Here is a 115343-nt window from a genome sequence, read left to right on the forward strand (position 1 = left end):
GGCTGACACCGTCTTTCGGGTTATGCAGGTAAACGACCAAGTCGCTTTCTGTATGCCGCAGGCCAATCCCCCCATGCGCGCCCTCGGTATCACCGTCGACAGGCGGTTCAAGAAGCGGTACGTAAATGGGCGGCAACAGCGCCTTTGGAGAGGTTTTTTTCTTGGCCATGGCGACAGTCCTTCCGCGTTCGACTAGAGGTTTCCCCTATCAAACGCCTGAAGAGATTGATTGGCTACTGTCAGAATTAACAGGTGGTGACGAATGGTATTGGGGTTCTGTTGGCGATCACGGCGCCAGCTCAGGTTGCGATCGGCACCTGTTAATTCTGACAGTAGCCAAGGCCGGGGTTCAGGTGTCTTATGACGAACACAACACGGGCTACCAGTGCAACGTCGTCATTCAGGAGAGCGATCATGCCAGCCAAAAAACCATCAGCCTCAAGCTCGCCGACTAAAACAAAGACTGGCGCAGGACCTAAGTCTCCGACCAAACCTAAGTCTCCCGCCAAGCCAAAGACACCGGCCTCTGTGCCATACGTTCTGGAGATGGAGGAAAAGGGCAACCCAGAGAGCCTGGATCGGTTATACATCCCCGGCATGAGTGAATACGTCGAAGGCTACGACGCCGGTATCCCGCAATGGCTGTTTATCTCCGGCCTGACGATCCAAGTAGACAAAAACTGGCAAGCAAAACCGGGCGATATCATCACCGTAGGAAGGCTGCTGGACGGCGGAGCGGTGGAAGTGTTTGCCATGAAGACGCTGGCTGAAGGTGAAGAAAACTATAATTTCTACTTTTTTTCCGTGGACCGGAAGTTCCTACCCGATGGTCCTCACGCCCTGGTTTATGTTGTTCACTACAGCGGGGGACCGGACCGCGAACGGTCTTACCCACTGCGAGTCATGGTCAAAACCGACCTGCCGGCAGGTGAAGACAACGATCAAATCGAGGATGGGCATTCAGGACTGAAATTCAGCGTGTCGGAAAGCGTGATTGTCCCCGGCAATGCCTCCAGCGGGGTGAAGATCACGCTGCAGCCCTACCCGAATGCGCATCCAGGCGACTCCTGCATTGTCCATTGGGGCTCAAGCATCATTACCACTCCTGTCGTCGATCCTCTGAAGCCGACCGTCATTACCGTGACCTACCAGGACATTGTCGACGCCGGCGACAGTGATCGCCAGATTGTGTGGCTGGAAGTCCTCGATCTGGTGGGGAACATTTCAACGCCAAGCTCGGCGAGCGTGACTGTCTCGGTCAACCTGGACGTGACTCGCTATGACGGTCCCGCGCTTCTGAACGCCGGGCCCATTGGCTACGTCGACCTGGAGGTTCTCAATCAGCAACCCCTGGAAGTGCAAATGTTCACGCCTTCCAGTATCGGGCGCCGTGGGGATATCTATGATGTGATATTCCGCGCCTATCCGCCAAAAGGCGGTGTGATCGTGGTTCACAGGTTTGTCCCTATCGAAACGGCTGGCAGGCCGTATTCAGCATTCTTCGACTACCTCGATGTCCGCGCCGCCGCGGGAGGCCGGATACAGGTCAGTTTCGTTTTGCGCAGGTCCACGGCCCCCTTCGAGATCTATTCCAAGACAACCCATGCTGACGTCAGAGGCAGTATTGTCCGCCTGGAAGCCCCCGAGGTTGAAGGCTACCCCAACGATCAGATTACCGATGACCCTGAACATATAGTGGTCAACTGTCCTTACTACGCGTGGCGCCAGCCAAACGACAAAATTTCGCTGATCCTGCGCTATGTGAAGTCTGTGAACGACATCATCGTCCATATCGAAACACGCGCAGTCGGCCAATCCTGGCCGGCAGGTGCCCCGGTCAAACGCCTGATCTACCGCGAGCAGTTGCAACGGTTCAAAGGCTACCAGCCGGAACTGTATTACGTGATCTCGGGGACCGGGTTTACCCGCGCGCGCGCAGTCGACCTGAACGAATCCCTGCGGCGAGCGTTGACCATCAGTTGAGTGAGCGGGGTTTTCCTAAAAAGGCGAGCATATGCGCATTAACCCGCTGCGCCTGCTCGTTCTGGATCCAGTGACCGCAGTTGGCCAGAGTGTGGTGTTCCAGCTCAGGCACCCATTCGGGCATGCGCTTGAGTGTGTGAGCTTCAAACACTCCCACCGGGTCGCGGTCGCCAATCAGAAAGAGTGTGGGTTGCAGCACCTGCTTGCCCTTGAGGAATTCGGTGCCTTGCCAATTGCGTTCGAAATTGCGGTACCAGTTCAAGGGGCCCCGAAAGCCGTGGACAGCAAAGGTTTGTATATACAGATTCAGGTCTTCCTGACCGCACCAGGTCGGTAGCGAGCCTGGTGTGGCCATGCCGTCAAACAGCCTGGCGCCCGCAGGTTTCTGCTGTAAAAACACGTCCTGTTCCTGCATGAACAGTCGCAGGGTCCGTTCGATATCGGCGTTCAATTCCCGCTCGGCCACACCGGGCGCCTGGAAATACACGATGTAGTTGAAGTGTTCAGCATACAGCTCACGCATGATTTCGATCACCGGCCGACGGGCACGCCCGGCAAACGGCACGGACATGGTGATCAGCCGAGTGATGCGTTCAGGCTCCAGCAACGCCAAGTGCCAGGCCACCACGGCGCCCCAGTCATGCCCGACCATCACGACCTGTTCATGCCCGAAATGGTCCATGGCCTGCTGAACATCGGCGCATAAGGTCAGCAAGGCGTAGTCGGCGATCTCGGTGGGTGCGCTTGATTGGCCGTAGCCGCGCATTTCAGGGGCAAATACCCGGTAGCCTGCGACGGCCAGCGCGGGAATCTGCTCACGCCAGGAGTGCCAGCATTCGGGAAACCCGTGGAGCAGCCAGATGGGCTGGCCCTGTTCCGGTCCCGCGACATGTACGCACAGTTCAATACCGTTTACAGGGATCTTTTGCACGGTCAGTTGGCTCATTGGTGGGGCCTCGCTGAAAGTTTTGCCTAGCCTGCGGGATCCGTTGTGCAAGAACCAGCATCATTGATGGTGGGAATAACTCGATCTACTGCCCACCAGCGCGGCAACAACTGACGGACCCGCGCCTCCCCAAACCGATCATCCATCAACATCACCACCCCCCGGTCGTGCTGGCTGCGGATCACCCTCCCCGCCGCCTGCACGACCTTTTGAACACCGGGGTACAGGTAGGTGTAGTCGTAGCCGGCGCCAAAAATCGCTGCCATGCGCAGTTTTATCTGCTCGTTGACCGGGTTGAGTTGCGGCAAGCCCAGGGTGGCGATAAATGCGCCGATCAGGCGTGCACCTGGCAAGTCGATGCCCTCGCCAAACGCGCCGCCCAGCACGGCAAAGCCGATGCCTTGGCTATGTTCGGTAAATTGGTCGAGAAACCCTTGGCGTTCGGCCTCGGCCATGCCCCGCGACTGGTGCCACAACGGGATCTGCGGGTGTGTTTCGGCGAGCAGTTGCGCCACCTGTTGCAAGTAATCAAAGCTTGAGAAAAACGCCAGGTAGTTACCCGGTTGCAGGGCGAACTGGCGGGCGATCAGCTCGACAATCGGCGCCAGCGAGGCTTGGCGATGCACGAAACGGGTGGAGATTGCGTCGACAATGCGTACCTGCAGTTGCTCGGCCTTGAACGGCGATTCCACATCGACCCAAGCTGTGTCCGTCGGCAGCCCGAGCAGGTCGGCGTAGTAGTGGCGTGGGCTCAATGTGGCGGAAAACAACACGCTGCTGCGGGCTGCCGTCAAGCGCGGTCGAATGAACTCGGCGGGCACCACGTTGCGCAGGCACAGGGTTGAGCTGCTGCGTTTGCCGCCGAGCTGGCGCTTGCTGATGTCGAAGATGAAGTGTTCGTTGAACAGTTCGGCGACTTTGGCAAATTGCAGGGCCTCGAAGTAGAAGGCTTGCAGGTCGCCGCTGAGGGCTTCGGGATGGTCGTTGAAGTAATCGCCGAGGGCGCTGGTGCACAGGCTCAGGGCCTGGAGCAGTTTGTCCGGGCGCACGGTGTAAGCCTGGTACGGCGCGAGCTGGTCCTTGTGCAAGGCGTTCCATTCACGGTTGAGGCGCTGCAGGGGTTTCTTCAGCGGCTCGGGCGCGGTGTCGCGCAGGGTCTTGAGGCTGTATTGGTCGAGGCTGGCGCTGTACATCGAGCGGGCGCGCTCGACCAGGTTGTGGGCTTCGTCCACCAGTACGGCAGCGCGCCATTGGTTGAGCTGGGCCAGGCCAAAGAGCATGGCGCCGAAGTCGAAATAGTAGTTGTAGTCGGCGACCACCAGGTCGGCCCAGCGCGCCATTTCCTGGCTCAGGTAATAAGGGCATACCCCGTGAGCGAGGGCGACATCGCGCAGGTTGCGCTGGTCGAGCAGGCGCACCTTGGACGCGGCGATGCGTGCGGCGGGCAGGCGGTCGTAGAAGCCTTTGGCCAACGGGCAGGAGTCGCCGTGGCAGGCTTTGTCCAGGTGTTCGCAGGCTTTGTCCCGCGCGACCAGTTCAAGGACGCGCAGGGGCAAGTCGCTGCTGGCGTGCAGTACCTTGGCCGCATCCAGGGCCAGTTTGCGACCGGGAGTCTTGGCGGTGAGGAAAAACACCTTGTCCAGTTGCTGGGGCGCCAAGGCCTTGAGCAGCGGGAAGATCGTACCGATGGTCTTGCCGATGCCGGTGGGTGCCTGGGCCATCAGGCAACGACCGGTGCTGACGGCCTTGTACACCGACTCGGCCAACGCGCGTTGGCCGGGACGAAAGTCGGCATGGGGGAACCCCAGGGTTTGCGCCGCCGTGTTGCGCGCTTCGCGGTGCTGCATTTCCTGGCGAGCCCAGCCCAGAAACAGTGCGCATTGCTGGTTGAAGAACCCTTCCAGCTCAGACGCCTGGAAGCGTTGATCGAGCAGGGTCTCGCCCTCGCCGACGATGTCGAAATACACCAGCGCCAGGTCGATTTCCGTCAGCCCGAGCTTCTGGCACATCAGCCAGCCATACACCTTGACCTGGGCCCAATGCAGTTGCCGGTGGTTGGCGGGCTGGGCATCGAGGTCGCCGCGATAGGTCTTCACTTCTTCCAGGCGGTTGGCGTCCGGGTCGTAGCCGTCTGCCCTGCCCCGTACCTTGAGTTGTTGGTACTCACCTTCCAGGGCCACTTCGTTCTGGTAGTGCGCACTGCGGCGTGAGGCCACGGTACGGTGGCCGACAATGCCTTCCTGGGCACTCGGCGATGGGGTAAAGCGCAGGTCCAGGTCGCCGACCTTGGCCGTGAACTCGCACAGTGCCCGCACGGCCACGCTGTAGCTCAAGCGGGCTGCTCCGCCCAACGCACGTAACAGACCGTCACTGGCATCTGGTACTCGCCACAGAACGCCAACCAGCGCAGTTGGTTGTCTTGCAAGCGGTCGCCGGGGCCTTTGACTTCGATCATGCGGTAGGTTTTTTCGGCGGGCCAGAACTGGATCAGGTCCGGCATGCCGGCGCGGTTGGCGCGGATGTCCAGCAGCAGGCGTTCGAACCAGTAGCGCAGGTGTTCGGCGGGCAAGCAGTGCAACGCCTGTTCCAGCAGTTCTTCACTGAGCAGGTTCCAGAAGACGAAGGGTGATTGGATCCCCCATTTTTCCGCGTAGCGTTGGCGGATCGTGGCCTTGTAGCGATCATCCTGCAGTTGCTCCAGGCACGCGGCGAACAGCGGCGCACGGCGTTGGTGGAAGTCTTCGCTGTGCAGGTCCGCCGGCCCCCGCTGGAACGGGTGGAAAAACGCCCCCGGCAGCGGCGCGAAGATCACCTCCCAGCACAGCAGGCCAAACAGCGAATTGATCAGGCCGTTTTCGACGTAGTGCACCGGCGCATCCGGTTCGCTGAGGTGGGCCTGGACGCAGTACTCCACCGACATCAGGGGTTCAGGCAGTGCCAGTTCAAGGTCCAGGCGCGGGACTTCCCGGGGCTTGAGAGTGGGCAGCCGGGGTTCACCCAGCTTGCGCCGCAGACGTGGCATGACGCGCAACAGGTGTTGCTGTTCGGCGGCACTTTCCGGTAACTGTTGCGCGATGCTCGCCAGGGCCATGGCCTGGGCGTAGTCCTCCTGGCGTTCCAGCACGCGAATCAGTCGCGCGCGGGCGCCGGGGTAGGCGCAGGTGCGATAGATCTGCGCCGCCAAAGCCAATTCGGCGCTGCGTTCGCAATACTGACCCAGTTGGAACAACAGCTTGGCCCGGCGTTTTTCCAACCATGGGTTGTCGGTGGTCAGCAGGGCCACTTGCGCCAGCACATCCTGCAGCGCCTCACCACGTTCAAAGGCTTGCTGGCACTGGTGCAGGAACAGCACGCCGTGCACGTCGTCACGGCTGCGCAAGCCACGGGACTCGGCACAGAACTGGACTTTTTCGTAGGTGTAGATGCCGAGGTCCGCCAGCACGAACTCCGACCAGTCCTGGTGCAGGTTGCCGAAGAACATCAGGCGCAATCGCTCGCACAAGTCCATCACAGTGAGGCTGTACAGCGGTTCGGCAAGCTCGGGACACCATTGGGCAAAGCTGCGGGTTTCGGTGAACTGCGCCGCCAAGCCCTCAAGCCAGTCGGTCTTCTTGCCCCTGGGCTGCTCGATCCAGGGTTTGAAGGTGCTGAGGATTTCGCCTTTTTGCAGCAACGCAAACAACACCTCAAACGCCAGTGGGGATTGGTCATCGACCCAACCCAATTGTCTTAAGGGCCCCACAGCCCCATGGGTACACCCGATCTCTGGGTAGCGGAGTTTGCCCGCGCGAAAATGCACGCCCTTGCGCATCACCATGCGCACCAACAGCGCCTGGGACGCTTGGGGCAACCTGTCGAATTGCTGAATGAAATGCTGTTCGTCCGCATCGAGCAGGTCCGCATAGCGTTGCCCCAGCCAATGCAGGACCTGGCGGAAGTTATGCAGGTAATAGAGCGGGTTTTCGAGGGGGTTGGCCATGGTACGCATTGATCAAATACTGGTTATGCATACAGAGTGCCGCCACCCATGCGCTGTTGCAATCGGTAATAGATAAATGGCGCACGCAACTTTTTGTATAAAAGTGATCAGATGGGGGAGTCGATGGCGTAACATTTATGGCCCGCAGCCCTTGGCGCGGGACTTTTCAGGGTTAACGGTAAGGGTTATGAACATGAAGAATTTGGGTCTGCCACTGGTTGCACTCACTTTTCTGGTATTGGCCGGTTGCGCGACGCAAACCGTAGTAACACTGCAAAACGGTACGCAGTATTTGACCAAGGACTCCCCAAAAACCAAGACCGCCGACGGTTTTTATGAGTTCACCGATATCGCCGGCAAGCGCGTCCGGGTCAAAGCCGACGATGTAGCCACGGTGCGCAAGGAAGACTGAATTTACAACGGCCAACACCGATCAAATGTGGGAGGGGGCTTGCCCCCGATGGCGGTATTCCGGCCGACATCTCTGCTGACCTGACCACCGCTATCGGGAGCAAGCCCCCTCCCACAGGTTTAAGCGATAACAATTCCCTCCCCCGACAATCCAACCACCCCCACCAACGTCACCGAATCCCCGCCAAAGCTGATCACGGTGTCGCCGCTGTGTTCGCGGTATTCCACGCTGCCCTCCACCCCTTTGAACACCAGCTTGTCCGTCGCTTGATAGCCGATGATCCGGTCCTGGCCAAACTGCCCGCTGAACAAAAAGGTGTTATGCCCGCTGCTGTCGCGGAGGGTGTCATTGCCCTTGCCGCCCTCGATAAAGTCCGCGCCCTTGCCGCCCTGGATCAGGTCATTGCCGTCGCTGCCAATGATGAAGGTGTTGCCCTTGTGCGGTTCGGCATTGCGGTTGAGGTCCTGTACCCAGGTGGTGGCCCGGGCGGGGTCGGACAGGTTGGCCACGATGATGGTCGAGTCGCGGCTCATCTGCTCATAGAAACCGGATTCCACAATGCGCGTCATGCCATCGCCATAACCCGTGGGCAAATGCGAGATCCAGGTCGGCAGGTTGGTGATGGAAAACGGCAGCACATTCCACAGCGTCGAGGCGTAGTGGTCGTTGAAGCTGACGATATTGTCGGTGGTCGATTCATGGGGGTTGTCATGCACGCCCAATGACGACCAATTGAAGGATGAGCCGTCCAGCGCACGGAATACCGGGTCGTTTTCATAGCCGATATTAAGCACCTTGTCGCCGGCGCTCTGGGTCGGCGAGGCGTAGGCCACGTAGTTGGCATCCTTGTAGAACCCCGCCCATTTGCCGCTGCTCAAGTCGGCCATGCTGTTGACAGCCAGGCCCCCCAGGCTGTGGCCGCTGACGACTACGTCGTGGCCGCTGAGGCCGTGGGCACTGGCGTACTCGGCGACGTTCTTGAGCAGGCCGCCAAAGGCTTCGCCGGCGTAGTTCTTGGCGTAATCCTTGGGCCCCAAGGCCGCGAGCAGATCGCTGACCAGGTCGCCAATGGAGTCGCTGATCAGCGTTTCCCGAGGACCCGACGTACCGCGAAAACCGATACCGATTTCCAGCAACTTGCCGGCGTCATCGTACTTGCCCAGTACCTCGACCTGGGCCGTGGTGTAGCCGGCCTTTTCGCCGAAGAACGTGCCACGGGCGTCGACCTTGCCGGTATAGCCCAAGGCGCTTGCGCTGATGGGTGTCCAACCGGCTTGTTGCACCGCTTCCAGGGCGGCTTTTTCCGAATCCGGGTTCCAGGGAATGCCGGGAATCACGCCCTGGGAATCCGTGCTGCCCAGCAGAGCACCGACCAGCGTGGCCGGTAAACCGAGCCCCAGGCCGTTGTGCTGGTAGCCCACGGCAAAGCCGTTATCCAGGTTGTGGTAGGTATACAGCGTGATCGCCATGGCATCGGCGAACAACGCTTTGGAGTCCTCGGCCCCGAGGTTTTTATAGTCAAACACGCCCATGGTCTTGCCTCTCTGTTGTTGGAATTGTCGAGAAAGCCAATCAATGCGGTGCCGGTCCGAACGCCTCATCCACCTTGGCCAGGTCGGTGTCGCGCAGGTTGCCGGCGTAGTAATGCAATTTGGTCCAGGCCATCAGGTAGTCGTAACGCGCCTGGGCCAGGTCACGCCGCGTGCTGTAGAGCTGTTGCTCGGCGTTCAACGCATCGAGGTTGACCCGCTCGCCACCGAGGATGCTTTGCTTGGTCGACACCACCAGCGCTTCTGCCGAGGTCAGGGCCTTTTGGTAAGCGCGCAGTTTGCTCACACCGGACAGGCAGGCACTGAACTGTCGACGCAGCTCGATCAGGGTCTCGCGGGTCTTGCCTTCCAGTTCGTACTCGGCCTGTTCCATGGCTCGGCTGGCCTGGCGGGTGGACGCGGAGATGCCGCCACCGGCGTACAGCGGCAGGCTGACTTCCACGCCGATGGTGTTGGTGTCGTAACGCTGGTTGTAGGTGTTGCCGCTGTCGGACTCCTGCTGACGCGAGCTGGCATACGCGGTGACCTTGGGCAGATGCCCGGCGCGGTTGCGCTCGACTTCATATCGCGCCACTTCCAGGGCCTGGCGCTGGGACGCGAGCGTGGGGTTGTTGCTGATCGCCAGTTCATGCCAGGTGTCGTAGTTGGCCGGGGTCAAGGTAAACGCGGCAAAGCTCTGGTTGAGCGGCGCCAGGTCGTGGATGTTGACGCTCTGCACACCGATCAACGCGCCCAGTTCTCTTAACGAGGCGTCCTGTTCGTCCAGTGCCTGGATTTCTTCGGCGGTGGCCAGCTCATAGCGCGACTCGGCTTCGAGAATATCGGTGCGGGTGCCCTCGCCTTGCTGGAACAGGTGCCGGTTCTGCTGGAACTGCTGCTCGAAGGCCTTCTTCTTGGCGCGGGCGATGTCGATCTGGTCCTGGGCAAACAGCGCCTGGGTGTAGTAGCTCAGCACCCGCACCAGCAGGGCCTGGCTCTTGTCGCGAAAGCTTTCATCGGCGAACAGCGCTTGGGCCACGCCTTTGCGGTAGTTGGCGTAGGCCTCATAGTCGAACAGTGGCTGTTGCAGGCTGAAGGTCGAGCCATAGCTGTTGTAGTTGCGGTCGTCGTGATAATTGCCACCGCGCCCGTCCGGCAAGGTGGCCTGGGAGTTATTGCGGCCCTTGTTGTAGTTGTACGACAGCTTGGGCAGCAGGCCCGCGCGGCCGATGGTGCGGTTTTCCAGGCCGGCGTCGCGCTCCTTGATCGCGCCGAGAAACACCGGATCGTTGCGCAGGGCCTGCTCGTACACATCGAACGGGCCCATGGCAGCCTGGGCATTTGCGCAGGTCAACAGCAAGGCGATGAACACAGGTTTCATGCTCATTCCTCGGTCAACGCGGAGCCGGCGCGGTCGAGCAACGGCTTAAACAGGTAATTGAGCAACGAACGCTCGCCGGTGCGCACGAACATCTCGGCGGGCATGCCTGGCTTGATCACCAAGCCGTGGAGTGTCTCCAGCGCCGCCTCGCTGACGGTGGTGCGCAGCACGTAATACGGCGCGCCGGTTTTTTCATCGAGCATCTGGTCGGCAGAGATCAGGCTGACCTCCCCCGGCACGCGCGGGGTGCGGCTCTGGTTGAAGGCGGTGAACAGAATATCCACCGGCAGGTGGGTGCCGACCTTGTCCACCAGGTGCACCGGCAAGTGCCCTTCGACTTCCAGGCGCGTGCCCTGGGGCACGATTTCCAGCAGGGTTTCACCGGCACGCACCACGGCGCCCTCGGTGTGCACGCTGAGGTTGACCGCAATGCCGTCGGCCGGCGCGTTGATCTCGCTGTGTTGCAAGTCGAAGCCGGCCGAGGTGAGTTGCTGCTCCAGGGTCAGGCTGCGCAATTGCGCGTCGGCCAATTGGCTGCGCACTTCCTTCTGGTATTCCTCGCTGTGCTGCTGCAATTTCAGGCGCGATTCAAGGATGCCCTGTTCCACCCGGCCGCTTTCGCCGGTGTTCTGCGCCAGGTCCTGTTGCACCTGGGACAGCTGGCGTTGGTACTCCATCAACCGGTTGCGCGGGATATAGCCGTTGTCGGCCAAAGGTTGCAGGTTGCTCAATTGCTCGCGCAGGGACTGGGCCTGGGCGGTCAGGTCGCTGCGGGCGCGGCGCATGCCGTTGAGCTGCGCCGTGGCGCCCTCGATATTTGCGCGGATGCCTGCCTGTTCACGGGCAAAGGCTTCGCGACGGCTGCTGAACAGTTGGCGCTGGCCTTCCAATACCAACGCCAATGCCGGGTCGGGGCTGCTGCTCAGCTCGGCGGGAAAGGTGATCGAGGATTGATTGTCGCGCTCGCTCTGCCAACGCGCGACGCTGGCCCAGGCCATGCGGTACTGGGCTTGCAGGGACTGCACGTCGGCCTGGTGCTGGGTCTGGTCGAGACGGAACAGCGGCTGGCCTTGCTTCACCCACTGCCCTTCCTTCACCAGAATCCGACTGACCACCCCAGGGCTGAAGGTTTGCACCGCCTTGCGTTTGCCCGAGACCACCACCGTGCCCTGCACCGGGATGCCCTGGTCCAGGGGCGCCAGGCTGGCCCAGAGGAAAAAGCCACCGGCACCGACCACGGTCAGGAGCCAGCCCATGCGTACGAAAAATCGGGCGTCGTGTTGTTCGTGAATCATGCTGACATCCTTACTGCTTGACGCAAAACCTGTAGGAGCGAGCTTGCTCGCGAAAAACTCAGCGTCACCGCGTGTATCCAATCAGGGCGTGTCATCGTTAACGCCCTTCGCGAGCAAGCTCGCTCCTACCTTGGGGCGCTGGGTCCCGGTGGCCGGACAACGCCCGCAGCACATCCTGGCTCGGCCCGAACGCCTGCAAACGCCCTTCGTTGAGCACCAGCAACTTGTCGGCCTGGGCCAAGGCCGAAGAACGATGGGTCACCAGCACCACACTGCTGCCCTGTGCCTTCATCTGCACAATGGCACTGGCCAGCGCAGCTTCGCCGACGGTGTCGAGGTTGGAGTTGGGCTCGTCCAGCACGATCAGCCGCGGCCCGCCGTACAGCGCACGCGCCAGGGCCACCCGTTGTTTCTGGCCACCGGACAGGCCACCCCCGTTATCACCCAGGACCGTGTCGTAACCGTGGGGCAGCCGCAGGATCAATTCGTGTACGCCGGCTTGTTGCGCAGCCTTCACCACCCACTCGGGGTCGGCCTCGCGAAAGCGTGCGATGTTGTCGGCGATACTGCCGCTGAACAGTTCGATGTCCTGGGGCAGATAGCCGATGTGCGGGCCGAGGTCGTCGCGGTCCCAACGATGGATGTCCGCGCCATCCAAACGCACGGTGCCAGCCAGGGTCGGCCACACGCCCACCAGCACACGGGCCAGGGTGGATTTGCCGGAGCCCGAGGCGCCGAGCACGCCCAGCACTTCGCCGGCGCTGAGATTGAAGCTGACCTGGTGCAGGGTGGGCATGCGTTTGCCGGGCGGGCCCGCGCTGACCTGTTCAAAGCTGACCTGGCCCTTGGGCACCGGTAATTTCATCTGCTCCACTTCCGGCGGGAACTCGCGCAGCAATTCGTCCAGGCGCTGGTAGGCCAGCTTGGCCGAACTCCATTGCTTCCAGACCGCAATCAACTGGTCGATGGGGCTGAGTACGCGCCCCATCAGGATCGAGCCCGCGATCATCATCCCGGCGGTCATATCGCCCTTGATCACCAACAGTGCGCCCAGGCCCAGCACCAGGGATTGCAGGCACAGGCGCAAGGACTTGCTCAGAGAAGTGATCACCGAGCCGGTATCACTGGCTGTGTTCTGCAAACCCAGGAACTGCGAATGCACGGCGAACCAGCGGTGGCGCAACGCGCCGAGCATGCCCATGGCCTGGATGGTTTCGGCGTTGTGCAAATGGCTGGTGGCCAGTTGCGTCGACTGTTGGGAAAAACCACTGGCCTCGCCCAATGGCTTTTTCGTCAGGTATTCGTTGAGGCACGCAAGGCCGATCAACAGCAACGCGCCGGCCGTGGCCAACACCCCGAGCCAGACGTTGAAGAGGAAAATCACCAACAGGTAGATGGGAAACCACGGCGCATCGAAGAACGCGAACAGCGCCGGTCCGGTGATGAATTGACGGATATGGGTCAGGTCGCCCAAGGATTGCCCGGCATGCCCCTGGCCGCGCTGCAGGTTGCGTTCGAACGCGGCCTTGTACACGCGCAAGTTGAAACGCCGTTCCAACTGGCTGCCAATACGGATCACGATAAAACTGCGGATCACTTCCAGCAGGCCAATAAAAGCAAAGAAGCCCACGACCATCAGCGTCAACATCACCAGGGTGGTTTCATTCTGGGAGGACAGCACACGGTCATACACTTGCAGCATGTAAATCGACGGCACCAGCATCAACAGGTTAATCAATGCCGTGAAGCAGCCAACGCTGATCAAGATGCTCTTGTATTCACCCAGCGCCTTGAATAAGGGCGCAACTGCATGGGGCTTGGCCATATGTTCTGATCTTCCTTGAACCAAATTACGCGCATAAGTTGCCCGCCCGTCCTTTTATAGCGGCCTGCCAACTAATGACATCGAGTTATAGCGTTATAGCAATAACTAAGGCACCCGTTTTAGTTCAACCACGGCGCCGGACTTCGTACGTGCCTGATACTCACCTTCTTTCTGACGATTCAGGTGGGTGATCCCGCTGCCTTCGGCATTGAATAGCCAGATACCGTCCGGGGTGGGCGACCACGTCCGGGGAGTGTCACCAAGCCATTGCGCGGCACAGGCCACATCGCCGCCCAGGGCATTGGCCTGTTCCAGCAGGTCGAGGGCGCACGCCTGATCCTGCTGGTGCAACTGCCAGTGCCCGGCCAGTTGGGCGCTGGTGGGTAAAACAAGACTGCTCGCCATTGCGTGGGCTCCTGCCGACACGAACATCACCTGCAACACGCAGGCGATCACATTGTAAAAACGCTGCATCTGTAAGCTCCAGCCGGGAGGCGCGGCGCTTGAGCGCCGCGCCCGTGGATCATGCCACGATGTCGCTGACCGCTGCCTGGCCGACGGTGGTGACGAGGAAATCCGCCACGCCGTGCCCGGAGAAGTCGACGGCCAGGGTACCCAGGTTGGTGCCTGCCGCGTAGCTCAACACCGCATCGCCGGCATGCCCGGTGAAGGCGTTGACGAAGGTCAGGCCGGCCCCTTTGGTGATGCCGCTGAGGTCGATCTTGTCGGAGCCCGAGGTGAAGTCAAAGATCTTGTCCGCCGCCCCTGGCTTGGAATCGGAACTGGCACCGAACACAAACGTGTCGTTGCCCGCGCCGCCCCACAGTTGGTCCGCGCCGCCGCCACCGTAGATGAGGTCGTTGCCGGCGCCACCCTTGATCACGTTGGCCGCGTTGTTGCCGATGATCAGGTCGTTGCCCGCACCGCCGAACGCGTTCTCGACGGTCACGCCCTTGGCGATGGAAACGTTGCCCACCAGGCCGCCAACGTCGGAGAACGAAGCCTCATTGAGGTTGATCTTCTGGTTCTGGGTGAAGCCGGAGAAGTCCAGGGTGTCGTTGCCGCCACCGTCCCAGACCGAGAACACCAGCTTGTCGGCGTTGGAAGTGGCGCTGAGGAAATCGCGCCCGGTGTTGGAGTTGAACCCGTAGGTGGTGTCGCCGGCACGGGTGTTGTAGTTGGCACCGTAGAGCTTCTGGATCGCGGCGATGTCGTCGATCAGCGGGCCGGAGGCATAGGCCTCAACCCCGCCTTTACTGAAGTTCTGGTTGGTGTTGCTCTCGCTCCAGTAGCTCATGAGGCTGTAGCCGCGCGTGTCCTGTCCATAGGTCGCGTCTTTGTAGGTCGGGGCGCCTTCGCCGGCGTTGTAGTCGCCAGGGTGAGCCAGGCCCAGGGTGTGGCCGATTTCGTGGGTCAGGGTCTGCCGGCCATAGTTGTTCAGGTCCGGGGTCTTGTTCGGCGTGTAGCTGTTGTTGGTCAGGTACCACGAAGTGCCGTCGTAGCCTGCACCGGTGCCGGGCAGGTAGGCGAAGGCTGCCGCGCCGTCCTGGCCGCTGCTGTAGTTGCCAAACGTCATGTGGCCGTCACCGCCGGTGGCTTTCTCGGTGAAGGTGACGTTGGCCACGTCCGACCAGGATTGCATGGCCAGGGCGGCCTGGGCTTTCTGCTGGGCGTTGAACTGGCTGAAGCCCGAGATACCATGTTTGTTCATGGTGCTCGACGACGCCGACGTCAGGAAGGTGTAGGTCAGGTCGATCTTGCCGTTGCCATCAAAGTCCCGGTACGCGGCGCCGTCGCGCAGCAACTGGGTCGCGGCCTGGTCAACGGTGTAGGAGGGTTTGCCATTGATCGTGAGGTTGCCGCCACGGTCATACAGATGGCTGAAGCTATCGATTTGCGAGTAAGCGGTGCTGGCTTGCGCCGCCGACACGATAGCCTTGTCTTTTACTTTTGACATAAACGTACTTCCTTGTTTGCAAGTGCATCAGTCTTTGATCGATAGGAACCCCGCGGGCGAGATCGTCCTATCACTCGCCTCTTTTGAAGGCGTCACGAAACTGACACAACTTGAAATCTTTCGTCTACATCTTTTCCTGCATGAAAACTGGCCAATAAACATCGCCAACAAGTTTGGCGCCGTATCTATTGGGCAGCGGTGCCTTTGTCTGACAAAAGACACCGGGTACTTATTTAAATATTAAATAACGTTAAGGCCGCTCAAGTTGAGCGGCACACTTGATAATTGGATCCACTATATTGTCACCGTGTCATTGGCAACATTAAACAGCCACTATCTATATGATTATATCGGCACTGTCCCCTATTACCGGGGCACACACCAGCCAGTGTTATGCAATGCCTGTAACAACGTTTCACTTTTCAAGCCCGGCACCTGTACGCCGTCGTCGGTCACCATGTCTTCGCCAGCCAGGATCGCGTTGATGATGGCCTCCTCCACCGCCTCCGCCGCCGCGCTGAACAGCGGTGAAATATGGTCGTTATTCACCATCTGCAAGGTGCTGCTCAACGGCAGGCCCCTGCGCGCGTAATCTGCTGGCGGCAAATCCTGGTTGCCGGTGGCGAAGGCCAGGAACAGGTCGCCGCTGGAATCCTCGGTGCCACCGCCGGTGCGCGCGATGCCGATCGACGCGCGTTGGGCGAGACGCTGGCACTGGTGTGGCAGCAAGGGCGCGTCAGTGGCGATGATCACCACGATCGAGCCCATGCCCGGCGTGCCCCGTTCGGCAAAGGGTGACGGAATGTCCATCAACTGGCGGCCCACCGGATAGCCGTCGACCCGCAGTTCCTGGCGCTTGCCGTGGTTGGCCTGCACCAGCACGCCGACGGTCCAGCCGCCCTGCTCCGCCGACAAACGACGCGAGGCGCTGCCGATACCGCCCTTGAATTCATGGCAGATCATCCCGGTGCCGCCGCCCACCGCGCCTTCTTGCACAGGGCCGGCCTCTGCGTTGTTCAACGCCTCGCGTACATGCTCAGGCTGCACATGCTGGCCCCAGATATCGTTGAGCAGGCCGTCGTAGGTTTCCATCACCACCGGCATGCACCAGTACACCGCCGGGTCCGCCAGGCGCTCGCGCTCCAGGGCAATCAGGGTGTCGCGCACAATACCGATGCTGTGGGTGTTGGTGATGGCCAGCGGCGTGGTCAACAGGCCCGCCTCGCTGATCCATTCCAGGCCCGTGGCGTCGCCGTTGCCGTTAAGCACGTGATACCCGGCAAAGCACGGTTGCAGCCGCGCTTCACCGGCGCGCGGCTGGACCACGCTGACACCGGTGCGTACCTGTTTGCCGTCGATGCGCGTCTTGAGGGTACTGTGACCGACCCGCACTCCGGGGACATCGGTGATGGCATTCAACTCACCGGGCGTGCCCAGCCCCAATGTGATGCCCAGTTGACGTGCTCGCATATCCACTCCTTACAATTTCTGAAACGCCGGACTTAACCGGCCACTGATGCAATACAGAATCACCGACAGGGCCAGCAAGCCGATGATGATCATGATGTCGCGCACTGACGCCGCCATCAGCAAGGTCACCAGCAGGTAGCCGGCGCCCAGCACAGCCGCCAGTGCCGGCAGCGGCCATAGCGGCATGCGATAGGGATGCTCGCGGTCACGCAACCGCACCCGGCTCATCAACGCGCTCAACGCCACCACCAGGTACACCAGCATGATCAGCAATACGCTGAACGAGGTGAGGTCGGCCAGGTTAGAGCTGAAGCTCAGCAGCGCCGATGGAATCGCCAGGAACAGCGTAGCCAACCAGGGTGAATCCCAGCGCGGGTGGATACGTGTGAACAGTTTGTTGATGCCGGGCGTCCACAGCGCATCGCGCCCGCTGCTGAACACTACGCGGCCGATCTGGATCACGATGGCGACAATGGCGTTGAACACCGACAGGAAGATCCCCGCACTGACCAGGCGCGACAGGGTTTCGTTGCCATGGCTGGTCAAGAGGTAGCCGATGGGGTCCGGGCTGCTGATCATCGCACTCAGCGACGGCGCGCCGATCAACAGCGCAGTGATGGGGATCAGCTCGATCACCACCACCAGCCCCAGTGACCACAGCACCGCTTTGTGTACGCCCTTGCCGCCGCATTTCATGTCTTCGGCCAGCAACACCGCCGGGCCGTAACCGTTGTAGGAAAACAGACCGATTCCCACTGCGCCGATCACCAGGGCCCAGGGCGCCAGGTGCAACACGCCGTTTTCGACGATCTGGGGTTGAAACAGCACACTGGCCGGCTGTACCGGGTTGCCGAAGCCAATCACGACGATCACCAGCAGTGCCGCCACTTCCAGCAGCAGGCAGGTGCCGGTGATCCAGGCATTGAGCTTGATATTGAGGATGCCCAGGGCGTAACTGCAGACCACGATCACCAGGGCGACAGCCTGTGAGTCGAACGTCGTGCCAAGGGCATTATTCAGGTACGTCGCCGCGCCCGTGGCCAGGACCGGCGGGATAAACAGCAGCATCACCAGCACGGTGAGGAACGTCGCGTAGCCGGCCATGCCGCCGAACACGCGCTTGGCATACACATACTCGCCACCGGCGCTGTTATGCGCGCGTCCCAGTTCGGCGTAGCAGAAGGCAAACATCAATGCCAGCAACCCCGCCATCACAAAGGCAAGGAACACGCCGCTGCCGGCCTGTTGGATTGCAAAGGGGGCAATCACGAACACCGAGCTGGCGGGGGTCACTGCTGACACGGTAATGGCCACTACGTCGAAGACACTCAAGGTCGGTTTCAGTACGCCGTCGGGCGCTGGTGATGTGCTCATCTCGTTATCCTCTGTCGTTGTTCTTGGTGTGAGGCAGAAACGAAAGGTCTGAAGTGACGGGATATGTTTCCCGCTGAATGATGCCGACGGTAACCGCTGGGTTTATGCCAGCCAATTCCCCTATTGGCGTACTCCCCTTGACGACACCCGGTAAAAGCCGAACCCTTGGCCGATCTTTTGCTGGCGGGAGCCTGCTACATGAGCCTGTTTCGTGAAGTCGGCATGCACGCCGGCCTGGGCCGCACCGTCGCGCACCTCGGCACCGAGCGTTTCTGGAAACAGTTGGTGCTGTTGCTGCACCAGTGCGTGCCCTTCGATAACGCGCTGGCCATCTTCTATCCCCTTGATGGCCCACCCCAGGCCCTGGAGGAGTACGACGCCCAGCCGAGCAGCAAACCGGCGTCGATGCTGGCGTACCTCAATGGCCTGTATTTGCTCGATCCGTTTTTCCAGGCTTGTCGCGAGGGCTATGCCAGCGGCGTGTACCGCCTGGAGGAAGTGGCGCCGGACCATTTTCGCCAGAGCGAGTATTTCCTCAGCTACTTTCACGACAATGTGCTGGAAGACGAGGTGCAGTTGATCCTGCAGTTGCCGGGCGCAGGTACGTTGTCGCTGTCGCTGGGCATGCAGCGGCGATTCAGCGCTGAGGAGACCGGGTTGATGACGACCCTGGCGGCCTGGGTGCTGCCGTTGATGCAGCAGCATTGGCAACAAAGCACCCAGCGCGTGCCGGCCATGGACAGCCAGATCAGGGACGCCTTGAGCCAATTCGGCTGCGGCGTGCTCTCGGACCGTGAACTGGAAATCGCCCGCCTGGTGCTGCGCGGGTTCTCGTCCAAGGCCATGGCCGAACGCCTGAATATCTCGCCGGATACTGTGAAGGTGCACCGTCGGCATCTGTACGCGAAGCTGGATATCTCGTCACAGCCGGAACTGTTTTCGTTGTTTATCCAGTCGTTGGGGCATGACCTTGAAAACCCTTGAACGTATAAAACCCTGAACTTTTTATATAGGCGCGAAAAGATCAAGCAGCGCAATGTTCACGCCTTGATCACCTTCACGCCCTCTTCATTTGGTCGGCATCACCAAAACTTTACATGCGCCGGCAGTAGTTTTACGTCATCAACTCGGATGGCGAAAAGCGGCCCCTTCTCCGTTAACTTCATGGTAAGCGTACTGAAACCAAAGGGACTATGGGATATATGCGCGTCGCCCACTTGCTGCGGCGGGCCAATCCGAACATGAACAATTTTTATATCGCTGTCCTTGACCATCTCGGACAAATCAATGCGGTCTTGTTTCGGGTTGAAGTTAAAGATGATATCGGAGTCATTGTTCAGGGAATCGCTGGCTTTTTCATATTTGAAAGTATTTGCGCCTGGCGCTCCAACCAGTTGGTCACTGCCTCCGCCGCCGATCAGCGTAGAGTCCTTGCCACGCTGGGCTTCGAGCCGCTCACGGCTGTCGGTACCGCGCAACACGGGGCGGCTATTTTCAGGGTACGTCCAGTGATTGATGGTAGGAAAACTTTGTACTAAGGCCATATTGATTACCTTTCGGAAATGTTTTGATTGGGTGGTGAGACGTGCAGCGCCGAGAAACTTCTCACGACAAAGACATCAACTTCCAGTCGGATTCTTTAACATTCCATTTCCGAAAAATATCAACGTTTATACAAAACATCATTCAACACTTCTCATCAAGTACCGGGTACCGCTTAATGTCGGAATATTGCTCCCCCACGCAACGCATTTCAGGAAATGACTTAATGCCCGGGAGCGTAGGGCAATGCCCCACCTCCCTGGTAATCAACGGTTGACACCCGTCAGCTCGAACTTCACTTTGATCTCGAACGTTCTGGTGTTGTCTTTCGTCCAAAACTCCAGTGTTCCTGCGATGACCGGCTCAGGGTCATCCGTCCTCGTCAAGTTCAAATGCCCCTTCGTTGCGTTCAGTCCATCTTCACCACCCCCCCGCAGAGGACGATAGGAAAAATACTGAACCGTTGGGTGGTTAAATTCATAACGGCCGCTTTTCGCATCCTTGTCTTTGAGTCGCACCGAAATGGCTGACCTGGCCGGAAAGCCGTCAGTCATATGCGCAAAAAAGCGTAATGAGCCTTGCATCTCATCACGATAGACATAATCTGATTCGAACGGTTCTTCCTTGCCATTTATAGTTACCGCGCCTTTCATATAACCTTTCGTAACGTTATCGGGTTTCACGTCATATTCGTTGCTCATGACCCTCTCCTATCAACAGTTGAACGTGAACGGTCATTAAACACTCGGCGTTGAAAAAAATAACCTGTCAGAAATAACAGTCTAGACAGGCGATTTTTTATGCTTTTATCGCCCCATACGGATGGTGTTCCACACCCGCGTACGAATCCGGTCGATATTCAGTGGCATCGCCTCCAGTGCGAACAACTTGCCCATCATTTCATCGCTTGGGTAGATCTTGGTGTCGGCCTTGATCTCAGGGTCTACCAGGCTATCCGCCGCACTGTTGCCGTTGGCGTAGTGCACGGCGTTGGTGATGTCTGCCATCACCTGGGGCTCCAGCAGGTAGTTCATGAACGCGTAGCCGGCCTTTTCATCGGGCGCATCGGCCGGCATGGCCACCATGTCGAACCAGATGGCGGCGCCTTCCTTGGGAATCTGATAGCCGATCTTCACGCCATTCTTGGCTTCCTTGGCACGGCTTTCGGCTTGCAGTACGTCGCCGGAGAAGCCGACCGCCACGCAAATATCGCCATTGGCCAGGTCGCCGGTGTATTTCGAGGAGTGGAAGTACGCTACATACGGCCGCACTTTCATCAGCAGCGCCTCGGCTTTCTTGTAGTCCTCTGGTTTTTTACTGTGGGGTGGCAACCCGAGGTAATTGAGGGCGATAGGCAGCAATTCCGGGCCATTGTCGAGGATCGCTACCCCGCACTTACTGAGTTTTTCCATGTACTCGGGCTTGAAGATCAGGTCCCAGGAATCCACCGGTGCGTTATCACCCAGTACCGCCTTGACCTTGTCGATGTTGTAGCCGATGCCGGTACTGCCCCAAAGGTACGGGAAGCCGTGGGCATTACCCGGATCATTGTTTTCCAGGGCCTTGAGCAGCACTGGGTTGAGGTTTTTCCAGTTGGGCAACTGGCTTTTGTCGAGCTTCTTCAAGGCGCCGCCCTGGATCTGCCGCGCCATGAAGTGGTTGGACGGGAACACCACGTCGTAACCGGAGTTGCCGGTCATCAGCTTGCCGTCGAGGGTTTCGTTGCTGTCATACACGTCGTAGCTGAAACCGATGCCGGTCTGCTTCTGGAAGTTCTTCGTGGTGTCCGGCGCGATGTAACTGGACCAGTTGTAGATCTTCACCGTTTCGGCGGCCTGGCTGATGGACGCGACCACTATCAAGGGCAACAGGGCAATGGCTTTCATGGTTCGATTTCCTGGCGGTTTTAGGGCTGTTTTATGGCAGGCGATCAAGGATCAAAGCGTTACAAAATCAATACGTAGGTCTTGCGCACGGTTTCCTGGATATCCCAGATGCCGGTGCTGTTGGCCGGCAACATCAGTGCGTCCCCGGCTTGTATGTGAACGATTTCGCCGTTGTCAGGGGTGAACGTGCAGCGGCCCTGGATAAAGTGGCAAAACTCCTGGGCTTTGATCTGCCGCCGCCAGCGACCTGGGGTGCAGGCCCATATACCGGTTTCGACGCCGTCGCTGCGCTCAACGCTCAAGGTCGAGGCCACAGCGATCGGCTCGCCCAGGGGCACGGCCACCGGCGATGAGTCTGGTAGGTGGGCATTCAGCGTGTCTTTGAATTGAGTGATGCTCATGGGATTTTCCCGTGTGAATGAAACGACTTAGTGCATGAAACCTTCCATAAACCCGGCCACGCCGGTCGCCAGCTTGCGGCGCCAGGGCGCACTGTTGGGGTTGGCCAGTACCTGGTCTTCATGGACAAAGCTGCGAATGATCGCGTTGTAGCCAAGCCAGCGGCACGGCTCCGGCTCCCAGGCCTTGAGCGCATCCAGGCCACGTTCGCGCAGCACCCAGGGTTGGTGAATCAGCGGCGTGTCGCGCCCAAGGATCAGGTCAGCCAGGGTGCGGCCGCCCAGGTTGGTGGCACCGACGCCCTCCCCGCCGTAACCGCCAGAGAGGGCAATGCCGGTCTTGTGGTCACAGAGCATGTGCGGGCGAAAATTGCGCGACATGCCGAGGTTGCCGCCCCAGGAATGGCTGATCCGCACCTTGTTCAGCTGTGGGAAGAGTTCACCGAACAGGTAGCGACGCAGATCCACTTCGCTGTCGGTCAAATCAAAGTTGTGCCGCAGTTTGCCGGCGAACTGGTAACCGCCACGGGCGCCGAACACCAGTCGGTTATCCGCCGAACGTTGGCCGTAGGTGACTTGCCGGCTGCTTTCGCCAAACGCCTGGCCCTGGCTGAGGCCGATTTCGTCCCACGTGCTGGCGGGCAGTGGTTCGGTGGCGACAATCAGACTTTGCACGGGTAACTGGTAGCGACCGAGGGGCGGCAAGGTGTTGGCGTACCCTTCCACAGCCGGCACCACCCAGGTGGCGCGTACCCCGGCCCTGGCCGTGCGCACGGTACCGGACTGCCAGTGGGTGACCGGACTGTTTTCATAAATCGTCACGCCCATGCTCTCCACCACCCGCGCAAGGCCGCGCACCAGCTTGGCCGGGTTGATCGTCGCGACATGGGGGGCATAAATGCCGCCATAGGGTTTGGCGATGCGGATCTGTTCAGCCAACTGTTGCGGGCTCAGCCAGCGATAGTCGGCTTCGGTCAGGCCTTGGGCGTAGAGTTTGTCCAGGTAAGTGCGCAGGCTACCTTCCTGCTCGGGGTAGCGTGCGGCGCAATACAGCGCGCCGCCCTTGCGGTAGTCGCAGTCGATGCCTTCACGGGCCAGGACTTGGGCCACTTCGTCTGGAATGCCATGCAACAGGTCGAATGAGGCACGACGCTGTTCAGGTGCAAGGCCGGCCAGCAGGCGGTCTTCGCCCAACAGATTGCCCATCAGCCAGCCGCCGTTACGGCCCGATGCGCCGAAGCCAGCGGTTTGCGCCTCGATAATCGCGATCTTCAGCTCAGGCGCCTGGCGTTTGAGGTAGTAGGCCGTCCACAGGCCGGTGTAGCCGGCGCCGATAATGGCGACATTGACGTCCAGGTCATGCTCAATGGACGGCCGCGCTATCAGCGGGTCATCCAACTGGTCCATCCATAAACTGATGTTGCGCCATGCCGGCATGCCAAGCTCCCCAACCACGTTTCGATGGGGGAATCCTAGAACTGCGGGTTATTCGCTGTCTTGCGCGCGTGCACGCAGGGAAATTTGTTTGACGTAGGCCTTGGGTGATTGGCCTGTGTGCTGGCGGAAGGCGCTGTAGAACGCCGACAACGAATTGAAGCCGGCGGCGAAAGCCAGATCGTCGACCTTGATCGGCGGCTTCGCTTTGTCCAGCGCGGCCAGCAGATGCTGGAGCCGGGCCTGATTGACGTAGCGATAGAAGCTTTGCCCCAGCACCTGGTTGAGCAGGTAGGAAATCTGATTGCGGCTGTAGCCACATTCCTTGGCGACGCGCTGCAGGTCCAGTTCCGGGTCCAGATAAGGCTGCTTGCGCTCGAAGTACTGTTGCAAGTCATTGGCCATATGCCCCAATTGCTGGGGCGACAGGCCCAGGCGGCTGACGCTGGGGCGCTGAGCCTGGGAGGGCTGTTCATGCACCAATGACGCGTACTCATTGACGCGCCAGATCAACCCATCGCGCACGGTGATGGCCTCGCTGGTACGGAATGACACCAGGCCCTGTCCGCCGCGCAAGGTGATGCGGTATTGGATAAAGGCCGTATCGCCGTCGGCGCGGATGCGGTCGGTGTGCTCAATGGCTTCATCGGCTTCGCGGGGCATGCTGGCTTGCAGGTAATCACGCAACTCGGGGTAACCAACCACACGGTTCTGGAAAAAATCGTGGTACCGGATATCCGGGTGGTAGTAGGACATCACCCCATCCAGGTCGCGATGGCGCCAACACAGGTGGTGGCGCAGCACCAGGTCCCGGGTGGCATGGGTGTGATGGCAATCATCGTCTGGGGCGATGTCGGGCATGGGGGGCTCGGAAGCGGGTAAACCGTGGAGATTGCCGAATTTTGCCAGGCCCTTCAATGGCCAGCTGGAACTTCTGACTAGTGGCATTTCGCCCATCATCAGCAGGAGATGACCCACGTCAAGTGAATGGATAACAACCGCCGAACGGGGCAGAAAAAATCACATTGCGCGTACGAACGAATGCTATTTTTAAGCTCTTCAACGCCGCGACCAGTGAAGGTCATGGCGCCCTGCCGCGAGCTAAAGGAAGCGCTCAATGAACAAGGTGGGCAACATGAACAAAGTGACGTTCCCCAACGCCTGCCAGCTGATGCGCTGGCATTTCCATCCAATGGGCTTCGAGGGCAGCATGGACGCGCCCGGCAGTATGATCGCCCGCCTGTTCGACCGCGCCAGCGGCGAGACGCTGATTGCCATCGCCGGCATCCCCTGCGCCACCGTGATGAATGCCGCTGATGTGGAGCGGATTATCGAGGCGGTGGAAGATGAATTGGAGTCGTTTGTGCCGCCGTTGTCGCTGAGGGCCTGATCCCGGCCCAGCCAACAGAAAGAAGCTCAACGGTGGGAGGGGGCTTGCTCCCGATTGCGGTGGTTCAGTCACTGTCGGTGGTGGCTGACACTCTGCTATCGGGAGCAAGCCCCCTCCCACCGTTGGATTGCGTTCATTCTCTAGTGGCGCTGATCGTCGAAAAACGCTTTCTTGCCATCAACCCGCTCCGAGGCCTTCGGCACATTCACCGCCTGGCCTTCAGGTTTTTCCACATACCAGTAGCAATGGTTCACGGCGCGGGTAATCCCGACGTAGGCCAGGCGCAGCACCTCCTCCTTTTGCGCCGTGTCATAGGGTTCGCTATCGCCGTCCTTGCCCAAACCGGCCATGCGATACACCTGGTTCTTGTACGGCGAACTGGTCAGGTGCTGGCAATCGCCAAGCAGGAAGACGGCGTCTGCCTGCAGGCCCTTGGCGCTGTGATACGTCAGCTGTTTCAATCTGCGCGCCGCTGGAACCAAGCTAGAATCAACATTAACTACCGATTTAATATGCTCTTGAATCAACAACTTATCGCTACTTTTGCGATAAAGCATTAACACTGATTCGCCCTTTTGATAGTGTTCCAGCAGTTGCCGGCCCAGGGCAGCATCGTCCCGCTCCAGTACTGTGACCGGCTTCAACGCCTTGGCTGTGCCACTGGCCTTGGCCTTCTTTCCGGGGATCGACGGCGCCGCGCGCACGATATGTTCGGCGGCATCAATGATGTGCTGATGGCTACGGTAGTTCTCGCTGAGCATCACTCGGGTAGTGCTCGGCGATGGGAATTCGTTGTTGAACTCCATGAAGTACTTGGGCGAACTGCCGCGCCAACCGTAGATCGACTGCCAGTCATCACCCACGCACAGCAAGGACGATCGTTGCGCGCCACGGCCCACATGCATCGCCGGCCCACGGCTGCGGATTTCCCGCAGGCTGGCGCGTATCCACGAGACGATCTGGGGCGATACGTCCTGGAATTCGTCGATCATCAGGTGCGACATCGGCCGCAGCAGTGGATCGCTGAGCAGCTTGAGGTTTTCCGGGGTGTTTTCGCCGAACAGCGAGAACATGCGGTTATAGGTCATGATCGGCGGCGACTGATCAAGCAGGTGGTCTTCCAGGGCCTTCCAGAAAATGCTCAGGGCTTCAAAGAAGAACCGGTCCGGGTCGTCCTTGGCGAAGCTCATCTGGCCGACGGCGGTCGGCACGTCCAGCCCCAGGTTCTCGATAAAGCCGGCTGCCATCACGAAACTGTCCAGCAGCGGCGCCGACGCCAGCTCGCCCTTGACCTTGTAATCAAAGCCGGGACCGGCGCTGGCATCACTGGCGAGGCTGCTTAGAAGACGCTTTGACGAATCATAACCATCCAACCATATCAAAGGCTTACGACAGAAAGCTTGAAACAGGGTGCGCTTTACCGCCCACTCCGCACGCACCGACAGCTTCGAATTCGGCCGGCTGATCTGGACGTTTTCCCTGGGATCAAAGCCCAGCACTACCCACGCATCCAGTTCGGGGATATAGCCGTGACAGTGAAACTGCGCGCCGTTGATTTCGACGCGCTGCCGACTCGGCTCAATACCCTGGATCGGCCAGGCGCCGGCGCGAAACCACAGGTCTTCGATTACATCGCAGAGTTCTCCATCGCGCTTGGCCGCCAGTTCGGTCACCGCCACGCGCTTCTGTACATCCGGATGATCGCGCTCCAGCTCCCTGAGTTGCAGCCCATGGCGCGCAAGCGGTGCTATCAGCTCACGAAAGCGTGGGTGCTGGCCATGCAATCGGTGATAGCAGGCATTCATTTGCTGGCGCTGGGCGTCGTTGATGCGCAGGTCAAACGGGTTGCTGTCGGCCTCTTCGAAACCGGCGCTGAGGTTCTCGAACGCTTGCAGGCGTTCAAAACCCGGCAGGCTGCGGACCATCGGCAGGATGCGCGAGTGAAAGGTGCGCACCACCGCCTGGGCTTCTTTCATCTCAAGGGGTTGGCCCCACAGGTTGAGAATTTCCATGAGCTTGTTGATGAAGTCTTTGCGCGACTCGCGGGTGAAGGTCACTACGGTCATCGAACTCAATTCGAAGCCCAGGTAATGGGTGAGCAGCAAAATACGCAACACCAGCGAGGTGGATTTACCCGCGCCGGCACCGGCGATCACCGAGGTTGACGGCGTGTCGCTGAAGACCATCTTCCATTGTGCCGCGCTCGGCTGGGCATGGGCCGGCAGCAAACGGGCCACGTCGGCCTTGATGCGCTTTTTGATATCGGCCGTCAGGGGCAGGCGCCAATCATCGAACAGGCTGTCGTCCACACCAGGCGCGCGGTGCTCATCGGGACGGAAGTCGCGGATCAACAGGACTTGTCGGCCTTCCTCAATGCCATCGGCCTTGCCCTCGCGATAGCCGTACTCCACGCCGGCTTCGTGGCCACTGCGAAAACCATCGGCCTGTCCGTGCAACCAGGAAAACCGATGCTGCGCGCGCAAGCGCGTCAGGCCATGGCCAAACAAGCGGGCGGCAAGACGTTTGAGCAGCGGCATATCGGCCAATGGGCGCAGTTCTGGGGGCAGTTCAGGCTTGTGTTGCGGCACGCGGACTCCTGCGATGAGCTGGGTTTTGACAAGGGCGTCATGGTCGCCGGAATTGGCCCTCAGTTCCACCAAATTGCTTTACGGTCATGCAGTTAGGCGATGAAGTGAACGTTATAACGCTGGAAACCAATCTAATCCTCCGATAGGAATCAGGCATTTTTTACGCTTTTTATCGATCAAAGGCTATTGGATCATACGCGCCATCAACAGGAGACGATCATGCTTGAACTTCGACCTTTCAACTCCCTGGGCGGCGCCCACCACGGCTGGCTTGACGCCCATCACCACTTTTCATTCGCCGAATACCACGACCCCAAGCGCATGCACTGGGGCAACCTGCGGGTGTGGAACGACGACATTATCGCCCCCGGCACCGGCTTCCCGCAGCACCCGCATCGCGACATGGAGATCATTACCTATGTGCGTGAAGGCGCCATCAGCCACGCCGACAACCTGGGCAACAAGGGCCGCACCGAGGCCGGTGATGTGCAGGTAATGAGCGCGGGCACGGGGATCGCCCACAGCGAGTACAACCTGGAAGCCACGTCGAGCAAGATCTTCCAGATCTGGATCATCCCGAACGAAGCCGGCCTGCCACCCTCCTGGGGCGCCAAGCCGTTTCCGAAAGGTGATCGCGAAGGGTTTGTGACCCTGGCCAGTGGCAAAGCCGGTGATAGCGAGAGCTTGCGCATTCGTGCAGATGCCCGCCTGGTAGCGGCGAACCTGAAAGCCGGGGAAAGTGCGGAATACCGCTTGGACAACGGGCGTCGTGCTTACCTGGTACCGGCTACCGGAGTGATCGAAGTCAATGGCCTGCGCGCACAAGCTCGAGACGGTGTGGCGGTTGAGGATGAGCAGGTGTTGCGGGTAACGGCGGTTGAAGACAGCGAGATCGTGCTGGTCGATCTGGCCTGATCCAACGCTTTGGCCCAATAAACTATGGGAGAGGCTTGCCCTAATGCCAGTCAGTTAAGCGTACATCGCCTCCTGTAGGAGCGAGCTTGCTCGCGAAAAACGTCAACGATAACGCGTGATTCCTGAATGAACGCGGCGCCTGTGAGTTTTTCGCGAGCAAGCTCGCTCCTACAAAAAGCGTTAACTGACTGGCATTAAGGCTTGCCCCCTCCCATATTGGTTTTGCGGTGTTATTCCGAGATGGCGCCGTCTACCAGCACCTGTGCCTCTTCCACCAGTTGCTTGAGGTGGTCTTCGCCAATGAAGCTCTCGGCGTAGATCTTGTAGATGTCCTCGGTACCCGATGGCCGTGCGGCGAACCAGCCGTTTTCGGTCATCACTTTCAGACCGCCAATCGCCTGGTTATTGCCCGGCGCATGGCTGAGGATCTGCTGGATACTTTCGCCAGCCAGCTCAGTGGAGGTCACCTGCTCTGGCGACAGCTTGCCCAACAGGGCTTTCTGCGCCGGGGTGGCCTTAGCGTCGACACGAATGGCGAACGGCTCGCCCAAGGCATCGGTGAGGCCACGGTAGATCTGGCTCGGGTCCTGGCCTTTGCGCGAGGTCATTTCCGCTGCCAGCAATGCCGGGATCAGGCCATCCTTGTCGGTGCTCCACACGGTGCCATCCTTGCGCAGGAACGAGGCACCCGCGCTTTCTTCCCCGCCAAAGCCCAATGAGCCTTCGAACAGGCCGTCGGCGAACCACTTGAAGCCCACCGGCACCTCATAGAGGCGACGGCCGATGCGTGCGGCCACGCGATCGATCAGGCCGCTGCTGACCACGGTCTTGCCTACAGCCGCATCGGCGCGCCAGTCAGGACGGTTCTGGAACAGGTAGTCGATGGACACCGCGAGGTAGTTGTTCGGCGCCAACAGGCCGCCGGACGGGGTCACGATGCCGTGGCGGTCGTGGTCCGGGTCGCAGGCGAAGGCCACGTCGAAGCGTTCCTTGAGGCCGATCAGGCCTTGCATGGCGTAGCTGGAGGACGGATCCATGCGGATCTGGCCGTCCCAGTCGACGCTCATGAAGCGGAACGTGGCATCGACTTCGGTGTTCACCACCTCCAGGTTCAGGCGGTAGTGCTCGGCAATCGCCGACCAGTAGCGCACCCCTGCTCCGCCCAGCGGATCCACGCCCAGGCGCAGGTCGGCGCTGCGGATGGCGTCCATGTCGATCACGTTGATCAGGTCGGCCACGTAGCTGTTGAGGTAGTCATGGCGATGGGTCGTGTCGGCCTTGAGCGCCTGCGCATGGGTGATGCGCTTGACCCCAGCGAGCTTATTGGCCAGCAGCTCGTTGGCCTTGGCTTCGATCCACTTGGTGACGTGGGTGTCGGCCGGACCACCGTTGGGCGGGTTGTACTTGTAGCCACCACTTTGCGGCGGGTTGTGAGACGGCGTGATAACGATGCCGTCAGCCAGGCCGCTGGTGCGGCCACGGTTGTAGCAGATGATCGCGTGGGAAATCGCCGGCGTCGGCGTGTATTCATCGCCTTCGGCCAGCATCACGTGCACACCATTGGCGGCCAGCACTTCCAGCGCGCTTGCACCGGCTGGGGTCGACAGCGCATGGGTATCCAGGCCGACAAACAGCGGGCCGTTGATGCCCTGGGCTTCGCGATACAGGCAGATGGCCTGGCTGATGGCGAGCACATGCCATTCGTTGAAGCTCAGTTCGAAGGAGCTGCCACGGTGCCCGGAAGTGCCAAAGGCCACACGCTGGGTGGAGATCGCTGCATCAGGCTGTCCGGTGTAATAGGCCGTGACCAGTCGCGGGATATCCACCAGCAACTGGGCCGGCGCCGGCTTGCCCGCAAAAGGACTGATTGTCATGCATAAACCTCGGAAAGAAGAATTTGGAAAAAATGGCAGTTTACTGAGACTTGGACTACTGCGCGACGGTATCGATCCTACATCTTTAAGAGAAACTTCACCCAGTCTGCGCCTGTCGCAACGCATCACTCAATGCTTCCAGGGCAATATCCAGATTGGGTTGCCCGTGGAAGGTATGACTCAAGCGCAGGTTCTGCTGGTGCAGGCCACTGACGCTGAACAGCTCGCCGGGGGCGATCACCACCTGTCGTGCGAGCAGACGCTGAAAGGCCTGGCGCATATCCACCGTAAGGGTGGAGGCCAGCCAGAACGCGGCGCCGGCGGTCGGCATCCGATAGGTCACCTGGTCGCCCAAATGCTGTTCCAGGCGCTGACTCATGTGCGCCGCCTGTTCGCTCAAGCGCTGGCGCAGCGAGCCCAGGTGCAGGTCAATCCGCCCGCTTTGGTACAAACGGGCGATTGCGCGCTGGCGGATCGAAGATAAGCGGAATGAGCGCAGCAGGAACTGGCGCTGCAATTCGTTGCTCATACGCCGGGACAGCAGATACCCGTAGGGGGCTTCCGAGCCGAGTATTTTCTCGAAGGAGGAAAACACAATCAGCCGCTCAGGGTTCACCAGTTCGCGCAACGGGGTGTGCGTGGCGTCGAAACCCAGCTCACCAAACGTGTCGTTTTCAACCAGCCAGCAACCGTGCTGGCCCAGCAGACTGGCTACCTCCAGACGTTCGTCGATTGACATGGCCATCCCCGAGGGCAGGCTTACCTTCGACGAGAGCAACACCAGTTGCACCGATTCATCGCGCAACAGCCTGCCCAGCGCCGCTAGATCCAGGCTGCCCTCCGGCGTCCAAGGCAGCTCGACGACGCGCACCCCGGCGTCCTGCAACAGACGCAGGATCAGCCAATCGCAGGGCGACTCGACAATCACGGTGGTGCCGCGCAGGCCCAGCACCTCGATCAGAATGTCCAGCACGCCACGCAGGTCGGCACCGATATACACGTCGTCGGCATGCCAGCAGCGCGTGGGTGACGAGGTATAGCGTGCGGCCAGCGCTGCGCGCAGCTCCCACACGCCGCAGGGCTGGGACCAGGGCTGCAGATGCGACGGGTACTGGCGCACCAACTCCCGTTCCAGTCGCAGCAGCGTTGCGTCCAACGCGCCCGGCAATGCCGGCTCATCACCGCTGAGCACCACCATGCCGGGGCGCCGGGCCGCCGCGTAGAGGCGGTCAAGCAGATCCCCTCCGGCCCACGCCAGCGGATTGGCCGACATCGGCCAGGCGTAATAACCGGATTTGGCCACCGAATAGACCCTGCCCTCCTTCTCCAGCAGCGCGTAGGCATATTGGATGGTCGAAATCGACACGTTCAGGCGCCCGGCCAACTGCCGCAATGACGGCAGTTTTACCCGGGTGTCGGTACTGACTTCGTTGATCAGACTGATCATGTAGCGATAGACCGCCTGATACGCGAAATCCGCCTGACGCTCGCCGCGCAGTGTCATCGCCCGAACAATGGCACGGCCTGAGCGGCGCCCTGGGCCGCACTGACGTGACGCCCGCCGTTCGCCCTGACCGGCGGCCGCTTGCGATACAGGTGCTGTAACAAGGGCAGCGGCAGGCCGCTGGTGTCCGTTATCCACTGCTGCAGCATCTCGGCACAGGCGCTGCCTTGCAGGACCTTGTGCAACTCAGGCAACGCCACCAGCATGCCCGGATGACACTGGCGCAAATAGCTTTCCAGCCGCTCACCGTGATGCAGAAATGGCGAGAACAACAGGCAGACCAGTTGGGTTTCATCCAGGCCGAAAAACTGCTGGGCGTAAGTACTGGCGAGCATACGCCCTTCGCGGGTCCCGGCCTGGATAAGCAAATCCTCAGGCATGTGCAGGCGCCGCAGGTACCCATCGGCCTGCTGGGTAAAACCGTCGACGCCATCTTCATAATCCAGCTCACGCAGGCATTCGGCCTGCAGGCCACGCAAATGAGCCATCAGCAGCGGATTGGAATAGGTCGGTTGGCTGAAGTGAAAGCCCAGTGGATCGGGCTTGTAGGCCATGAACTCGGTCAGCAAGGAGGTCGACGCCAGGTCGACATCTTCCAGCAGGTCGGCAATGCCGATGTAGGCCAAGTGACGATGCCCCACCTGGCTGGGATTATCGCTGGCCGCGTAGTGCTCACCGAACACATCACGGTAGTAACCCGTGCTCAACTCGTCCAGGCGCGAGAACAACGCGTTGAGCGACAGCGGATGGCCCTTGGGCACACGGATGCCGACGCTCTGGGCGGTTTTCTTGAGCCAGGCAAGAAACTGACTTTGCTTGCGCGGGGAATCACCGCTGACCAACGCATGGACGCCGCCGTTGCAGGTGGTGACGCGCTGGTAAAAATCCCCGACCGCCAGGTAGGTGTCGTTGCACAGCGTGGCGCGGCAGTCCCCGGCGCTCTGGTGGCCTACCATCACCCTATTGCGCTGGCTGATCTCTCGCCCCACCGCCGAGGCCGGGCGCAGGTGATTGAAGGGTTGTACTTCGTGATTTTCCACCATCAGCAATTCGACGCGCGGGTCGTCGTGCAGAAACAGCCTGCCGTAGCCACGATTGAGCGTGTCGAAATGGCCCTCGGTCATGCCTGCATGCCGTAACGTCGCGACCCTCAGGTTAAAGGTGCGCGGCGCTCGACCGGCAATGGTCAGTTGAGCCGCCCGCAGCAGCGCCAGGGTATAGCTGCTGACTTCACCGCCACCGTGGGCCACCAGCACCTTGAAATCCCCCACCTGCTCCATTCCGCCCGCGGCGACAACAATTCGCTGGACCAGCAACTGGAGGGCTGTACGTCCAGCACGATTAAAGTGCCCGATCAAGCGCTGCAGAACTTGCTGGTAGACATGATTCATAGCCTGTTCGTGAATAGTGCTCATAGTTCTACTACCCGAGTTGAAATATCAGTTTCAAGCAACTGCTGACAGTGTTTGCTTGACCTATTTTGCGTGTAGGAAAATCGCGCATCGCAGTGTGCGTCGATGATTAAACACTAGCACCGCGCAACAACACGACATGGATCTACCGGAAGAACACCCTCACCCTAAACAAGCGCGCAACCCAATGAAAACATTGGATAATCCATTTGAAATGCGCACCCTAGGACTCTTCCGACAAGTTCCTACGGCCTTTTAATCGGCCTATTAAAGAAGTGTCCGACAAATAGACTCAAACAATTTTTCCATTTGCTGCGCAGGTACGTTTTATGAAAGCACCTGCCCTCCTGAGCCCGCAGGTAGACCGCATCGCTAGTTCGAATAACTATGTGCCGCCGCGTCAGAGATTCAATCATTGCTCAATCCTTGAGATGAAAGTGAAGGGGCAATTATCAGTGCTGGAATAATGATTAATAGATACAGAAGCCGGCCGAAAACCAGTTCAGATCAACGGCTGATGCCGCGCAAATAGCGCAGATACGACGACGCCGCGCTGGTATTCAGCGCGGCGTCAGGGAGAAAGGGCCGGATTTGGGGGCGCAAGTGCCATTCAGGCACGTTCTGTGGCGGGCGGGTTAAGCCCTGTCAAATGGCGCATTTGCCCCATTCACTCGGGACCTGGAGTATTCATTTACGAATACTCCTACAGCTCAAACAGCCGCAACCTGCAACGCAACCCGCTCGCGGCAAGGGCATTCGTCCATATAACGGTGAGCTTCGACAAACTGATTGAACGGAAACACCGTGGTTTTCAGGGGAACGAGTACACGATCAGCGGTCAGTTGGTTGATATCACGCAACGCACGCTGCAAGGCCACCTGATCCTGGATGATGCCCAGCTCCGGTTTGCCGGTGAAGTTACCAATGCAGTGCACAAAGAACTGAATGTTCTTCTGAAACGCCGCACACGCCGGGAACGGTGTCTGGTTACCGCCTTGCAAGCCATACAGCACCAGGCTGCCACGGGGCGCCAGCACATCACCGAGCAACGACATCTGCGGGCCGCCCAAACCATCGAACACCACGTCAACGCCACGGTTGTCGGTGAACTTGTTGATTTGCATCAGCAGGTCCTGTTCTTCGGTAACGATCACCTTCTCTGCCCCGAGGGACAGCAGGTATTCGCGCTCTGCACCGTCCTTGGTGGCGGCAATCACTCGCACACCCAGGGCCTTGCCCAACTGCACAAACGACGGGCCGGCGCAGTGACTGGCGTCGGTCACCAGGGCAAACTGCCCAGGCTTGACCCGGGCCAGGTCCACATACGCAAAGTAGGCAATCAGCAGCGGCGTGTAGTGCACGCTGGCTTCGATCGGGCTCAAGACGTCCGGGTAGCGGGTCAGGGCCGAACGGGGCAGGACGATCTGTTCGCCATACACCGGGTAATCATTGGGGCTCTCGGCCGGAAAACTGGCCACTTTATCGCCCACTGCCAAATCATCCACGCCGTCGCCCAGCGCGACAACCACACCAGCCATCTCATGGCCAAGGCCGGATGGAAGACGTGCGTGGGAAGACGCCAGGTTCTGGCGCCACAAAATGTCATACCAACTGATGCCAATGGCCTCGACACGCACCTGCACTTCGCCCGGTGCGGGCTGCGCGGCCGCATGCTCTTCGCATTTGAGCACCTCGGCCGGACCAAACTTGTGAAAACGGATCGTGCGGGACATCGCAAACCTCGTCAAAGTAACCTCTAATGCCATGAACTTTATCTGGGCTTTGCAGGTAAGGCCATCGGTCGCCATTAATAGTCGACATGCCTGTCATTGATTCCACTACTGAGGAATAGACCTCAAACATCGTAGGAAAACTCAATTAGCCGGTGCAGAGTACCAGCCTTTCCCCGTAAGATTCATGCCGGTCACGCTTCTAAATGGAACCCAAGGGCTCTTATGTGACTGCTCTCGTCAAGTTTGCAGACTCTTCCAGGACACAAGATGAACCGTAACGACCTGCGTCGTGTCGACCTTAACCTCTTGATCGTATTCGAAACCTTGATGCATGAGCGCAGTGTGACCCGTGCCGCCGAGAAATTGTTCCTCGGCCAACCGGCCATCAGCGCGGCGTTGTCGCGCCTGCGAGGGCTGTTCGACGACCCGCTGTTCGTGCGCACCGGGCGCAGCATGGAGCCGTCGGCCCGCGCCGTGGAAATCTTCGCCCTGCTCTCGCCGGCCCTGGACTCGATTTCTACCGCCGTCAGCCGCGCCGCTGAGTTCGACCCTGCCACCAGTACCGCGGTATTCCGCATCGGCCTGTCCGACGACGTCGAATTCGCCCTGCTGCCCCAACTGCTCAAACGCCTGCGCGCCGAAGCCCCCGGCATCGTGCTGGTGGTGCGCCGCGTCAACTACATCCTGATGCCCGGCCTGCTGGCCTCCGGTGAAATCTCCATCGGCGTCAGCTACACCGCCGACCTGCCGGCCAACGCCAAACGCAAAGTACTGCGCCGCAGCCTGCCGAAACTGCTGCGCGCCGACAGCGTGCCGGGCGCCCTGAGCCTCGACGACTTCTGCGCCCGCCCCCACGCACTGGTGTCGTTCGCCGGCGACTTGAGCGGGTTTATCGATGAAGAGCTGGAGAAGCTCAATCGCAAGCGCCATGTGGTACTGGCCGTGCCGCAGTTCAACGGGCTGGGCACCCTGCTTTCCGGCACCGACATCGTCGCCATCGTCCCCGACTATGCCGCCGAAGCACTGACGGCCGCAGGTGGTTTGCGCGCGGAAGAACCACCGTTACCGGTGCGCTCGTTCGAGCTGCATATGGCTTGGCGGGGGTCTCAGGACAATGATCCGGGAGAGCGGTGGTTGCGGTCGCGGATTCAGATGTTTTTTGGGGACCCTGAGAGTCTTTAGATGTCGTTGGGCAGGCTGTTGAGCTGATCATTTTTGCCTTTCCATAAACCATGGAGCTCCATTTACTTCCAGTGGCTTGCTACATTGGGGGCATATCTGAGGGCATGCTTTGAATGGTTTGAAAAGGATGCCCCCAGCCTAATGCCCATTCAGAAAGTCACGGCGTATGCCTGCCCCATTGAGCTGACTCTGGCGCCATGATGAGATTGGATAACCACCTATCTTTCAACTGACCGGCGGCGACGGATATCCCTGATAGACGTAAGAGAAACGCCATACTGAGCGCTGAGTGGCACTTCAGCGAGCAACTGATCGGGCGGCAGTTGCAACGTCAGGATCTGTTGCTTCAGCCGTTCGTAGAGACCTTGCTCGCTCTTCACGGCAACTCCGTCGGTTGCTTCCCAGCTCGCCCCACCCCTTTACAGCCTCGAAATTGCCCCAGTCCCCGCGACTGGGGCGATAAGGCCGTCACGCCCTCTGCAGCACTCAGGAGGCGTCGATCCAGATGGTTTTTATCTCGGTGTATTGGTCGTGCGCCCAGATGGATTTGTCCCGCCCACCGAACCCCGACTCCTTGTAACCACCGAAGGGCGTAGACGCATCCCCCTCTCCAAAACAGTTGACGGTCACAATGCCGGCGCGGATGCCGCGTGAGAGCTTCAGCGCATTACGCAGGTTGCCGGTATACGCCGACGCTGCCAAACCATAGGCCGTATCGTTGGCCAGTTTGATGGCTTCATCAAGGGTATTGAAGGTGGTGACACTCAGCACAGGGCCGAAAATTTCCTCTTGGAACAGGCGACTGCTACGCCCTACTCCGTCCAGGATGGTCGGCTCTACGAAGATATTGTCAACAGTATTGCCGCCCGCCAGAACAGTCAGCTTTTCGTCCTTGGCATGCTCGATGTAGGACCGCACTTTCTCAAAATGCGCTTTGCTGACCATTGAACCCAAGCGGTTGTCCGGGTCAAGTGGGTCGCCCATTTTCCAGTCTTTGAGGTGCACCTGAATACGCTCAAGCAACGCTTCCTTGATATCGGTATGAACGAGCAGGCGCGAAGACGCCGAGCAGTTTTCGCCCATGTTCCAAAAGGCACCGTTCACCACATGCTGCGCGACTTGGTCAATATCCTCGGCATCATTCATCACCACCGCTGGGTTTTTGCCGCCACATTCCAGCACGATGCGCTTGAGGTTGGATTCACTGGAGTACTTGAGGAAAATCCGGCCCGTATCGGTCGAGCCGGTAAAGCTGACCATGGCCACGTCACCATGCCGGCCCAACGGTTCACCTGCCTCCTTGCCGCCACCAGGCACCACATTGAACACGCCGGCGGGAACACCGGCCTGATACGCCAGCTCAGCGACACGCAGCGCGCTCAGCGAGGTTTCCTTTGCTGGCTTGACCACGATCGAGCAACCTGCGGCCAACGACGGACCGATTTTCCAGGCGAGCATCAGCAGCGGAAAATTCCACGGCAGCACCAGACCCACTACGCCGATGGGCTCGCGTACCACCATAGTCACAGCGCCCGAACCCACCGGCGCGGTAGCGTCGTAGATTTTGTCGATCAGTTCGGCGTGCCAACGCAGCGTGTGGATTGTCTCTGGCACATCAACGTTCTGGCACTCGCGGATGGGTTTGCCGCTGTCCAGGCTTTCAAGTACCGCCAGTTCGTGCGAGTTGTCTTCCAACAACTGGGCAAAACGCAGCAGCACGCTTTTACGTACAGCAGGTGAAAGACCCTGCCAGCGTGCATCCTCAAACGCTGCCTTGGCAGCCGCCACCGCCACGTCTACGTCCTCGGCATCACAGGCCGAAATCTCGGCCAGTACGTCACCGGTGGCCGGGTTGGTGGTGGTGAACGTACGGCCTGATTTCGCGCTGCGAAACTGGCCGTCAATGAACGCCTGAGTGCGAAACTCAAGCTTGCCGGCCAGTTCGCGGTAGGCTTCTTTACTCAGCAAATCGGCCATTTCAAGCACCTCCCACAATGTGCGCAACGTTTTGTTTAAGCGTTTGGATCACCGCCTTCAGCGCCTGCTTCTCGGATTCTTCCAACGCTTGCAATGGCGCGCGGACACCACCGGCACGCAAGCCAATCAGCTCACTGCCATGCTTGATCGACTGCACAAACTTGCCGCCTTCAAGAAAGTCCATCAACGGCAGCAGGGCCGACATGATGCGGCGGCCTTTGTCGAAGTCCTTTTCAATCACGCAGGCCTCATACAGCGCAACGTGTTCGCGAGGAATGAAATTGGAGCCGGCGCATACCCAGCTGCGAGCGCCCCAGGCGAAGAACTCCAGGGCTTGATCATCCCAACCGCACGAGATCTGGATCGAAGGATGGGCGCAGGCCAGGCGATGCAGGCGATTCATTTCCCCGGAGCTTTCTTTGATTGCTTCAATGTTCTTGCACTGCGCAATCGCTTCGAAGAACTCATCCTCCATCGCCACCCCCATACGCGCCGGGTAGTTGTAGAGCATGATGGGGAGGCCTGCTGCCTTGTCTACCGCCAGCACATGGGCGGCGATTTCTTTTTGGGTGGGCAAGGCATAAGGCGGCGAACCCACCAGGATCGCATCTGCCTTGATCGCTTTCGCTTGCTCAGCGAAATACACCGAATCCTCGGTTCTGATCCCGCCGGTGCCGACAACCAGAGGCAGACGACCTTGCAGGACACTCTTCGCACGTTCAGCCACCGCCAGACGCTCAGCAGGCGTATGAGCGTAATACTCGCCCGTGGAGCCGCCGATAATGATGCCGTGAACCTTGGACTCGACCAGGTATTCAAGCACTTCATCAAAGGCCGAATAATCAACTTGACCATCCGAAGAGAGCGGAGTTATCGCGGGGGTAAAAATGCCGTCAAAGTTCATGCTGTTTTCTCCAGTAATTCCAAGGGTTGATCCAGGGGTTGCTAATTCAACGAGGCGGCTTGTTGCAGGTTGAGTGACCGCGTTTCAGGCGCCATCACCCAAGACAACACGAGCCCCACCAACGAAATGGCGGCGGCGACATACAGGGTCTCGGCGACCCCTAACTTGTTCAATGAAATAGGCACCAAGTAAGTGCCCGCGGCGGCCCCGATGCGTGAGAGCGACGTGCCTACGCCGACCGCAAATGCGCGAATTTCTGTGGGAAACAGTTCATTGGGATAAACCAGTGTGAGCACTTGTGCGCCGCCGATAAACAGGGCGTAAACGACGAAAAAGAACAGCACCAGAAGGCTAGGGCCCGCATGGCCGATGGCCAGACCCAACAACGCCAAGCCTGAACACAGGAAACTGTAAATAAGCAGATTTCGCCGACCGATCGAATTGATTATCCGGGTGGAGATAATGCAGCCGATGACGAAGAACAATGTGATCGCAACCGAGCCCAGCGAGGCCGGATCACCGGTAATTTTCAACGCCGCCAACACCTTGGGGGCGAATGCATAAACAGCGAACAGCGGCACGACAGAACAGGTCCAGAACACCACCACAAACAACATGCGCTTACCGTAACCGGAATGCACAAGATTGAAGATCGTGATCTTTTCGCCGGCAGGTTCCTCGGGCAGATTAGCCAGCGAGAAATGCTCGCCATACACCTGCTTGATAATCGCCTCGGCCTCCGCTGTTCGCCCCTGCTTGATCAGCCAACGCGGTGATTCCGGCGTGCCCAGACGCACGATAAACAACAGGGCGCCGATGACTGCGGCGCTGGCCAGTACCAGTCGCCAGGCATCCGAACCCAATGCATTGAACATGACTTCGCCGACGATGTAGGCGGTCGCGGCACCAGCGAACCAGAGGATGGTCAGCATCGCCAATCGTGGGCCACGGAATTTTTTGGGAAGGAATTCGACGAGTAACGATGTTGCCACTGGGTATTCGATACCAACGGCAATACCCAACAACAACCGCAGGAAAAATATAACGATGGCCGACTCGGCCCAATATTGCGCCAGGGACGCGACGATGAATAAGGTAGGCCCCGCAAACAAGAGACGTTTGCGCCCCATGACATCGGTCAACCAACCGCCCAGAAAGCCACCGAAAAAAATCCCGATCAATGCGGAGGCGGCAATCATGCCCTCCCAGAAATCATCCAGCGCCAGGGACTTTGACATATGTATCAGCGCGACGCCGATAATACTCAGAACGTATCCATCAACAAAGGAACCGCCTCCTGAACGAACAGTAAGTAGCCGGTGAAACCCATTCAGCGGGACGTCTTCAATTGAAACAACAGCGCTCTTCATTTCTTGTCCTTATCCTTAGTGCTTGCAATAGCCAGCTAAAGTGACCTCAGCTTTCTCGACCGGCGCGGTACTGCCCCCATTTAAGATTTGCGTTGACACCCCACGAGAGAAACGGCTGCGGCGGGTTACTGTTCGGCCCGGGTGCGTTCAATAGAAAGTCGATCCGTTCATCACGTTGGCCCGCGAGCCACTCGGCAAGCAGTTGCCCTGTCACTGTGCCTCGGGTCACGCCTAGGCCATTGCAACCCAACGCCCCATAAACGTTGGGGGCCAACTCACCAAAGAAACCGTTGTGGTTTCGAGTCATGGCCAATGCACCGCCCCAGGTGTATTCGAAATTGACGTTGGGCAACATGGGAAAGCGTTTATCAAACGAGGCTTTATGACGGCGTATGAATCGCTCGTTATATCGACTGTCGCTGCGGCCGTCGGGGTTAAAGCTAAAACTGTTTCTGATCAGTAAGCGATTATCCGGCGTACGCCTGACGGTGGTCCCAAATGGATCAGCTGGGATCGCGCCCCAGTACGGTTTGCCACCGAGTTGTGCCTGCTCTTCTGACGTCAATTGCCGCGTGATACTGCCGTAGGTATAGATAGGCAACATCCGGCCCTTGAGGAAACCAAAGCGCATGCCAAATGAGTTGTTCGCGAGGATCAGCTTGTCGGCGGTGATACTTCCATTGGCATGTTTCAGTACGGTTTTCGCACCGTACTCAACTTCGAGAATCGGCGTACGCTCATACAACGTCACGTTGGCTGGCAGATGGTCAGCGAGCCCCTTGACCAGTGCCGATGGCTGAAGCAGAACGGCACCTGGCGTATATAAAGCTTTGCGGTAGAAGTGCGTACCCAGGTGATGAGGCAGCTCATCTTGCTCAATCATTTGATAAGGCTGATCCAACTTATCCAGCCCACGCCGATAGGCTTCGAGTACCGCGATGCCGCGGTCCTCCACGGCCGCCTGATACTTGCCGCAGGCCTTCATCTGACAGTCGATGCCATGTTGATCGACCAAGTCGCGCAGAATGGATTGCCCCGCCAGATTGAGCTTCAGGCTGGTCCTCGCGAGGGTGATGTCGCCGATGTAATCCTCTGCCCCAATATCATGGGGCAGATCGATAGCGAACCCGGCATTCCTGCCGGAAGGCCCCAGGCCGACCTCCTGAGCCTCAACCAGCACGATCTCGTCATTCGGAAAACTCAACGCCAGTTGCCGTGCTGCCGCCAACCCGGTAAAGCCCGCACCAATAATCACCCAACGGGCAGTACTGTGCCCCTGGTGGGCGGGATTAGGCTTACGCGGGAGGCTTAAATGAAACCAGCCACAGCTATTATCGTCGGCGGGTAACGAGGTAACTTTCATAATAGTAGGCCGTTAAGTTGAATGCATTACCGGGTCCAACACAACACCATGCGCAGGACGAAATAAACTGAGTAACTAACCGACGACACAGCGGCAAAACGCGTTTCAAAAACCTGCCGCAATTGCATAGCGTTCCGAATTGCTAAAGTCGCTGGAATAGTAGTTATCCCGGAACGTCATGGGCGGCAGGCCGAACAAATCCTTGAAGCGCTTATAAAAGTGCGGATAGCTGACAAAACCGGTAGCGAGTGCCACGTCCGTCAACGAGCGATTACTTTGAATAATCAGTTGGCGGGCGCGGGTAAGTCGCAGTTCCAGGTAGTAGCGGTTGGGCGCCGCGTTTAAATAGCGCGCAAATCTGCGCTCAAGCTGTCTACGCGAAACCCCCACGTGGCTGGCGATCTCATCGATTTCCATGGGTTCTTCAATGTGGTTTTCCATCAGGGAGACCGCAACGTTCAGAGGGCGAGGTACCGGTTTAACCAGGCTGACATCACCTAGGGTTACAGTATTGAATTGAGGCTTTTTGGGTTGATGTACACGTTTGATTTCATCCACCAGATCAGCATCGCGCTGTGAGCTGAGGTCCTGCATGATTGCCAGGATCATATCCAGCGCGGATGAAGCACCAGCGCACGTCGCGCGCCGCTGGGTAAAGGTGTATTCGGACTCCCCCGTTTTCACTTGGGGGTAATACTCGTTTATCAACGCACAACTATCGGCATGACAGGCGCAATCCTGGTCATCGAGCAAGCCCGCATCGGCCAGGTAAAACGCAGCATTCCATACACCAGCGACGATGCCCTTCCCCCCTGCCGCCTTTTTCAATGCGCGGCGAATGGTGGGGTTGCTGGACAGCCTTACCCGCTGGCCACCGATAACCACAAGTGCATCGTGATTGATTTTTTCAACGTTCAAACGTTCCGACGACAACGGTATGCCGATATCACTTTCAACCAGTCCGCCCAAGAGCGAATACGTCGATACTTTGTAGACGGTATTACTGTTGATCAGATTGCCGGTCGCCAGCGCGTCCATCGCTGTTGAGAGTGCGGTTAATGAAAAGTGGTCGAGCAAAATGAATGCCACCCGTACAACTTTTTCATGACCCACCGAGTCGGTAGTTTGCCGAAATCCAATATTCTGGAACTTCAACGAGCTTTGGAAGGTATCCATTATCTTCGCCACCTGATCACTTTATTACGTAAAACAAACGCAGCCGGTCCCGCGTACGGCCAGCTCAATCGAGCTGGCAGCACTTTCCTTGCTGTTTTCTATTGCTTGGCTGCGGCGCGCGCGTCACTCAACCAACCATCGTATTGCGCCTGGTGAGCCTTGATCCATTCGGCCGCATGGCGCTTGATGTCAGCGAGTGATTTCTCACCCTTTTGCATGCGCAGGTTCTGGGCACTTTCGTCGTCCGTGGTGATAGTGACTTCCGACAGAAACTTGCGAGCCACCGGGTTCTTCTCGGCAAACTCTTTGTTCATCACAGCGTTAACGGTATCCACCGGGAAACCGAGATTTTTGCCCTGATAAAAGGTGTCTTTACTGTCTTGGCCATCAGGCAACGAGGTGAACGGAACCGGCAGCCATACGACGTCGCGCCCTTCCACCAGCACGCTGGAGATCCATTGCGGCACCCAAGTGAAATACAACACGGGTTTGCCCTGCTGGAACCTGGCGATAGTGTCTGCCATCAGCGCGAAGTAAGAACCCCGGTTGTCCACGACGGTTGGGCTCAGGCCATAGGCTTTCATGTGGTATTCAACCATCACTTCGCAGCCCCAACCGGGGTTGCAGCCTGTCATGTCTGCCTTGCCATCGCCATTGGCGTCGAACAGCTTGGCGATCTCCGGCTTCTTCAAATCCGAGAGATCCTTGATGTTGTATGCGTCGGCTGTTTTCTTATCGATCATGTAGCCCTGCAGCACGCCCTTCATGACCTGGCCAACTTTCACCATGGTGTCGTCGCCGCCGCCTTTCTTATAAAAGGCAGCGTGCAGGTTCTCCCACTCATGCACGGTGAAATCCGCATCGCCATAGGAGAGCGCCAGGAACATCGCGGGATAATCAACTTCCTTTGGGGCCTTCACGTCATAGCCAAGGTCTTTCAAGCCTGCAATCGCCACCTCACCACGAAAACGCTCTTCAGCGATAGTCGGGAAAATAGGCGTGATGGAAACACCGTCACCCGGTTTGTTTGCATCAGCGGCGTACGCTGCCGAACATGCAGTTGCACCCAACATGGACGCTATCAGCGTCGCGACGACGGTTTGCTTGAGATTTGCAAGTTTCATATTTCACCACGCTTGAATTTATAGTAGGTGAGCAGGTGTGCTTAGTTAGTCACTGGGTGTGCTACGTTCTTTTTCTTCTTGAATTTCATCACTAGGCCAACCGGCCCGGTTTCGTACCAACGCTGGCCGGTTGCCAGATCACTGCTGCGCTCACCCATCGCTTGGGTCAAACGATCGAGGAAGACAGCTAGGAGTACCAGGCCGGCACCGCCGACGCTGGCCAGCCCCATGTCCAGGCGGCCGATGCCGCTCAATACCATCAGCCCAAGCCCGCCAACGGATATCATCGAAGCAACGACGACCATCGAAAGTGAAAGCATAAGTGTCTGGTTCAATCCGGCCATCATGGTCGGCGCCGCAAGGGGCAGTTGGACCTTCAACAGCATCTGGGTGGCGGTGCAGCCAAACGCACGTGCGGCTTCGACCTTATCGGCGGGTACTTGGCGAATGCCCAAGTTGGTCAGGCGCACCAAGGGCGCAACCGAGAAAATAATCGTCACGATGACGCCTGGAACGTTACCGATGCCAAACAACATCACCACAGGCACCAGGTAAACGAAAGCGGGCAATGTCTGCATCGCGTCCAACACCGGACGCACGATCACTTCCATTCGGTCGCTTCGGGCACAGAGGATGCCCAGGGGAATACCAATAACCGCACAGAAGAGTAATGAAGTCAGGACCAAAGCGAGAGTCACCATGGCATCGGCCCATACACCGATCAAGCCTAGTCCGGTCAATGTAGCGATACTGAAAATTGCGATTCGTTTACCGCCGATCTGCCAACTGATCAATCCGGCGATAAGAATGAATACTGTGGGGGGCACGGAAAGCAGGCCCCACTGAACACCATCAAGCACTTGGTCAACCGGCCATCGAATCGAGCGAAAGACTTCCCGAAAGTTATGTACCAGATAAGTCAGCGTCGCTTCAACCCAAGCGCCCAATGGAACAGTGAAACTTTGGAACGGGTCCAAATAATTAAAGTCCGACATGATACTTCCTCGCCCTCAGAACTTGAGACTGCTCTGATTATTCAAATTAACTATTATTCAGGCAGCTCAGAAGATGGCCTTGGGAAATCGAGCCCTTATACAGGCCAACTTCATCCACCACCGGCATAGGCGTTGCGGAGGCCGCGACGATATGCAGAATCTCTCTGAGCGAAGCTTCTGCTTTTAGGGGGGTGTGACGACCAGGCTCATAGGTGATGCTGGTGTCCTGTTGAGCGATATCGCCCGCTTTCAGGATTCGACTGGTGTCGAATCCATTAAAGAAATCGCGCACGTATTTATTGATGGGGTTGCACAGTAACTCGCGCGGTGTACCAATTTGCACCACCCGACCGCCTTCCATGATTGCGATGCGGTGGCCGATCCGTACGGCCTCTTCAATGTCGTGGGAAATGAAGATGATGGTGCGGTTCTGCTCGGCCTGAAGCTTAATCAATTCGCCCTGCATCTCGCTACGAATCATCGGGTCGAGGGCCGAAAACGCCTCGTCCATCAACAGGATCGCCGGGTCATTGGCCAGGGCTCGGGCGAGGCCGACGCGCTGTTGCATGCCGCCGGAGAGTTGATGGGGAAAGCTGAACTCCTGACCAGCAAGCCCAACCTGGGCCAGCGCGCCCATGGCGCGGCAGTAGCGTTCTTTCTCGGCGACGCCGCTGATCTCCAAACCAAAGCTGACGTTGTCGATGACGCTCATGTGCGGCATCAGCGCAAAGGATTGAAAGACCATGCCCATGTCTTTCCTGCGCACTTGCAGAAGGTCTTTATCCGCCAGACCGGTGATTTCCTTACCATTCAGAAAGATCGAGCCACTGGTGGGTTCAATCAAGCGATTGAACAAGCGGACCATGGTTGACTTGCCGGAGCCCGACAGCCCCATGATGACAAAGATCTCGCCGCGGCGGACGGAGAAGTTCGCATCAAAGACGCCAATAGCTTGCCCGGTTTTTTTAAAGACCTCTTCTTTAGAGGCCCCATCAGCCAGCAACTTCATTGCAAGGTCCGGTTGAGTGCCGAATACCTTATAGACATTTTTGACGGAAATGATTTCGTCGGAATTAGTCATACCTTGCCCCTTCGTGTTCAGCACTATTCGCTTTAAGCGATGCGCAAACGATCGAAAATAGTTTTAAACGGCAGCGGGAATGAATAGAGAGTTTCACGACGGGTTTCCTTTTATTATTTTTTGGCCCCTAGGAAAGAGGGATGTTTCAAATTTAGTAGTAACCCACCGTCAATTCCAACTACATTTACAGGGACAATTGGATAACGTCGGGTTATAGATCGTCTCAAGCGGACCGTTTTCTTGCTGCGGCACACAGGAACGACCCGTAATGTCTCAAAAACGACCTGCACACCGTTTTTACCGCCTGGCTTCAGTTACTCTCGCGTCGCTTCGCTGGGGAGCGGCTGCATGAGGAGAACGTAAGGATGTCAAAGCATGTCGACCCTGACAGCATTCTGCTGAAAATGCCGTCGTTGAGGGCCGTGAAAGCGTTTGTAGCGGCTGCCAAGTACGAGAGCTTCACCCTCGGCGCCGAGGCGCTTTGTGTTTCGCAGGCGGCTATCAGCCGGCAGATTCGCGAGCTGGAGGAGTACTTGGGGGCGCAGCTTTTCAACCGCGTAGGGCGTGCTGTCGAACTGACTTCTGCCGGGGCAGTGTTCTTTGATGCCGCGCAGCTGTCATTTGTAAACATCGCCCAGGCAGCCGAGCGAATCCGCAGCAGCCAGTCCTCCAAAAAAATGCTGACCGTCTGCTGCTCTCCCGCCTTTTCCGCCCTATGGCTGTCAGACCACCTGCCCGAATTCATCAGACAAAACCCCGGCATTGAGTTGAACCTGGTCACGACGCAGAACTTCCTGACCATGGAGCCCGGGGTACAGCCGGACGTCTTCATTACCAAAATGGCCCGTGTCCGGGACGACTATAAAAGCTACCCGTTGTGCCATGACGTGATCTATCCCGTGTGCAGCCCGCAATTTTTGGAGCAACACCCGGAAATCTCGACGATCGAAGGCCTGAGAGACTCAGCCCTGCTGAACCTGAGCCCCTACGGACGATCCCAGGTAGCCGAGCACGTTGACTGGGGTGTCTGGTTTGCCTTTCAGTCGATTGACATTGATGATCGCCCGCAAGACAGCCCCCAGATTTTCAATGCCAACGACTACAACTTGCTGATCAGCATGGTGCTGACCCACCAAGGTATCGCGCTGGGTTGGAACCACCTGGTTACCCGGCTGGTAGAGCGTGGGATGTTGGTGCGGCCGATCCAGCAGCAAGTTCAGCTGCGCAACAGTTCGCACTACTTAAGCTGTCGAGAAAACGCCGAGAACGAAGATGAGCTGCGCCGGTTTCGTGAGTGGCTCCTGGCCAAGTTCCCCCGCTGACGCCGCATGCCTTAGAAGCAGAGTCGTCATTTTTGTTATCGATTGCCCTACGAAAATGTTGCTGGAACGGTGAGCCCTCTCTGGATCATCGTGCAGCGACACCATAATGATTTTCGTAAGGAATGCCCGGGATGTCACTGTTCGAATTTTGTCGCGATTTCGATCTCCAACAAGCACCCGCCCACACGCAAGCAATACTCAGAAACAGCCTGTTGGATATCGTCGGTGTGATGGCCGGTGCGGCATCCAATGACACCAGCGAGATAATGCGCAGCTATGCACGCCTCCACTACCCCGGTGGTGTGTACACCAGTCGGCTGATGTTCGATGGCCAGCGCGTCAGTATGCTTGGAGCCGCCTGGGCTGGCGGATTTTCCGCAGACAGCCTGGACGCTCACGAAGGGCACTTCAAATCCAAAGGGCACGCCGGCGCAACGGTGGTTCCGGCGTTGCTGGCCCTGGCCGACGCATTGCACCACAACGGCCAGGAGATCAGCGGGCACCAACTTCTTTCGGTGCTGTGCATTGGCTATGAAACCGCGCTGCGCGCTGGCACTGCATTGATGGCAACCTCACCCACCTACCACGCTTCTGGTGGTTTTTCCGCCATGGGGGTGGTGTGTGCTGGAGCACGATTGCTTGAGTTCGATGAGCCGACCTTTCGGCACGCATTGGGCATTGCCGAGTATTTCAGCGCACGCTGCCCAATGATGCGTGTGGTGCTGGCACCGACCATGTTGCGCGATGCACATGGAGCAGGCGCTTACGTTGGCTTGAATGCACTGTTGATGGCGCAGGCAGGCATGACCGGTGCCCCTGCGGAGATCGTGGAAGACCCAAGTGTCGCGCCGCACTGGGCGGATATAGGAAACCGCTGGGAAATCGATAGCCAGTACTTCAAACCATGGCCCGTATGCCGATGGGCACAACCCGCCTTGACGGCAATGCTTGAATTACAGCGCCAGCATCCCGAAGTGAGCGCGAGCACCCTTGAAACAATTCGCGTGGAAACGTTCTTCGAATCGATGTGCCTGCAAGGCCATACCCCACGTAACGCCGATGAAGCCCAATACGCGTTGGCGTTTCCGCTGGCAGCGCTGATTGTGCGAGGCAAGCTGGGGCCTGATGAAATCACGGGGGGCTCAATCACCGCACCCGATATTCTCTCGCTGAGTTCACGCATCGAGATTGTCGAAGCGGCGGATATTTCCGCGCGTTTCCCGGATGAAATTCTTTCCAGACTTACCCTTACCTTGAAAGACGGTACGATCATCGTCAGCCCTGTGACAGCGGCAAAAGGTGATCCGCACACCGCGATGACGGCCGCTGAGCTGGATGGAAAATTCGACCTGTTCAGTAGCAATCTTGGAGTTGAACGAAGCCTTGCGGTGAAGCACGCGATTCATTCATTGGGTCAGGCGCACTCAGCCATTACGACGCTGGAGCCTATATTTTCAAGCGTTACGCATTCCGAGGAAGCGGCTGATCGATAACCTGGAATTATTGATTGCCCCTACGAAATGTCGTTTGCGGGCGTTGCGACAGCCCCCTAGGCTGTCATCTATCTAAAAAGGCCATGAAGTTATTGCACCGCCATTAAGCAGCCAGCCGATTCCGAACTTTTAGAGCACTATAAAAGTCACCGTTAAAGGTGAGCGCTCACGTTATTTATCCTGGGAGGATAAGATGGATAATAAAGAAACCGTGTTTGACCTGATTGCCCAACGTAAACCATGGCACTCACTCCCGGGAAAGCTCTATAGCAGCGAAGGCGTCTATCGCCAGGACCTTGAGCAAATTTGGCACAAAGACTGGATCTTCGCCGGACACACGTTTGAACTGGAAAAGCCCGGTCAGTACTTCACGCTGCAAGTGGGTGACTACCCGGTGGCCGTGGTACGCGGCAAGGACGGCCAGGTGCGAGCATTTCACAATGCTTGCCGCCACCGTGGCGCCAAGATTTGTGAAGCCGACCATGGCAAAGTCGCCAAAATGGTGTGCCCTTACCACAAGTGGACCTACGAGCTGGACGGCAACCTGCTATTCGCCGGGAACATGGGGCAGGATTTCGACAAATCCGAATACAACCTCAAAAGCGTTCACTGCGAAATCGTGAACACCTTTATTTATGTGTGTGTCGCGAGCAAAGCACCGGATTTCGAACACTTCCGTACCGCCGTGACCCCCTTTGTCGCCCCGCATAACCTCGATGACTGCAAAGTGGCCTTTGAGTCCAATATCGTCGAGAAAGGCAATTGGAAACTGGTCTTCGAAAATAACCGTGAGTGCTACCACTGCGACGGATCTCACCCCGAGCTGCTGCAATCGTTCGTGGACAACCTTTCCGTGGGCGGCACCAGCGGCGACGACGACCCCGAGCTTTCCGCTTACTGGAACAAATGCGAAAAAGCCGGCTTGCCGAGCCGCTTGGTGATGGACATCAAAGGCCAGTTCCGCATGACCCGCATCCCATTGTCCAAGGGCGCGGTGAGCTACACCATGGACGGCAAGCCCGCGGTGACCAGCCGCCTGGATACCACCGGCGAAGCGGATATCGGCGCACTGCTGTACTTCAACTATCCGTCGACGTGGAACCACTTCCTGGGGGACCACGCTCTGAGCTTCCGCGTGCTCCCCATCAGCGCGACGGAAACCTTGGTGACCACCAAGTGGTTGGTGCTCAAAACTGCCGTAGAAGGCGTGGACTACGACATTGATCGGCTGACAAAGGTATGGATCGCGACCAACGATCAGGACCGCACTCTGGTAGAAGGCACGCAGCGTGGTGTGACTTCACCCTCTTATGAGCCAGGCCCGTATTCCGAGACCGCAGAGACCGGTGTCTGCCAATTCGATGATTGGTATTGCGCCACCATGATGGAAAGGATCAAGGGGCCTATCCCCTTGAAGTCTGTCGGATAAGAACGATGCCTGACGGGTAAGCCTTTCAATACAGTCGTGCATTGAAAGGCTTACGCCTTAGCAACTTGCCCCTTCCTCCTTCCAGGCCTCAGCGCAGTCGCTGCCAGGCCTTTCTTCGTGTGCCTGTTTGGGTGATTCAAATGACTACGTCATCGTTAGCGATCAACGCCAATTACGGCGAACGCACGTCAACCCGTATTGCTTTCCTGATCGCAGGGCTTGTCATGTCGGCATGGGCGCCCTTAGTGCCGCTTGCCAAGGCGCGCACGGGGTTGGACGAAAGCGGGTTGGGGCTTTTGCTGCTGGGCCTGGGCGTGGGGTCGATTGTTGCCATGCCGTTTGCCGGGCACCTCACCGCACGTTACGGCTGCCGCCCAGTCATTGTGTGTTCCACTGCGACTTTATGTGTATTGCTTGTACTGTTGAGCAGCCTCAGTTGGCTGCCGGGCCTGGCATTGGCCGTAGTGCTGTTTGGCGCGGCTATGGGCATGCTGGATTGTGCGATGAACATTCAGTCCATCATTGTGGAAAAAAACAGTGGCGAGGCACTTCAGTCGGGGTTCCATGGCCTATACAGCGTCGGAGGCATTCTGGGTGCCGGCGCGTTGACTGCACTGTTGAGCATGGGATTAGAACCGCTGCTTTCAGTGCTGTGCGTCGTCATCGTGGTAATGGGGTGCCTGTATAAAGCGATTCCAAGTTTATTGACCTATGGAACCGAAAAAGACGGCCCGATCTTTGCGATCCCAAAAGGCATTGTCTTTTTACTGGGCGCGCTGTGCTTCATCGTTTTTTTAACCGAAGGCGCAGTACTGGACTGGGGTGCTGTCTTTCTCGTATCCAGCCGGAACATGGAGCCCACCTTGGCCGGCTTGGGTTATGCCAGTTTTGCGGCGGCGATGACCCTGGGACGGCTGACAGGGGATGCCCTCGTACGCAGATTCGGCGGCGTGCGCGTGGTGGCTTATGGCGGAATGATTGCTGCCACCGGCATGCTCGTATCGCTTGGATTCGAGGGCTGGCCCGCCTCGTTACTGGGATATGCATTGCTCGGCGCAGGATGCTCGAACATTGTTCCCGTGCTGTTTACCGCCACCGGAAAACAGGACCGCATGCCCCAAAGAGTCGCCATACCGGCGGTTATCTCCATGGGCTATGCAGGAATTTTGATAGGCCCGGCGGTGATCGGTTTCGTTGCCCATATGAGCAGTCTTTCATTTGCGTTAGGGGGCCTGGTGTTTCTTCTACTATTTGTGAGCGCTGCCGCGCACTGTCTGCGCGTGTGATCCATCAATATTTGGATAACTAGAGATTATCGCTGAATAGGGGCTGAGAAACAGGCCCGACAAGTTCGCTTAGGGATATCCACTCATATTCCATATCCTTTTCCGAACGACCACGGATTTGCCACATTACGGATTTGCCACATTCGGGTTCTCATCCAGTATCGGGAGGCGCACTGAATACCAACCACGGCCACCCAGATCCATGTCATAAATTGCCACTCGCGATCACTCGCACACCCAGTGCAATTGGGGGCAAAGTTGGGATGGCCGATAAGCAGCAGAGTGAATAACCTGCAACCGGCTAGCTCACTCAGACTCCAAATCCGGGGTTTACAAGGGGCTTGCATACAGAAGGAGCGGCCCAAGCCACGCCTTCTCCTCACACCATCAACATGACGCGAGTCGAATACAGAGGTCCCTATGTTTGGTTTTTTCTCAGGCCGCCAGAAAGAAATAAATCGCGGCTTTTACGGCCAGCTTGCCCGGCGTGACCAAGACGCTTTCTTGCAACATCTCTATGACAAAGGCCACTCAGTCCTGGATATCAGCAAAGAAATGGCGGTCACTGCACCCAACATTTACAACCGCATCGCGGGCGCGGCCCACAAGCCAATTGAGCCTGCTTGGCCGACCAGGTGAAACCACGGGCTTGCGCCTCGAAAGCAAGCCCGTATCCGCGCGCTTGCGCCTTAACGCCTCAATCAGGCCCGGCAAATGATTGGGCGCAGCCAAGCATCGCGATTTCTGGTGCGCAACCACAGGTGGACCTGCGCGTGATCGGCGTGTTGTGGCTCGGCATCGACGGCAATCAGGCAGTTCCCGGCATCAATCGCTTTACCCATCAAAATATCGCGTTTGATCAGGACCGTGTCACCATCCCCCGGTAGTTCGTAGCATCCGTCGAGGGTCGACACGAACCACTGGCGCTGGAACCGGGTGATGCCCAGAGGCTCACCGGGTACTTGTGCAATGGTGCGGGTCACGTCACCCGCAACGCTGACGACCGAACCGCCCGCCGCAATGGCCCACAATTCCCCTCTCGGACCTTCGACGCCGGCAATCATATTGATGAACGCGCCGGCCTCAGTCGGCCATGGTCCATCAATTCGCTGCCAGGTCCCGCCCACCGGCCGACGCAGGATCAGGCCCGCATACCCCAGCGCGTATATTGCGTCTTGCGTCTGGACAATGTTGTTGACACCACCCAGCGTTCCGACAACGTGATCGTCATGTTCAAGGCGAGCAACATCGCCCGATGTCCAACGATACAACCGGCGGCTGAACGTACCGATCAACAAGCCATCGCTCGCCCAACACAGGCATTCAGCAAGCTCGACGTTCTGGCCATCCGCGGCCACATAACCCAGTGTGCGGGAGTACCACTCATCGCGCGCGTTGAGCTGTGGATGGGGCGTAACCTGCCGCCATCCAGCCACCTGTCCAAGGTCGGTGTTGGTGATCAGCTCATCTTCGCTAGTGATCGCCCAGACTTGGCCGTCGCTATCACTGACGATGGCCTGGATGGCATCTGGCACCCAGATCTGTGGTTGCAGGCGTAAATGCTCACCGTCCAGTTCCCCCCTGATAATCCAGGACGATGTATGACCGCTTTCGTCCGACACGTGCACGGCAAACCAGGGCACCCCGGCGGCCATTGTCAGGTCGGCAAGCTGGTAGCGCCGGGCGCCATGGGCGGGTGTTGATGGGTTTATGTTGTCGCTCATGTCACAGGCACCGGTTGTTGGGTCACCGTAGAAGGTACGTCGTAGAACAAAGGCAACTCCCTGTCCATGGGCCAGCCGGCCGCCGTGTAGAACTCACGCGCCTCAATCAGGAGCACCATGGCGACAGCGCGGCCGACACTTTTGCGTTCATTCCACGTCATGAACCCTGCCTGCGCCAAGGCAAAACCTTTGACGTTGAAACGTTTGAATTCATCCGAGTTGGCAAGGCCACTGTTCCTGACGGCCACATCCACACCCAGATCCGCGGTGGTATAGACATGGGTCATCCACTCAAGCACATGCTCCAGGTACTCGCCAGTCGTTGGGTTTTTCGCGGGCAGTGTCGGATCGCCGCGCAGCCGTTTGCGTGTGTGTTTCTGGGCATCCGTCACAAATTTATGCTGCGATCCTCTGTTCTGTGAATCCTGCATAAACGTCGCGTAGCTCTGGTCAAGGCTGAAAGACTGCCCCCTGTGCAGTGACCCTCGCAGTGCCTTGTCGGGGATCAAGTGATCGGCATCGTAGCCACGGTAGATATTCAACACCTGGGCGTTGGCCGCGGACTTGACCTGGGAAATGATTTTGTAGCCGCCCGCCAAGGTGGGCATGCGTAGCAGTTCACGCATCGCTTGCTTGGTGCTGGCATCGAGCGCGTCGGTGCGCCAGTCGAGCCCATTGATTTTATTGGCCAACGCGACCGTGGCTTCGATTTCCGCACGCAGCACGTCTGCCTGTAGCGGGTAGGCTGCTTCAATGACGCTGGGCCGCAGGTCCGATACGCTGTACGCCGGGTTGGACAGGATTCTGGAAATCACCTCGCGCGCTTCACGCTCACTCAGTGTGTGCCCATCAGTACGCGGGTAGGTAATGCCCGCGACGTCGAATGAGTCAACGAACGTGTGCTGTTGCGCTTGGTGCGCAGCGACGAACGCTGCCTGGGCAACTGCGTCCGAGGGGTCGCGCAATGCGGCCTCATAGGCGTTTCGCATCAGGGTCATGGTGGCAAAACTGCTATTCATCGGCAGTGCCCTCCGCGCGCGTGTTCGACGTATTGCCACGTACCAGATCATCGATGTGCTTGCCGAACGTCGAGGGCCTACCGTGTCCACGCGCTTGCATCCACGCCAATAAATGATCGACGGTCGGCTCAAGCAGCGAGCGGGTGCGTATGCCGTGGTCTTGCACTATCACTTGCAAGCGAGGGCTTTGCTCATCGAGCACTGCCTCCATCTCTGCCGACGCCCAATTGCGCGTGTGCTGGTGCAGGCCATCGGGGTCCAGCGCAAACCAACCTGGGTAGCTGCCCGGCTTGCCTGTTATCACCTCGACACCAATTTCAACCTGCCGGACAGCCGGTTTACCCGGCCACGTCAGGGGGTAAATCCGGCGTACAGTCTGAAACTTTCCATCTCGCAGGGAAGAGGCCAACATCAGTTTGGACATCAGGTCGTAAAGTTGCCGCTGCCTCGGGGTAAGCGCGGCCATCTTGGGGCTGTCGCCCTCCAGGCTGATGTCCAGAGGCACCAGTGCTCCGTGGGCACCGCTGCGGCCGCCGTCCGAAACCGGGTGGGCTTGCGCGCCAGGCGCGGGATCATCATCGTGCTGCTCGGCCTCAGCGGGTGAAGGCGAACCGGCAGGCGCGCCCCACGTATTCAGCTCGACAGCGGGCTGCAGGGAAAACAGCGCGACCTCAGCGCCTTGCGCATCGACCGTTGGTGCATGGGGGCCCGCAACCGGCTGCGCGCCGCACTGATCATCAAACTGCGCCGCCCAGGTGTGCACGAACGCAAGGTAGTCCGCCTCCCCTGCATCCGGCAATTGGGACAGGTGAGTCAGCGCATCGTCGAAGGCCATCAACAACGCATTGGCGCTGATTGTGTTCAGCCAAGGGTTGTTCAGCACCTTATCTGCCTGGCGCCGTCCGGACTCGGTCAGGAACAGGCGCCCCTGCGCATCCAATGCAGCCCAACCATTGTCGTTCGGTGCTGACTCGGGCTCGTCCTGCCCCCCGCGCATCTCATACAGTTTTTGCAACGTGCTCATGGTGCTCGACGGCATCCAGCCAAATCGCCTGAACGCCTCTTGCAGGACCAGGTTAGTGCCCAGGCTTTGAGCAGGTGCCAGCAGCAAGTCCTCATGCTCGAGCAGGCAAGGTGTCGGTGAAACCACCGCGTCGCTCAGTTGGTCGATCAAGGTGTGAACGCTCTCTGTGCGGTCACTGCCCCACGCGCGCCAGGCTTCGCTGCCGCGCCGCACCATCAAGCGAGCCGGCACGAGGGTATCGTTCACTTTCAGGTTTATCGCGACACCCAACCGTTTACCGGGTAACCCCGGGGAGTCACCATGGCCCGCCAGTACCCTGAGCAAGGGCCCCTTGACCCGTCCGCCCCCGACAATACCGTGACGCATGTAGACCGAGCCAATGAGGTTGTCCAGCACCCGCTGGGCAATGGCTCCATATGCCAAGCCCATATTCAAGGCCCGGCAGGCGCTGCCAGCTCGCTCGTCGGCGGTAGCGCCCTCGACCTGTACGCACCGACCCTCCTCAAATAATCGGGCCATTTCGGGGGTGGTCAATGCATGAAACCTTACCCGACGCACCCTCTGGATATGCATGAACCACGGTGCTTCCTTGAGTACCTGGATCATGTGCCAGGCAATCGCTTCGCCTTGGGCATCATCGTCCGTCCCCAACACCAGCTCAGTGCATTGCAGTAAACGGCTGCCGGTATTGCGTAGGGACGCCGCCAGGTCACTGCCCTCGCGCTCGCTCAATTGCCAGTGCGGTTTGAGCCCATCACGCCAACTGATCGCACCGGGGCCTGGGAGGTCACGAATATGACCGCCACAGCCGAACACCTGAGTACCGCCAGGTACCAGTTCTTGAATGATTTTCGCCTTGTGCAAGGATTCGACAACCATCAGCGTGGCGGGACCGAGCTTGCACGCTGGCACCCGCGGGGCGCAGGTGAGCCGCTCATGCTCTGGCTCACGCACACCGGCCAAGCATCGTCCTACCACAGCCGAAGGCAAATCATTGTTCGGGTCCATCGCTTGCTGGGAAAAAAACAGATCGGAATGGCCAAACATAATGAAGCTTTTCTGCGCACGACTGATCGCTACGTTGAGCAGGCGCCCATCGTCACGATCGATAAACACCCGCTCACGATGATTGGTATCGGTTCGACGGCTGGCGCGGCTTTCCCGATTCACGGCACTGAACAACACCACAGGTTTCTCCGCCCCTTGAAGGGTATGAACCGTGCCGATGGTCAAACGCTCACTCAGGTCAGCGTCATCTGGGTCGAGTTCTTCGCGCACCCGACGTTTTATCGCTTCGACCTGGCCTCGAAATGGCGTGACGACCGCGACAAGTTTTTCCAACCCTATCGGCTGCTCCGGGTGGCCTTCGACCCTGGCGGCCCACTTCGCCAGGTGCGGTCCGTGCTCTCTAAGCCAGTCCACGATGGCCTTGGCTTCTCCAGGGTTGGACCATGAGTCGCCTTTGCAGGGCTCATCGTTCGGGCCACCGGTCTGATAGAACCCGAGCGGCGGTAGCGGGAACGTTGTCTTCATGCGTTTGCGCAACTGCATTTCAGCTTCGCCCTCGAGCAAGGGCAACTCGGCATCCGCGAACAGCCCTGCCAGCGGGTTGGGCACTTTGGGTTCCAATTCTTTGCTGAGCAACCCGCCCTCGGCATCACGGTCGTGATCGTGGTACAGCAAATCGATACACACATTGATGATCGACTCTGCACAACGGTAGTGCTCCCGCAGGAGCAGCCCGTCCCGTAGCCGTCCGTCCGGCATCGCCTCGGCAAACGATGCCCCGGTTGCGGCAAGCTTCATGATTGAACCCGTGGCGGAGTCCGCGCCACGCACGAGCAAGGCGCCCAAAGACGACGGATCGGCCCAACGGTCCTGCACCTGGCGCGCATCGACCTCGGGTGTTACCGAAGACACGGGGGAGAGCTGCTTCATATCGCCGACCACCACGGCTTTTTTAGCCAGGCTAAGCACCGGCACCCCCAACTCCGGCGCAGCTTGCCCCGCTTCATCGATAATCAGCAAATCCAGGAACGCGAACAGCGGCCTACGGCCCTCTCCCAGTAACCGTGGGGCGCTATGCAAGGTGGCGACAATGCACGGAAACAGCATGGCTGCGCGCCTGAGTGCGTTCTTTCGGCTGCCAGGCTCGGGGGTTGCGATCACACTGGCCAGCCAACGCGTCTCCCAGTAACGCGCGGCCAACTGGAAAATAATCGGCCGCCACACCACGTCCAGCAATTTCTGCTGCTGCGCCTGGCGCGCCTCGGGGGTTGCCGCCACACGCAAATCCGCGAGGATGTCGATGGCCCAGGAAGATGCCCATGCCTCACTGGGAAAGCGCGCAGCCAGTTCACCGGGCTCGATCAACGCGTCGATGTCAGCCTGGCGCTCGATTGCCGAGGCCAACCCACTGCGCAATACCTGGGTCAGCGTGTTCAGGTGCTCGCAGAGGATCGACGCCGTAGGCGTTGTCGAAGCACTTTTCTGCATGAGATAGATAAAACGCGTGGCATCACTGACCTGATGTTTCTGCTCAACGCTAAACAACGCATTGAACAACTCTGGCAGCTCGCGGAAGGCATCTTCAAAGTGCCGCGCCAAAGCAAGGGCTGCCGCAACACCGTCTTCGTACGATTGCTTGAGGCTGGAGGACCCGACACCCAAGATGCGCAACTGCTTTTGCCGGATCTCAAGCGTGGTGAACTTGCTGCGATGGGTTTTCCCCTTGGCCTTGGACGGTGCGCTGGCGGTGAAACTCAATAGTGGCTTGCCCGTAGGGTCCAACCAACGACGTGCCAGGGCATGCTTCCTGCCTACGGCACCGTTGAACGTGCCCATCACATTCTCGACACTCTGGTTGGTCGCCCCGCACACAAACGTGACGGGGCAATGTTCGCGGTTATCGTAAGCCGCCAACACCCATTGGTTGGCGATCATCGCACGCAGCATGGCCGTCTTCCCGGTGCCCGGCGGCCCACTGACCGCAACCACCCCGACCTGCTCACCCAACCGGCCGAGGGCGTGCAATGCGCGGCGCTGCGATTCGTTCAAGGGGTCTGCGCCGCGATTGACGTCTGGCTTGTCGAGGTGTGTGGCCTTATCGACCATGGCCACGTGCCGGATCGTCACCTGCGGCGCTGCCATGCCGCCTGCCTGGACAGCCGAACGGTGTCGTCCGGCGCCTATGAGCTGCTCCAGTGCGCCGATGGACGGCGCATTGGGGATCGCTTCATAGATGTTGGCGAGCGCACGTGTTGCATAGCCAGGCTGTCGCGGCACCGCAACCCATTGCCCCGTGATCGGCGCCATTCCCGTCTCAACCCCATCCGCTTGAACGTGGGCGAACAAGGCAAAACAGGCGTCGACATAACCGCTCAAATTGGCGCTTTGGCTCAACGTCGCGAAAAATAGCTTGAGCTCGTCGCGATAGCAATCGAAGTGGCCAATGGCCGGCGGCAGGTCGTTGGCCGCCATCAATGGCTGCGGTTCAAGCCATTGGCGGACCACACGCGGCCGGCAATCGTTGGGATCGCGTGGTAGGCATATTTGGTTTTTGTCGTTCAGGTCGAAAGGAAACCAGAACGCGATATTCAGCCGGTCGGGCTTGAGGCGTTTTTTTTTCGCGCCCGGCGCAGGCTTTTTATCCGGGTCGGGCCACGTGACCTGGACCTCATCGCTTGATGAGGTGGTTTGATGGAACACCAGAGCCATGGGAATACGCGGATCGTCATCCGGCTCGTCCGCCTCCTGCGCACCCTCTGCGTCGTCCTCTGAGGCCTCAAGTGCCTGCGCTTGCTGTTTTCGCCGGGCCTCTGCGGCACGCTCAGTGAGAATGCCCAGTGCCAGCGCCCGACGCTTACCGAAACCGAGATTGAAGTTGGGCCAGGCCAGCCTTGCGAAATTTGTCACCGGGATGCGGACATCGGTGGCTTGCAGGCCACCCAAGTCATCGGCAATCAGCGCTCTGTGCCAGTAGTCCAGCACATTCGCGGGCAAACTCCCGACGGGGCCTGCCTGAGGGTCGACCTCCATCGAGTGCAGAACCTGTTCCTTGGAAACCGCTACAGCAGCAAAATCCTTGCGCAACCGCTTGCTCAAATCCATGAGACGCCTAAACATTTCTTACACCCTATAAATCCGTTCTGCATACGAAGAATGGCTCGTAGCGGCCAACAATGATGGCCTATTGCCTTGGTCGCTGCAATTCAAGCCGGGCACGTATAGTTAACGAGTGACCTGTTCAATGCGATACAACTCGTGTTTAGGTCAAACGCACCGTCAACCACCCGAGACTTTCCCCCCCATGCACGGACGCCCCCTCCTCATCGCCCTATTCCTCACCGGTACTGCCATGGCCGCAGAACCCTCCCGCTCCACCTACGACGAAGCCCCCACCGATGGCTTCATGTACGCCGTGCGCTATCAGCAAGCCAAACTGGCCTGTGGTTCGCTGCCCGAAGATCTCGAGGCGGACTATGCTAAAGCGATGCGGCTGACTGGCGAGGCCAGCCCTGCGTTTAAAGCTAGCTATGCACAGCGCTTGGCAACCCAGCCAAAGTGGAGCAAACCGGCGTCGCCTGAAGAACAGGCGCTTGCGTGCGAACAAAGCCAGCACACCTTGCGCATAACGGTGCAGCTCGCCCGGCAATGGTTTCCCGGTGGCTGGTAGCCACGTGTTTTAACCCGTTGATCGGCCCATTGATCGGCATAGGTATCTACACAACAATTGGACCTGACGGATATGTACTCCGACCAAAAGGCTCCCGCGCCAGACATACAGCTATCGCAGGCAAGCCAGCTCCCACATGAGAGCGATGTACACCCAAGAAAACCCAGTAGCATGATGGGCCGCCTTCGCGAGCAAGTCGAATCGTCGCACCGCCGCTCCCACAGGTCCGGCGTAACACTCAAAGTTGTGTAGATACCTACCCACTGATCGGAGGTCCACGATGAACCCACACAGCACCGCCCTTGTCCTGATCGAGTTCCAGAACGACTTCACCACACCCGGCGGGGTGTTTCATGATGCGGTCAAAGACGTCATGCGTATTGGCGACATACTGGCCAACACTGCAACCACGGTGCAGCAGGCGCGCAAGCTGGGCGTGAAGATCATCCATTTGCCGATCCAGTTCGCCGAGGGTTACCCGGAGCTGACCACGCGCGACTATGGAATATTGAAGGGTGTGGCTGATGGCAGCGCTTTTCGCACCGGCAGTTGGGGGGCCGAGATCACCGAGGCTGTGGGCCGCGAGGCCGGCGATATCCTGGTGGAGGGCAAGCGTGGGCTGGATGGTTTTGCGACGACGGGGCTGGACCTGGTGCTGCGCAACAACGGCATCCAGAACCTGGTGGTGGCAGGTTTTCTGACCAATTGCTGCGTCGAAGGCACGGTGCGTTCAGGCTACGAGAAGGGCTACAACGTGGTCACCTTGTCCGACTGCACGGCAACCTTCACCAGCGAACAGCAGCAGGCCGCCGAGCAATTCACGCTGCCGATGTTTTCCCAGGTGCTGCAACACACACAGTTCCTGGAAACCCTCAGCCGTTAAGGGTGATTCCCGAATAGACCTGCGCAGGCACCTTGTGCCGGCGCGGTCGCTGTGCCAGGCAACTTGCGCTTGCACCCGGGCGACGGCTTCCAGGACTTTGTGCGCCCATGGCTCATCATCCGGACGCACGACAACCACACAGAAACCGTGGTCGTAACCTTCGATTTGCACGCCTTCGGAATCGTCCACGTGCAGGTCGATATCAAAGGCGGTCGGCAGCTTCGAAGGCGCGTTCGACGACCCGCGTGCAGCCAGCGCATGGCCATGGCGCAACGGCTCACCCAGCCAGCGGTGCACGCACTCCGGCAGCCTGCCGTCTTCAGCGGCGCTGTGGTGCGGCTGGCAGGCCAGGGTGTCATCAATATCAAACGAAATACGCACGCACTGTTGGTTGAGGACGTTCTTTACGGTGTCGAGCGCTGGATTCCTTCCCATCATTGGCCACCCTGGTACACGGGCGCCGGTGTGTCCCTGAGGAAAAATTGCGCCGGGTCAGGGGCGTTATCTTCCAGGAACGCTGCATATTTTTTCTTGATCTTGGGCAACTCGTACAAAGCCCTCACACCATGCTTGGCGGAGTTGCGAATAACCGAGGACGGGTTGAAGTAGCCCTCGGCGTTGTCCAGCGTCAGCACAAACGGTGGCAGCCCGCATGCCCCTGGTACACATCCGAAACAAGAAACAAATCGATTGCACGCAGATGGAAGGCTGCTGCCGACGCATTGCAGCATAAAAATACTGCAACGCAACGCCGAGGCAGGATGCGGACTGTCACAAGAACATTAAATACTGACTTCAGGGCGTACACTGAAAGCTAGCCAATGTTTTTTGGCGCACCTGACAATCTTTAGGTCGGCAGGCTTTCAATCACTACGGCAACGAATCAGGCGTCCTGCAAAATCAGGTCGGCGCCCTTCTCCGCCACCATCAGGACTGCGGCGTGGGTATTGCCGCTCGTCACATTGGGAAAAATCGACGCATCGACAATGCGTAGGCCCTCGATACCATGGACTTTAAGCCGTTTATCGACCACTGACTTCTGTACGTCCGCCCCCATCGCGCACGAGCCGCACAGGTGGTAGATCGAACCGCTGTTTTCGCGAAAGTACTGCAGCATCTGTTCATCGCTTTCGACCACCGGCCCCGGGAGGACTTCAGCAACCGTGATGCTTTTCAAGGCCGGCGCCTGCATGATTTTGCGCATCAGCCGACTGCCCTGGATCACTTCGTCGATGTCCTTTTGCGTGCTCAGGTAATTGGGATCGATCAGCGCAGCGTCTCGGGGGTTGTTCGACTGGATCTCGATATGCCCACGACTCGTCGGCCGGCACGGGTTGAAACATAGCAGGAAGCCGGAATACGGCTCGGGCTTGAGGCTGGCCTTGTTGTTTTTCGGGATCTGGTACGACAGCGGATTGAAGTACAGTTGCAGGTTCGGGTTGGCCTGCGACTCGTTGCCACGGAAAAAACCACCGGCCTGATTGACGCTCATCGCCAAGGCACCCTTGCGGGTCAGCAGGTATTTAAGGCCGAGCTTGAACTGCCCGAACAGCGAGCTGAGCTGGTCATTAAGCGTCGGAATGTTCGCCTTGTAGTAGTAGCTGACGCACAAGTGATCCTGAAGGTTCTGCCCCACCGCCGGCAGGTGTTTGACGAGCGGGATCTGGTGCCTGGCCAGCAACGCCTGATCGGCGACACCGGATAGTTGCAGAATCTTCGGTGTGTCAACGGCACCGGCGCAGAGGATCACCTCCCTGCGCGCCTGGAAGGTGCGGACCACGCCGTGTTGGGTCACGGAAATACCGCTGGCCCGCTCGTTCTCGAACAATACCCGATCCACCAGTGCGTAATGCTCGACCGTCAGATTCGGGCGGCTGAGTGCGGGATGCAGATGCGCAAAACTACTGGAACTGCGCTGGCCGTCCCTGGTGTTGATATCGTAGATACCCGAGCCTTCGAATTTCGGCCCGTTGAAGTCGTCACTCTGCGGGTAACCGAGTTCATCGCAACCCTTGAGAAACACATCGCAGATTGGATGGGTCTCTCCCTTCATCGGAGTGATGCTGATCGGGCCGCTGCCGCCGTGATATTCGCTTTCGCCCGACGGGTGATTTTCCAGTTTGCGAAAATACGGCAACACGTCCTTAAAACCCCAGCCGTCGTTGCCGTTGGCAGCCCAGTCGTCGAAGTCATGGGCCTGGCCACGGACGTACACCATCGCATTGATCGAGCCGGAACCGCCCTGGACCTTACCGCGCGGGGCATAAATTTCACGGTTGTTGAGCTGCTTTTGCGGCTGGCTGTAGTACATCCAGTTGAAGGTCGGGTTGTAATACATCTTGGCGAAGCCGACCGGGATCTTGAACCACAGCGAACTGTCCTTGCCGCCCGCTTCCAGCAGCAGCACCGTGTATTTGCCGCAGGCCGATAGCCGGTTGGCGAGGATGCAGCCGGCCGCGCCTGCGCCAGCGATGATGTAGTCGTATGTCATGCACGGTTACCGCGTAAGTCGTTATTTAAAAAACACCCATTCCCGCAACTGAACTACGGGAAACCCCGTCAGCCTCTGGCCGGCGATGTGTCTTTGACGTCTACCGGGGCCGGCGCCATTTGCAGGTGCAAACGCTCACCGGTATAGGGCGAATGCCTGCGCACCACGTCCATGTTCAGCTCCACCCCAAGGCCCGGCTCGGTGGACGGAATGATGTAGCCGTCCTCCCATTGCAGCGGCTTGGTCAGGACTTCGGCGTGGAAACCGCCCCAGGTCATGATGCTTTCCTGGATGAGGAAATTCGGGGTACAGGTTGCCAACTGGAAACTCGCCGCCGCGCCAATCGGCCCGTTATAAAGGTGCGGTGCGATCTGCGCGTAATAGGCCTCAGCCATGCTCGCGATCTTTTTGGCCTCCAGTAGCCCCCCGCAGCGGGCGACGTTCATTTGTAGAATCGACGCACCGCCGGCCTGCAACAGCTTGAAGAATTCGTACTTGGTGGTCAGCCGCTCGCCCGTAGCAATCGGAATGGTGGTCTTGGCCGCGACTTGCGCCATCGCCTCCTCCTGCCCCGGCGGCACCGGCTCTTCAAACCACAACGGGTCGTACTTCTCCAGGCGCTTGGCCAGGCGAATCGCCGAGGACGGGACCATTTGCCCGTGTGTGCCGAACAGCAGGTCGCACTTGTCGCCCACCGCTTCGCGGATCTTGCGGCAGAAGGTTTCGCAGCGCTCCAGCACTTCCAGCGAAATCTGGTGCCCGGAGTACGCGGTGTACGGCCCGGCCGGGTCGAACTTCACGGCGGTGAAGCCTTTATTCATGTTTTCTATGGCGCATTCGGCAGCCAGGTCCGGGTCGTCGTAGTCGTACTCACCCTGGCTATTGACCGGGTACAGGTAGGTGTAGGAACGCAGGCGCTCATTGACCTTGCCGCCAAGCAATTCGTAGACCGGCTTATTCGCCGCTTTGCCGATGATGTCCCAGCAAGCCATCTCCAGGCCGCTGACCACCCCCATCATGGTCAGGTCGGGACGCTGGGTAAAACCGCTCGAATAGGCCTGACGGAAAAAGCGCTCGATGTGATGCGGGTCGTGGTTGAGCAAGTAGCGTTCAAACACGTCTTCGATGATCGGCAGCATGGCTTTGGGGCCGAAGGTCGCAGCGTAGATTTCGCCGACACCTTCAATGCCGCAATCGGTCTTGAGCTTGACGAACAGCCAATACATGCCGCCGATGTGCGGTGGCGGTACGGCAACGATATGGGTTTCAAGGGCGACGATTTTCATCTCAGGCACCTGTTTTATTCGAAGATTGACGATTGATACGCGCGCGCAAGGTCAGGGCCGCGAGGGTCCCGATCAGGCCGACGGAGGCGATGTAGCCGAAATACAGCTTGTAACCAAGGGCGCCGGGGAAGTGTTCGGTGAGGTAGCCGTTGATCAATGGAATGAAGGCGTCCGGCAGGTAACCGACCACCGAGACAATGCCGATGGCCAGGCCGGTAATGCGCAGCGGAATGTTGCAGGTGTCCAGGATCGCCCAGTACAAACCACGAATCGCGTAAGTCATCAGGCCGATGAAAATCACCGTACCGATCAACAGGCCAATGCTGTTGAACGCCGGGAACACGATCAGGCCGACCATCGCCAACGTCGCGAGGAACAGCGCCACGATCAACACCGAAATGTTCGAGAACTTGTCACCGAGCCAGCCGCCACCGATACCGCCAATCGGGCGCATCCACAGCTTAATGGTGGTGATAGTGCCGGCCATGACGGCGGTCATGCCGCCGCCCTGTAAATAATCGGAGAAGCTGTAGGTCGCCCAGAAGATGTGGTAACCGCAGAACACGATGGCCGTCACCAGCCACAGCTCAGGGATTTTCACCAGTGTGGTCAGGTCGCTGAGCAGGTTGTATTTACCCTTTTCCACCGGCGCGGTGTCCTCCATCGACTTCGGGTCCTTGATCAGCACCAGCACACAGCCGATGGCGATACAGGTGAAGGCGTAGAGGTAGACCACGTGCTTGAAACCTTCAGCGGCTGACTCGCCACGGGTTTCAGTGGCGAACGCGAACAGCCCCAGGGCGACCGTTGCGAGCAACGCCTCGACCAGGCCGCGACCGCCGTCGAGGATGCCGAAGAACCGGCCCTGTTCAGTGTGATGAGCAATCATCTTCACCCGCTTGAGCACCGAGGCCCAGAACGTCAGGCCGGTGGTCAGGCCCCAGCAACCGAAGATGATCATCAAACCGGTCATCGAGGGTGCCGTGGAGTACCAAAGCCCCAAGGCTCCGGTGGCCACCAGCGAAAAGAAAATCAAAAACCGCGGCGCGATCCGGTCGGCCAACCAACCGCTCGGCAAATAGCTGAGCAGGAAAATCGTCCCAAGCATCGAGTACAGATAACCCAGCTCGCTGTGGTTGATCTGGAACACCTCGAGCATGGTGGTCTGGTAGACCTGACGCAGGTACAGGATCGGGTAGATCGCCCCGGCGGCCAGCACCAACAGCATCAACTGGATATAGCGACTTCCCTTGTCACTGCGGCTTTTTGCACCCGCGTTCGAACCCTGAACAGCGGCAACAGTGGTTGCAGGCTTGGACATCTATGAGACCTCGGGCAGCCCGGTGCTCCGGGCGCCCCAATAATTGTTTTTATAGGTGTGGCATGAGGCGTATTGCGGGTGGATCAGTACTTCATCACCACAAGTCGGGTCTGGGTGAATTCGAGCATGCCGTGCTTGCCGTCATCACCGCCCAGGCCCGAACGCTTCCACCCGGCGTGGAAGCCTTGGTAAGGGTCGGCCGGAGTCCGGTTGACGTACAACTCACCGGCCTCGATGGTATTGGCGACTTTCAGGGTGGTGCGATAGCTCTCGGTGTACAGCACCGACGACAGGCCGAACTGGTGATCATTGGCCATGGCCAGCGCTTCGTCGATGTCGCGGTACTTGAGCACTGGCAGCACCGGGCCGAAGATTTCTTCCTGGATGATTTCCATGTCCTGGCGACAGTTGCTCAACAGCGTCGGCGGGTAGAAATGGCCGTTGCCCTCAGGAATGAAACCGCCTGTTTCCAGTACCGCACCGTCGGAGACGGCGCGCTCGACCATGGCGTGGATGTTTTGCTGCGAGCTTGCGTTGACCAACGGGCCCATCAGGCTGGCGTCGGTAGCACGGTCGCCAAACTTAACGGCGCTGATTTTGGCTTTGAGCAACGCGAGAAATTGCTCGTAGACACTTTCCTGCACATAAACCCGCTCCACCGCCGTGCATACCTGACCGCAGTGAGTGGTCTTGGACGCGACGATGGCGCTGGCGGCGGCTTCAAGGTCAGCGTCGGCTTCAATGATTGCCGGGGTTTTGCCGCCCAGTTCCAGGGACGGCTTGGCGATGTTGGCCTTGCAATAATCGAGCACGATGCGCCCGGCGTTGACGCTGCCGGTCAGAGTGATCAACCCGACGGCTGTGTGGGTGCAGACCGTTGCGGCGGTGGCATGGTCCATGGTCAGTATGTTGACCACGCCGGCCGGTAAACCGGATTGCTGCACAGCCTTGGCGATTTCAAACGCCGAGGTCGGGGTGTTGTTACTCGGGCGCACCACCACGGTGTTACCGGCAATAAGAGCCGGGGCGATTTTGCGCAGCAAGGTGTAGACCGGGTAGTTGAACGGAATCAGGCACGCGACCACACCAATCGGCTCGCGGTGCAGGAAGAGGTTTTCGTTCGGGGTATCGCTGGGAATAATCTCGCCTTCGATCCGCCGCGCCCATTCGGCGTGGTAACGGGTGATTTGCGCGGCGTAACGGGCTTCGTTGCTGGCGTCGCTGACACTTTTGCCGGACTCGGCGGCCAAGGCGGCACCGATGCTCTCGGCGCAGGCCTCCAAGGCGTCGGCGAATGAGCGCAAGTGCTCGGCGCGTTCGATGCTGGTGAGCTTGCCCCAGCGCTTCTGGGCGGCGGCGGCAGCCTCGACGGCGGCGGTTGCTTCAGCGCTGGTGGCGGCAGAGACCTGACCGACCAACGCTTCGGTGGCAGGGTTGTAGACCGCAATCAGCGCATCGCTGGCAGGCTCAATGAAGTGACCGTTTACAAAGTTTCGCTCAAGTCGCATGTGAATCGCCCATCGTTGTTTTTATCCAGTTCCCGCAGTTTTGGCATCCTGAGGGGGTAGAACAAACGATTTATTGAGCGGGGTAACATTCAAAAAATGCAGGTTACCCGAGAAGGAGTCAAATTTCCCGTGAAGGTTGAGGGGGTCAACTGGCGGCGGTGGAGGGTTCGAGCTGCCTTTGCGCCAACCAGATTTCTTCCTGCAACCACTGGGCGAACACCTGCAATTGCGGCATCACAGTCTGCTCCGGCCGAGTCACCAACCAGTAGGATTGATGCCCTTCCACATGCACGTTCAGTACCTGGGTCAACTGCCCGCTGGCCAGCTCCGGGGCAACCATGTGCCAGTCGGCAATGGTGATACCCAAGCCGTCGGTGGCCGCACGAATCGCCAGGTCCAGCAGGTCGAATTCATAGCCGCCCTGGGTATCCACGCCGCTGATTTTCGCCGCGTCGAGCCAGTGTTTCCAGGTCAGATAACGCTGGTCTTCCCTGGCCAACACATGCAGCAAGGTCAGGCGATTAAGGTCGATTTCACCCTCGCTCGCTTCCCGCGCATACAACGACGGCGCGCACACCGCAATGTGCCGTTCCTGAAGCAGCAGCGAGCTGTCCAGCCCATCCCATTCGCCATCGCCGAAGCGGATCGCGCAGTCCAGGGTGCTGGTTTCTGCCAGGCTGTCCTGCAAACGCGTGGTGATGCTCAGTTCCAATTCGGGGTGTTTCTCCCGCAGCCGCCCCAGGCGGGGCATCAGCCAGCGGCTGGTGAAGGTCGGCGGTGCGTTGATGTGCAGGCGATTGGCGTGGGACTTCTGCTGGATGCTACGCACCGTCAGCTCGATTTTGTCGAAGGATTGATGCAGCGCCCGCAGCAAAACCCGGCCGGCGCTGGTCAGCTCAAGGTGGTGATGCCGGCGTTCCAGCAGATTCTCGCCAAGCTGTTCTTCGAGCTGCCGCACCTGGCGGCTGACGGCACTTTGCGTGACGTTGAGCAGCTCCGCCGCCCGGGTAAAACTGCCGGTACTACCGGCCACTTCAAAGGCTTTGAGCGCATTGAGCGCGGGCATTTTGCGTTTCATGGACAGGACTCGCGCTGGGGCTGACGAGCCGCAAGCATCCCACGGCTTGCGGGAAATTTCCCGAGTAACATGCATTTTTGTGTTGTGCAGGCCGATTCCCTTGCTCCCTCGCCACAGGTAATTGGCAATATTCAATTATGTCGGTTTCAGCCCTGCCACTGTCGCTGACGTATAAATAGCATGAGTATTTCGCAGCACACTCACGACTATTAAGCACTGGCTGTTTTATTTATATAGGCGCTAGTCTTATTCAATTAAATACCCGTTTAAGTTAACGCACTTACATAGGGCAGTTCTTTCACCTGCGCCCCATTCCATAGCAATTAAACTGACCGAGCCAACCACATGCCAATCAACACACACTCATCCACAAGAAGTACTGTTTTATTGGCGCTTATCTTTACGGCGTGTAACGCCACCACCCACGGCTTCAGTATTTTCCTTTATTCGGCCTTATTACCCCAGATTCGCCAGGTGTTCGATCTGAGCTACAGCCAGGCCGCGTTCATCGCCGCGCTACTGCAACTGTTCTACATGGGCGCTTCGATTGTCAGTGGCATCGCCGCGGCGTGGATCAGCCCGCGTAATATGGTACGGCTGACGATGGCCCTGAGCCCGGCGCTGCTGGCCCTGGCGGTCGCCACCCCGTGGGTGCTGCCGTACGCAGTATGCCTGGCACTGGTCTCGGCCTGCGCGGTGGCGAACTGGAATGCCATCGCAGCACTGGCCAGCGAAGTGATCCCCGCCTCCCACCGCAGCCGTGTACTGGGGCTGGCATCGTCGGGGGCGGCGTTTGCGATCTGCCTTAACGGCATGCTGATCGCCCTGTTGCAGGGCATCTCGCTGCGACACTTCTGGCTGATTTGCGCCGGGCTGACGCTGATGGTCACCCTACTGACCTTTTGGGTCCTGGCGCCGTTGGCGACAGGCCAGCGCATCAAGAAAAGCAGCGCGCCATCGCTGCGCCGGATACTCAGGCAATGGTTGAAGCTGTGCCTGGAATACCCGGTGGCGCTGCACATACTGCTGCTCAGCGCCTTTATTGGCGGGATCAGCGGCCCCTTCCTGAATTTTCTCTCGGCGTTTGCCAGTGAACGGCTGGGCGCCAACGCACAGATCACCGGCTCGTTGTGGACACTGATCGGGATTGGCGGGGCAGTCGGCGGTTTGTTGTTGGGTTCACTCGCCGATCGTTGGGGGGCATTAAGGGTGATGGCGTTGAGTATCAGCGCCTTCGGCCTGGCGATGCTCGCCCTGCTCTGGCAACCAAGCTTGAATCTGACCTGGCTGGCGGCCGGGCTGTTCGCGCTGTTCTATTTCCCTGTCTGGGGCTTGATGGCCGCCTACCTCAGCGCACGCCTGAGCCCAGTGCAAAGCCTGCAAGTGGTGAGTCTGAGCATGGTCGGTTATGGCTTGGGCAGCGCCAGCGCAAACTGGCTGTGCGGCTGGTTGCTGCAGGCCACCGGGCAGTTTGGCCTGGTGCACGGCTGGATCGTCTGCTGGGTGACCGCCAGCCTGTTATTGCTGAGGCTGATGGCCCGACGTCAACGCTGTGAGCCGGCGCTCGGCCAGCCACTCTGAGCGGCCCAAGCGACGCGACAGAATGTCCACCAAGGCCTCCACCGCCAACGCCTCGCACTGAGTGGAGCGCCAGAACATCAACCGCGCCGGCTCAATCGGCGGAAAGCCCTGAGCCGCGTCCAGCACCTTCCAACCCGGCGGCACCAGGCGCCGCGCCGTGACACCGACCGACTGGCCCTGTTCGATGGCAATCCCTATCCCACGCGGGCTCTGGCTGGTGTAAACCACATGCCATGCCCGCCCGGCCTCGGCCAGCGCCCGCACGGCATTGGCTCGAAAGGCGCAGCCCTCGGCATACACTGCCAGAGGCACCGAGACGTCCGCTCCGGCGCACCACCCCTCAGCCGCCACCCACACCAGCGGCTCGTCGCACAGATATTCACCCAGCTGCAGATTGGCGTGTTGCACACCGAGCACCAGGTCCAGTTCACCGCGTTGCAAGCGACTGACCAGCGCCGTCGACATCTCGCAACATATGTCCGGCCGCACCTGGGGAAACTGCGCCTGAAAGTCGCGCAACACCTCGGCCAGGCAAAACTGGGCGTAGTCCTCGGGCATGCCGACGTGAACGCACACCTGCTCATCGGGCAGTTGCACGGCGTTGATCGCATCGGCATGCAGCTTGAGGATCTGCCGCGCATAGATCAGAAACGTCTCGCCACCCGGTGTCAGGCTCACCGATCGACTGGTGCGCTGGACCAACGGCGTGCCGACGATCTCTTCCAGGCGCTGCAAACTCTGGCTAATGGTCGATTGGGTTTTGTGCAGACGCTCGGCCGCCGCAGAAAATCCGTGGCACTCGATAATCGCAACAAACACTTTAAGTAACGTCCCATCCAGTTCGCCTGACATAACTATCGCCCCTGCCGATGGATTCGATCACAACTTGTAATTTCCACTTCGCACCTCTTTGAGCAACTATCGATTCAACGCCAAACACTGTTAATTGATAGTTCCAGGAGACTTGCATGAGCCTTCAACTTGCCGACGCCGAAGTGGGCGATATCAGCGACATTATAAATACCGAGTTGTACCCCATACATGATTCGGGCCATGTCCGGTTGCAGGCGCTGATCGAACACGCTCGTGCCGAACTGGCCGAGGACGGTTGCTGCCTGCTGAAGAACTTCCTGCGGCCCGAGGCGCTGGAACAGGCGCGTACCGAGGGTCAGGCGCTGTCGGGCAAGACCTTTTATTCGGTGCGCAAGGTCAACGCCTACTTCACCGAAGACGACCCCGCCCTGCCCCAGGATGATCCGCGCCGCACATTCATGGAGCGCACCAGCGGTTTTGTCACCCGAGACATGATTGCCCCGGACGCGATCATTCATCGCCTGTACGTCTCGCCGATGATGAAGCGATTTATCGGTGCCTGCCTCAACGAGCCGGAGATTTTCGAATACGCCGACCCGTTCGCCGGGCTGGTGATCAACGTGATGCCCGAAGGCACCGAGCAGCCCTGGCACTTCGATACCAACGAATTCATCGTCAGCATGATGACCCAGAAGCCTGAGGCTGGCGGCCTGTTCGAGTACGCACCGATGATCCGTACGCGGACCCAGGAAAACCTAGGCGCCGTCGGCAGCGTGGTGCGCGGTGACGACCGCAGCCGAGTACAGGAACTGGAGCTCAACCCAGGCGATTTGCAGATTTTCAAGGGTCGCTTTTCAGTGCACCGGGTAACCCGCGTCGAAGGCGCTACTGAACGTAATACGGCGATCTTCGCCTACTCCGAAAAACCCGGAATCATCGGCCGCGCCCAGCGCACCAAGCAGCTTTACGGACGCCTGTCCGAAGCCCATCTGCAAGCCGAACGCAACCTGGTGCGCAGCGACCAGTTGCTCGACTGATCCACCCAAGAATTCCTAGAAAAAACCAACCGTATTGCCCTGCGAGGAACACCCCCATGAGTCTGTCAGGCCCTAACCGCAACCCCGCCGACTGCGAACCGACGTACGACGAGATCCAGCAGATCCAGCTCGACCGTTTGCAACGGGTGCGCAACGAACTGAAAAAACGCGACTACGCCGCGTGCGTGCTGTTCGACCCGACCCACATGCGCTACGCCACCGGCTCGCGCAACATGCAGGTGTACTCGGCGCGCAACCCGGCACGGTACGCCTTCATCCCGGCAGAAGGCCCGGTGGTGGTCTTCGAATTCGGCGGCTGTCTGCACCTGGCAGAACAGCTCAACACCGTCGACGAAGTGCGCCCGGCCAAAGCCATCTCCTATTACTTCTGCGACAGCTTCCTTACCAACGTCACCGCCGAATGGGCCGCTGAAATCGATGAACTGGTGCGCAAGCACTGTGGTAGCAACAAACGGATCGCCATCGAAAGCGCGACCTCGGCCGCAGCGTTTGAACTGCAAAAACTCGGCTACCAGATCTTCGACGCCCAGGAACCACTGGAGCGCGCGCGCTGCATCAAGGTGCCGAACGAGCTGAAGATGATCCGCGCCAGCCTGCGCGCCACCGAGGCCGGCGTGCGCTTGATGGAAAGCAAACTGGTGCCGGGCATCAGCGAAAACGAACTGTGGTCGCACCTGCACCAGCACGTGATCGCCACCGACGGCGACTACGTCGAAACCCGCCTGCTGTCCTCCGGGCCGCGCACCAATCCGTGGTTCCAGGAATGCAGCACCCGGCCCATCGAGGCCGGTGACCTGGTAGCGCTGGACACGGACGTGGTCGGGCGTTTCGGCTACTACGCCGACTTTTCGCGAACGTTCCTCTGTGGCGAGCAAGCCGCCACCGCCAAGCAACAGGAGCTGTACAAACTGGCTTACGAACAAGTGCAGACCAACATGGAAATGCTCAAGGCCGGTCGCAGTTTCAAGGAGTACGCCGAGCTGGCCTGGCGCATCCCGGACAACTACAAGGCCAACCGTTATTTCGCCCTGGCCCACGGGGTTGGCATGACGGGTGAATACCCGTACGTGGTGCACCGCGAAGACATCGACGCGCTGGGCTACGACGGCGTATTCGAAGCCGGCATGACCATCTGCGTGGAAAGCTACATTGGCCACGATGCGGGCGGCGAAGGGGTCAAGCTCGAAGAGCAGATCTACATCCACGAAAACGGCATCGAATTGCTGTCGGACTACCCGTTCGATCCGCGCCTGATGCCGCGATGAGTTGCCCCGGACGGCGCCGTAACCTCCTTCGACACCGTCCGTTTTTCCCCTTGTTCCCACCCGGAACAAGGGGCGTTTGCGGCCATCGCGCAGTGTTTCGTACCCGCGCGTCCCCCCGTCCGGCCTGTCTAGCTCAAGCGGCAGCCTTTCTTACGGTCAGTAACATGCATTTATCGAACGTTTCAGCGTTGAATTTATCGTTTGTCGATCGTTGCCCAGATGACAAAACTGCGGGCATCTCTAATAAAAACAACATGAGAGCAGCCCAATGTCATACCCAGCCTCCGCCCTTTTGATCTCGTTGCGCCTTGTTCTACTGCCGGCTTCACGCCTGTCACGCCTGCGCCTTCGCGCTGCCGGCCACTGACAGCCTCGGTTCATGGAACCGACCGCGTCTGCCGCTCGCCCCATTTGCGGCCAGTCGAAAAACGCACTTTTGCACGTTATCGGAGAGGCATATGAAAGACTTAATGACACTGGACGGCGCCTTGCCGCATCCAGCGGTAAACGACCTGTGCACCCAAGTCAAAAGTGGCGCGATCAATCGTCGCCAATTCCTGCGCACCGCCGCGCTGCTGGGCATCACCGCCGCCAGCGCCAGCACCTTCCTCGGTTCCGCGCTGCTCGGTAATTCGGCCCACGCCGCTGACGCGGTAACGCCGCGCCAGGGTGGCAGCCTCCGGTTTGCCTGCGCCATCCAGGAAATCCAGGACCCGATGCTGATTACTTGGATCGAAGCCTCGAACCTGCTGCGCAACAGCCTAGAATTCCTGACCTGGGTCGATGCCGACAACATCACCCACCCGTACCTGGCCGAGAGCTGGAGCCCGTCCGACGACCTGAAAACCTGGACCTTCAACCTGCGCCAGGACGTCAAGTGGAGCAACGGCGACACCTTCAACGTCGAGGACGTGCAGCACAACATCGAGCGCTGGATTGCCGCCGACTCCAAGTCGGTCAACCGCACCGCATTCCAGGACATCACAGCCTTCGAGAAAGTCAGTGACTTCCAGTTCCGCCTGGTGCTCAAACGGCCGATGCTGGCGATCCCGGAAATGCTCAATGCCTTCACTTGCGCCATCGTGCACCGCAGCTTCAAGGCCGGTGACGACTGGGCGAAAAACCCGCTTGGCACCGGGCCGTTCAAACTGGTGTCGTTCGCGGTCAACAAGCAGGCGACCTTCGCCAAGCGTGCCGATTACTGGCGCACACCTGCCAACCTCGACGAACTGCGCTACGTCGACATGGGCACCGACATCTCCACGCACCTCGCGGCGTTGCAGGCCGGGCAAGTGGACGTGTTGTACCGGGTCACCGTGGCCGAACTCGACCTGGCCAAACGCTTGCCCGGCGCGCAACTGCTGACCTGTAAATCGGCACAAACCGTCGTCATGCGCATGGCCTGCGACCAGAAACCGTTTGACGACCTGCGCATTCGCAAAGCCGTGGTGCTCTGCGCCGACAACGCGCAGATGCTGAAAATCGCCTATCGCGGCATGGGCACCCTGGGCGAAGACCATCATGTCGCGCCGTCCCACCCGGAGTACTTCCCGCTGCCAAAACGCGCTCGCGACGTGGCCGGGGCAAAAAAACTCCTCGCAGAAGCGGGTCATCCGAACGGCATCGACATCGACCTGATCGTCGGCAACACCCAGGGTCGCTACGAACAGGATTGCGCACAGATCCTCCAGCAGAACTGCGCCGAGGCCGGCATCCGCATCAACCTCAAAGTGATCCCCGCCACGCAATACTGGCCGATCTGGGACAAGGCCGCGTTCAGCCTCACCTACTGGGCACACCGCCCGCTGGGTGTGATGTCGCTGGAACTGGCCTACCGCAGCGGCGCGGCCTGGAATGAAAGCCACTATAGCGACCCGGCGTTCGACGCCGCGCTGGATAACGCCATGGGCATTATCGACCCCAAGCAAAGGGCCGTGGCCATGCAAAGCGTCGAGCAGATCCTGCAAGACGCCTGCGTCATGGTCCAGCCGTTCTGGGGCGACAAGTTCACCGCCGCGAGCAAGAAGGTCCAGGGCTTTCAGGTTCACCCGTCGGACTTCTACCCAATGGATCAAGTCTGGTTGAGCGCCTGATTCAAGCGCCCCGAACGAGTCCGCCCACTCAGTTGCGGCGGGCCGCCATCCCTTGATTAGCCGGAGCGTGCAAGCATGGCTGAATTTCTATTGCGCAAGTTATTGGCGCTGGCGGCAACGTTGCTGTCGGTGTCGGTGATCGTATTCCTGGCCCTGGAACTGAACATTGAGGACGTCGCAATCAACGTCCTCGGTCCCTACTCCGCTGCGGACCAACGCGCCGCATGGCTGGTGGAGCACGGTTACAACCAACCTTTCGTTTGGCGCTACCTGGTGTGGCTGAAGGATTTCCTCAGCGGCGACTGGGGCACTTCGGTGCACTTTCGTGAGCCGGTGATTGACCTGCTGCTGCCAAACCTCGCGCAAACCTTGACCCTTGCGGGTCTGGCGTTGGCGGTGATGGTGCCGGTGGCGTTGACCCTGGGCATTCTCGCTGGGATTCGCCAGGGCTCGACGGTGGATCGACTGGTGTCGTTTCTGTCGATTGTCACCACCTCCATTCCGGACTTCGCCAGCGCGGTATTCGTCTCGGCGATTTTCGTGTTCTGGCTCAACTGGCTGCCAGGTGTGAGCAGCATGAGTGACGGTTTCAATGCGGTGGAACTGGCGTTACCGCTGATGGTGCTGTGTCTGTTCGGCATCGGTTATCTGGCGCGGATCACGCGTGCCTCGATGGTCGAAGTGATGCAGGCGCCGTACATCCGCACCGCCCGCCTCAAAGGCGCGTCGACCTCACGCATAGTGTTGCGCCATGCGCTGCGTAACGTGCTGATCGCGCCAATCACCGTGATCATGTTGTACATCCCGTGGCTGCTGTCGAACGTGATCGTGGTCGAGGTGTTCTTCGCCTACAAAGGCTTCGGCTCGCTGCTCTACACCGCGTCGTTGAACCATGACGTCTACCTGATCGAAGCCTGCGCGATGATCAGCGGCATCGTCGTCGGCGCGACTAAAATTTTCTCGGACCTGGCCTACACCTGGCTCAACCCGCGCATTACCTTGCGCAGTCTTGGCGGAGGTGGGCAATGAATGTCCTCAACGCGTTCAAACATCCCCTGGCGTTGCTCGGTTTGTTGCTGGTCGGCGGCTGGGCGCTGATGGCGCTGTTCGCGCCGTGGCTGGCGCCTCATGACCCGCTGGAGAGTTTCACCCCGCTGCTGACGCCGATGACTCCGGATGGCGACGGCCTGCGCTTCCTGCTGGGCACCGACATGATCGGCCGGGACATTCTCTCGCGCCTGATCTGGGGCACCCGCACCGTACTGTTCTGGTCGATCTTGGCGACGCTGACCGCATTCGCCGTCGGCATCGCCATGGGCCTGTGTGCCGGTTACTTCAATGGCTGGGTCGATGCGCTGCTGTCCTATGTCGCCGACACCGTGTTGTCGTTCCCGGTGCTGGTGTTGTACATCGTGATCATCATCGCCCTGGGCGCTTCGGCGCTGAACATTCTGATTGCGGTGACCTTCACCAGTGCCCCGGCGATCTTCCGGATCATGCGCGCGCTGACCATCGACATCCGCTCTCGGGACTACGTGCTCAGCGCCATCACCCAGGGCGAAGGGTCACTGCGGATCATGCTGGTGGAAATCCTGCCAAATTGCGGTGGCCCGTTGATCGTCGATTTCTGCCTGCGCATCGGCTACACCGCGATCATGATCGGCGCCCTTGGCTTCCTCGGCCTCGGCCTGCCACCGCCGACCCCTGACTGGGGCGGCATGATCAACGAAGGCCGCAGCATGGCCATCGCCTTCCCGCACCTGGTGATCTTCCCGTGCATTGCCATCTCCACCCTGATGCTGGGCCTGAGCCTGTTGGCGGATGGTCTGGACGAACACGCCCAAAAGGGCGCAAGGAGCTGAGCATGAGTCATCAGCAAGTATTGAGAGTGGAAAACCTCTCCATCGAACTGCCCGCCGGCGCCGATCGTAGCCACGCGGTCAAGGGCATCAGCCTGGATGTACGCAAGGGCGAAATTCTCTGCGTGATCGGCGAGTCCGGCTCCGGCAAATCGGTGCTCTCGGCCGCAATCATGGGCGATTACGCCAAAGGCCTGCGCCACACTGAAGGCGTGATTGATTTCCTCGGCGACGATATTTGCCGCATGGACGAAAGCGCTCTGCGCAAGCTGCGCGGCAACCGCATTGCGATGATTTTCCAGGAACCCATGGCAGCGCTGAATCCGGCGATTCGCATCGGTCAGCACGTCGAGGAAATCTTCGACATTCACGCGCCGCAAATGCCCGCCACAGAGCGCCGCGAACGCATGCTCGCGCTCCTGGATTCGACCCAATTGCCCGATCCGCCACGGATTGCCAACAGCTTTCCGCATCAACTCTCGGGCGGCCAATGCCAACGGGTGGTGATTGCCATGGCGCTGGCGATGAACCCGGATTTGCTGATTGCCGACGAGCCGACGACGGCGCTGGATGTGACCACACAGGCCCAAGTGCTGAAACTGGTTCGCGACCTGCGCGGTCGTGGTCAACACGGCATCCTGTTCATCACCCACGACTTCGGCGTAGTGGCGGAAATCGCTGACCGCATCGCCGTGATGGAGGGCGGTGTGCTGGTGGAAATCGGTGAGCGCGATCAAGTCCTGAATGCGCCAAGACACCCGTACACGCGCAAGTTGATTGCCGCTGTTCCGGCACTGCACCCAGAGCTGCACGCACCGTGCGCCGACGGTGAGCTGGCGTTGCGCATCGAGCACCTGACCAAAACCTACAACGTCGGCGGCAGGTCGATCCCGGCGCTCAAGGATGTCTCGCTGCAACTGCCACGGGGCAAGACGCTGGCGATTGTTGGCGAGTCTGGCTCGGGCAAAAGTACCTTGGTGAAAGCGGCGATTCGGCTGGTGGAAAGCGACAGCGGCCACGTCTGGGTCGGTGATACGGATTTCCTCGCGTTGCGCGGTTCTGCGCTGGCGGCCAATCGGCGGCGGATTCAGATGATTTTCCAAGACCCGTACGGTTCGCTCAATCCACGCCATCGGGTCGGCGACATCATCGCCCGCGCGGCGCAATTGCGCGGGTTGTCGGCCAAGGATGCGTGGACCGAGGCCGGTGATCTGCTGGAACAGGTCGGGCTCAAGCGTGACGCCCTCAAGCGCAAGCCCCGGCAGTTCTCCGGCGGCCAGCGCCAACGCATCGGCATTGCCCGGGCCTTGGCAATGCGCCCGGAAGTGCTGATCGCGGATGAAAGTGTCTCGGCGCTGGATGTCTCAGTGCAAAAACAGGTGCTGGAGCTGCTCGCCGAGCTGCAACAGCGCCTCAACCTGAGCATCTTGTTCATCACCCACGACCTGCGCGTGGCAGCGCAGATCAGTGACTACATCGCGGTGATGCGCCAGGGCGAAGTGGTGGAATACGGCACGGCCGAACAGGTGTTGTTGCGACCGCAAAACGCCTACACCCAGACCCTGCTGGCGGCAGCCCCCGGCGCTTCGGCGATTCCAGCGGGGCCTGTTGCCGAACCCGCGCTGAGGCTGATCCGACCGTAAGCCAACTGAGTTAACAACCCTTTTCCCAGGTAGCAGCGTTCGCTGCTCCATGGGCTGCTGTTGCCAACGATAACTAAAAAACCAGGAGTATCACTGTGCGCACAACTACCCAGATTGCGGTCCGTTCCATCGCCCTCATTCCGCTGCTCGGCGCGTTCGCAGCCCCGGCCATGGCGGTGCAGGTCACCGACAACCTTGACCTCGGCGGCGCCATCCGGGCGCGCTGGGACTATGACCCGGACCGGGACATACAGAAGTTCGGCCTGGACACGGTGTTTCTCAGCGCCAAGTACAACTCCGACACCTGGATCGGCGAGGCCCAGTACCGCTTCTACGGGCGCTCCTATCCTTACCAGTACACCAAGAACTACGGCGATATCCAATTCGCCAAGTTCGCCTGGGTCGGCTACAAGTTCAACCCCGACCAGCAAGTGCAGGTGGGCCTGAATACCGTGCCGTTCGGTTTGCAACCGTACTTCGGCAGCACCTTTTACGAAACCCTGGGCAACGTCATCGGCTTGGAAGATGTGCAACAAGTCGGCGCCAAGTACATCCAGCAAAGTGGCGACTGGAACCTCCAGGCCGGCTACTACCTGCGCCCGGCGTGGCAAGGTAAAGGCACCAGCAAAGGGGTGACGTATTCCAGCGTGGTGTCCGGGGCCGACAGCTACGTGGGCGACGGGAGCGACAACCAGGAACGCAATACCGTGGTGCTGCGCGTGGCCAAAGCCCTGGACCTCGGCGCGTGGAAATCCGAAATTGGCATTTCCGGCCTGACCTCGACCCTGGAAAACAAGGACACCGATAACGATGGCCGCCGCAACGCGGTGGCCGTGCATTACCTCGGCAAGAACGGTCCATGGGGCGTGCAACTGCAAGCGGCGCGGCAACAGATGTCGCCGCGCAACCGTGGCAGCGATGAAGTGGTCACACTCGGCGGGTACGACGGCACCTACAACGTCGCCAGTCGAGGCAATTTGTACGTCGCCGACCTTAGCTATGACGTCGCCGGCAAATACCTGTTCGACCAGATAAGCGGTGTGAAGCTGTACGCCAACTACAGCGCCTTCGATAAATCCGCCGACGCGTTCAAGACGTCACAACGGCTGATCCTCGGGACCTCGTTTTCCTTCAGCAAACTGTGGATCGCGACGGAATGGTTGTACGGAAAAAATGACCCGTACATTGGTGGCAGCAGTTACACCCAGAGCTTGGGGGCTGGCGGCAGTAACCAGTGGGAAAACCAGCTGTACATGAACATTGGGTACTACTTCTGATCCGGGTTTTTTGTTGCCCTTGAGGACGACTTCGCCAGCAGGTCCGCTTCCACAGGTTTAGCGCATAACGTGTGGGAGTGGACCTGCTCGCGAATAGCATAAACAACACTTGCATCAGCCCATCACTGAGGAGTCAGATACGCACTACAACATGTCCACCAAAAACAATAAATCTGCCCACGCATTAATGCGTCGAAGGCCGGCCGGAGTCACCCTTCATGCGTCAACTGCCCTCGCTCAACATGCTGCGCGTCTTTGAAGAAGTCGCGCGGCATCGCAGTTTCAGCCAGGCGGCTTTGGGTCTGAACGTCACCCAAGGCGCGGTCAGCCGTCAGATCAAGCAGCTTGAAGATTATCTCGGCGTGGCGCTGTTTATCCGCACGCCCCAAGGCCTGTCGCTGACCGAAACCGGCCTTGCCCTCTCCCCCCAATTGAGCAATGCCTTCGACCACGTCGAACGCGCCCTGCAAGCGGTGCGTGTGCCGAACCTGCGCCAACGCCTGCGCATCGTCGCGCCACCCACCTGGGCGACGCGCTGGTTGTCGGCGCATTTGCGCGCGTTCTGCCAACGCTACCCGGACATCAGTCTCAGCGTGACCCACCAGAACGGCAATGACAGCCTCGCGGAAATCGACTGCCACATCCGCTTCGGCCTCGAAGCGGCCAACCATTGCAGCAGTCAGTTGCTGGTGATGGAACGGCACATGGCAGTCGCCAGCCCCGAGTTGTTCGTCAATGGCCAGCCGCCGGATCTGCGGGAGTTTGCGCTATTGCACATCCTGCATGACGGCAAACGCTTGAAGGTCTGGGAGAACTGGTTGGCGGCGATGGGCCGCGAGGATGTCGATGCCGCGCAAGGGCTGGAGTTCAGCACGCTGGACCAGGTGATCCACACGGCACTGGCCGGTGGTGGGCTGGCGGTGATTGACCGACAGATGATTGAAAAGGAACTGGCGAATGGCAGCCTGGTGCCGATCACTGCCGTGGAAGTGATCGGGCCATATGGGTATTGGCTGGATGTGGCGAACGACAAACAGGGGCTGTCGAAAGTGCAGTTGTTTACGGATTGGTTGGGATTGGTCAGCAATCCCTGAAACACCGACGTTCAAATGTGGGAGCGGGCTTGCTCGCGAAAGCAGTGTGTCAGACAGCATAAATGCCAACTGATACACCGCCTTCGCGAGCAAGCCCGCTCCCACATTGGGTGTGTGATGGGTTTTAGATTGGGGCTGCGACTTTTGTGGCCACAGGCGCCGCGCTCTCCATCGGACTCTGCGCCTTGCACGCCTGGCTCAGTGTCAGGGATTTGGTTTCCGGTGCCCAGGCCCAGGAAATGATCGCACCCAGTGCGAGAATCGACGCCAGGATGCCCATGGTTGGGCTCAAGCCGATACCCGCCACGCTCACCGGCAACAGGAAGGTGCTGACCGCCGAGCCCAAGCGACTCACTGCCGTTGCCAGGCCAATCCCGCTGGCCCGCACTTCGGTCGGGAAGCTCTCGGCCGGGAACACGCCCACCAGATTGCTTACGGCTGATAACACCAACGTGAACACGCCAAACACCAGCACCATCAGGAAGGCCGCGCTGCCCGGTAACGCCGCCAGCAGGAACAAGGCTACCGCAAGGATGATGAACGAATTGATCAGGAAGCCTCGGCGCGAGAACTTCACCGTGCACCAGATGCCCATTAATGCGCCGAGGATCAGCAGCATGTTCAGCATCAATTCGGTGCCAAAGCCCTCCGCCAGGCCCAACTTCTGCAGAATCGACGGCAGAAAGGTGTAGATCGCAAAGTAAGGCATCACGATGCAGACGAAGAACAGGCAGTTGAACGCGGTGCGCTTGCGGTATTCGCGGCTGAACAGCACCGCGTAGCCCGAACGGGTTTCGCTGGAGCGGGTTTCATCGAGTTCGACATTATCGCCCAGGTGTTTTTTGACAATCGCCCGTGCTTCGGCGATCCGCCCCTGATTGACCAGCCAGCGCGGTGACTCCGGTGTGCCGATTCGCGCGATCAGGATGAGCGCCGCCGGGATTGCCGATGAAGCCAGCATCCAGCGCCAGGCGTCATCACCGAGGCTGAGCATCGCGGTGCCGACGAAGGTCGCGGCGACGTAGCCGAAAGTCCAGATAACGCTGAATGAACCGAGCAACACGCCCCGGTGTTTTTTCGGCGAAAACTCCGCGAGCATCGCGTGGCCGACGCTGAAGTCGCCGCCCAGGCCGATACCGATCAGCACCCGGCAGAGGAATAGCTGCATCGCAGTTTCAGCGTAGAACTGCATCACCGAAGCAACGGTGATCAGGACAAAACTGACCAGGAAGATTTTCTGCCGCCCGAGCTTGTCGGAGATCCAGCCGAAGAACAGGCTGCCAACAAACAGGCCAATCAGTGCCGAAGCGCCGATCAGGCCTTGCCAGAAGGCATCGAGCTGCATCTGCGGGCTGAGCAATGTAAAAGCAATACCGATCAGGCCCAGGATATAGCCGTCGGTGAAATGTGCGCCGAAAGTGAGACCGGCAATTTTAATATGGAAGCGCCCGATGGGCAGGTCATCGATCTTTATCGATTGAGCGGACATGTTCGTCTCCAGTTGTTGTTATTGAAGGAGAAATGAAACCGATAGCTCTTGAACCTGTGGGAGCGGGCTTGTTCGCTCCCACAGAGATGCCGGTGGGGGGCTAGAGGCCGCCCATCAACAGGTATTTGATTTCCAGGTAGTCTTCCAGACCGTACTTGGAGCCTTCGCGCCCCAGGCCCGATTCCTTGATGCCGCCAAACGGCGCGACTTCCGTGGAGATGATGCCTTCGTTGATCCCGACCATTCCGGCTTCCAGGCCTTCGGCCATGCGCCAGACGCGACCGATGTCGCGGCTGTAGAAGTACGCCGACAATCCGTAGGGCGTGTCATTTGCCCGTTGCAATACGTCGGCTTCGTCCTTGAAGCGGAAGCACGCGGCTACGGGGCCGAAGGTTTCGTCCTGGGCGATCAGCATGTCGCTGGTGGCATCGGTAAGAATGGTCGGCTGGTAGAACGTGCCGCCAAGCGCATGCCGACGACCGCCGCACAACAGCGTGGCGCCCTTCTCCAAGGCGTCACTCACGTGCAACTCAACCTTGGCCAACGCCGCTGCGTTGATCAGCGGACCTTGCTCGGTTTCACCGTCCAGCGCATTGCCGACGCGCATCGCAGCGACCGCTTCAGCGAGTTTGCCGGTGAACGCTTCGTAAACGCCGTCCTGGATGAAGAAACGGTTCACGCAGACGCAGGTCTGCCCGGTGTTGCGGAATTTCGAGGCCATCGCGCCTTTCACGGCGGCGTCCAGATCAGCATCGTCAAACACAATGAACGGCGCGTTGCCGCCCAGTTCCAGCGAGACTTTTTTCAGCGTATCCGCCGCTTGGCGCATCAGTAGTTTGCCGGTGCGGGTAGAGCCAGTGAACGAAAGTTTGCGCACGATGCCGGAAGCTTGCAGTGCTCCGCCAATCGCCACGGCGTCACCGGAAACCACGTTGAACACCCCGGACGGAATCCCCGCCTGCTCGGCCAGCACTGCCAGGGCGAAGGCTGACAACGGCGTCTCCTCCGACGGCTTGAGAATCATTGTGCAACCCGCCGCCAGCGCCGGACCGACCTTGCGCGTGACCATTGCCAGCGGGAAGTTCCAAGGGGTGATCGCCGCAACCACACCGATGGCTTCCTTGACCACGATGATTCGCGCATCCGCCTTGTGGCTCGGGATCACATCACCGTAAGCGCGCTTGGCCTCTTCGGCGAACCATTCCAGAAAGCTTGCGGCGTAGACCACTTCGCCCATGGCTTCGGCGAGCGGTTTGCCCTGTTCGCGACTGAGCAAGGTGGCGAGATCTTTCTGGTTACTCAGCATCAGCTCGCTCCAGCGCTTGAGGCGCTGGCTGCGTTCTTTGGCGGTCAATTTTCGCCAGGCCGGCAAGGCGCGGTTGGCGGCAGCAATGGCGAGGTTGGTTTCCTCGGCGCCGGCCTTTTGCACGTCGGCGATCACTTCGCCATTGGCCGGGTTCAACACCGGATAGGTCGCGCCCCCGCTCGACCATTGGCCGTCGATGAAATTACCGTTACGGATCAGCGAGCTCATGCCACAGCCTCAGTCAGAGTAAAGCGTTCCAGACCCGGGCGAGCCGAGCGCAGGATGCGTTTGCCGGCGGTGTAATCGTTGATCACGTCGCACGGGGTGTAGTTGCGTTCCAACTCATGCAGTTCTTCGGCGTCGAGCCTGGTTTCCAAGGCTGCCAAGGCACTGTCGAACTGCGCGGTGGTATCGGCGCCGACCAGCATGCAATCGACGCCCGGATGATTGGCAACCCAGGCTTGAGCGATCTGCGCGTTCGAGACCCCACGGGCGCGGGCCACGCGCTGTACCGAATGAGCGATCTCGAACGAGGCCTCGTCGCTGTACATCTGCTGAGTGAAGAAGTCGGTCTGGTTGCGGGTCGATTGCACATCGCCGGTCAGTAAGCCGCGAGCCAGCGGACTGAACACCGAAACGCCAAGACCCTGATCACGACAGAACGGAATCATCTCGCGCTCTTCTTCGCGGTAGGCACAGTTCAGTTGCAGCTGCATGTTGATCGGCTTGACCCAGCCGTTGCGTTCGCAAGCCATGAGGATCTTCGCCAGCTGCCCGGTGAGCATGGTCGACACACCGATGTAGCGAGCCTTGCCGGAGCGCACAATGTCGTTCATCGCACTCATGGTTTCTTCAACCGGGGTATTCAGGTCGAAGTAATGCAGCATGAACACATCGACGTAATCCATGTTCAAGCGCTTCAGCGAGGCGTCGATGCTGTCCATGATGTGCTTGCGCGAATGACCGCTGGCGTTGATGCCGTTGCGGGTGCCGTAGCCGACCTTGGTGGTGATCACCAGATCTTCGCGGCGAGCCAGACGCTTGACGATGCGCCCGACCACTTCCTCACCGACACCAGCGGAATAGAAATCCGCCAGGTCAATGAAGTTCACCCCGTTGTCGAGGGCATGGGCGACGATCGGCTCGCTTTGCTTTTCATCGAAGATCCACGGTTTCCAGTCCGGGGTGCCCATGTTCATGGTGCCCAGGCACAGGCGGGAGACTTGCAGGCCGGAGTTGCCCAAACGGATGTATTGCATGGCTCAGACCTCAGGCTTTCGGGGTGTAGAAAGGGTTGCTGATGTGAGCGACCACATCCGCCAGTTGCGCGGTTTCCGGTTTGCCGGTCAGGGCGGCGCGGATCGCGGTGCGGCAGGCGTTGTAGTTGTTCAGGTACACCGCATCAAGGTCATCGCAGGCCGGGTTGACCCAGTTGGCGGTGACAATGGCCCACTCGTCCTCGGCTTCCGGTGGCAACGTGCCGTCCAGCAGCGCTTCCAGCACAGCCTTGGCAATCCCGGCCTGGGACGCGCCCCAGGTGGCGTTGCCGTGCAAATCGCTGCTGATCGCGGCTTTGTTGACGTAAAGGGTCATCGGCTTGACCGGGATGTTCGGTTGGGCGATCACCATAAAAGGGCAATGCCCCTGGCTAGGCGACGCCAAACTGTTGGCAAACGCCTGCCCCGCCGGCCCGTTGCGCGGGCCGATCAGGATGTTGATGTGTGCGGCATTCACGCCAGGACCTTCGAAACCTTCACCGATGTACAGGTCGAGTTCTTTCATGAGTCTTTACTCTTTTTGGATTTTTTGGGGTGATCAGAAGCGCACGCGGATCGTAAAGATCACGTGGCAAACATCGGGATACGAAGAGCGCAACACGAGGCTGGCGGGGACGCGGCAGTGGGGCTTAGTCATGATTGCAAACGCTCTTTTTGTTATTGATGAGCTGTGTTTGCGATTTTTTAACATCGGGGGCCGCAGGGGCTGTAACCATTAAAAGTCATGGGGGTATGAGTTCTCCTCATACCCAGCCAACGCCCGCGCGGGACTGGCATTCACGTTGATAAAGGGACAAAGCGCGCGTGCTACAGACGGCGTCCACTCACAGGACGCAGTGACGACTCCATCAAGGGCAGACCCCGGCCGCGTACCTGACCCAAGCAGGTAAAATCGCCTTGCAACCCAAGCAGCGACGGTTCAGTGCTCACCCCCTGCTCTGCCGAGCATCAACAGGGATGTCGAGGCTGAAGGTTGCGCCCTGTCCCGCTCCGTCGCTGTGCACGGTCAAGCTGCCACCCATTTCCTGCGCGGCGAGCGCGCAGCTGTGCAGGCCGAAACCGTGGCCCTCTTTGCGCGTCGTGAAGCCATGGGAAAAGATACGCGTCAGGTGCTCGGGCGTAATCCCGTTGCCGTTGTCAGCCACCGTGATACGCAGGACTGGCCCGTCCGCGAGGGCGGCGCTGAAGGTGATGCACGGGCTGCGATCGACCACCCCGTCCAGCGCCTGATTGGCGTTTCTGATCAGGTTCATCAGAATCAGCAGCACTCGGTGCCGGTCCAGCGACAGCAGGGGCAAGTCGGCAATGTCCTTGACCACTCTCACCTCCTGGCGCACCCGTGCCCCGGCGCTCATGCTTAAGGCATCATCGATCAATTCCGAGACCGGTATTGTCTCGACGACACTGACGGCAACGGCATAGGACTGCTGGGCCGCTACAATGGTTTTGATGTGGTCAATGCCCTTGGTGAGTTGCCCGAGCTCTTCGATGATGCCCTGTTGCTCTGCCGTCACCACCTCCGCCAGCTTGAGCAGGTAGTCGGGCAGCATCTTCCCTTTGTTGTCGCGGGTGAGGAATTCGCTCAGGTCATTGATGTGCTCGTTCAGCATCTGAGCCACCTTGCCCAGGCCCTGGGCCTTGGAAGTGCGCATCTGACTGCTGACCAGTTCTGCCGATACGTTCACGCTGTTGAGGACATTGCCGACGTTGTGCAGCACCGTCGTGGCGATTTCGGCCATGCCCGCCTGACGGGATTTTGCATTCAGTTCGGCTTGCACCTGGCTCATGCGCAGGGCCGCACGTACGCGAGCCTTGAGCTCCAGCGGCGAGAAGGGTTTGGCAATATAGTCATCGGCGCCACTTTCCAGCCCGGAGACGCATGCCTCGCTGCCGCCGCGGGCGGTCAGCAGGATGACGGGTATATGGGCGAAACCCGCGCTGGCTTTGATTCTGGCGGTCAGGCCAAAGCCGTCGAGCTCCGGCATCATCACATCCGAGAGCACCACATCGATTGCTCGACGCTGCAGTGTTGCCCAAGCCTGTTCTCCATCAGCTGCGGTGACGACGATGTAGTCGTCGCGCAAAAGCTCGCTGAGGTAGCTAAGCATTTCCGGGCTGTCATCTACCACTAGCACCCTGGACTGCAAGGCGTGCTCCGGGGCGCCCTCTCCAGTCGAGGCGGGGTCGTTGCTACTGCCATGGCGACCGTCGTCGAAAAGCAGGTGGCGCTGCTCGGCTGTGATGATGGTGGTCGGTGACGAGCGTTCATGCAGATTGCTGACTTCGGTCGGCACTGTGTTTTGCTCCGCCCCCCGCGCCAATCGAACAAAGAAGCACGACCCCCGTCCAGGCTCACTGTTGACGCCGACTTCGCCCCCCATCAGCTCGACCAGATCCTTGACCAGGGCGAGACCGATGCCTGTGCCGCTGTATTGGCGCGTGGCGGAGTTATCGATCTGGGAAAACCGCTGGAACAGCAGCGGCAGTTTGTCAGGCGCAATGCCAATGCCCGAGTCTTGCACCGACAGCTCAAATCGCTCGTCATCGAGCGCAGTGACGGCCAGATGCACGGTACCGCCGGCGGGGGTGAACTTGATGGCGTTACTCACCAGGTTGAGCAGAATCTTCTCGAAGTGCCGGGGGTCCAGGAACACCGTGCCAAGGGCGGGATCGATGCTGCAGGTCAAGGTGCAACCTTTGCCCTTGGCCACCATGGCGGCATCCTCGGCCAACACACCCACCGCCTGGTTCAAGTCAATCGGCGCCGGACACAACTCAAACTTGCCGGCTTCAGCCTTGGAGAAATCGAGGATGTCGTTCACCCGGTTCATCAAGCGCAGCGCGTTGCGTTGGGCGCGCTCGATTTGCACACGCCAGTCCGCCGGCGGAGTGGTTGCCGCCGAGAGCTGCTCCAGCGGGGCCAGAATGAGCGTCAGAGGGGTGCGCAATTCGTGGCTGACCGTGGCCACGAAATCGCTCTTTGCCTGGTTAGCCGTATCGGCCTGGTTGCGCGCCTGAATGAGCTCGACGGCCTGCGCCTCCAGCACCTCAGTCTGCCGGTGCAGCGTGTCGGTTCGTTCGGCGACCATTCTCTCCAACGAGGCCTGGAGCTGCTGTCGTTCGGCCTCAGCTTCGGCCTCCAGCACCCGGATGCGCAACGCATTTTCTTGGAACACCCGCACGGCCCGCGTCATGATCCCAATCTCATCGCCGCGTCCGGCGCTGGCGATCTCGGCGGTCAGGTCACCGGCAGCAAGCCGGCGCATGACCGAGGCCAGGGCGACGATGGGCTGCGCGACAAACCGCGAGGTGCTCCAGGCGATGGCACCGGCCAGCAGGATGGCGACGGTGCCCGCGATGATCGCCGCAAGCATGCCGCGATCCTTGTGGGCCAAGGCGTCTGAGCGCGCCTCGCCAGCGAAGCGCGCAACCAACAGGCCCGCGCTCCGAGCCTCGTTGCGAACTTGGTCACGCGCGTCGCTCAAGGCGTTGCTCGCCTGATGGAACCTGGCGAATGCGGCCCGGTAGCCGGCAATCTGATCGCTGACCGTCAGGGGTGTAGCGCTGGTCTGCGGCCCTACAGACGAAGGGAGAACGCGAGAAAGACGGGAGAGCTCATCCAGGATGGCGCCGACAGCGTCCGCGACCTCGGCCGACGGTGTCAGGCGAAACGACAACGTCTGCGCTTCCAGGGTGGCCACCCGCTCGGCGAAACGCTTGGACAATGCGGCTGCATTTTGCAGTAACCCGGTGGCTGCCTGAATGTCGCTGGCGTCACGGGCAACGTGCTCGTCCACCTCACCCAACATTGCTTCGAGGCGCTCGGCCACATCCCCAACCGCGCCGAGATGTCCCAAAGCGTCGCCTCCCAGGGGCTTGGGCGCCTTGCCAAGCTGCTCGACCGCCAGGCTGGCCGCCGTGATCGCCGTCGCCAACTGCCCCAGGGCCTCCACCTCCTGTGGCGTTTCCATCAACTCGCGCAATTGCTCGACCACGGGCGGCAGTGCCGCGCAGGCGTTCCTCGCCGCAGTGGCGGCCGCCCCATCACCGGTCACCAGCACCTTGGCCACATTGGCGGTGATGATCCGCTCGCCGTTGCGCAGGATATCCAGGATGCGATGGGCGCTCTCAATATTGCTCACCTGCGCCTTGTGGTCAGCGGCGCGGGAATCAAGCCCCTTCAGCCCATCGGCGATGCCCTGTTCGACGAGGGTCGTCGCCTCTCGCATTCGGCTGTAGTGGGCTGTCATGTTCTCCGTTTCGCCATCCATGGTCAGGGTCGCCGCCCGTAAGGCGGCGATCGCCGCAGAGAGTCTTTCCAGACTGCCCTTGAGCGATTGCGCCTCTACCACCGGAATGTCGTCAAGGCCGGCGATAGCTGTCGCCACCATGCCTTCTGCCTGGGACAGGCTTTCCTGGTCGCGGGTGGCAATGAAGTTTTCCACCCGCCCGGTGGCCCCGTTGACCGAGGCCAGGATCTCTGCGGAATGACTGGCGGAATCCACCGCACGCACCATGCCTCGCAGGCCGTAGAGGTTCACCAGCGATACCGCCAGCATCAAGAACACCAGTGCGGCAACCGCCAGGCCAATCCTGACGGCAATGGGCCTGGCCGTGGCTGATTTGAATGTCAACATGGGGCCTCGCCTCCTCGACCGCCGCTACTGTTTCTTGACCTCCGGCAAAGGCGCCGGCGCCGCCGTATTGTTGATGGCCGCGTCGATCATCGCCGCAACGGAAGCCTGGCTGTAGAAAGGGTTGGCGGCGCCGCCCACCGGCATAGTGGCGAGCCAGGTGTCCAGGTCTTTCGCATCGATACGCACCAGCGGCACCTCGACGAACTTCGGCACCGGCTTGCCCGCCAGGATCTGCTGGGCCACCCAAAACCCCACTTGGGAGACACTCGGGGAGGCAGAGACAGAGACGGTCTCGTAGCCATTGGCATCGCGCTCCTGTTTCCACAAGGCGAGTTCGTCCTGGCGGTTCCCCATCACGATGATCGGCAAAGGGCGTCCTGCCGCCTTGAACGCCATCGCCGCCCCGTAACCATCGCCCCCCTGAGTCGCCACGGCATCAATCCTGGGCAACGACAGCAGCGCCAGCGCCACCTCCTTGCGGGCGACGGAAGCCGTCCAGTTGCCGTATACGGTCTTGGCGATTTTCAGTCCCGGATAGTCGCTGGCGGCCTTGCGAATGCCGTCGCTGATGTTTTTATCGGTGGCATCGCCGGCAATGCCGCGGATCTCCAGCAACGTTCCGTTGCCCTTAAGGCGCTCGGCGATGTAATCCATTTCCACACGGCCCATGGCGGACCAGTTGTAATCCACGGTATAGACGCAACGTTCGGTAACCAGGCTGGCCATGACGACCACCACGATGCCCGCGTTGCAGGCGTCGCGGATGACCCCGTTAAGGGCCGTGTCGGAAGCGGCCAGGATGACAATGGCATTGACGCCCTTGACGATCATGTCCTGGATATGGGCGGCCTGTTCCGATGCCGAGTTATTGGCGCTGACTACCGGGGCCTCCCGGATCAAGCCATCCTTTTGCGCTTGGAGCGCAATTTCCTGCCAGTTGCGCACCATCACCTTGCGAAAATCGCTGCCCGCGTAGGAGTTGCTGAAGGCAATGCTATAGCCTGCGGTAGGGCCGCCAGCGATGCCATCGTCAGCCGCTTGGGCTGGATTGGCGGCAACGATCGCCATCCCCGCCACGCAGCCGGCGAAGCGCCACAAGAGTGTGTGGAGTGGTTTAGTGTTCATGCTGTTCTCCGGCGCGCCTGGGATTGACCAGCAGTAATCCACCCGCACCTGCCGACAGTCCGGATCGACGGCTTGATCTGGGGGGAGCAGTTGGCACGCAGATAGGAGATCTTCGACTCTGTGAAGTTTGGCGCAGGCATTGAACGTCTCCCTGTATGGCACGTGCGGGGTTGTTACGTATTGCCTTTGGAAAAACCTGAAGCCCACCACGCTAGTGTTTTGCCTGCATTGGCAATGATCATAGTATCAAAGTGCCCGCTTCGCGCGGCCTTGGAGGATTTCAGCCAATTGAGCGCCCCACAAGGCGATGCGCAAATATCCGTCCTTGGACTGAGAGGTCTAGCAGGTGCGGCTCGCCGCTCAGGACAACAGAAACGAAAAACCGCGACTGGCCGCACTGCGCTCATATTCTAGGAGGCACTCATAGTCAGCCTCACTGGCCGGCAGGACTTCCTTGATCGCGAGGTCACGGGAAACCACAGGAAGCTGGCCCAAGGCTTCGTTCATTGCGTTCCTGATTGAAACGGCGTCCGCAGCCGTTTGACCAATCGAGGTTATGTAAGGCAGGCAGGGACTGCGCGCACTCCGCACGAGGATCCTGAGGCCTTCGATCTCGGCACTGTGATCTCTTGCAAGATAGTCGTAGGTGACGCTGTCGATGGACGCCAAATCGCCCTCGCCTGCTTTCAGCCGTCGCATGCTCTCCCGGTGGGATCCGGTGAAGGTGAGTGTCGAGAAAAACCCACGGTCGCTGATCCCGGCCAGCGTGTGGCGCAATAAATTCATTCCTGAGTTGGAATCCCGGGCGTTGATCAGGCCATGGCTGCCCTGGAAACCCGCCAGGTCAGTCATGGCCGAATCAGCCCTGCAGAGCAGCACACTGCAATGATCCCCCCCCGAGCTATGGGTAAGCTCATAGCTCGGGCGCCCTATCAGCCTCACCTTTCCCCGCAATGACGTGACGAATGGATAGCCGCAGGTCTGGGATAACAACAGATCCGGGGAACGCCAGTGCGCCGGGAGATCAACGATCTGTTTTTGCCCTCGGCGCTCGCCGAGAATCTCCAGGATGCGCTCAAGCCAGGCGTGCTGTGCCTGTAAAACCCTGGCGGGAGCGAGGTACATGGATAGATCGCTGGTCATATGACATCCATTCAGAGGGAGCGATTGCCGCTGATCACAACAGGAAATGGTTGGCAGGCGTCTTCAAGCCCAAGCGATCCCTCAGTGTCCCGGGTTCATACTCCTGGCGGAACACCCCTTTGGCTTGCAGCAAGGGCACCACGCCACGGGTGAATGTTTCGAAGTCAGTAGGCAAAAACGGAAACATGAGGTTGTAGCCATCGACGGCATTCGACTCGTATAACGCTGCAAGCTTATCGGCAATATGCTCCGCCGTTCCGATCAGCAGCCAGGTACTTGAACTCTTGACCAACCGGCGTCCTATTTCGCGGATGGACAAGGAGGTGTCGTACTGCTTGAGCAGGGCCAGCTCAGTTCGAATGCCATCAAACTCGGACTCATCCGGCAACGCTGGCAATGGTCCGTCCGGCGATAGACCTGTCAAGTCCAGGCGGGTGTAGCTGGAGACCAGGTCAATCGCTACCGCATCGATAATCAGGCTGTCCTCCAGGTGCCGACGTCGTTCCTCCTCAGTCTCATCCCCGAGCACCACCGGAAGCACGCCGGTGATGATTTTCAGATCACTGGAATGCCTGCCCTTCAACTCGAGTCGGCGATTCAAATCGGCCCTGTACGCCAACCCCTCTTCGACCGAATTGATAAAACAGAAGTGCACGTCCGCATGCGCGGCGGCCAGGTTTTTGCCGGCTTCAGAAGACCCCGCCTGCGCAAGGACCGGATGGCCCTGGGGTGGACGCGGCACGTTAAGCGGCCCACGTACGTTGAAATGTGCGCCTTTGTGATTGATCGGGTGAATTTTCGATGGGTCGGCAAAGTCGCCCGTACCCTTGTCAAACGCTAGCGCACCCTCCTCCCAGGAGTCCCAGAGCTGCTTGACGACGTGGATGAATTCCTCGGCCCGCAGATAACGATCACCGTGCTTGGTTACGCCTGACAATCCGAAATTCGAGGCCTCCTCTTCCAGCCAGGACGTCACGATATTCCAGCTGGCTCGCCCTGCGCTGAGGTAGTCCAGCGAAGCAAAATAGCGCGCGAGGTTGAAGGGCTCGTTATAGGAAGTCGAAGCCGTGCCCATCAGCCCGATGTGCTCGGTAACCGCAGCCAGTGCGGACAAAAGCGTTATCGGTTCCAGGCGGGCGTTGGCATAGTGCCTCAACCCGCTGGCCACGGAGTCCCAGACTGCGACGTGATCCGCGACAAAAACCGCATCAAACTTCGCCGCCTCCGCCGCCTGCACGAGTTTTACGTAGTAACCCAGCGTCAATATCTCTTGGGTCGGTGCCAGCGGGTGGCGCCAGGAAAAACGATGATCGCCCTGGGGATTAAAAAAGAACAAATTCAAAATCATACTTTTATTCGACATAACGCCTCCGCGACCTTACCCACGTCGCATTGATTTTCACTGGGCCGTCTTGACGGTATGTTCGGCGACCCACTGCGCCGCGACTTTCGCGGGGTCCTTGTGATCGATATCAACCAGGCGATTGAGTTGCTTGAGGTCGTCATCGGTCAGTTTTGCAGAGACCTCGTTGAGCACCTGGGTGACTTCCGGGGTCAGCAGCGCCTTGCGACCCAGTGGCGTGATGTTTTGCAGGGGCTGTTGGTGCTTGTCGTCCTCAAGGACAACCCAAGGCTCTTTGGCCAGGATGCCTTGCGTGGAGACCACCGTGGCCACGTCGATAGCGCCGGAGTTCAACGCCAGCCGCGACAACGGCCCGCCCATGTCCAGCGACTTGATGCTCTTGAAGTTGATGCCGTAGACCGCCTTTAACCCGGGCAGGCCTAACGCAGCCGTGGCAACTTCGGGAGGCCCACCCAGGGTGAAATCTCCCGAAACGGGCGCCAGGTCGGACAAGGTGCGCAGGTTGTACTTTTCTGCGGTCTTTTTGGTGACAGCCCAGGCGGTAATGGAGCCTGCGGACGAAGGCTCAAGCAGCTGGAGGTCCGCCGGCAACTTCTGTTGCAAAGCGCCGAGGATCTCCTTTTGGCTGGTCAGGGCGGTCTTGTCGTCATAGAAACTCAACAGTGACCCCAGGTATTCGGGTACGACGTCTATATCGCCGTTTTCCAGGGCCTGGGCGATGATCTGGCGGTTGCCGAGATTGAGTCGGGTCTTGACGTCTATCCCTTGATTTTTCAAGGCTGACGCATAGATGTTGGCGAGAATCGTCTGCTCGGAAAAATTGGCCCCTCCAATGGTGATGGACTGAGCGCTGGCAAACGCGCTGCCCACCAGCAAGCCTAACCCCAGCAGCAATGAAACCGAGTGCGCTGAGCGAGCCTTCGAACGTTGTTTGTTTTTCATGTGGGTTTGCACCTCTGCAGAGTTAATACACACTTTCAAATGCCTCAGGTCATGTAGCGCTTAGTTCGATTTTCCCCGCCCGCCATTTTCTAACCATGAATCTTTCTATCATTGAACAAACCCACTCACTGACAATCGCCAGTGCCGACACCATCAGTGCGCCGCCAATAATTTGCGGCGTATCATTTCGGCCCAGTCCATCAATAAGAAACCTGCCCAGCCCACCGAAGCCGGCATACGCGGCGATGGTGGCCGTGGCGATAAGTTGCACCAGGGCTGATCGGAACCCTGAAAAGATCAGCGGAAAAGCCAGCGGCAACTCGAGCTGAAAAAACATCTGCCCTCTGCGCATGCCCATCGATCTGGCAGCCTGCTTCAGAGATGAATCCACCTGATCGATGCCAACATAGGTATTGGTTAATATCGGCGGGATGCTCATGGTCACCAACGCGATAATCACCGTGCTGGTTTCATAGCCAATGAGCATGATTGCAAGTATCACAATACCCAGGGAAGGTAATGCTCGCCCAATATTGAACAGCCCTATCGCCACCTGCGCGCCTTTGCGATAGTTAGCCAACAGTACGCCAAGCGGCAACGCTATTGCGCAAGCAATAACCAGGCTCAAGGACACATAATAAATATGCTCTGCCAGCCGAGTCAGGATGCCGTTTTCACCCAACCAATTATCAGGAAGAGAAAACCAAAGGTAGACACTTGCGATCATGTTCATCAGCGCACCCAAGGCACCAGCCATTTATTGATTGAATAAAACAGAAAATCAAAACATAACGCCAACATCACGGTCAGGACCAGGCTGACTGCCACAGGTGTAGTGAAACTTTGAGCCAGCCCGGTAATGAACAACTGGCCCAGTCCACCTTGTCCAATCAAGGCAGTAACAGTCACCAGTCCCACCAAAGTAACCGAGGTTGTTCGTAAGCCTGCCAATAACGCAGGCAGCGCCAGTGGAAGTTCAACCCCGAGGAATCTCTGCATGCGCGTATACCCGAGCGCACGGGCTTCCTCCAATACGTCCGCAGGGTTACTCGCAAGTCCCGCCAAGGTGTTCTGTAACACGATGAGCAAGGAATACAGGCTCAAACCAATGACCGCCGTGGTCTTGGATAACCCGGTAAAAGGCATTATCAAAATAAACAGTGCCAGCGACGGAATGGTAAAGAGTATGCCGCAGACATAAATCATCGGCCGCGCCAGTCCTGGCTGCCACAACGTCAAGAGCACCATTGCACCCGCTAACAACATCCCTATACACAGGCCCAAGGTCACCAGTTGAATATGATCAACTAACAGCTGGCCGATCTGCTGCCAGTTTTCAACGATCCAGGACCAGTCAATCATTGCGCACTTCCGAAGCGGCGCTCATTGAGTGCGCTGTGAAGGCTGGCAATCGACAGGCAACCTTCGTAACCGCCCGCCTCGTCCACGCGAACAACCACACCGATCGGTGCCGTTAGAATTTTAACCAGGGCGTGATGCAATGAGTCGTTACTCGACACCGTGGTCAGCTCCGGAACAGCCACGTCCGATTCACTGACCCACTTCAACGGGTTGGACTTGTCATCCAGGAGAAGTTTGAATTCACAACTGACCTCATCCACCGGAAGATCAGAAACCTTCATCAGCGAAAGTCTTTTTAACAGCGGATCTTTGCCGATAAAGTTCTTCACAAACTCGCTGGCAGGATGGGCAAGGATGTTGTGAGGGGTATCGAACTGAACAAGTTTTCCTTCGCCCTCGAAGATGGCAATCCGATCACCAATCTTGATGGCCTCCTCCATATCATGGGTCACCAGGATAATGGTTTTATGCAAACGTCTCTGAAGTGCAACCAGTTCATCCTGCAGTCGCTCGCGTATCACCGGATCAAGCGCGGCAAAGGGTTCGTCCATCAATACAACCGGTGGGTCCGAGGCCAATGCCCGCGCCAGGGCGACACGGCTTTGCTGTCCGCCCGACAGCTGATTAGGGTAGCGGTCCAGAAATTCCGGCTGAAGCCCAACCAGGGAGATGAGTTCGCTCACGCGCTGGCGAATTTTATGTTTGCTCCAGCCCAGCAGCCGCGGGACTGCGCCAATATTTTCGGCAACCGTCTGGTGAGGAAATAAGGCTGCGCTCTGCATCATGAAACCAATGCCACGGCGTAGCGTAACGACGTCAAGTTCATCGGTCGCGACGCCATTGACACAGATGCGGCCACTGTCCTGGGTATCCAGCCTGTTGATCATGCGCAAAATGGTGGTTTTGCCGCATCCACTGGGCCCGACAAATACACAGATCTCACCCTCTCGGACGTGAAGCGTTAAATCGCTCACGGCCATTCGCGGGCTGCCTTTATGAGTTTTCCTGATGGCTTCAAAACGTATCATTTTTCCGACGCCCTATTAGCTTGCCTAGTGTTAGTGCTCAGCAGGATGGCGAGGACAATCCACGGGACTGACCAGATGTTTCTGCAATAACTGGAAGTAGCCATGAATGACATAGCCATTGTTTCGTGCGATCCATTGTTCACGCCTGGCTCTATACACCCTGGGTAAGTAAAACCAGGGCAAACCGGGAAGATCGTGATGAACCAGGTGAAGATTGAGGTTGAGAAACAGCCAACTCAACAGCCCCGACGATTCATTGATAACCGTGCGGTGTTGCGGAAGCGTTGACGGACGATGTTCGTAAAACGACCGGATCATGGCAATCGACAAGGCCGGCAGCGACACCAGGAATAGGTACTGCATGGCACTGATGGCACTGTATTGCTCAACCAAGGCCAGCACTACGCCAACACTTAGTAGATGAGCAACCCACATCCGCCAAGCGATTCGCCCGGTGTGAAACAGCCCTCCGATTTCACTGCCCACAAGGGTTATCACCGCCAGCGGAGCGCCCATAAGCAAACGACCACCCACGGTCTTGTTTACCCATAACAACGTTCTGATATAGCGAGGCGAGCGCAACCAAACAGCACCGGTGACATAACGACTTTCCGGATCTTGGCCCGGCACCGTCAACGCCTCGTCGTGGTGATGCTCCAAATGGGTGTCCCTATAGATGTCGTAGGGGTACCACACGGCAAATGGCAGAAATTCCAGGGCTTTATTGATGCCAGCCCAACGCGTTGGATGACCGTGGATAAGCTCATGCTGAATCGACATCCACAGCACAACCAGTGGAATCAACAGGACGAGGCTGAGTACTTCGCCAAGTACGCTCCCACAAAAAATAATAAACGCCCAAGCCAGATAGAACCCGACTAACAAAAGCCAGGTGGGCCATTCAGTTTTACTCGTTACGGTAGTGCTCAGCTTAGCGATTTCAGCTCGATGAGCTTCATCCAGATAGTTTGGCATTGTTGTCAATCGTGATAGGTCTTGCTCGGAACAGACGCCCAATCACTCACACTTCAGGCTGCAACCCCATAGACGGGGTATTACCGGAAGATGATTGGCTGGACTGACGGTATGGAAGTGCCCAACAACGATGATTCACATGGCGTAGAGAAGAAACGCCAAGCCTTCGCTGATTGCACTGCAGGCTTCGCTGTTGGCCTGACAAGGGAGGGGTTTGCCGGTAACGAATGGAACGGCAATGGAGGAAAAAGAACTGATGCGCAGATGGCCGGCGTGGTAAATCGCTGCGTGGGCGCCGTCATGCGACAGAGCCTCAAGGCTGATTTGGAAGATTCGGGCGCCGGACATAGTCGTACCATAACAATAGGATTGAACATATCCGGCGGTCCGGTGACAGCAAGGTAGCATGATGATTAATACGATCAAGGAATATATTTTATTATGCTTATTCCTAAAGAGAATAACGAAAAATAACGTGCCTCTCCTGTTCTGTATTCTCGGGATTCGGGATTCTTGACATAGCGTAAGACGACGACATCAATACGAGTGGGCGCTTTTGTCCAGAAGCGTCGGATCATTCATGGCAACGTCGTATTACCCACTACCAACGGACATCTACGACTCGCACGTAGATGCCCGCCCCCCTGTCATCCAATCCAACTTTGGCGGATGTTGAGTGGTGGTAAAAAGTCAGTCATTGAAACGGTGCATGCTGTACTCAACAACGCATTACGACTCGAACTCGGAAAATCGACGTTCAGCCTCTGATTCCCTGAGATTAAAACCGTCGCGGCATAACATCTCCGCTCCGGTATAAGACTCAAATCAATTCGGCTAAAGAGGCCGGATTGAAGCCCTTCAGATCCGCGTAATTGCCTTTTTCCACTTTGGCGACCCAATCCTTGTCACTCAGCAAAACTCGCCCTACTGCGATCAGATCAAACTCTTCGCGCTCCATACGCTCGACGAGCCGATCCAGACTCGCAGGCGTTGATCCCTGGCCGGCGAATGCATGAGTAACATCATTATCCAGCCCGACCGAGCCGACGCTGATGGTTGTGGCTCCAGTGACTTTCTTCGCCCAGCCCGCGCAATTGAGTCCGTTCTCACCGTCAATTTCGGGAAACTCAGGGTCCCAGAAGCGTCGCTGCGAACAATGCAGAACATCAACACCTGCCTGAACCAACGGCAGTAGCCAGTCTTCCATCGCTGCTGGGGTCTCTGCAATACGCACTGCAAAGTCCTGCTGTTTCCACTGGCTGACGCGCATGATAATTGGGAATTCGGGGCCGACCGCATGACGAACAGCAGAGACAATCTCAGCGGCAAAGCGCGAGCGCTCCTTGATCGTCGGTCCACCGTAGCGATCGGTGCGCTGATTGGTGCCGCCCCAGAAAAACTGATCGATCAAATAGCCATGAGCCCCATGGATTTCAACGGTGTCGAAACCCAGGCGTTTGGCATCCGCTGCTGCCTTGGCGAAAGCAGCAACTGTATCTGCAATATCCTCTTCGCTCATCGCCACACCGCGGGGGTCGTTTGGCGAATCGAGGCCAGATGGACTTTCCACCGGCGCATCTGGCTCCCAGCCGCTGACGTCACGCACTGCGCCGGTGTGCCAGAGTTGCGGCCCCATACGGCCACCCGCATTGTGGACAGAATCGATCACGTTCTTCCATCCGGCCAGCGCTGCTTCACCGTGGAAAAAAGGAATACCGGAACCGTTACGTGAAGCGGGACGATCGATAACGGTCCCTTCTGACAAGATTAATCCGGCACGACCTTCCGCGCGCCGCCGGTAATATGCAGCGCTCGCTTCGCCGGGGATGCCCTCCGGCGAAAATTGCCTAGTCATCGGCGCCATGACAATCCGGTTTTTCAACTCAAGTGACCCGATGGAAAAAGGACGGAATAAAATGCTGGTATCAGGGTTTGACATTGGATGGACTCCATTTGCTTTCGGAAGCCATATAAGTATATTTTGTAGACCTAATGTCAATTAGGCACCTAGAGTAGCCTAGGTATATATGAGGAAACTTCGATGCTGGAATTAAAGCCACAATGTTTTTCGTCGGACTGCCCAAGCCGGGCATTGTTCGACCAGATCGCAGACAAGTGGTCGATGATGGTTCTGGCTGTGCTTGATGATGGACCCCATCGCTTTAATGCCATCAGGCGCCGCCTGGAGGGCGTCACTCAGAAGGCACTGACGCAGTGCCTCCGGCGGCTGGAACGAAATGGTCTCGTATCGCGCCAGGTCATCTCGTTCTCGCCCGTGGCAGTCCAGTATGAGATCACCCCACTGGGTCGGACATTGCAGCAGCCATTTCGCGAATTGCATAAATGGACGCTTGATAAATTGCCTGATATTGAAGCTGCCCGGTTGAAGTTTGATGAGGCCGCGGAGGCAAACCTACCAACGCCACATTAAGTACCTGATTGACGCAGGGTTTATCTGCAACCGTCTGATCAAGTTATTACTGCTCAGACGATCGCAGAAGTTACTCCACCGGGTATTGGGCGAGCGAAACAATCGTCACAATAACGATATGGGATAATTAATAAAAATCCGGTTTTCATCAAACTCATTGCTGCTGAAATCCCTGCGAACACTCGCATTACGCCATCTAACGCTGAGATTTTTCAGCGCACCGGACTGTACGACGTAGGCCAATTCCGATTCTCGGCCCCATTCTTTACCATCTGTTATCGAACCTGTGTGGACATTATCACCACTGATATATCGGTTCATTAATGTCAGGCCCGGGATACCGAGTACCGCGAAGTTAAAGTCGTGGCGTAGCTGCCATGAGCGCTCCTGAGCGTTATCAAAACTGGCGTTATAGCTATCGTTGGCCAAGGTTCCGCCACTGGTACCGTTGACCCGCATCCACGCGCTTTCGCCGGTGAGTTTTTGCAGGCCGACGTAGAAGGTGTTGCCGCCGTATTTGGCCGAGAGCAGCGCGAACGCGGTTTTGTTGTCCAAGTCGCCAGCCAAGGCCCTGCCGTCTTCCTTGCCGATGAAGTAACCGAGGTTGGCGCCCAGGGCCCAGTCGCCGATGGGCTGGCTGTGGGTCAGGTTGAAGTATTTTTGCTGGTAGATGTCGGACAGTTCCGAGTACCAGACACCGACCTGGGTGCGTTTTTCGTTGAAGGCGTATTCGCCGCCGCCGAAATTGAAACGGTCGGACGTGAACGCGCCGCGGCCGTTCATCGACATGTCTTCCATGCTCGCGTCGTTGCGCGGGCTGTTGGCGCGGAACTGGCCACCGTACAGCGTCAGGCCGCTGATTTCGGTGGAGGTCACCTGGCCGCCACGGAAGGTTTGTGGCAGGGAACGGCCGTCGTCGGAGCGCAGAATCGGCAGCACCGGCATCCACTCACCGACCTTCAGTTCGGTATTCGACACCTTGCCCTTGAGGGCGACGCCCAGCCGACCGAAGTCATCAGCCGGGCGGCCGTCATCGTGTACCGGCAGCAGTTGTGTGCCTGCCGTACCACGACCGCCATCGAGCTTGACCGAGTACAGGCCCAGCACGTCCACGCCGAACCCGACCACGCCCGGAGTGAAACCGGACTTGGCGTCGAGGATGAAGTTCTGGGTCCATTCCTCGGCTTTACCTTGGGCGGCGTTCGGGTTGATGAAGTTGCGATTGATGTAAGCGTTGCGCAAATTGAGGGTGGCCTTAGCGCCATCAACAAAGCCGCTGTTCTGATCGGCTTGAACAGCCGCTGACGAACCCGCGCAGACCGCAAGAGTCAGACTGATCAGAGATTGATGTGCAGGCACGCTGCGGGAAATAACAGGGTAGCGCATGATGTTTTCTCACAATGAATTATTATTGTTTTTGGGGGATTTCCAGCTCGTTATTAAACCTACGCACAGGCAGTTTCTAGAGCTAACTACCGAGCGACTGCAGGGATCACTTATGTGTCTTGTTACAGCCCTTTATTGAGAAATTTATAATTGCTTACTATCAACTTATGCAAAACCCGAGCGTGCGCAGACGCGAGCCTGACTCAATGTCGGTAATGGCACGCTCGTGGGGAATTGCGTAAGAACAACGACTGGAAGTTAAAACGTACTCGAACGCTCGGCGATCAACCCGCACTTCCCGGCGTTTTACAACGTGTGTATTCCAATTGATAAAGCGTGGTTTCTGGCCCCGTCGATTGCTCCTCCAGCAGGCGTTGCAGCTCCGCTACAAAAGACTCGCCGGCGACACGAACGTAATCGGGCGCACACCCTTCGATCATGACGATCCAGGCTGGTATCTGGGTCCCTTCGGCGCGGGCTTTTTTCTCTGCGGTTTCAACCTTGCTCACGGCCTCATCAGCCACACACAAATGCACGCCCGTAATACCCTGTTTATCAGCAAGGGGAGGAAGCACGCGTTGGCGCAATGCGTCCGACACTGATTTATGCTGCCCTTCGACGACATCGAAACGGACCGTCAGCAAATACGCGCCCTGCCCCACACCGCTGGTGTAAGTGACCTCGCAAATGGATCGCGCGACGTTGCGATAGGACTGCACCGACTGCTTTGTCCACGCCGTCGGACTGTTGAGACGCGACAAATAATCCTGCCCGCCCAACACCTGCACCGTGTCAGCCTCATAGAGGTTGAAATAGGTCGGACCTGCATCCAGAGCGATGTATCGGCGCCCCCGTAAAAAGCCCGGAATTGCGGCCCGCTCAGGCATGTGTTCTCGGTTATGCCACTCATAGAACTCGTCCCGTGCTTCGGGCAAAAGATCATGCCAGATCGCGACTACACCCGTTCCTGCAAAGCTCATAGCGTTTTCCTCCAGCGATAGTCAGTCAACATTGGGATGGCGACCGGCGACCCATGCAGCGCCCATTTCAGCAACGTAAGGAACCACGGTCTGAAATTGCTCACCCAGCCCTTGGCCACCGACACGCATGGTGTCACCCGCCTTGAGAAATACCGGCGGCTTCTGCCCGAGCCCCACGCCGGGTGGCGTACCGGTAATGATGACGTCACCCGGCATGAGCGGCATGAAGCGACTGAGGTACGCAACAATGTGTGCAACGCTGAAAATCATGGTACGGGTATTGCCGGTCTGGAGACGTTTGCCGTTCACATCGAGCCAGACGTCAATGGCCTGCGGGTCGGCAATTTCGTCGCGGGTGACCAGCCAAGGTCCCAGTGGTGCGAAGGAAAAACCGCTTTTTCCCTTGGTCCACTGCCCTTCGTACTCAAGCTGATAAGCCCGCTCGGAAACATCATTGGCCAGGCAATAGCCGGCGATGTGATTCAAAGCCTGTGACTCATCAATCTGCCAGGCAGGTGTACCGATGACGATGGCCAACTCGACTTCCCAATCAAGCTTCTGAGCCCCCGTGGGTAAAATCACCGGGTCATTGGGGCCGCTGATGGACGCGGTGTGTTTGTTGAAGACCACCGGCTGGCTTGGGATAGGTGTATTGGTTTCAGCCGCGTGATCGGAGTAGTTCAGGCCGATGCAAATCAGGTTCGGTACGCTGCCTACGCAGGGACCAAGGCGTGTGCCAGGCGCCACCACCGGAAGCTTTTCAACATCAACAGCACGTAGTTTTTCGAGCACTGACGGGCTCAGGGCTGACGCATCGATGTCATCGACAATGCCCGAAAGGTCTCGTACGACTCCTTGCGAATCCAAGATTCCCGGCTGTTCCTGCCCCGGCAAACCAAAACGAACTAAGCGCATTTGTTACTCCTTCAGCGTTGAGAAATGGACAGACAATGAGCCTGCTTCGCCGAACTGAACATGCAGTGGCTGATTGACGGGCACATCGAGAACACCTGCATAGGACCCGGTGATAATCACCTGCCCTGCTTGCAGCCCTATCCCTTGTGTAGACAGAAAATTGGCCAGCCATAGGATCGGCAACAACGGATCCACGTCCGGATGGCGACCCTTGATATTCACAAGCTCTGACGTTGCATCGCTCAGGGTGATATCCAGTTCAGAGGGCAGGCTGGCAGCGTTCGACAGCGTGATTGGCGCCCCAAGTACCAGGCCGTGATTGAATAGACCGTCCGCGAGCAATTGCTCGAACGGCAAAGTGTGTGGCTCGGTGTAACGGCAATCGATGACTTCCAGTGCCACGTGCACGCCGCTGATCGCGTCCGCGATCTGTTCAGCGGTGTAAGGCTCCGCACGTGCTGGCAAATCATGGGCCAGGACGCACGCCAGTTCGGGCTCGATGCGCGCCTTAACGGCGTCGGCGGCCAGTCGGTAACGTTCGCCTTTTACAATGCTGTCGCTGTAGATCGGGGCAACGATCCACTTGCCAGCAGGCGGTAACGCGCACTTCCACCCCCCCACGGTTTTTCCAGCCAATGGCCCTACGTGCTGCTGAATGGCAAAACCTTGTGCGAGGCTGCTTGGCAGGTTCGGGCCTGGCAAGGCTGCCAGCCGAACACCCTCCAGCCGTGCACGGACCAGGGCAGCAGCGGCGATTTCCAGCCCTGCCCCTGCCTCGGTCCATTCAGGTGCGGGCTGGCTCATACGTTCTCCGAATGCACGCTGTTCTGGCGCGGCCAAACCGTACCCAGCTTATTGGCTGCATCTTCGAGCAACGCATGCAATTGGTCATAGCGTTCGGGCTGCATGCGCAAGACCGGGCCGGCGATACTCATCGTGCCGACCACAGTGCCAGATGGAACCAGCTTGACCGGTACGGCAATCGCCCAGACACCCGCCTCGGCTTCTTCAATGACCAGGCCATATCCGCGCTTGCGGGTCAGCGACAGCTCGGCCAATAAACCTTCGATGCTGTTGATCGCTTTCGGCCCCTGCCCAATCCCTGCATCAGCTTTCCCCAGCCCGCTACGCAGCGCGTGCTCAACGGCCAGTTCATCCGGCATTGAGGCCAGCCAGGCTTTGCCATTGGCAGTGGCATAGAGATTGATGGGTTTATCCATGGCCGGCGAATACATGAGCCCCGGCGCGGCACCTTGGGCCGAAGACAGCCAGGACAAGGTGCCCTCGTTGACCACCGTCAGTCGCACCAACTCGTGACACTGAGCAGCCACTTGCTCAAGGATCGGCTGGACCAATTCCGGCAAGCCAATCCCATGTAAATAGCGCTGCCCCAAGAGTGCCAGCTTGAGAGTCAGGCGGTATTGCGAGGTGGCTTCATCCTGCTCTGCCCACCCTTGCTCGACCAACTGAGCAAGCACTCGATGAGCGGGCCCCTTTTCCAAGCCCAACTCTGCTGCGATATCGGACATCCGCATCCAGCGAGCTTCGCGTGCCAGCAGCTCAATGGCCTCCAGGCAGCGGTCGACAGCACCTTTGACGACTCTCATATTTTTCTCGACTTATCTTTGACAATGAGGTGAATGTGAGCAACATTGTTCGTAATGGAACGACGTTCCAATAGTATGCAGGCACCTCTTGATAAGTCAAACCCGCTTGTACCTGGTTGGCCTTATCGAGACAGCGCTGGCACCGCAGACGGGGTCCGGGACGTGGGGAACGCCTGACAGCTATTGAAAACCGCCCCCTTCTGGTTCGGCTCTTTTATCAATAGACGCACGCCTGTGTATGTTCAATCTTCCCGGAAAAACCCCCAATGCATCCCACCACGCCTTACCTACAGAAGTCCGCGGGCAGCAAGATTGCGCATCATCGCTCGCAAGCCGAACGTCCAGGGCGCAGCCGCATGACTGTAGGTGACGGTGTTACGCAGCGTGCCCAGCAGCGGGCTACCTATGCTGACCTCATCCCCTTGCTTATGCGTAAAGCCGCTTCCGGGCTCTTCACGATCTTGGGTAGGCGCAAACAATGTCCCGAGAAAAAGCATGAAGCCATCAGGGTATTGGTGATCGCCGCCGACCGTCTGGGCCACCAGATCCAACGGATCACGGCTGATCAATGCCATGGAACTGCTGCCTTCAAGGATAAAGCCGTCGTCGCCCTGAACCTGCAAATCCACGACGCAGTTGCGCACGTCATCGAGGGAAAACGTTTCATCGAACAAACGAATAAAGGGGCCGATCGCACAGGACGCATTGTTGTCCTTGGCCTTGCTCAACAGCAGTGCACTGCGGCCTTCGAAATCACGCAAGTTGACGTCATTGCCCAAGGTGACGCCATGCACTTGGCCTCGACTGTTCACCGCCAGCACAATTTCCGGCTCTGGGTTGTTCCATTCAGACTTGTGATGGATGCCGATTTCGCTGCCGCTGCCCACGGCGGCCAGAACCGGTGCCTTGGTGAAAATCTCCGCGTCCGGGCCGATGCCGACCTCCAGGTATTGCGACCACATGCCCTGCTTGATCAGCACAGCCTTAAGGCGCATCGCGTCTGGCGAGCCCGGCTTGATTGCCCGCAAGTTATCGCCAATGGCTTCTTGCACCAGACGGCGAACACTTTCGGCGTTGGCAGCATCGCCTCGGGCCTGCTCCTCGATAACCCGCTCGATCATGCTGGAGGCGAACGTAACCCCGGCCGCCTTGATGACCTGCAAATCCGCCGGGGGCAGCAGAGATGCCTTGCCGGGATCGGCATGACTGCCGGTGTTCCCAAGCAACTCCTCGACGGTGCCGATGTACATGCCAGGCGCCTGACGAACAGCCAGCAACGGCGAGGTGTGTTCCAGCAGCTCGCTTATTGTCGAAAAAGTTTCAGAAAGATCAAACACGCCTTCATCGCGCAACACCACTGGCGAGGGTCCTGCAATCGCACCCGGGATCCAGGCGCGGCCGATCAGCGTTCCGGCCAAGCCATCCAGCGGCAGGGTGTTTTCGCGCGTCAGTTTCAAATTCGCCATAGAGCTTCCAGAGCAGTCAGCCATCAGAGCCGTAAAAGTAATGGACCGCTCCGGTAAATCCCAATGAAAGAAACTCACCAATCAATGCTGTTTCGTTATCGACAGACAAGGCCTTATCCGATGGAAAACGATCAAATTACGTTTGCCAGTGTCACCCGATGGCTGAAGATCAAACACCTGGTACTGGTCAATAGCCTGGCCAAGACCCGCAATATGCACACCACCGCAGAACACATGAATGTTACGCAACCGGCCATCAGTAAATTGCTTCGCGATCTGGAAGTACTTCTGGGCTTTCCACTGTTTGAGCGTCAAACGCGCAACCTGGTCCTTACTGAACTAGGAGAGTTCGTGGCCCGCTATGCGCGTATTACCCTGGAAGACACGGAATCGTTCGTCGACCAGGTCAACAAGCTGCGAAAAGGCGGGCATGGTCATTTAAAAATCGGCACCATTTTCGCCGCGACATCAGTGGTGCTGCCTGAAGCTATCGCCAGCATAAAACGTGAGCGCCCTCTCCTTTCCATCGAGGTGATCGAACAAACCAGCAATCACTTGCTGGAAATGCTCGAACAAAAAAAACTCGATTTAATCATCGCGCGCTTCACGGATGAGGATTGCCAGCCTTTCGAATTTACGTCGCTGGGACCTGAGCCCTTCTGCCTTGTCGTGAACAGCACACATCCCCTGTGCCAACTTGAGGAGGTCCCCGCCGAAGCACTCAGCGAATGGCCATGGGTCATGTATCCCTTTAACACGCCGATCCGACAGCGCATGGAGCGCGCGTTCAGGACGTTCCGGATCGCCCCGCCGACCAACACCGTGGAGACCATTTCGATGCAGACCTTCCTGCAGTTGCTGCAGTCTGGGCCAATGCTTGCCATGCTCCCGGAGTCAATGGTCCAGTCACAACTGCAAAATGGGCAGCTTCAAATCCTCAATACGCCCTTCACAGTTGAATCTCAGGATTACGGGGTGATTACCCGCAAGGATGAGCCCCTGTCAGAGCCCACGCGGAGGTTTGTTGCGACCTTATTAGAGTTCGCCAGGCTGCGGCACACGACTACAGAGAAGAGGCCCTGCAGCGACCCCGGCAAAAGTCGATGAGGCAAAGTTATCGAGCAATCGAAAGCTCTCATTAGGCAGCCATTTCTATGAATCCTATAGTGCCGGCACAAAAGTGCGGCGCTATGAGTGACCGCGCACCACCCAGCAGCCCGTGAGGATGCGATGGAACTGATCATGAAAACCGGCGCAGCAGCTGTGCTGCGTTTGAACCCGCTGGACGATGTGCTGATCGCACGCCGACCACTGGTCGCGGGCGACATCCTTGAGCAGGAGGGCGTGACTGTCCTTCAAGCGATTGTGCCGGGCCATAAAGTGGCCTCCCGGCGTATCGAAGCCGGTCAACCGGTGAGGCGCTATGGGCAAATCATTGGTTTTGCCGTTGTCGACATAGAAGCCGGCGAGCATATCCATGTGCATAACCTGGCCATGGGGGACTTCGCTCGGGATTATGCGTTCAGCGTCGATGCCAAGCCCCACGTCAAGCCGAGTGAAGCCCCATCGTTCATGGGTATCGTACGCCCGGATGGACGCGTCGCGACGCGCAACTACATCGGCATTCTTACCTCAGTGAATTGCTCTGCCACAGTCGCGCGGGCCATCGCAGACCATTTTCGTCGGGACATCAATCCCGCTGCACTGCAAGCGTATCCAAACGTCGACGGTGTTGTTGCGCTTACCCATTCTGCCGGCTGCGCCGTTGATCCTGCGGGCGACGGTTTGAACCTGTTGCGTCGGACATTGGCGGGGTATGCGACCCACGCCAACTTTTCCGCCGTGCTGGTCATCGGGTTGGGCTGCGAGACGAACCAAATCGACTCATTACTCACGACGCAAGGACTGACCCGAAGTAATACCTTGCGCACGTTCAACATTCAGGACAGTGGCGGTACGTCCAAGGCCATCGCCAGTGGCATTGACCACGTGAAGGAACTGCTTGGCGAGGCCAATCGAATTCAACGTGAATCGGTCAGCGCTCGTCATCTGATCGTTGGGCTTCAGTGTGGTGGCTCGGATGGCTACTCAGGTATTACTGCCAACCCAGCGTTGGGCAATGCAGTGGATCGCCTGGTCGCCTGCGGCGGTACTGCGATTCTTTCTGAAACCCCTGAAATATACGGTGCCGAACACTTGCTGACACGTCGGGCTGTCAGCCGTGAAGTCGGCGAAAAACTTATCGCTCGAATTCATTGGTGGGAACGCTACTGCGAGCGTATGGGGGCCGAGTTGAACAATAACCCCTCTGCCGGCAACAAGGCCGGTGGCTTGACCACCATTCTGGAAAAGTCGCTGGGCGCGGTGGCAAAGGCGGGCTCCAGCAACCTGATGGATGTCTACGAATACGCTCAGGTCGTCACGGCCAACGGCCTGGTTTTCATGGACACCCCTGGCTATGACCCCGTCTCCGCAACCGGCCAGGTCGCCGGTGGCGCCAACCTGATTGCGTTTACCACCGGGCGCGGGTCGGCCTATGGCTGTGCACCTGCCCCATCAATAAAGCTGGCGACTAACAGCGCCTTGTGGGCGCGTCAGCGAGAAGACATGGACATCAACTGCGGCGAAATAGCCGAAGACACGTTGACCATCGAAGCGTGCGGTGCGGCGATCTTTGAAACCATGCTGCGCATAGCCTCGGGCGAGCGCAGCATGAGCGAACAACACGGATACGGACAAAATGAGTTCGTGCCTTGGCAGATCGGCGCCGTCACCTGATTTTCAGTGCTGGGAATGCCTTGCCCAGCTATCGCTTGCACATTCAACCTGGAGACCACCATGTCCCTCATCACCGGCCAGAATTTTATCGGCGGTCAGCGCAGCGCCGCCGGCAGTATCATCGTCAAGAGTGTGGATGCCAGCACCGGGGAAACCTTGCCCTATGCCTTCCACCAGGCGACGCCGCAAGAAATCGAGGATGCTGCTTGCGCAGCCAACAACGCCTTTTCCAGCTACCGCAGCCTGAGCGCGAACAAACGGGCTGAATTCCTCAATGCCATCGCTGAAGAACTGGAGGCTTTGGACGATGAGTTTATTGCCCTGGTTTGCCGTGAAACAGCATTGCCTGCAGCTCGTATCCAAGGCGAACGCGCACGTACCAGTGGCCAAATGCGCCTGTTTGCAAACGTACTGCGGCGCGGTGACTTCTATGGCGCTCGCATCGACCAAGCGTTGCCCCTACGCAAGCCGTTGCCACGCCCTGACCTCCGCCAGTACCGCACCGCAATCGGTCCGGTTGCTGTGTTTGGTGCAAGTAATTTCCCGTTGGCTTTCTCCACGGCGGGCGGCGATACCGCCTCCGCGCTCGCGGCAGGTTGTCCGGTGATCTTCAAAGCCCACAGCGGCCACATGGCGACGGCAGAACAGGTCGCCAACGCGATCATCCGCGCGGCCGAGCGCAGCGGCATGCCCGCCGGTGTCTTCAACATGATTTATGGCAGTGGCGTAGGCGAAGCCTTGGTCAAACACCCGCTCATCAAGGGCGTTGGTTTTACCGGTTCACTTAAAGGTGGTCGAGCATTGTGCGACATGGCCGCCGCTCGCCCCGAGCCCATTCCAGTCTTCGCCGAGATGTCGAGCATCAACCCGGTGGTGATCCTGCCCCAGGCCCTCTCGCGTCGGGCCGACAGTATCGCTCACGATCTTGCCGCCTCGGTGGTTCAAGGTTGTGGGCAGTTCTGCACCAATCCCGGACTGGTGGTTGGCATTCGCTCGGATGCATTCAGTGCCTTTCAGAATAGAGTGGCGGCGCTGATAGGCGACCAACCGGCACAGACAATGCTCAACGCAGGCACCCTGCGTAGCTACGCTTCCGGGTTGCAGAACCTGCACGCGCACCCCGGCATCGTGCACCTGGCTGGCAGCAACCAACAGGGGCACCAAGCCCAGCCGCAGTTGTTCAAGGCCGACGTAGAGTTGCTGCTTAACGGCGACAAGGTTCTTCAAGAGGAAATCTTCGGCCCCACCTCTATCTTCATCGAGGTCACTGACCAGGCACAGCTCAACGCTGCCATCCATGCCCTTCACGGACAATTGACCGCAACCTTGATCGGAGAGCCAGAAGACCTGACGCAATTCGCAGAGTTGACTGCTTCGTTGGAGGTGAAGGTCGGCCGCATCCTCATCAATGGCTACCCAACGGGTGTCGAGGTCTGCGATTCCATGGTGCACGGCGGACCTTATCCGGCGACGTCCGACAGTCGCGGCACCTCGGTCGGCACGTTGGCTATCGATCGCTTCCTGAGACCTGTCTGCTTTCAAAATTACCCTGACGCATTGCTGCCCGATGCTCTCAAGAACGCCAATCCGTTGAACATTTTCAGACTGGTAGACGGGCATCTTTCTCGAGAAAGCTTGTAAGCCTACAGGCGTGCTATCAGGCCGGTAGACAACCTCAAAGGCACCCGACAGGCGGAAGATTTTTGTCCTCCTGTCAGGTTGCTGTGCACGACTGATACCCGCTGCTTTCGCACGTTGGCGACGCCAGCATTGAGAGATTCGTCGCCTAAATAATGGCTGAATTTATCACTGACTGATCCAGCCAACGGCTCCTTGACAACCGCCTCCAAAAAGTAACAACATTACTAATGGAACACGGTTACAACAATAAAAATCCAAAAGACGGAGACACGTCATGAGTCAAAGCACACTGGTTGAGCCTCATTCCAAACGACAGTCAAGGAAAGCTGCTGCCAGCGGCTGGATCGGTTCGGCTCTGGAGTATTACGACTTTTTCATCTACGCCACGGCAGCGGCCTTGCTTTTCCCACAGCTGTTTTTCCCAACAGACAATCCCACCGTAGGCATCATCGTCTCGCTGGCAAGCTTCGGCGTTGGGTACATCGCTCGTCCAATCGGAGCCGTGGTATTAGGGCACCTGGGCGACCGACATGGACGCAAGACCGTACTGGTCTACTGCATGTTCTTGATGGGCTTTTCGACCGTGAGCATCGGACTGCTTCCTACCTACCAGCAGATCGGTGTCTGGGCTCCTGCCCTGTTGATTTTTTTGCGCCTGATTCAAGGATTTGCGGTCGCTGGAGAGGTGTCATGTGCCAGCTCCATGACCTTGGAACACGCCCCCGATGGACGTCGCGGTTATTTCGCAAGCTTTACGCTTCAAGGCGTACAAGCCGGACAACTACTCGCGGCGGGGGTTTTCCTGCCTCTGGCCCAGTTCATGCCCGCTGATCAATTTGCTGCCTGGGGCTGGCGAATTCCATTTCTGCTCAGCGCCCTGGTGCTGGTCGCCGGGTGGATCATTCGGCGTGAAGTTCATGAAGCGCCAGTATTCACCGAGGCGCAGAACAAAGACGAGAAACGCAAATTACCTGTGGTAGAAGTGTTCACGCAGAGCTGGCGAGATGTGTTGCGAGTGATCTGCATGGCGCTGTCTGCGGTCCTTGCAATCGTCGCCTCCGTATTCGGTGCAACCTATGCAGTCCAACCGGCCTACGGCATTGGCTTTCCTTCCGGTGTGTTCATGTGGATACCGGTATTAGGCAATCTGTGTGCCGTGATACTTATCCCCTTCGTAGGCAAGCTCTCTGACAGGATTGGTCGCCGGCCTCCGGTAATTGTGGGTGTTCTTAGCGGCGGACTTCTGTCATTTGCGTATCTCTATGCGATCAGCATTCACAACCTATGGCTTTCGTTAATACTCTCGCTCCTCATGTGGGGCGTGGCTTACCAAGGTTTCAATGGCGTCTTCCCAAGCCTGTTCCCAGAATTGTTCCGCACCCGTGTACGTGTGACCGGCATGGCCATTGGTCAAAATATCGGCGTAGCCTGCACAGCATTTCTGCCAGCCCTTTTCGTATCGATTGCGCCTCCAGGGACTGAGAATATCCCGCTGAAAATCGGAGCGTTGACTTTTGGTATCTGCGTAATCTCTGCGATCGCGGCGTTTACTACCCGCGAAACATACCGGATTCGCCTGAAGGACCTCGGCGACCCGAATGCGGTTCCGATGTCCAAAGAGGAATACGAACGGGTGCAGGAACAGTCCAATTCCAAATCGCAACCCAATGCAGTTCCATCCGTGCCAGCGACACGCTCCTGACAGCCTGTCCTAATGCGCACGTTGTCAGTAGTGGGTTCCGACATCCCGCTACTGACAATTGGCGCGCCACTGCCAACATCAGTAGGTTGACATGCATCCACGTATTACCGGCAGCACTCGTATATATGGATTAATTGGCGCCCCCCTCAAGAGCGCCAAGTCCCCAATGCTGTTGAACACGTTATTTGCCGAAGCGCAGTCCGACGCCGTCTGCATTCCACTGGAGGTAGGTCCCGGCGACCTGGCTGACTTTGTCAGAGGCATACGGGCCGTGGGCAACCTTGCCGGGCTTCTGGTCACCATGCCGCACAAGCAGAGCATGCTTGACGTTGTGGACGTTCTTCACCCTACCGCGCGCCAGATCGGCGCAATCAATGTCATTCGTTGCGATAGCGACGGGCGCTGGGTGGGTGCCGTGTTCGACGGGCTTGGCTGCGTGCTGGGCATGCAGCGCCAAGGCGTTAGCCTGCTGGGGAAATCCGTTCTACTTATTGGTGCGGGTGGCTCGGGAAGGGCAATCGCGTTTGCGGTTGCCGCTGCTGGCGCCCGATCGCTGATCATTTCAGACCTCGATGCGCACCGCGCCCTGGACCTGGCGCAATGTGTCGCCAAAGAGAGTCCGTGCGCTGTACATGTAGGCCCAGCAGATCCTACAGGCCATGACATCGTGATCAATGCCACCCCGCTCGGCATGAACCCTGATGACCCGATGCCGATAGACGCAAAGCAACTGGCCTCAACCACGGTGGTGGTCGACATCATCACCCGGTCCGAGCCGACCGCCTTGCTGCTCGAAGCGCAATCGCGTGGCTGCCAAACCCTTGATGGCCACCCGATGCATGTGGGCCAAGCCCTGCTGGCATTAAGCTTTCTAGGTTTCGAAGATATAGAGCGTCGCTACTCGAGCGGATTGTAAGGATCCCGTACAACCCACTCCGATCATCACCCTGCCCGCCGCTTAATACCCTCTATCGAACCCGTCAACGAGGTGCACATGCCCCGCATGTGCACATTTTGCGTGCCCGTCGAAATTGCACCTCGGCTCAGTGCAACACACCACTTCACAGCAAAACGAAACTGACTTCCGTTCGTAATCGGCTCGTGCTAGCCTGCGGTGCAACCTCGCAATAGCGGCTCGCACGTTGTTATTTTTGTACTTGACCTGCAATCCCGAGGGCACCGGCAAGCTAGTCAAACTCTCTTGTTTATAAGGAATGAATGTTGAAAGTCGTTCTTCTGGAAGTCAGCCACTGGCACACCCCACTCTACCTTGACGCCCTCGAGCGTTTGCCTGATGTGACCGTCACGGCGGTATCCGACGCTACGGGATCGCGTGGTCCAGCCCTTGCCCAACGCTTCGGAGCGCAGCCGTACGATCACTGGAAAGACCTGCTGGATAACGAAGAGGCTGATTTTGCGTTCGCCTTTGGTCCACACGATGAGCTGTATGCCATGGGCATAGCATTGATCGAACGCAACATTCCGTTCGCGATGGAGAAGCCTTGCGGGCTCACCCCGGATGAAGTGCTGGATCTGTACCGACGTGCCGAAGCCGCAGGTCTGTTCGTGGCGGTACCGTTGGTTTGGAGGCACAGTGAATTACTGAACCGCCTCAAACAAGCGGCGCTACAGAGCGGTGCAAAATGGAGAACCCAGTCGTTTCGATTCAACGCCGGGCCACCCGAACGCTACCTGATGAACAGCTGCTCCTGGATGCTTGACCCGAAACGCTCGGGGGGCGGTTGCACGATCAACCTGGCCGCTCATTTCATCGATCTGGTTCAGGAGATTTCCGCAGAGCGCATACGCAGCGTGTCCGCAGTCATGTATCGCGACCCGCAGCTGACGGCGGTGGAGATCGGCTCAATGATGACCCTGGTGACCGAGAGCGGCTGCATCTGCACCATCGAGACGGGGTACAACTACCCCGGAAATACTCCCGAGCAACGGGAGTACTCCTTTTCATTGTCAACCGATCAGTTCTACGCGCGCTCGACCCCGGATGGCATGCGCCTGACCGACGCTGCTGGCCAGGCAAGTGACCTTCACATGAGCCTGAACTCCGACGTGTATTACGACAATTTCGTAACCGACGTCCTGTCACCTGGCCGAGACACGGCGTATACAGGTGCCGGACTTGCAACGATGCACAGCGTCATGAGTATCATCGAGGCTGCCTATGAGTCAGATCGCCTTGGTGGCGCTCCCATCACGCTCTAGCCCCACACCCGACGCGAGGTTGCTGGCCATGGCCAGCAACAATGAGGATTGAAAAATTGTCACATATTGGCCGCTACTTCAACACCCTGGAACTGCTGCTTTCCCATCCGGGCGGTCTCGCCCTGTCCGAAATCAGCGAGCAGACCCAAGTCGCCATGGCCACGGCTCACCGCATATTGAGCGCGCTGCGAGAACGAGGCTACGTCTACCAGGACGAACAGGATCACTACCGCCTGACGCTGAAGATCCCCAGCATGGGCGCGAACTACATCACTGAAACGGGCTTCGCCAGGATCATGCAACCCTTGCTGGACGATCTGGCCAGCGAAACCGGCGAGCACGTTCGATT

The 115343-nt window shown here is 58.7% G+C and carries 92 protein-coding genes and 2 pseudogenes (1 of these 94 running past the window's edge); 32 read left to right on the forward strand and 62 right to left on the reverse strand.

The window, feature by feature from the left end:
• The first annotated feature begins 167 nt into the window (after positions 1-167).
• Entirely contained in the window at positions 168-455 is a 288-nt protein-coding gene (locus J1G35_RS02035) for a hypothetical protein (protein WP_223013133.1), read from the forward strand.
• Complete coding sequence (locus J1G35_RS02040) at positions 415-1983, forward strand: hypothetical protein (protein WP_223013134.1); 1569 nt, start codon at positions 415-417, stop codon at positions 1981-1983. Before J1G35_RS02035 ends, J1G35_RS02040 begins: the two co-directional genes overlap by 41 nt.
• Here the strand turns inward: J1G35_RS02040 and J1G35_RS02045 are convergent.
• From J1G35_RS02045 to J1G35_RS02055, 3 genes are read right to left on the reverse strand one after another with little or no spacing between them, the layout of a single operon-like run.
• Positions 1976-2929, reverse strand: coding sequence for an alpha/beta hydrolase (locus J1G35_RS02045; RefSeq protein WP_223013136.1), 954 nt, complete (start codon positions 2927-2929; stop codon positions 1976-1978). The two genes, J1G35_RS02040 and J1G35_RS02045, sit on opposite strands and share 8 nt — an antisense overlap.
• A gap of 26 nt (positions 2930-2955) precedes the next feature.
• Positions 2956-5262 (reverse strand): ATP-dependent DNA helicase, encoded by a 2307-nt coding sequence (locus tag J1G35_RS02050; RefSeq protein ID WP_223013138.1) that lies wholly within the window; start codon positions 5260-5262, stop codon positions 2956-2958.
• Positions 5259-6908, reverse strand: a complete 1650-nt coding sequence (locus J1G35_RS02055; protein ID WP_223013139.1) for a VRR-NUC domain-containing protein — start codon at positions 6906-6908, stop codon at positions 5259-5261. Before J1G35_RS02055 ends, J1G35_RS02050 begins: the two co-directional genes overlap by 4 nt.
• 187 nt (positions 6909-7095) lie before the next feature.
• Between J1G35_RS02055 and J1G35_RS02060 the strand changes: the two genes are divergently transcribed.
• Complete coding sequence (locus J1G35_RS02060; protein WP_053135971.1) at positions 7096-7320, forward strand: YgdI/YgdR family lipoprotein; 225 nt, start codon at positions 7096-7098, stop codon at positions 7318-7320.
• Between the two features lie 119 nt (positions 7321-7439).
• Here the strand turns inward: J1G35_RS02060 and J1G35_RS02065 are convergent, their stop codons facing one another.
• From J1G35_RS02065 to J1G35_RS02100, 8 genes are all read right to left on the reverse strand, one after another.
• Positions 7440-8852 (reverse strand): lipase, encoded by a 1413-nt coding sequence (locus J1G35_RS02065; protein WP_223013141.1) that lies wholly within the window; start codon positions 8850-8852, stop codon positions 7440-7442.
• Positions 8853-8892: 40 nt separating this feature from the next.
• A complete protein-coding gene (locus J1G35_RS02070) occupies positions 8893-10230 on the reverse strand; it encodes a TolC family outer membrane protein (protein WP_115487366.1) in 1338 nt (445 codons plus the stop codon).
• A 2-nt stretch (positions 10231-10232) separates the two neighbouring features.
• Positions 10233-11525 carry an HlyD family type I secretion periplasmic adaptor subunit gene (locus J1G35_RS02075; protein ID WP_053135979.1) on the reverse strand — a complete coding sequence of 431 codons (1293 nt, stop codon included), beginning with the start codon at positions 11523-11525 and terminating at the stop codon, positions 10233-10235.
• Between the two features lie 97 nt (positions 11526-11622).
• Entirely contained in the window at positions 11623-13350 is a 1728-nt protein-coding gene (locus J1G35_RS02080) for a type I secretion system permease/ATPase (RefSeq protein ID WP_223013143.1), read from the reverse strand.
• Positions 13351-13455: 105 nt separating this feature from the next.
• Complete coding sequence (locus J1G35_RS02085; protein WP_053135984.1) at positions 13456-13824, reverse strand: protease inhibitor Inh/omp19 family protein; 369 nt, start codon at positions 13822-13824, stop codon at positions 13456-13458.
• A gap of 49 nt (positions 13825-13873) precedes the next feature.
• The gene (locus tag J1G35_RS02090) at positions 13874-15307 is read right to left on the reverse strand and encodes a serralysin family metalloprotease (RefSeq protein ID WP_223013145.1); all 1434 of its coding nucleotides are present in this window, start codon (positions 15305-15307) and stop codon (positions 13874-13876) included.
• Positions 15308-15673: 366 nt separating this feature from the next.
• The gene (locus J1G35_RS02095) at positions 15674-16777 is read right to left on the reverse strand and encodes a P1 family peptidase (protein WP_223013147.1); all 1104 of its coding nucleotides are present in this window, start codon (positions 16775-16777) and stop codon (positions 15674-15676) included.
• Positions 16778-16786: 9 nt separating this feature from the next.
• Positions 16787-18151, reverse strand: a complete 1365-nt coding sequence (locus J1G35_RS02100; RefSeq protein ID WP_223013149.1) for an APC family permease — start codon at positions 18149-18151, stop codon at positions 16787-16789.
• Positions 18152-18349: 198 nt separating this feature from the next.
• Between J1G35_RS02100 and J1G35_RS02105 the strand changes: the two genes are divergently transcribed.
• Positions 18350-19135: a LuxR C-terminal-related transcriptional regulator gene (locus J1G35_RS02105; RefSeq protein ID WP_223013151.1), complete on the forward strand. Its 786-nt coding sequence runs from the start codon at positions 18350-18352 to the stop codon at positions 19133-19135.
• A gap of 98 nt (positions 19136-19233) precedes the next feature.
• Here the strand turns inward: J1G35_RS02105 and J1G35_RS02110 are convergent, their stop codons facing one another.
• The 6 genes from J1G35_RS02110 to J1G35_RS02135 all read right to left on the reverse strand — a co-directional run bounded on the left by J1G35_RS02110 (position 19234) and on the right by J1G35_RS02135 (position 24272).
• Positions 19234-19695: a M10 family metallopeptidase C-terminal domain-containing protein gene (locus J1G35_RS02110; RefSeq protein WP_053135998.1), complete on the reverse strand. Its 462-nt coding sequence runs from the start codon at positions 19693-19695 to the stop codon at positions 19234-19236.
• A gap of 264 nt (positions 19696-19959) precedes the next feature.
• Positions 19960-20394, reverse strand: coding sequence for a hypothetical protein (locus tag J1G35_RS02115; protein WP_223013153.1), 435 nt, complete (start codon positions 20392-20394; stop codon positions 19960-19962).
• A gap of 105 nt (positions 20395-20499) precedes the next feature.
• Positions 20500-21579: a polyamine ABC transporter substrate-binding protein gene (locus J1G35_RS02120; protein WP_223013155.1), complete on the reverse strand. Its 1080-nt coding sequence runs from the start codon at positions 21577-21579 to the stop codon at positions 20500-20502.
• Between the two features lie 59 nt (positions 21580-21638).
• Positions 21639-21980 carry a cupin domain-containing protein gene (locus tag J1G35_RS02125; RefSeq protein WP_053136009.1) on the reverse strand — a complete coding sequence of 114 codons (342 nt, stop codon included), beginning with the start codon at positions 21978-21980 and terminating at the stop codon, positions 21639-21641.
• 27 nt (positions 21981-22007) lie between these two features.
• The gene (locus J1G35_RS02130; protein WP_223013157.1) at positions 22008-23414 is read right to left on the reverse strand and encodes an FAD-dependent oxidoreductase; all 1407 of its coding nucleotides are present in this window, start codon (positions 23412-23414) and stop codon (positions 22008-22010) included.
• A gap of 48 nt (positions 23415-23462) precedes the next feature.
• Positions 23463-24272, reverse strand: a complete 810-nt coding sequence (locus tag J1G35_RS02135) for a helix-turn-helix domain-containing protein (protein ID WP_223013159.1) — start codon at positions 24270-24272, stop codon at positions 23463-23465.
• A gap of 256 nt (positions 24273-24528) precedes the next feature.
• Here J1G35_RS02135 and J1G35_RS02140 point away from each other — a divergent pair, with 256 nt between their 5' ends.
• Complete coding sequence (locus J1G35_RS02140) at positions 24529-24801, forward strand: DUF1652 domain-containing protein (RefSeq protein WP_003191138.1); 273 nt, start codon at positions 24529-24531, stop codon at positions 24799-24801.
• A gap of 140 nt (positions 24802-24941) precedes the next feature.
• Here J1G35_RS02140 and J1G35_RS02145 read toward each other — a convergent pair whose 3' ends face one another.
• On the reverse strand, positions 24942-27389 hold the full coding sequence (locus tag J1G35_RS02145) for a UvrD-helicase domain-containing protein (RefSeq protein WP_223013161.1): 2448 nt from the start codon (positions 27387-27389) through the stop codon (positions 24942-24944).
• A 219-nt stretch (positions 27390-27608) separates the two neighbouring features.
• Here J1G35_RS02145 and J1G35_RS02150 point away from each other — a divergent pair, with 219 nt between their 5' ends.
• Positions 27609-28304 carry a pirin family protein gene (locus tag J1G35_RS02150; protein ID WP_223013163.1) on the forward strand — a complete coding sequence of 232 codons (696 nt, stop codon included), beginning with the start codon at positions 27609-27611 and terminating at the stop codon, positions 28302-28304.
• Between the two features lie 230 nt (positions 28305-28534).
• On the opposite strand, the gene pgm is transcribed toward J1G35_RS02150, so the two are convergent.
• From pgm to J1G35_RS02170, 4 genes are all read right to left on the reverse strand, one after another.
• Positions 28535-30178 (reverse strand): phosphoglucomutase (alpha-D-glucose-1,6-bisphosphate-dependent), encoded by a 1644-nt coding sequence (pgm, locus tag J1G35_RS02155; protein ID WP_053136023.1) that lies wholly within the window; start codon positions 30176-30178, stop codon positions 28535-28537.
• A 97-nt stretch (positions 30179-30275) separates the two neighbouring features.
• Positions 30276-31682 (reverse strand): PLP-dependent aminotransferase family protein, encoded by a 1407-nt coding sequence (locus J1G35_RS02160; protein WP_223013165.1) that lies wholly within the window; start codon positions 31680-31682, stop codon positions 30276-30278.
• Positions 31679-33097, reverse strand: a complete 1419-nt coding sequence (locus J1G35_RS02165; protein ID WP_223013167.1) for a hypothetical protein — start codon at positions 33095-33097, stop codon at positions 31679-31681. The genes J1G35_RS02160 and J1G35_RS02165 overlap by 4 nt, the downstream gene beginning before the upstream one ends.
• A gap of 707 nt (positions 33098-33804) precedes the next feature.
• Positions 33805-34827, reverse strand: coding sequence for a zinc-dependent alcohol dehydrogenase family protein (locus tag J1G35_RS02170; RefSeq protein ID WP_053136032.1), 1023 nt, complete (start codon positions 34825-34827; stop codon positions 33805-33807).
• A gap of 267 nt (positions 34828-35094) precedes the next feature.
• Between J1G35_RS02170 and J1G35_RS02175 the strand changes: the two genes are divergently transcribed.
• Positions 35095-36009: a LysR family transcriptional regulator gene (locus J1G35_RS02175; protein WP_262417116.1), complete on the forward strand. Its 915-nt coding sequence runs from the start codon at positions 35095-35097 to the stop codon at positions 36007-36009.
• A gap of 218 nt (positions 36010-36227) precedes the next feature.
• On the opposite strand, the gene J1G35_RS31230 is transcribed toward J1G35_RS02175, so the two are convergent.
• The 9 genes from J1G35_RS31230 to J1G35_RS02220 all read right to left on the reverse strand — a co-directional run bounded on the left by J1G35_RS31230 (position 36228) and on the right by J1G35_RS02220 (position 45999).
• Positions 36228-36389, reverse strand: a complete 162-nt coding sequence (locus tag J1G35_RS31230) for a GntR family transcriptional regulator (protein ID WP_223013175.1) — start codon at positions 36387-36389, stop codon at positions 36228-36230.
• Positions 36390-36495: 106 nt separating this feature from the next.
• The gene (locus J1G35_RS02185) at positions 36496-37986 is read right to left on the reverse strand and encodes an aldehyde dehydrogenase (protein ID WP_003181840.1); all 1491 of its coding nucleotides are present in this window, start codon (positions 37984-37986) and stop codon (positions 36496-36498) included.
• Between the two features lies 1 nt (position 37987).
• Entirely contained in the window at positions 37988-38890 is a 903-nt protein-coding gene (locus J1G35_RS02190; RefSeq protein ID WP_223013178.1) for a dihydrodipicolinate synthase family protein, read from the reverse strand.
• A gap of 41 nt (positions 38891-38931) precedes the next feature.
• Positions 38932-40260 (reverse strand): MFS transporter, encoded by a 1329-nt coding sequence (locus J1G35_RS02195; RefSeq protein WP_223013180.1) that lies wholly within the window; start codon positions 40258-40260, stop codon positions 38932-38934.
• 46 nt (positions 40261-40306) lie between these two features.
• Complete coding sequence (locus J1G35_RS02200; protein WP_223013439.1) at positions 40307-41626, reverse strand: FAD-binding oxidoreductase; 1320 nt, start codon at positions 41624-41626, stop codon at positions 40307-40309.
• A 102-nt stretch (positions 41627-41728) separates the two neighbouring features.
• Positions 41729-42799 (reverse strand): helix-turn-helix domain-containing protein, encoded by a 1071-nt coding sequence (locus tag J1G35_RS02205; RefSeq protein WP_223013182.1) that lies wholly within the window; start codon positions 42797-42799, stop codon positions 41729-41731.
• Between the two features lie 98 nt (positions 42800-42897).
• Positions 42898-43923: a glycine betaine/L-proline ABC transporter substrate-binding protein ProX gene (gene proX / locus J1G35_RS02210; protein ID WP_223013184.1), complete on the reverse strand. Its 1026-nt coding sequence runs from the start codon at positions 43921-43923 to the stop codon at positions 42898-42900.
• A 41-nt stretch (positions 43924-43964) separates the two neighbouring features.
• Positions 43965-44918, reverse strand: coding sequence for a glycine betaine/L-proline ABC transporter permease ProW (gene proW, locus J1G35_RS02215; protein WP_027616458.1), 954 nt, complete (start codon positions 44916-44918; stop codon positions 43965-43967).
• A 46-nt stretch (positions 44919-44964) separates the two neighbouring features.
• Entirely contained in the window at positions 44965-45999 is a 1035-nt protein-coding gene (locus J1G35_RS02220; RefSeq protein ID WP_003181855.1) for a glycine betaine/L-proline ABC transporter ATP-binding protein, read from the reverse strand.
• Positions 46000-46364: 365 nt separating this feature from the next.
• On the opposite strand from J1G35_RS02220, the gene J1G35_RS02225 reads away from it, so the two are divergent.
• The 5 genes from J1G35_RS02225 to J1G35_RS02245 all read left to right on the forward strand — a co-directional run bounded on the left by J1G35_RS02225 (position 46365) and on the right by J1G35_RS02245 (position 52168).
• Entirely contained in the window at positions 46365-47321 is a 957-nt protein-coding gene (locus J1G35_RS02225; RefSeq protein ID WP_223013186.1) for a LysR substrate-binding domain-containing protein, read from the forward strand.
• A 131-nt stretch (positions 47322-47452) separates the two neighbouring features.
• A complete protein-coding gene (locus J1G35_RS02230) occupies positions 47453-48814 on the forward strand; it encodes an MmgE/PrpD family protein (RefSeq protein WP_223013188.1) in 1362 nt (453 codons plus the stop codon).
• A 193-nt stretch (positions 48815-49007) separates the two neighbouring features.
• On the forward strand, positions 49008-50243 hold the full coding sequence (locus J1G35_RS02235) for an aromatic ring-hydroxylating dioxygenase subunit alpha (protein WP_003181861.1): 1236 nt from the start codon (positions 49008-49010) through the stop codon (positions 50241-50243).
• Between the two features lie 140 nt (positions 50244-50383).
• Positions 50384-51529: an MFS transporter gene (locus J1G35_RS02240; protein WP_223013190.1), complete on the forward strand. Its 1146-nt coding sequence runs from the start codon at positions 50384-50386 to the stop codon at positions 51527-51529.
• 420 nt (positions 51530-51949) lie between these two features.
• On the forward strand, positions 51950-52168 hold the full coding sequence (locus tag J1G35_RS02245; protein WP_223013192.1) for a hypothetical protein: 219 nt from the start codon (positions 51950-51952) through the stop codon (positions 52166-52168).
• A 62-nt stretch (positions 52169-52230) separates the two neighbouring features.
• Here the strand turns inward: J1G35_RS02245 and J1G35_RS02250 are convergent, their stop codons facing one another.
• From J1G35_RS02250 to J1G35_RS02260, 3 genes are read right to left on the reverse strand one after another with little or no spacing between them, the layout of a single operon-like run.
• Complete coding sequence (locus tag J1G35_RS02250) at positions 52231-53253, reverse strand: hypothetical protein (protein WP_223013194.1); 1023 nt, start codon at positions 53251-53253, stop codon at positions 52231-52233.
• Complete coding sequence (locus J1G35_RS02255) at positions 53250-54272, reverse strand: hypothetical protein (protein WP_223013196.1); 1023 nt, start codon at positions 54270-54272, stop codon at positions 53250-53252. The genes J1G35_RS02250 and J1G35_RS02255 overlap by 4 nt, the downstream gene beginning before the upstream one ends.
• Positions 54265-59421, reverse strand: a complete 5157-nt coding sequence (locus tag J1G35_RS02260; protein ID WP_223013198.1) for an AAA domain-containing protein — start codon at positions 59419-59421, stop codon at positions 54265-54267. The genes J1G35_RS02255 and J1G35_RS02260 overlap by 8 nt, the downstream gene beginning before the upstream one ends.
• Positions 59422-59653: 232 nt before the next feature.
• Between J1G35_RS02260 and J1G35_RS02265 the strand changes: the two genes are divergently transcribed.
• Both J1G35_RS02265 and J1G35_RS02270 read left to right on the forward strand, forming a co-directional pair.
• Positions 59654-59971: a hypothetical protein gene (locus J1G35_RS02265; RefSeq protein ID WP_223013200.1), complete on the forward strand. Its 318-nt coding sequence runs from the start codon at positions 59654-59656 to the stop codon at positions 59969-59971.
• 280 nt (positions 59972-60251) lie between these two features.
• Complete coding sequence (locus tag J1G35_RS02270) at positions 60252-60854, forward strand: cysteine hydrolase (RefSeq protein WP_071488379.1); 603 nt, start codon at positions 60252-60254, stop codon at positions 60852-60854.
• Here the strand turns inward: J1G35_RS02270 and J1G35_RS30820 are convergent.
• From J1G35_RS30820 to J1G35_RS02300, 7 genes and pseudogenes are all read right to left on the reverse strand, one after another.
• Positions 60844-61289, reverse strand: a pseudogene (locus J1G35_RS30820) (hypothetical protein). The gene J1G35_RS02270 and the pseudogene J1G35_RS30820 sit on opposite strands and share 11 nt — an antisense overlap.
• A pseudogene (locus tag J1G35_RS02275) lies at positions 61289-61504 on the reverse strand (hypothetical protein); the annotation flags it as partial. The pseudogenes J1G35_RS30820 and J1G35_RS02275, both read right to left, overlap by 1 nt.
• 233 nt (positions 61505-61737) lie before the next feature.
• Positions 61738-63345, reverse strand: a complete 1608-nt coding sequence (locus J1G35_RS02280) for a GMC family oxidoreductase N-terminal domain-containing protein (protein ID WP_223013202.1) — start codon at positions 63343-63345, stop codon at positions 61738-61740.
• A gap of 68 nt (positions 63346-63413) precedes the next feature.
• Positions 63414-64631, reverse strand: a complete 1218-nt coding sequence (locus J1G35_RS02285; protein ID WP_223013204.1) for a mandelate racemase/muconate lactonizing enzyme family protein — start codon at positions 64629-64631, stop codon at positions 63414-63416.
• Between the two features lies 1 nt (position 64632).
• Complete coding sequence (locus J1G35_RS02290) at positions 64633-65952, reverse strand: MFS transporter (RefSeq protein WP_223013205.1); 1320 nt, start codon at positions 65950-65952, stop codon at positions 64633-64635.
• Between the two features lie 83 nt (positions 65953-66035).
• Complete coding sequence (gene aldA, locus J1G35_RS02295) at positions 66036-67460, reverse strand: aldehyde dehydrogenase (protein WP_017845692.1); 1425 nt, start codon at positions 67458-67460, stop codon at positions 66036-66038.
• 145 nt (positions 67461-67605) lie between these two features.
• Entirely contained in the window at positions 67606-68538 is a 933-nt protein-coding gene (locus J1G35_RS02300) for a LysR substrate-binding domain-containing protein (protein WP_223013207.1), read from the reverse strand.
• Between the two features lie 345 nt (positions 68539-68883).
• On the opposite strand from J1G35_RS02300, the gene J1G35_RS02305 reads away from it, so the two are divergent.
• Positions 68884-70119: an MFS transporter gene (locus J1G35_RS02305; RefSeq protein WP_223013209.1), complete on the forward strand. Its 1236-nt coding sequence runs from the start codon at positions 68884-68886 to the stop codon at positions 70117-70119.
• Here the strand turns inward: J1G35_RS02305 and J1G35_RS02310 are convergent.
• Positions 70057-70971, reverse strand: coding sequence for a LysR family transcriptional regulator (locus J1G35_RS02310; protein ID WP_223013211.1), 915 nt, complete (start codon positions 70969-70971; stop codon positions 70057-70059). The two genes, J1G35_RS02305 and J1G35_RS02310, sit on opposite strands and share 63 nt — an antisense overlap.
• Positions 70972-71087: 116 nt before the next feature.
• On the opposite strand from J1G35_RS02310, the gene J1G35_RS02315 reads away from it, so the two are divergent.
• The 8 genes from J1G35_RS02315 to J1G35_RS02350 all read left to right on the forward strand — a co-directional run bounded on the left by J1G35_RS02315 (position 71088) and on the right by J1G35_RS02350 (position 81221).
• The gene (locus J1G35_RS02315) at positions 71088-71969 is read left to right on the forward strand and encodes a hypothetical protein (RefSeq protein ID WP_017845688.1); all 882 of its coding nucleotides are present in this window, start codon (positions 71088-71090) and stop codon (positions 71967-71969) included.
• Positions 71970-72025: 56 nt separating this feature from the next.
• Entirely contained in the window at positions 72026-73255 is a 1230-nt protein-coding gene (locus J1G35_RS02320; protein ID WP_223013213.1) for a Xaa-Pro peptidase family protein, read from the forward strand.
• A gap of 458 nt (positions 73256-73713) precedes the next feature.
• Positions 73714-75348 carry an ABC transporter substrate-binding protein gene (locus J1G35_RS02325; RefSeq protein ID WP_223013215.1) on the forward strand — a complete coding sequence of 545 codons (1635 nt, stop codon included), beginning with the start codon at positions 73714-73716 and terminating at the stop codon, positions 75346-75348.
• A gap of 75 nt (positions 75349-75423) precedes the next feature.
• The gene (locus J1G35_RS02330) at positions 75424-76377 is read left to right on the forward strand and encodes an ABC transporter permease (protein ID WP_223013216.1); all 954 of its coding nucleotides are present in this window, start codon (positions 75424-75426) and stop codon (positions 76375-76377) included.
• Positions 76374-77210 carry an ABC transporter permease gene (locus tag J1G35_RS02335; RefSeq protein WP_223013218.1) on the forward strand — a complete coding sequence of 279 codons (837 nt, stop codon included), beginning with the start codon at positions 76374-76376 and terminating at the stop codon, positions 77208-77210. The genes J1G35_RS02330 and J1G35_RS02335 overlap by 4 nt, the downstream gene beginning before the upstream one ends.
• A 2-nt stretch (positions 77211-77212) precedes the next feature.
• Positions 77213-78850 carry an ABC transporter ATP-binding protein gene (locus J1G35_RS02340; protein WP_223013220.1) on the forward strand — a complete coding sequence of 546 codons (1638 nt, stop codon included), beginning with the start codon at positions 77213-77215 and terminating at the stop codon, positions 78848-78850.
• Between the two features lie 170 nt (positions 78851-79020).
• On the forward strand, positions 79021-80127 hold the full coding sequence (locus J1G35_RS02345) for a hypothetical protein (protein ID WP_240968699.1): 1107 nt from the start codon (positions 79021-79023) through the stop codon (positions 80125-80127).
• Between the two features lie 218 nt (positions 80128-80345).
• Entirely contained in the window at positions 80346-81221 is an 876-nt protein-coding gene (locus J1G35_RS02350; protein ID WP_223013222.1) for a LysR substrate-binding domain-containing protein, read from the forward strand.
• 124 nt (positions 81222-81345) lie between these two features.
• Here the strand turns inward: J1G35_RS02350 and J1G35_RS02355 are convergent, their stop codons facing one another.
• From J1G35_RS02355 to J1G35_RS02415, 13 genes are all read right to left on the reverse strand, one after another.
• The gene (locus tag J1G35_RS02355; RefSeq protein ID WP_223013224.1) at positions 81346-82710 is read right to left on the reverse strand and encodes an MFS transporter; all 1365 of its coding nucleotides are present in this window, start codon (positions 82708-82710) and stop codon (positions 81346-81348) included.
• 100 nt (positions 82711-82810) lie between these two features.
• Positions 82811-84244: an NAD-dependent succinate-semialdehyde dehydrogenase gene (locus J1G35_RS02360; protein ID WP_223013226.1), complete on the reverse strand. Its 1434-nt coding sequence runs from the start codon at positions 84242-84244 to the stop codon at positions 82811-82813.
• Positions 84241-85275, reverse strand: a complete 1035-nt coding sequence (locus J1G35_RS02365) for an aldo/keto reductase (RefSeq protein ID WP_034135577.1) — start codon at positions 85273-85275, stop codon at positions 84241-84243. Before J1G35_RS02365 ends, J1G35_RS02360 begins: the two co-directional genes overlap by 4 nt.
• A gap of 10 nt (positions 85276-85285) precedes the next feature.
• Positions 85286-85798, reverse strand: coding sequence for a formaldehyde-activating enzyme (fae, locus tag J1G35_RS02370; RefSeq protein WP_017845677.1), 513 nt, complete (start codon positions 85796-85798; stop codon positions 85286-85288).
• A gap of 421 nt (positions 85799-86219) precedes the next feature.
• On the reverse strand, positions 86220-89930 hold the full coding sequence (locus J1G35_RS02375; protein WP_223013228.1) for an ATP-binding protein: 3711 nt from the start codon (positions 89928-89930) through the stop codon (positions 86220-86222).
• A 24-nt stretch (positions 89931-89954) separates the two neighbouring features.
• The gene (locus J1G35_RS02380) at positions 89955-91055 is read right to left on the reverse strand and encodes an ABC transporter substrate-binding protein (protein ID WP_223013230.1); all 1101 of its coding nucleotides are present in this window, start codon (positions 91053-91055) and stop codon (positions 89955-89957) included.
• A 360-nt stretch (positions 91056-91415) separates the two neighbouring features.
• Positions 91416-92198 (reverse strand): PhnD/SsuA/transferrin family substrate-binding protein, encoded by a 783-nt coding sequence (locus tag J1G35_RS02385; RefSeq protein WP_223013232.1) that lies wholly within the window; start codon positions 92196-92198, stop codon positions 91416-91418.
• A gap of 34 nt (positions 92199-92232) precedes the next feature.
• Positions 92233-93561, reverse strand: coding sequence for an LLM class flavin-dependent oxidoreductase (locus tag J1G35_RS02390; RefSeq protein ID WP_223013234.1), 1329 nt, complete (start codon positions 93559-93561; stop codon positions 92233-92235).
• Positions 93562-93597: 36 nt separating this feature from the next.
• Positions 93598-94503: an ABC transporter substrate-binding protein gene (locus tag J1G35_RS02395; protein ID WP_053139056.1), complete on the reverse strand. Its 906-nt coding sequence runs from the start codon at positions 94501-94503 to the stop codon at positions 93598-93600.
• 49 nt (positions 94504-94552) lie between these two features.
• Positions 94553-95236: an ABC transporter permease gene (locus tag J1G35_RS02400; protein WP_223013236.1), complete on the reverse strand. Its 684-nt coding sequence runs from the start codon at positions 95234-95236 to the stop codon at positions 94553-94555.
• The gene (locus tag J1G35_RS02405) at positions 95236-95865 is read right to left on the reverse strand and encodes an ABC transporter permease (RefSeq protein WP_223013238.1); all 630 of its coding nucleotides are present in this window, start codon (positions 95863-95865) and stop codon (positions 95236-95238) included. The genes J1G35_RS02400 and J1G35_RS02405 overlap by 1 nt, the downstream gene beginning before the upstream one ends.
• Positions 95862-96893 carry an ABC transporter ATP-binding protein gene (locus J1G35_RS02410; RefSeq protein WP_223013239.1) on the reverse strand — a complete coding sequence of 344 codons (1032 nt, stop codon included), beginning with the start codon at positions 96891-96893 and terminating at the stop codon, positions 95862-95864. The genes J1G35_RS02405 and J1G35_RS02410 overlap by 4 nt, the downstream gene beginning before the upstream one ends.
• A 30-nt stretch (positions 96894-96923) precedes the next feature.
• Positions 96924-97868: a fatty acid desaturase gene (locus tag J1G35_RS02415; RefSeq protein WP_223013241.1), complete on the reverse strand. Its 945-nt coding sequence runs from the start codon at positions 97866-97868 to the stop codon at positions 96924-96926.
• Positions 97869-97979: 111 nt separating this feature from the next.
• Between J1G35_RS02415 and J1G35_RS02420 the strand changes: the two genes are divergently transcribed.
• Positions 97980-98273: a hypothetical protein gene (locus J1G35_RS02420; protein WP_223013243.1), complete on the forward strand. Its 294-nt coding sequence runs from the start codon at positions 97980-97982 to the stop codon at positions 98271-98273.
• 415 nt (positions 98274-98688) lie between these two features.
• Here the strand turns inward: J1G35_RS02420 and J1G35_RS02425 are convergent, their stop codons facing one another.
• Positions 98689-99807 carry an NADH:flavin oxidoreductase gene (locus J1G35_RS02425; RefSeq protein WP_223013245.1) on the reverse strand — a complete coding sequence of 373 codons (1119 nt, stop codon included), beginning with the start codon at positions 99805-99807 and terminating at the stop codon, positions 98689-98691.
• A 102-nt stretch (positions 99808-99909) separates the two neighbouring features.
• Between J1G35_RS02425 and J1G35_RS02430 the strand changes: the two genes are divergently transcribed.
• Positions 99910-100299, forward strand: a complete 390-nt coding sequence (locus tag J1G35_RS02430) for a helix-turn-helix domain-containing protein (protein ID WP_053139043.1) — start codon at positions 99910-99912, stop codon at positions 100297-100299.
• Positions 100300-100404: 105 nt separating this feature from the next.
• Here the strand turns inward: J1G35_RS02430 and J1G35_RS02435 are convergent, their stop codons facing one another.
• The 6 genes from J1G35_RS02435 to J1G35_RS02460 all read right to left on the reverse strand — a co-directional run bounded on the left by J1G35_RS02435 (position 100405) and on the right by J1G35_RS02460 (position 106653).
• On the reverse strand, positions 100405-101685 hold the full coding sequence (locus tag J1G35_RS02435; RefSeq protein WP_223013247.1) for an OprD family porin: 1281 nt from the start codon (positions 101683-101685) through the stop codon (positions 100405-100407).
• A 284-nt stretch (positions 101686-101969) separates the two neighbouring features.
• The gene (locus tag J1G35_RS02440; protein ID WP_223013249.1) at positions 101970-102665 is read right to left on the reverse strand and encodes a DUF4286 family protein; all 696 of its coding nucleotides are present in this window, start codon (positions 102663-102665) and stop codon (positions 101970-101972) included.
• Between the two features lie 21 nt (positions 102666-102686).
• Entirely contained in the window at positions 102687-103580 is an 894-nt protein-coding gene (locus J1G35_RS02445; protein ID WP_053139036.1) for a fumarylacetoacetate hydrolase family protein, read from the reverse strand.
• Between the two features lie 3 nt (positions 103581-103583).
• Positions 103584-104384 (reverse strand): fumarylacetoacetate hydrolase family protein, encoded by an 801-nt coding sequence (locus J1G35_RS02450; RefSeq protein WP_223013257.1) that lies wholly within the window; start codon positions 104382-104384, stop codon positions 103584-103586.
• The gene (locus J1G35_RS02455) at positions 104381-105187 is read right to left on the reverse strand and encodes an IclR family transcriptional regulator (RefSeq protein WP_223013259.1); all 807 of its coding nucleotides are present in this window, start codon (positions 105185-105187) and stop codon (positions 104381-104383) included. The genes J1G35_RS02450 and J1G35_RS02455 overlap by 4 nt, the downstream gene beginning before the upstream one ends.
• A gap of 287 nt (positions 105188-105474) precedes the next feature.
• Positions 105475-106653, reverse strand: a complete 1179-nt coding sequence (locus tag J1G35_RS02460; RefSeq protein WP_223013261.1) for a fumarylacetoacetate hydrolase family protein — start codon at positions 106651-106653, stop codon at positions 105475-105477.
• A 120-nt stretch (positions 106654-106773) separates the two neighbouring features.
• Between J1G35_RS02460 and J1G35_RS02465 the strand changes: the two genes are divergently transcribed.
• The 7 genes from J1G35_RS02465 to J1G35_RS02495 all read left to right on the forward strand — a co-directional run.
• On the forward strand, positions 106774-107760 hold the full coding sequence (locus tag J1G35_RS02465; RefSeq protein ID WP_223013263.1) for a LysR family transcriptional regulator: 987 nt from the start codon (positions 106774-106776) through the stop codon (positions 107758-107760).
• A 123-nt stretch (positions 107761-107883) separates the two neighbouring features.
• Positions 107884-109431 (forward strand): altronate dehydratase family protein, encoded by a 1548-nt coding sequence (locus tag J1G35_RS02470; protein WP_223013441.1) that lies wholly within the window; start codon positions 107884-107886, stop codon positions 109429-109431.
• A 60-nt stretch (positions 109432-109491) separates the two neighbouring features.
• A complete protein-coding gene (locus J1G35_RS02475) occupies positions 109492-111072 on the forward strand; it encodes an aldehyde dehydrogenase (NADP(+)) (RefSeq protein WP_223013265.1) in 1581 nt (526 codons plus the stop codon).
• 274 nt (positions 111073-111346) lie between these two features.
• Positions 111347-112774, forward strand: coding sequence for an MFS transporter (locus J1G35_RS02480; RefSeq protein WP_053139022.1), 1428 nt, complete (start codon positions 111347-111349; stop codon positions 112772-112774).
• Between the two features lie 91 nt (positions 112775-112865).
• Positions 112866-113690 (forward strand): shikimate dehydrogenase, encoded by an 825-nt coding sequence (locus tag J1G35_RS02485; RefSeq protein ID WP_053139020.1) that lies wholly within the window; start codon positions 112866-112868, stop codon positions 113688-113690.
• Between the two features lie 302 nt (positions 113691-113992).
• Positions 113993-114994: a Gfo/Idh/MocA family oxidoreductase gene (locus tag J1G35_RS02490; RefSeq protein ID WP_262417119.1), complete on the forward strand. Its 1002-nt coding sequence runs from the start codon at positions 113993-113995 to the stop codon at positions 114992-114994.
• 41 nt (positions 114995-115035) lie between these two features.
• Positions 115036-115343 carry the start of an IclR family transcriptional regulator gene (locus J1G35_RS02495; protein WP_223013267.1) on the forward strand. Its footprint extends 514 nt past the window's final position, so only the first 308 of its 822 coding nucleotides appear in the window; its start codon is at positions 115036-115038; the stop codon falls past the right edge of the window.

The sequence above is a fragment of the Pseudomonas sp. SH10-3B genome (assembly GCF_019891415.1).
Lineage (GTDB): Bacteria > Pseudomonadota > Gammaproteobacteria > Pseudomonadales > Pseudomonadaceae > Aquipseudomonas.

Excerpts from the sequence above, each read along its gene's own strand:
- J1G35_RS02035 (WP_223013133.1), top strand. The coding sequence starts at position 168 with ATGGCGACAGTCCTTCCGCGTTCGACTAGAGGTTTCCCCTATCAAACG.
- J1G35_RS02040 (WP_223013134.1), top strand. The coding sequence starts at position 415 with ATGCCAGCCAAAAAACCATCAGCCTCAAGCTCGCCGACTAAAACAAAG.
- J1G35_RS02045 (WP_223013136.1), bottom strand. The coding sequence starts at position 2,929 with ATGAGCCAACTGACCGTGCAAAAGATCCCTGTAAACGGTATTGAACTG.
- J1G35_RS02055 (WP_223013139.1), bottom strand. The coding sequence starts at position 6,908 with ATGGCCAACCCCCTCGAAAACCCGCTCTATTACCTGCATAACTTCCGC.
- J1G35_RS02060 (WP_053135971.1), top strand. The coding sequence starts at position 7,096 with ATGAACATGAAGAATTTGGGTCTGCCACTGGTTGCACTCACTTTTCTG.
- J1G35_RS02065 (WP_223013141.1), bottom strand. The coding sequence starts at position 8,852 with ATGGGCGTGTTTGACTATAAAAACCTCGGGGCCGAGGACTCCAAAGCG.
- J1G35_RS02070 (WP_115487366.1), bottom strand. The coding sequence starts at position 10,230 with ATGAAACCTGTGTTCATCGCCTTGCTGTTGACCTGCGCAAATGCCCAG.
- J1G35_RS02075 (WP_053135979.1), bottom strand. The coding sequence starts at position 11,525 with ATGATTCACGAACAACACGACGCCCGATTTTTCGTACGCATGGGCTGG.
- J1G35_RS02080 (WP_223013143.1), bottom strand. The coding sequence starts at position 13,350 with ATGGCCAAGCCCCATGCAGTTGCGCCCTTATTCAAGGCGCTGGGTGAA.
- J1G35_RS02085 (WP_053135984.1), bottom strand. The coding sequence starts at position 13,824 with ATGCAGCGTTTTTACAATGTGATCGCCTGCGTGTTGCAGGTGATGTTC.
- J1G35_RS02090 (WP_223013145.1), bottom strand. The coding sequence starts at position 15,307 with ATGTCAAAAGTAAAAGACAAGGCTATCGTGTCGGCGGCGCAAGCCAGC.
- J1G35_RS02095 (WP_223013147.1), bottom strand. The coding sequence starts at position 16,777 with ATGCGAGCACGTCAACTGGGCATCACATTGGGGCTGGGCACGCCCGGT.
- J1G35_RS02100 (WP_223013149.1), bottom strand. The coding sequence starts at position 18,151 with ATGAGCACATCACCAGCGCCCGACGGCGTACTGAAACCGACCTTGAGT.
- J1G35_RS02105 (WP_223013151.1), top strand. The coding sequence starts at position 18,350 with ATGAGCCTGTTTCGTGAAGTCGGCATGCACGCCGGCCTGGGCCGCACC.
- J1G35_RS02110 (WP_053135998.1), bottom strand. The coding sequence starts at position 19,695 with ATGGCCTTAGTACAAAGTTTTCCTACCATCAATCACTGGACGTACCCT.
- J1G35_RS02115 (WP_223013153.1), bottom strand. The coding sequence starts at position 20,394 with ATGAGCAACGAATATGACGTGAAACCCGATAACGTTACGAAAGGTTAT.
- J1G35_RS02120 (WP_223013155.1), bottom strand. The coding sequence starts at position 21,579 with ATGAAAGCCATTGCCCTGTTGCCCTTGATAGTGGTCGCGTCCATCAGC.
- J1G35_RS02125 (WP_053136009.1), bottom strand. The coding sequence starts at position 21,980 with ATGAGCATCACTCAATTCAAAGACACGCTGAATGCCCACCTACCAGAC.
- J1G35_RS02130 (WP_223013157.1), bottom strand. The coding sequence starts at position 23,414 with ATGCCGGCATGGCGCAACATCAGTTTATGGATGGACCAGTTGGATGAC.
- J1G35_RS02135 (WP_223013159.1), bottom strand. The coding sequence starts at position 24,272 with ATGCCCGACATCGCCCCAGACGATGATTGCCATCACACCCATGCCACC.
- J1G35_RS02140 (WP_003191138.1), top strand. The coding sequence starts at position 24,529 with ATGAACAAGGTGGGCAACATGAACAAAGTGACGTTCCCCAACGCCTGC.
- J1G35_RS02150 (WP_223013163.1), top strand. The coding sequence starts at position 27,609 with ATGCTTGAACTTCGACCTTTCAACTCCCTGGGCGGCGCCCACCACGGC.
- pgm (WP_053136023.1), bottom strand. The coding sequence starts at position 30,178 with ATGACAATCAGTCCTTTTGCGGGCAAGCCGGCGCCGGCCCAGTTGCTG.
- J1G35_RS02160 (WP_223013165.1), bottom strand. The coding sequence starts at position 31,682 with ATGACACTGCGCGGCGAGCGTCAGGCGGATTTCGCGTATCAGGCGGTC.
- J1G35_RS02165 (WP_223013167.1), bottom strand. The coding sequence starts at position 33,097 with ATGAGCACTATTCACGAACAGGCTATGAATCATGTCTACCAGCAAGTT.
- J1G35_RS02170 (WP_053136032.1), bottom strand. The coding sequence starts at position 34,827 with ATGTCCCGCACGATCCGTTTTCACAAGTTTGGTCCGGCCGAGGTGCTC.
- J1G35_RS02175 (WP_262417116.1), top strand. The coding sequence starts at position 35,095 with ATGAACCGTAACGACCTGCGTCGTGTCGACCTTAACCTCTTGATCGTA.
- J1G35_RS02185 (WP_003181840.1), bottom strand. The coding sequence starts at position 37,986 with ATGGCCGATTTGCTGAGTAAAGAAGCCTACCGCGAACTGGCCGGCAAG.
- J1G35_RS02190 (WP_223013178.1), bottom strand. The coding sequence starts at position 38,890 with ATGAACTTTGACGGCATTTTTACCCCCGCGATAACTCCGCTCTCTTCG.
- J1G35_RS02195 (WP_223013180.1), bottom strand. The coding sequence starts at position 40,260 with ATGAAGAGCGCTGTTGTTTCAATTGAAGACGTCCCGCTGAATGGGTTT.
- J1G35_RS02205 (WP_223013182.1), bottom strand. The coding sequence starts at position 42,799 with ATGGATACCTTCCAAAGCTCGTTGAAGTTCCAGAATATTGGATTTCGG.
- proX (WP_223013184.1), bottom strand. The coding sequence starts at position 43,923 with ATGAAACTTGCAAATCTCAAGCAAACCGTCGTCGCGACGCTGATAGCG.
- proW (WP_027616458.1), bottom strand. The coding sequence starts at position 44,918 with ATGTCGGACTTTAATTATTTGGACCCGTTCCAAAGTTTCACTGTTCCA.
- J1G35_RS02220 (WP_003181855.1), bottom strand. The coding sequence starts at position 45,999 with ATGACTAATTCCGACGAAATCATTTCCGTCAAAAATGTCTATAAGGTA.
- J1G35_RS02225 (WP_223013186.1), top strand. The coding sequence starts at position 46,365 with ATGTCAAAGCATGTCGACCCTGACAGCATTCTGCTGAAAATGCCGTCG.
- J1G35_RS02230 (WP_223013188.1), top strand. The coding sequence starts at position 47,453 with ATGTCACTGTTCGAATTTTGTCGCGATTTCGATCTCCAACAAGCACCC.
- J1G35_RS02235 (WP_003181861.1), top strand. The coding sequence starts at position 49,008 with ATGGATAATAAAGAAACCGTGTTTGACCTGATTGCCCAACGTAAACCA.
- J1G35_RS02240 (WP_223013190.1), top strand. The coding sequence starts at position 50,384 with ATGACTACGTCATCGTTAGCGATCAACGCCAATTACGGCGAACGCACG.
- J1G35_RS02245 (WP_223013192.1), top strand. The coding sequence starts at position 51,950 with ATGTTTGGTTTTTTCTCAGGCCGCCAGAAAGAAATAAATCGCGGCTTT.
- J1G35_RS02250 (WP_223013194.1), bottom strand. The coding sequence starts at position 53,253 with ATGAGCGACAACATAAACCCATCAACACCCGCCCATGGCGCCCGGCGC.
- J1G35_RS02255 (WP_223013196.1), bottom strand. The coding sequence starts at position 54,272 with ATGAATAGCAGTTTTGCCACCATGACCCTGATGCGAAACGCCTATGAG.
- J1G35_RS02260 (WP_223013198.1), bottom strand. The coding sequence starts at position 59,421 with ATGTTTAGGCGTCTCATGGATTTGAGCAAGCGGTTGCGCAAGGATTTT.
- J1G35_RS02265 (WP_223013200.1), top strand. The coding sequence starts at position 59,654 with ATGGCCGCAGAACCCTCCCGCTCCACCTACGACGAAGCCCCCACCGAT.
- J1G35_RS02270 (WP_071488379.1), top strand. The coding sequence starts at position 60,252 with ATGAACCCACACAGCACCGCCCTTGTCCTGATCGAGTTCCAGAACGAC.
- J1G35_RS02280 (WP_223013202.1), bottom strand. The coding sequence starts at position 63,345 with ATGACATACGACTACATCATCGCTGGCGCAGGCGCGGCCGGCTGCATC.
- J1G35_RS02285 (WP_223013204.1), bottom strand. The coding sequence starts at position 64,631 with ATGAAAATCGTCGCCCTTGAAACCCATATCGTTGCCGTACCGCCACCG.
- J1G35_RS02290 (WP_223013205.1), bottom strand. The coding sequence starts at position 65,952 with ATGTCCAAGCCTGCAACCACTGTTGCCGCTGTTCAGGGTTCGAACGCG.
- aldA (WP_017845692.1), bottom strand. The coding sequence starts at position 67,460 with ATGCGACTTGAGCGAAACTTTGTAAACGGTCACTTCATTGAGCCTGCC.
- J1G35_RS02300 (WP_223013207.1), bottom strand. The coding sequence starts at position 68,538 with ATGAAACGCAAAATGCCCGCGCTCAATGCGCTCAAAGCCTTTGAAGTG.
- J1G35_RS02305 (WP_223013209.1), top strand. The coding sequence starts at position 68,884 with ATGCCAATCAACACACACTCATCCACAAGAAGTACTGTTTTATTGGCG.
- J1G35_RS02310 (WP_223013211.1), bottom strand. The coding sequence starts at position 70,971 with ATGTCAGGCGAACTGGATGGGACGTTACTTAAAGTGTTTGTTGCGATT.
- J1G35_RS02315 (WP_017845688.1), top strand. The coding sequence starts at position 71,088 with ATGAGCCTTCAACTTGCCGACGCCGAAGTGGGCGATATCAGCGACATT.
- J1G35_RS02320 (WP_223013213.1), top strand. The coding sequence starts at position 72,026 with ATGAGTCTGTCAGGCCCTAACCGCAACCCCGCCGACTGCGAACCGACG.
- J1G35_RS02325 (WP_223013215.1), top strand. The coding sequence starts at position 73,714 with ATGAAAGACTTAATGACACTGGACGGCGCCTTGCCGCATCCAGCGGTA.
- J1G35_RS02330 (WP_223013216.1), top strand. The coding sequence starts at position 75,424 with ATGGCTGAATTTCTATTGCGCAAGTTATTGGCGCTGGCGGCAACGTTG.
- J1G35_RS02335 (WP_223013218.1), top strand. The coding sequence starts at position 76,374 with ATGAATGTCCTCAACGCGTTCAAACATCCCCTGGCGTTGCTCGGTTTG.
- J1G35_RS02340 (WP_223013220.1), top strand. The coding sequence starts at position 77,213 with ATGAGTCATCAGCAAGTATTGAGAGTGGAAAACCTCTCCATCGAACTG.
- J1G35_RS02345 (WP_240968699.1), top strand. The coding sequence starts at position 79,021 with ATGGCGGTGCAGGTCACCGACAACCTTGACCTCGGCGGCGCCATCCGG.
- J1G35_RS02350 (WP_223013222.1), top strand. The coding sequence starts at position 80,346 with ATGCGTCAACTGCCCTCGCTCAACATGCTGCGCGTCTTTGAAGAAGTC.
- J1G35_RS02355 (WP_223013224.1), bottom strand. The coding sequence starts at position 82,710 with ATGTCCGCTCAATCGATAAAGATCGATGACCTGCCCATCGGGCGCTTC.
- J1G35_RS02360 (WP_223013226.1), bottom strand. The coding sequence starts at position 84,244 with ATGAGCTCGCTGATCCGTAACGGTAATTTCATCGACGGCCAATGGTCG.
- J1G35_RS02365 (WP_034135577.1), bottom strand. The coding sequence starts at position 85,275 with ATGCAATACATCCGTTTGGGCAACTCCGGCCTGCAAGTCTCCCGCCTG.
- fae (WP_017845677.1), bottom strand. The coding sequence starts at position 85,798 with ATGAAAGAACTCGACCTGTACATCGGTGAAGGTTTCGAAGGTCCTGGC.
- J1G35_RS02375 (WP_223013228.1), bottom strand. The coding sequence starts at position 89,930 with ATGTTGACATTCAAATCAGCCACGGCCAGGCCCATTGCCGTCAGGATT.
- J1G35_RS02380 (WP_223013230.1), bottom strand. The coding sequence starts at position 91,055 with ATGAACACTAAACCACTCCACACACTCTTGTGGCGCTTCGCCGGCTGC.
- J1G35_RS02385 (WP_223013232.1), bottom strand. The coding sequence starts at position 92,198 with ATGACCAGCGATCTATCCATGTACCTCGCTCCCGCCAGGGTTTTACAG.
- J1G35_RS02390 (WP_223013234.1), bottom strand. The coding sequence starts at position 93,561 with ATGTCGAATAAAAGTATGATTTTGAATTTGTTCTTTTTTAATCCCCAG.
- J1G35_RS02395 (WP_053139056.1), bottom strand. The coding sequence starts at position 94,503 with ATGAAAAACAAACAACGTTCGAAGGCTCGCTCAGCGCACTCGGTTTCA.
- J1G35_RS02400 (WP_223013236.1), bottom strand. The coding sequence starts at position 95,236 with ATGAACATGATCGCAAGTGTCTACCTTTGGTTTTCTCTTCCTGATAAT.
- J1G35_RS02405 (WP_223013238.1), bottom strand. The coding sequence starts at position 95,865 with ATGATTGACTGGTCCTGGATCGTTGAAAACTGGCAGCAGATCGGCCAG.
- J1G35_RS02410 (WP_223013239.1), bottom strand. The coding sequence starts at position 96,893 with ATGATACGTTTTGAAGCCATCAGGAAAACTCATAAAGGCAGCCCGCGA.
- J1G35_RS02415 (WP_223013241.1), bottom strand. The coding sequence starts at position 97,868 with ATGCCAAACTATCTGGATGAAGCTCATCGAGCTGAAATCGCTAAGCTG.
- J1G35_RS02420 (WP_223013243.1), top strand. The coding sequence starts at position 97,980 with ATGGAAGTGCCCAACAACGATGATTCACATGGCGTAGAGAAGAAACGC.
- J1G35_RS02425 (WP_223013245.1), bottom strand. The coding sequence starts at position 99,807 with ATGTCAAACCCTGATACCAGCATTTTATTCCGTCCTTTTTCCATCGGG.
- J1G35_RS02430 (WP_053139043.1), top strand. The coding sequence starts at position 99,910 with ATGCTGGAATTAAAGCCACAATGTTTTTCGTCGGACTGCCCAAGCCGG.
- J1G35_RS02435 (WP_223013247.1), bottom strand. The coding sequence starts at position 101,685 with ATGCGCTACCCTGTTATTTCCCGCAGCGTGCCTGCACATCAATCTCTG.
- J1G35_RS02440 (WP_223013249.1), bottom strand. The coding sequence starts at position 102,665 with ATGAGCTTTGCAGGAACGGGTGTAGTCGCGATCTGGCATGATCTTTTG.
- J1G35_RS02445 (WP_053139036.1), bottom strand. The coding sequence starts at position 103,580 with ATGCGCTTAGTTCGTTTTGGTTTGCCGGGGCAGGAACAGCCGGGAATC.
- J1G35_RS02450 (WP_223013257.1), bottom strand. The coding sequence starts at position 104,384 with ATGAGCCAGCCCGCACCTGAATGGACCGAGGCAGGGGCAGGGCTGGAA.
- J1G35_RS02455 (WP_223013259.1), bottom strand. The coding sequence starts at position 105,187 with ATGAGAGTCGTCAAAGGTGCTGTCGACCGCTGCCTGGAGGCCATTGAG.
- J1G35_RS02460 (WP_223013261.1), bottom strand. The coding sequence starts at position 106,653 with ATGGCGAATTTGAAACTGACGCGCGAAAACACCCTGCCGCTGGATGGC.
- J1G35_RS02465 (WP_223013263.1), top strand. The coding sequence starts at position 106,774 with ATGGAAAACGATCAAATTACGTTTGCCAGTGTCACCCGATGGCTGAAG.
- J1G35_RS02470 (WP_223013441.1), top strand. The coding sequence starts at position 107,884 with ATGGAACTGATCATGAAAACCGGCGCAGCAGCTGTGCTGCGTTTGAAC.
- J1G35_RS02475 (WP_223013265.1), top strand. The coding sequence starts at position 109,492 with ATGTCCCTCATCACCGGCCAGAATTTTATCGGCGGTCAGCGCAGCGCC.
- J1G35_RS02480 (WP_053139022.1), top strand. The coding sequence starts at position 111,347 with ATGAGTCAAAGCACACTGGTTGAGCCTCATTCCAAACGACAGTCAAGG.
- J1G35_RS02485 (WP_053139020.1), top strand. The coding sequence starts at position 112,866 with ATGCATCCACGTATTACCGGCAGCACTCGTATATATGGATTAATTGGC.
- J1G35_RS02490 (WP_262417119.1), top strand. The coding sequence starts at position 113,993 with ATGTTGAAAGTCGTTCTTCTGGAAGTCAGCCACTGGCACACCCCACTC.